This window comes from Kribbella sp. NPDC051952, from assembly GCF_040680855.1.
GTDB lineage: Bacteria > Actinomycetota > Actinomycetes > Propionibacteriales > Kribbellaceae > Kribbella.
On record NZ_JBFAXQ010000006.1, the window covers coordinates 113,079 to 223,490 of the forward strand.

The 110,412-nt window shown below is 68.1% G+C and carries 115 protein-coding genes and 1 pseudogene (2 of these 116 running past the window's edge); 73 read left to right on the forward strand and 43 right to left on the reverse strand.

Annotated features, from left to right (window positions below):
- From AB0L70_RS13830 to AB0L70_RS13850, 5 genes are all read right to left on the reverse strand, one after another.
- Window positions 1–202: the 5' portion of a DUF2867 domain-containing protein gene (locus AB0L70_RS13830; protein ID WP_363683614.1), read on the reverse strand. Its footprint begins 296 nt before the window's first position; only the first 202 of its 498 coding nucleotides appear in the window; its start codon is at window positions 200–202; the stop codon falls past the left edge of the window.
- A 10-nt stretch (window positions 203–212) separates the two neighbouring features.
- Entirely contained in the window at window positions 213–749 is a 537-nt protein-coding gene (locus tag AB0L70_RS13835; protein ID WP_363683616.1) for a TetR/AcrR family transcriptional regulator, read from the reverse strand.
- 94 nt (window positions 750–843) lie between these two features.
- Window positions 844–3,255, reverse strand: a complete 2,412-nt coding sequence (locus AB0L70_RS13840) for a GH116 family glycosyl-hydrolase (protein WP_363683618.1) — start codon at window positions 3,253–3,255, stop codon at window positions 844–846.
- A gap of 75 nt (window positions 3,256–3,330) precedes the next feature.
- Window positions 3,331–4,545 (reverse strand): MFS transporter, encoded by a 1,215-nt coding sequence (locus AB0L70_RS13845; RefSeq protein WP_363683620.1) that lies wholly within the window; start codon window positions 4,543–4,545, stop codon window positions 3,331–3,333.
- The gene (locus AB0L70_RS13850; RefSeq protein WP_363683622.1) at window positions 4,542–4,988 is read right to left on the reverse strand and encodes a MarR family transcriptional regulator; all 447 of its coding nucleotides are present in this window, start codon (window positions 4,986–4,988) and stop codon (window positions 4,542–4,544) included. Before AB0L70_RS13850 ends, AB0L70_RS13845 begins: the two co-directional genes overlap by 4 nt.
- Before the next feature lie 192 nt (window positions 4,989–5,180).
- Between AB0L70_RS13850 and AB0L70_RS13855 the strand changes: the two genes are divergently transcribed.
- The 6 genes from AB0L70_RS13855 (at window position 5,181) to AB0L70_RS13880 (ending at window position 9,376) form a co-directional block, all read left to right on the forward strand.
- The gene (locus tag AB0L70_RS13855; RefSeq protein ID WP_363683624.1) at window positions 5,181–5,309 is read left to right on the forward strand and encodes a lasso RiPP family leader peptide-containing protein; all 129 of its coding nucleotides are present in this window, start codon (window positions 5,181–5,183) and stop codon (window positions 5,307–5,309) included.
- Window positions 5,310–5,349: 40 nt separating this feature from the next.
- Window positions 5,350–7,098, forward strand: a complete 1,749-nt coding sequence (locus AB0L70_RS13860; RefSeq protein ID WP_363683626.1) for an asparagine synthase-related protein — start codon at window positions 5,350–5,352, stop codon at window positions 7,096–7,098.
- Complete coding sequence (locus tag AB0L70_RS13865) at window positions 7,095–7,346, forward strand: lasso peptide biosynthesis PqqD family chaperone (RefSeq protein ID WP_363683628.1); 252 nt, start codon at window positions 7,095–7,097, stop codon at window positions 7,344–7,346. Before AB0L70_RS13860 ends, AB0L70_RS13865 begins: the two co-directional genes overlap by 4 nt.
- Window positions 7,343–7,777, forward strand: a complete 435-nt coding sequence (locus tag AB0L70_RS13870) for a lasso peptide biosynthesis B2 protein (protein WP_363683630.1) — start codon at window positions 7,343–7,345, stop codon at window positions 7,775–7,777. Before AB0L70_RS13865 ends, AB0L70_RS13870 begins: the two co-directional genes overlap by 4 nt.
- Before the next feature lie 110 nt (window positions 7,778–7,887).
- Window positions 7,888–8,400 carry a hypothetical protein gene (locus tag AB0L70_RS13875; RefSeq protein WP_363683632.1) on the forward strand — a complete coding sequence of 171 codons (513 nt, stop codon included), beginning with the start codon at window positions 7,888–7,890 and terminating at the stop codon, window positions 8,398–8,400.
- Between the two features lie 4 nt (window positions 8,401–8,404).
- Window positions 8,405–9,376, forward strand: a complete 972-nt coding sequence (locus tag AB0L70_RS13880; RefSeq protein ID WP_363683634.1) for a winged helix-turn-helix domain-containing protein — start codon at window positions 8,405–8,407, stop codon at window positions 9,374–9,376.
- Window positions 9,377–9,398: 22 nt separating this feature from the next.
- On the opposite strand, the gene AB0L70_RS13885 is transcribed toward AB0L70_RS13880, so the two are convergent.
- Entirely contained in the window at window positions 9,399–10,634 is a 1,236-nt protein-coding gene (locus AB0L70_RS13885; protein WP_363683637.1) for a nucleotide disphospho-sugar-binding domain-containing protein, read from the reverse strand.
- A gap of 38 nt (window positions 10,635–10,672) precedes the next feature.
- On the opposite strand from AB0L70_RS13885, the gene AB0L70_RS13890 reads away from it, so the two are divergent.
- From AB0L70_RS13890 to AB0L70_RS13900, 3 genes are read left to right on the forward strand one after another with little or no spacing between them, the layout of a single operon-like run.
- Window positions 10,673–11,152 (forward strand): MarR family transcriptional regulator, encoded by a 480-nt coding sequence (locus AB0L70_RS13890; RefSeq protein WP_363683639.1) that lies wholly within the window; start codon window positions 10,673–10,675, stop codon window positions 11,150–11,152.
- Entirely contained in the window at window positions 11,145–11,321 is a 177-nt protein-coding gene (locus tag AB0L70_RS13895; protein ID WP_363683641.1) for a hypothetical protein, read from the forward strand. Before AB0L70_RS13890 ends, AB0L70_RS13895 begins: the two co-directional genes overlap by 8 nt.
- Complete coding sequence (locus tag AB0L70_RS13900) at window positions 11,305–11,634, forward strand: isoprenylcysteine carboxylmethyltransferase family protein (protein WP_363683643.1); 330 nt, start codon at window positions 11,305–11,307, stop codon at window positions 11,632–11,634. The genes AB0L70_RS13895 and AB0L70_RS13900 overlap by 17 nt, the downstream gene beginning before the upstream one ends.
- Here AB0L70_RS13900 and AB0L70_RS13905 read toward each other — a convergent pair.
- On the reverse strand, window positions 11,562–12,110 hold the full coding sequence (locus AB0L70_RS13905; protein WP_363683645.1) for a hypothetical protein: 549 nt from the start codon (window positions 12,108–12,110) through the stop codon (window positions 11,562–11,564). The two genes, AB0L70_RS13900 and AB0L70_RS13905, sit on opposite strands and share 73 nt — an antisense overlap.
- An 87-nt stretch (window positions 12,111–12,197) precedes the next feature.
- Here AB0L70_RS13905 and AB0L70_RS13910 point away from each other — a divergent pair, with 87 nt between their 5' ends.
- The 4 genes from AB0L70_RS13910 to AB0L70_RS13925 all read left to right on the forward strand — a co-directional run bounded on the left by AB0L70_RS13910 (window position 12,198) and on the right by AB0L70_RS13925 (window position 15,840).
- The gene (locus AB0L70_RS13910) at window positions 12,198–13,199 is read left to right on the forward strand and encodes an aldo/keto reductase (RefSeq protein ID WP_363683647.1); all 1,002 of its coding nucleotides are present in this window, start codon (window positions 12,198–12,200) and stop codon (window positions 13,197–13,199) included.
- Window positions 13,200–13,283: 84 nt separating this feature from the next.
- The gene (locus AB0L70_RS13915) at window positions 13,284–13,892 is read left to right on the forward strand and encodes a TetR family transcriptional regulator (RefSeq protein ID WP_363683649.1); all 609 of its coding nucleotides are present in this window, start codon (window positions 13,284–13,286) and stop codon (window positions 13,890–13,892) included.
- Between the two features lie 41 nt (window positions 13,893–13,933).
- Complete coding sequence (locus tag AB0L70_RS13920) at window positions 13,934–15,517, forward strand: MDR family MFS transporter (RefSeq protein WP_363683650.1); 1,584 nt, start codon at window positions 13,934–13,936, stop codon at window positions 15,515–15,517.
- Between the two features lie 23 nt (window positions 15,518–15,540).
- Complete coding sequence (locus AB0L70_RS13925) at window positions 15,541–15,840, forward strand: thiamine-binding protein (protein ID WP_363683652.1); 300 nt, start codon at window positions 15,541–15,543, stop codon at window positions 15,838–15,840.
- Here AB0L70_RS13925 and AB0L70_RS13930 read toward each other — a convergent pair.
- Window positions 15,829–16,572 (reverse strand): SDR family oxidoreductase, encoded by a 744-nt coding sequence (locus AB0L70_RS13930; RefSeq protein ID WP_363683654.1) that lies wholly within the window; start codon window positions 16,570–16,572, stop codon window positions 15,829–15,831. The two genes, AB0L70_RS13925 and AB0L70_RS13930, sit on opposite strands and share 12 nt — an antisense overlap.
- A 100-nt stretch (window positions 16,573–16,672) precedes the next feature.
- Here AB0L70_RS13930 and AB0L70_RS13935 point away from each other — a divergent pair, with 100 nt between their 5' ends.
- The 5 genes from AB0L70_RS13935 (at window position 16,673) to AB0L70_RS13955 (ending at window position 22,510) form a co-directional block, all read left to right on the forward strand.
- Window positions 16,673–17,539 carry a helix-turn-helix transcriptional regulator gene (locus AB0L70_RS13935; RefSeq protein WP_363683656.1) on the forward strand — a complete coding sequence of 289 codons (867 nt, stop codon included), beginning with the start codon at window positions 16,673–16,675 and terminating at the stop codon, window positions 17,537–17,539.
- 44 nt (window positions 17,540–17,583) lie between these two features.
- Window positions 17,584–18,858 carry a ThuA domain-containing protein gene (locus AB0L70_RS13940; protein ID WP_363683658.1) on the forward strand — a complete coding sequence of 425 codons (1,275 nt, stop codon included), beginning with the start codon at window positions 17,584–17,586 and terminating at the stop codon, window positions 18,856–18,858.
- Between the two features lie 33 nt (window positions 18,859–18,891).
- Window positions 18,892–19,962 (forward strand): oxidoreductase, encoded by a 1,071-nt coding sequence (locus tag AB0L70_RS13945; protein ID WP_363683660.1) that lies wholly within the window; start codon window positions 18,892–18,894, stop codon window positions 19,960–19,962.
- 63 nt (window positions 19,963–20,025) lie between these two features.
- A complete protein-coding gene (locus AB0L70_RS13950) occupies window positions 20,026–20,838 on the forward strand; it encodes an endonuclease/exonuclease/phosphatase family protein (protein ID WP_363683662.1) in 813 nt (270 codons plus the stop codon).
- A 253-nt stretch (window positions 20,839–21,091) separates the two neighbouring features.
- The gene (locus tag AB0L70_RS13955) at window positions 21,092–22,510 is read left to right on the forward strand and encodes a C40 family peptidase (protein WP_363683664.1); all 1,419 of its coding nucleotides are present in this window, start codon (window positions 21,092–21,094) and stop codon (window positions 22,508–22,510) included.
- A gap of 14 nt (window positions 22,511–22,524) precedes the next feature.
- On the opposite strand, the gene AB0L70_RS13960 is transcribed toward AB0L70_RS13955, so the two are convergent.
- The 3 genes from AB0L70_RS13960 to AB0L70_RS13970 are packed head-to-tail and all read right to left on the reverse strand — an operon-like array spanning window position 22,525 to window position 25,161.
- Complete coding sequence (locus tag AB0L70_RS13960; protein WP_363683667.1) at window positions 22,525–23,232, reverse strand: SDR family oxidoreductase; 708 nt, start codon at window positions 23,230–23,232, stop codon at window positions 22,525–22,527.
- A gap of 48 nt (window positions 23,233–23,280) precedes the next feature.
- A complete protein-coding gene (locus tag AB0L70_RS13965; protein WP_363683669.1) occupies window positions 23,281–24,171 on the reverse strand; it encodes a LysR substrate-binding domain-containing protein in 891 nt (296 codons plus the stop codon).
- Between the two features lie 24 nt (window positions 24,172–24,195).
- A complete protein-coding gene (locus AB0L70_RS13970) occupies window positions 24,196–25,161 on the reverse strand; it encodes an NADP-dependent oxidoreductase (protein ID WP_363683671.1) in 966 nt (321 codons plus the stop codon).
- 88 nt (window positions 25,162–25,249) lie between these two features.
- Here AB0L70_RS13970 and AB0L70_RS13975 point away from each other — a divergent pair, with 88 nt between their 5' ends.
- Window positions 25,250–25,681, forward strand: a complete 432-nt coding sequence (locus AB0L70_RS13975; protein ID WP_363683673.1) for a MarR family winged helix-turn-helix transcriptional regulator — start codon at window positions 25,250–25,252, stop codon at window positions 25,679–25,681.
- 10 nt (window positions 25,682–25,691) lie between these two features.
- On the opposite strand, the gene AB0L70_RS13980 is transcribed toward AB0L70_RS13975, so the two are convergent.
- Window positions 25,692–26,180, reverse strand: coding sequence for an inorganic diphosphatase (locus tag AB0L70_RS13980; protein WP_363683675.1), 489 nt, complete (start codon window positions 26,178–26,180; stop codon window positions 25,692–25,694).
- A 50-nt stretch (window positions 26,181–26,230) separates the two neighbouring features.
- Between AB0L70_RS13980 and dacB the strand changes: the two genes are divergently transcribed.
- The 15 genes from dacB to AB0L70_RS14055 all read left to right on the forward strand — a co-directional run bounded on the left by dacB (window position 26,231) and on the right by AB0L70_RS14055 (window position 39,347).
- Window positions 26,231–27,592, forward strand: coding sequence for a D-alanyl-D-alanine carboxypeptidase/D-alanyl-D-alanine-endopeptidase (gene dacB / locus AB0L70_RS13985; RefSeq protein WP_363683677.1), 1,362 nt, complete (start codon window positions 26,231–26,233; stop codon window positions 27,590–27,592).
- 39 nt (window positions 27,593–27,631) lie between these two features.
- On the forward strand, window positions 27,632–28,738 hold the full coding sequence (locus AB0L70_RS13990) for a zinc-dependent metalloprotease (protein ID WP_363683679.1): 1,107 nt from the start codon (window positions 27,632–27,634) through the stop codon (window positions 28,736–28,738).
- A complete protein-coding gene (gene tilS / locus AB0L70_RS13995; RefSeq protein ID WP_363683681.1) occupies window positions 28,710–29,774 on the forward strand; it encodes a tRNA lysidine(34) synthetase TilS in 1,065 nt (354 codons plus the stop codon). The genes AB0L70_RS13990 and tilS overlap by 29 nt, the downstream gene beginning before the upstream one ends.
- 4 nt (window positions 29,775–29,778) lie before the next feature.
- Complete coding sequence (gene hpt, locus AB0L70_RS14000) at window positions 29,779–30,330, forward strand: hypoxanthine phosphoribosyltransferase (protein WP_363683683.1); 552 nt, start codon at window positions 29,779–29,781, stop codon at window positions 30,328–30,330.
- Window positions 30,331–30,514: 184 nt separating this feature from the next.
- The gene (ftsH, locus tag AB0L70_RS14005; RefSeq protein WP_363683685.1) at window positions 30,515–32,551 is read left to right on the forward strand and encodes an ATP-dependent zinc metalloprotease FtsH; all 2,037 of its coding nucleotides are present in this window, start codon (window positions 30,515–30,517) and stop codon (window positions 32,549–32,551) included.
- 87 nt (window positions 32,552–32,638) lie between these two features.
- Window positions 32,639–33,211: a GTP cyclohydrolase I FolE gene (gene folE, locus AB0L70_RS14010; protein WP_363683687.1), complete on the forward strand. Its 573-nt coding sequence runs from the start codon at window positions 32,639–32,641 to the stop codon at window positions 33,209–33,211.
- A 151-nt stretch (window positions 33,212–33,362) separates the two neighbouring features.
- Window positions 33,363–34,520, forward strand: coding sequence for a S1 family peptidase (locus tag AB0L70_RS14015; protein WP_363683689.1), 1,158 nt, complete (start codon window positions 33,363–33,365; stop codon window positions 34,518–34,520).
- Between the two features lie 103 nt (window positions 34,521–34,623).
- Entirely contained in the window at window positions 34,624–35,421 is a 798-nt protein-coding gene (folP, locus tag AB0L70_RS14020; protein ID WP_363684103.1) for a dihydropteroate synthase, read from the forward strand.
- Window positions 35,418–35,912 (forward strand): nuclear transport factor 2 family protein, encoded by a 495-nt coding sequence (locus AB0L70_RS14025; RefSeq protein ID WP_363683691.1) that lies wholly within the window; start codon window positions 35,418–35,420, stop codon window positions 35,910–35,912. The genes folP and AB0L70_RS14025 overlap by 4 nt, the downstream gene beginning before the upstream one ends.
- Window positions 35,909–36,307, forward strand: a complete 399-nt coding sequence (folB, locus tag AB0L70_RS14030; protein WP_363683694.1) for a dihydroneopterin aldolase — start codon at window positions 35,909–35,911, stop codon at window positions 36,305–36,307. Before AB0L70_RS14025 ends, folB begins: the two co-directional genes overlap by 4 nt.
- A complete protein-coding gene (folK, locus tag AB0L70_RS14035) occupies window positions 36,304–36,861 on the forward strand; it encodes a 2-amino-4-hydroxy-6-hydroxymethyldihydropteridine diphosphokinase (RefSeq protein ID WP_363683696.1) in 558 nt (185 codons plus the stop codon). The genes folB and folK overlap by 4 nt, the downstream gene beginning before the upstream one ends.
- Window positions 36,861–37,376 (forward strand): DUF3180 domain-containing protein, encoded by a 516-nt coding sequence (locus AB0L70_RS14040; RefSeq protein WP_363683698.1) that lies wholly within the window; start codon window positions 36,861–36,863, stop codon window positions 37,374–37,376. Before folK ends, AB0L70_RS14040 begins: the two co-directional genes overlap by 1 nt.
- A gap of 11 nt (window positions 37,377–37,387) precedes the next feature.
- Window positions 37,388–37,828, forward strand: coding sequence for a hypothetical protein (locus tag AB0L70_RS14045; RefSeq protein WP_363683700.1), 441 nt, complete (start codon window positions 37,388–37,390; stop codon window positions 37,826–37,828).
- A gap of 12 nt (window positions 37,829–37,840) precedes the next feature.
- Entirely contained in the window at window positions 37,841–38,623 is a 783-nt protein-coding gene (locus tag AB0L70_RS14050; RefSeq protein WP_363683702.1) for an inositol monophosphatase, read from the forward strand.
- A gap of 7 nt (window positions 38,624–38,630) precedes the next feature.
- Complete coding sequence (locus tag AB0L70_RS14055) at window positions 38,631–39,347, forward strand: NAD(P)-binding domain-containing protein (protein WP_363683704.1); 717 nt, start codon at window positions 38,631–38,633, stop codon at window positions 39,345–39,347.
- Between the two features lie 4 nt (window positions 39,348–39,351).
- Here AB0L70_RS14055 and AB0L70_RS14060 read toward each other — a convergent pair whose 3' ends face one another.
- Window positions 39,352–40,557 carry an NADH-quinone oxidoreductase subunit D gene (locus tag AB0L70_RS14060; protein ID WP_363683706.1) on the reverse strand — a complete coding sequence of 402 codons (1,206 nt, stop codon included), beginning with the start codon at window positions 40,555–40,557 and terminating at the stop codon, window positions 39,352–39,354.
- A 26-nt stretch (window positions 40,558–40,583) separates the two neighbouring features.
- Between AB0L70_RS14060 and AB0L70_RS14065 the strand changes: the two genes are divergently transcribed.
- Both AB0L70_RS14065 and AB0L70_RS14070 read left to right on the forward strand, forming a co-directional pair.
- The gene (locus AB0L70_RS14065) at window positions 40,584–41,072 is read left to right on the forward strand and encodes a PH domain-containing protein (protein ID WP_363683708.1); all 489 of its coding nucleotides are present in this window, start codon (window positions 40,584–40,586) and stop codon (window positions 41,070–41,072) included.
- The gene (locus tag AB0L70_RS14070; RefSeq protein ID WP_363683710.1) at window positions 41,069–42,478 is read left to right on the forward strand and encodes a PH domain-containing protein; all 1,410 of its coding nucleotides are present in this window, start codon (window positions 41,069–41,071) and stop codon (window positions 42,476–42,478) included. Before AB0L70_RS14065 ends, AB0L70_RS14070 begins: the two co-directional genes overlap by 4 nt.
- A 107-nt stretch (window positions 42,479–42,585) precedes the next feature.
- Here AB0L70_RS14070 and AB0L70_RS14075 read toward each other — a convergent pair.
- Window positions 42,586–43,230 (reverse strand): annotated as a pseudogene (locus AB0L70_RS14075) (SAM-dependent methyltransferase); the annotation flags it as partial.
- A 72-nt stretch (window positions 43,231–43,302) separates the two neighbouring features.
- On the opposite strand from AB0L70_RS14075, the gene AB0L70_RS14080 reads away from it, so the two are divergent.
- The 8 genes from AB0L70_RS14080 to AB0L70_RS14115 all read left to right on the forward strand — a co-directional run bounded on the left by AB0L70_RS14080 (window position 43,303) and on the right by AB0L70_RS14115 (window position 53,182).
- Window positions 43,303–46,098, forward strand: coding sequence for an AAA family ATPase (locus AB0L70_RS14080; RefSeq protein WP_363683712.1), 2,796 nt, complete (start codon window positions 43,303–43,305; stop codon window positions 46,096–46,098).
- Window positions 46,099–46,177: 79 nt separating this feature from the next.
- Window positions 46,178–47,056, forward strand: coding sequence for a Rossmann-like and DUF2520 domain-containing protein (locus AB0L70_RS14085; protein WP_363683714.1), 879 nt, complete (start codon window positions 46,178–46,180; stop codon window positions 47,054–47,056).
- Complete coding sequence (gene panC, locus AB0L70_RS14090; RefSeq protein ID WP_363683716.1) at window positions 47,053–47,880, forward strand: pantoate--beta-alanine ligase; 828 nt, start codon at window positions 47,053–47,055, stop codon at window positions 47,878–47,880. The genes AB0L70_RS14085 and panC overlap by 4 nt, the downstream gene beginning before the upstream one ends.
- 22 nt (window positions 47,881–47,902) lie before the next feature.
- A complete protein-coding gene (locus AB0L70_RS14095; RefSeq protein ID WP_363683718.1) occupies window positions 47,903–49,579 on the forward strand; it encodes an L-aspartate oxidase in 1,677 nt (558 codons plus the stop codon).
- A complete protein-coding gene (gene nadC, locus AB0L70_RS14100) occupies window positions 49,572–50,426 on the forward strand; it encodes a carboxylating nicotinate-nucleotide diphosphorylase (protein WP_363683720.1) in 855 nt (284 codons plus the stop codon). The genes AB0L70_RS14095 and nadC overlap by 8 nt, the downstream gene beginning before the upstream one ends.
- Window positions 50,426–51,190, forward strand: a complete 765-nt coding sequence (locus AB0L70_RS14105; RefSeq protein WP_363683722.1) for a type III pantothenate kinase — start codon at window positions 50,426–50,428, stop codon at window positions 51,188–51,190. Before nadC ends, AB0L70_RS14105 begins: the two co-directional genes overlap by 1 nt.
- An 85-nt stretch (window positions 51,191–51,275) precedes the next feature.
- Complete coding sequence (locus AB0L70_RS14110) at window positions 51,276–51,719, forward strand: hypothetical protein (RefSeq protein WP_363683724.1); 444 nt, start codon at window positions 51,276–51,278, stop codon at window positions 51,717–51,719.
- A 32-nt stretch (window positions 51,720–51,751) separates the two neighbouring features.
- Complete coding sequence (locus AB0L70_RS14115) at window positions 51,752–53,182, forward strand: multicopper oxidase family protein (RefSeq protein WP_363684105.1); 1,431 nt, start codon at window positions 51,752–51,754, stop codon at window positions 53,180–53,182.
- Here AB0L70_RS14115 and AB0L70_RS14120 read toward each other — a convergent pair.
- The gene (locus AB0L70_RS14120; protein ID WP_363683726.1) at window positions 53,170–53,730 is read right to left on the reverse strand and encodes a carboxymuconolactone decarboxylase family protein; all 561 of its coding nucleotides are present in this window, start codon (window positions 53,728–53,730) and stop codon (window positions 53,170–53,172) included. The genes AB0L70_RS14115 and AB0L70_RS14120 overlap by 13 nt on opposite strands.
- Window positions 53,731–53,866: 136 nt before the next feature.
- On the opposite strand from AB0L70_RS14120, the gene AB0L70_RS14125 reads away from it, so the two are divergent.
- Window positions 53,867–55,165, forward strand: a complete 1,299-nt coding sequence (locus AB0L70_RS14125; RefSeq protein ID WP_363683728.1) for a hypothetical protein — start codon at window positions 53,867–53,869, stop codon at window positions 55,163–55,165.
- Here AB0L70_RS14125 and AB0L70_RS14130 read toward each other — a convergent pair.
- Genes AB0L70_RS14130 through AB0L70_RS14145 form a run of 4 tightly spaced genes read right to left on the reverse strand, consistent with a single transcriptional unit; the run spans window position 55,151 to window position 57,819 of the window.
- The gene (locus AB0L70_RS14130; RefSeq protein WP_363683730.1) at window positions 55,151–55,801 is read right to left on the reverse strand and encodes a DedA family protein; all 651 of its coding nucleotides are present in this window, start codon (window positions 55,799–55,801) and stop codon (window positions 55,151–55,153) included. The genes AB0L70_RS14125 and AB0L70_RS14130 overlap by 15 nt on opposite strands.
- 46 nt (window positions 55,802–55,847) lie before the next feature.
- Window positions 55,848–56,750, reverse strand: a complete 903-nt coding sequence (locus AB0L70_RS14135) for an SPFH domain-containing protein (RefSeq protein ID WP_363683732.1) — start codon at window positions 56,748–56,750, stop codon at window positions 55,848–55,850.
- On the reverse strand, window positions 56,738–57,187 hold the full coding sequence (locus tag AB0L70_RS14140) for an NfeD family protein (RefSeq protein ID WP_363683734.1): 450 nt from the start codon (window positions 57,185–57,187) through the stop codon (window positions 56,738–56,740). The genes AB0L70_RS14135 and AB0L70_RS14140 overlap by 13 nt, the downstream gene beginning before the upstream one ends.
- Window positions 57,188–57,240: 53 nt before the next feature.
- Window positions 57,241–57,819 (reverse strand): winged helix-turn-helix domain-containing protein, encoded by a 579-nt coding sequence (locus tag AB0L70_RS14145; RefSeq protein ID WP_363683736.1) that lies wholly within the window; start codon window positions 57,817–57,819, stop codon window positions 57,241–57,243.
- Between the two features lie 58 nt (window positions 57,820–57,877).
- On the opposite strand from AB0L70_RS14145, the gene AB0L70_RS14150 reads away from it, so the two are divergent.
- The 6 genes from AB0L70_RS14150 to AB0L70_RS14175 all read left to right on the forward strand — a co-directional run bounded on the left by AB0L70_RS14150 (window position 57,878) and on the right by AB0L70_RS14175 (window position 67,490).
- A complete protein-coding gene (locus AB0L70_RS14150) occupies window positions 57,878–59,107 on the forward strand; it encodes an MFS transporter (protein WP_363683738.1) in 1,230 nt (409 codons plus the stop codon).
- A 9-nt stretch (window positions 59,108–59,116) separates the two neighbouring features.
- Window positions 59,117–60,637 carry a lysine--tRNA ligase gene (lysS, locus tag AB0L70_RS14155; RefSeq protein WP_363683740.1) on the forward strand — a complete coding sequence of 507 codons (1,521 nt, stop codon included), beginning with the start codon at window positions 59,117–59,119 and terminating at the stop codon, window positions 60,635–60,637.
- A gap of 285 nt (window positions 60,638–60,922) precedes the next feature.
- Window positions 60,923–61,252 (forward strand): Lsr2 family protein, encoded by a 330-nt coding sequence (locus AB0L70_RS14160; protein ID WP_363683742.1) that lies wholly within the window; start codon window positions 60,923–60,925, stop codon window positions 61,250–61,252.
- Window positions 61,253–61,602: 350 nt separating this feature from the next.
- Window positions 61,603–64,140 (forward strand): ATP-dependent Clp protease ATP-binding subunit, encoded by a 2,538-nt coding sequence (locus AB0L70_RS14165; RefSeq protein ID WP_363683744.1) that lies wholly within the window; start codon window positions 61,603–61,605, stop codon window positions 64,138–64,140.
- Between the two features lie 344 nt (window positions 64,141–64,484).
- Window positions 64,485–66,467, forward strand: coding sequence for a kinetoplast-associated-like protein (locus AB0L70_RS14170; protein ID WP_363683746.1), 1,983 nt, complete (start codon window positions 64,485–64,487; stop codon window positions 66,465–66,467).
- Window positions 66,468–66,539: 72 nt separating this feature from the next.
- Window positions 66,540–67,490, forward strand: coding sequence for a hypothetical protein (locus AB0L70_RS14175; protein WP_363683748.1), 951 nt, complete (start codon window positions 66,540–66,542; stop codon window positions 67,488–67,490).
- Between the two features lie 36 nt (window positions 67,491–67,526).
- On the opposite strand, the gene AB0L70_RS14180 is transcribed toward AB0L70_RS14175, so the two are convergent.
- Window positions 67,527–68,432, reverse strand: a complete 906-nt coding sequence (locus AB0L70_RS14180; RefSeq protein WP_363683750.1) for an A/G-specific adenine glycosylase — start codon at window positions 68,430–68,432, stop codon at window positions 67,527–67,529.
- A gap of 23 nt (window positions 68,433–68,455) precedes the next feature.
- Here AB0L70_RS14180 and AB0L70_RS14185 point away from each other — a divergent pair, with 23 nt between their 5' ends.
- The gene (locus AB0L70_RS14185; RefSeq protein WP_363683752.1) at window positions 68,456–69,112 is read left to right on the forward strand and encodes a hypothetical protein; all 657 of its coding nucleotides are present in this window, start codon (window positions 68,456–68,458) and stop codon (window positions 69,110–69,112) included.
- Here AB0L70_RS14185 and AB0L70_RS14190 read toward each other — a convergent pair.
- From AB0L70_RS14190 to AB0L70_RS14240, 11 genes are all read right to left on the reverse strand, one after another.
- Window positions 69,083–70,594, reverse strand: a complete 1,512-nt coding sequence (locus AB0L70_RS14190; protein WP_363683754.1) for a DHA2 family efflux MFS transporter permease subunit — start codon at window positions 70,592–70,594, stop codon at window positions 69,083–69,085. The genes AB0L70_RS14185 and AB0L70_RS14190 overlap by 30 nt on opposite strands.
- Window positions 70,570–71,145, reverse strand: a complete 576-nt coding sequence (locus AB0L70_RS14195) for a PadR family transcriptional regulator (RefSeq protein WP_363683756.1) — start codon at window positions 71,143–71,145, stop codon at window positions 70,570–70,572. Before AB0L70_RS14195 ends, AB0L70_RS14190 begins: the two co-directional genes overlap by 25 nt.
- A 120-nt stretch (window positions 71,146–71,265) precedes the next feature.
- Window positions 71,266–72,360 carry a DNA integrity scanning diadenylate cyclase DisA gene (gene disA, locus AB0L70_RS14200; RefSeq protein WP_363683758.1) on the reverse strand — a complete coding sequence of 365 codons (1,095 nt, stop codon included), beginning with the start codon at window positions 72,358–72,360 and terminating at the stop codon, window positions 71,266–71,268.
- 179 nt (window positions 72,361–72,539) lie between these two features.
- Window positions 72,540–73,478 carry a beta-ketoacyl-ACP synthase III gene (locus AB0L70_RS14205; protein ID WP_363683760.1) on the reverse strand — a complete coding sequence of 313 codons (939 nt, stop codon included), beginning with the start codon at window positions 73,476–73,478 and terminating at the stop codon, window positions 72,540–72,542.
- A gap of 190 nt (window positions 73,479–73,668) precedes the next feature.
- Window positions 73,669–75,069 (reverse strand): DNA repair protein RadA, encoded by a 1,401-nt coding sequence (radA, locus tag AB0L70_RS14210; protein ID WP_363683762.1) that lies wholly within the window; start codon window positions 75,067–75,069, stop codon window positions 73,669–73,671.
- 431 nt (window positions 75,070–75,500) lie between these two features.
- Window positions 75,501–76,799 carry a hypothetical protein gene (locus AB0L70_RS14215; protein ID WP_363683764.1) on the reverse strand — a complete coding sequence of 433 codons (1,299 nt, stop codon included), beginning with the start codon at window positions 76,797–76,799 and terminating at the stop codon, window positions 75,501–75,503.
- A complete protein-coding gene (locus tag AB0L70_RS14220) occupies window positions 76,796–78,568 on the reverse strand; it encodes an ABC transporter permease subunit (RefSeq protein ID WP_363683766.1) in 1,773 nt (590 codons plus the stop codon). Before AB0L70_RS14220 ends, AB0L70_RS14215 begins: the two co-directional genes overlap by 4 nt.
- On the reverse strand, window positions 78,568–79,815 hold the full coding sequence (locus tag AB0L70_RS14225) for an ABC transporter substrate-binding protein (protein ID WP_363683768.1): 1,248 nt from the start codon (window positions 79,813–79,815) through the stop codon (window positions 78,568–78,570). Before AB0L70_RS14225 ends, AB0L70_RS14220 begins: the two co-directional genes overlap by 1 nt.
- Window positions 79,805–80,356, reverse strand: coding sequence for a hypothetical protein (locus AB0L70_RS14230; RefSeq protein ID WP_363683770.1), 552 nt, complete (start codon window positions 80,354–80,356; stop codon window positions 79,805–79,807). The genes AB0L70_RS14225 and AB0L70_RS14230 overlap by 11 nt, the downstream gene beginning before the upstream one ends.
- Before the next feature lie 85 nt (window positions 80,357–80,441).
- Complete coding sequence (locus tag AB0L70_RS14235; protein WP_363683772.1) at window positions 80,442–81,137, reverse strand: class I SAM-dependent methyltransferase; 696 nt, start codon at window positions 81,135–81,137, stop codon at window positions 80,442–80,444.
- A gap of 4 nt (window positions 81,138–81,141) precedes the next feature.
- The gene (locus AB0L70_RS14240) at window positions 81,142–82,350 is read right to left on the reverse strand and encodes an MFS transporter (RefSeq protein ID WP_363683774.1); all 1,209 of its coding nucleotides are present in this window, start codon (window positions 82,348–82,350) and stop codon (window positions 81,142–81,144) included.
- 69 nt (window positions 82,351–82,419) lie between these two features.
- Here AB0L70_RS14240 and AB0L70_RS14245 point away from each other — a divergent pair, with 69 nt between their 5' ends.
- Both AB0L70_RS14245 and AB0L70_RS14250 read left to right on the forward strand, forming a co-directional pair.
- Window positions 82,420–83,847 (forward strand): beta-N-acetylhexosaminidase, encoded by a 1,428-nt coding sequence (locus AB0L70_RS14245; RefSeq protein WP_363683776.1) that lies wholly within the window; start codon window positions 82,420–82,422, stop codon window positions 83,845–83,847.
- A 130-nt stretch (window positions 83,848–83,977) separates the two neighbouring features.
- Entirely contained in the window at window positions 83,978–85,447 is a 1,470-nt protein-coding gene (locus AB0L70_RS14250; RefSeq protein ID WP_363683778.1) for a wax ester/triacylglycerol synthase family O-acyltransferase, read from the forward strand.
- On the opposite strand, the gene AB0L70_RS14255 is transcribed toward AB0L70_RS14250, so the two are convergent.
- Both AB0L70_RS14255 and AB0L70_RS14260 read right to left on the reverse strand, forming a co-directional pair.
- On the reverse strand, window positions 85,441–85,926 hold the full coding sequence (locus tag AB0L70_RS14255) for an SRPBCC domain-containing protein (protein WP_363683780.1): 486 nt from the start codon (window positions 85,924–85,926) through the stop codon (window positions 85,441–85,443). The two genes, AB0L70_RS14250 and AB0L70_RS14255, sit on opposite strands and share 7 nt — an antisense overlap.
- Complete coding sequence (locus tag AB0L70_RS14260; protein WP_363683782.1) at window positions 85,907–86,257, reverse strand: metalloregulator ArsR/SmtB family transcription factor; 351 nt, start codon at window positions 86,255–86,257, stop codon at window positions 85,907–85,909. Before AB0L70_RS14260 ends, AB0L70_RS14255 begins: the two co-directional genes overlap by 20 nt.
- A 105-nt stretch (window positions 86,258–86,362) precedes the next feature.
- Between AB0L70_RS14260 and AB0L70_RS14265 the strand changes: the two genes are divergently transcribed.
- From AB0L70_RS14265 to AB0L70_RS14285, 5 genes are read left to right on the forward strand one after another with little or no spacing between them, the layout of a single operon-like run.
- The gene (locus AB0L70_RS14265) at window positions 86,363–87,670 is read left to right on the forward strand and encodes a cutinase family protein (protein ID WP_363683784.1); all 1,308 of its coding nucleotides are present in this window, start codon (window positions 86,363–86,365) and stop codon (window positions 87,668–87,670) included.
- Entirely contained in the window at window positions 87,667–88,176 is a 510-nt protein-coding gene (locus tag AB0L70_RS14270) for a twin-arginine translocation signal domain-containing protein (protein WP_363683786.1), read from the forward strand. The genes AB0L70_RS14265 and AB0L70_RS14270 overlap by 4 nt, the downstream gene beginning before the upstream one ends.
- Window positions 88,173–89,744: a hypothetical protein gene (locus AB0L70_RS14275; protein WP_363683788.1), complete on the forward strand. Its 1,572-nt coding sequence runs from the start codon at window positions 88,173–88,175 to the stop codon at window positions 89,742–89,744. The genes AB0L70_RS14270 and AB0L70_RS14275 overlap by 4 nt, the downstream gene beginning before the upstream one ends.
- A gap of 53 nt (window positions 89,745–89,797) precedes the next feature.
- Window positions 89,798–90,685, forward strand: a complete 888-nt coding sequence (locus AB0L70_RS14280; RefSeq protein ID WP_363683790.1) for a polyprenyl synthetase family protein — start codon at window positions 89,798–89,800, stop codon at window positions 90,683–90,685.
- Window positions 90,682–92,646: an FAD-dependent monooxygenase gene (locus AB0L70_RS14285; RefSeq protein ID WP_363683793.1), complete on the forward strand. Its 1,965-nt coding sequence runs from the start codon at window positions 90,682–90,684 to the stop codon at window positions 92,644–92,646. The genes AB0L70_RS14280 and AB0L70_RS14285 overlap by 4 nt, the downstream gene beginning before the upstream one ends.
- Before the next feature lie 17 nt (window positions 92,647–92,663).
- Here the strand turns inward: AB0L70_RS14285 and AB0L70_RS14290 are convergent, their stop codons facing one another.
- Window positions 92,664–93,296 (reverse strand): VOC family protein, encoded by a 633-nt coding sequence (locus AB0L70_RS14290; RefSeq protein WP_363683795.1) that lies wholly within the window; start codon window positions 93,294–93,296, stop codon window positions 92,664–92,666.
- Window positions 93,297–93,482: 186 nt separating this feature from the next.
- On the opposite strand from AB0L70_RS14290, the gene AB0L70_RS14295 reads away from it, so the two are divergent.
- The 3 genes from AB0L70_RS14295 (at window position 93,483) to AB0L70_RS14305 (ending at window position 95,332) form a co-directional block, all read left to right on the forward strand.
- On the forward strand, window positions 93,483–93,872 hold the full coding sequence (locus tag AB0L70_RS14295) for a hypothetical protein (RefSeq protein ID WP_363683797.1): 390 nt from the start codon (window positions 93,483–93,485) through the stop codon (window positions 93,870–93,872).
- A gap of 10 nt (window positions 93,873–93,882) precedes the next feature.
- Window positions 93,883–94,290, forward strand: coding sequence for a hypothetical protein (locus AB0L70_RS14300; protein ID WP_363683799.1), 408 nt, complete (start codon window positions 93,883–93,885; stop codon window positions 94,288–94,290).
- Window positions 94,291–94,381: 91 nt separating this feature from the next.
- A complete protein-coding gene (locus AB0L70_RS14305; RefSeq protein WP_363683801.1) occupies window positions 94,382–95,332 on the forward strand; it encodes an NAD-dependent epimerase/dehydratase family protein in 951 nt (316 codons plus the stop codon).
- Here the strand turns inward: AB0L70_RS14305 and AB0L70_RS14310 are convergent.
- A complete protein-coding gene (locus AB0L70_RS14310) occupies window positions 95,325–96,065 on the reverse strand; it encodes a hypothetical protein (RefSeq protein WP_363683803.1) in 741 nt (246 codons plus the stop codon). The genes AB0L70_RS14305 and AB0L70_RS14310 overlap by 8 nt on opposite strands.
- 87 nt (window positions 96,066–96,152) lie before the next feature.
- Between AB0L70_RS14310 and AB0L70_RS14315 the strand changes: the two genes are divergently transcribed.
- Genes AB0L70_RS14315 through AB0L70_RS14340 form a run of 6 tightly spaced genes read left to right on the forward strand, consistent with a single transcriptional unit; the run spans window position 96,153 to window position 100,632 of the window.
- Window positions 96,153–97,085 (forward strand): Ppx/GppA phosphatase family protein, encoded by a 933-nt coding sequence (locus tag AB0L70_RS14315; protein ID WP_363683805.1) that lies wholly within the window; start codon window positions 96,153–96,155, stop codon window positions 97,083–97,085.
- A 7-nt stretch (window positions 97,086–97,092) separates the two neighbouring features.
- Window positions 97,093–97,944 carry a sugar phosphate isomerase/epimerase family protein gene (locus AB0L70_RS14320; protein WP_363683807.1) on the forward strand — a complete coding sequence of 284 codons (852 nt, stop codon included), beginning with the start codon at window positions 97,093–97,095 and terminating at the stop codon, window positions 97,942–97,944.
- Window positions 97,941–98,537, forward strand: coding sequence for a TetR family transcriptional regulator (locus AB0L70_RS14325; RefSeq protein ID WP_363683809.1), 597 nt, complete (start codon window positions 97,941–97,943; stop codon window positions 98,535–98,537). The genes AB0L70_RS14320 and AB0L70_RS14325 overlap by 4 nt, the downstream gene beginning before the upstream one ends.
- A complete protein-coding gene (locus tag AB0L70_RS14330) occupies window positions 98,537–99,127 on the forward strand; it encodes an HDIG domain-containing metalloprotein (RefSeq protein ID WP_363683811.1) in 591 nt (196 codons plus the stop codon). Before AB0L70_RS14325 ends, AB0L70_RS14330 begins: the two co-directional genes overlap by 1 nt.
- A gap of 48 nt (window positions 99,128–99,175) precedes the next feature.
- The gene (locus AB0L70_RS14335; RefSeq protein WP_363683813.1) at window positions 99,176–99,898 is read left to right on the forward strand and encodes an ABC transporter ATP-binding protein; all 723 of its coding nucleotides are present in this window, start codon (window positions 99,176–99,178) and stop codon (window positions 99,896–99,898) included.
- Window positions 99,895–100,632 (forward strand): ABC transporter permease, encoded by a 738-nt coding sequence (locus AB0L70_RS14340; protein WP_363683815.1) that lies wholly within the window; start codon window positions 99,895–99,897, stop codon window positions 100,630–100,632. The genes AB0L70_RS14335 and AB0L70_RS14340 overlap by 4 nt, the downstream gene beginning before the upstream one ends.
- Window position 100,633: 1 nt before the next feature.
- On the opposite strand, the gene AB0L70_RS14345 is transcribed toward AB0L70_RS14340, so the two are convergent.
- From AB0L70_RS14345 to AB0L70_RS14360, 4 genes are all read right to left on the reverse strand, one after another.
- Window positions 100,634–101,206: a dihydrofolate reductase family protein gene (locus AB0L70_RS14345; protein WP_363683817.1), complete on the reverse strand. Its 573-nt coding sequence runs from the start codon at window positions 101,204–101,206 to the stop codon at window positions 100,634–100,636.
- A 158-nt stretch (window positions 101,207–101,364) separates the two neighbouring features.
- Complete coding sequence (locus tag AB0L70_RS14350; protein WP_363683819.1) at window positions 101,365–102,417, reverse strand: hypothetical protein; 1,053 nt, start codon at window positions 102,415–102,417, stop codon at window positions 101,365–101,367.
- Between the two features lie 11 nt (window positions 102,418–102,428).
- A complete protein-coding gene (locus tag AB0L70_RS14355) occupies window positions 102,429–102,938 on the reverse strand; it encodes a SigE family RNA polymerase sigma factor (RefSeq protein ID WP_363683821.1) in 510 nt (169 codons plus the stop codon).
- Window positions 102,939–103,002: 64 nt separating this feature from the next.
- Window positions 103,003–104,037 (reverse strand): DUF695 domain-containing protein, encoded by a 1,035-nt coding sequence (locus AB0L70_RS14360; RefSeq protein ID WP_363683823.1) that lies wholly within the window; start codon window positions 104,035–104,037, stop codon window positions 103,003–103,005.
- A 167-nt stretch (window positions 104,038–104,204) separates the two neighbouring features.
- Here AB0L70_RS14360 and AB0L70_RS14365 point away from each other — a divergent pair, with 167 nt between their 5' ends.
- From AB0L70_RS14365 to AB0L70_RS14375, 3 genes are all read left to right on the forward strand, one after another.
- Window positions 104,205–105,134 carry a proline dehydrogenase family protein gene (locus tag AB0L70_RS14365; RefSeq protein ID WP_363683825.1) on the forward strand — a complete coding sequence of 310 codons (930 nt, stop codon included), beginning with the start codon at window positions 104,205–104,207 and terminating at the stop codon, window positions 105,132–105,134.
- 29 nt (window positions 105,135–105,163) lie between these two features.
- Window positions 105,164–105,967, forward strand: coding sequence for a pyrroline-5-carboxylate reductase (gene proC / locus AB0L70_RS14370; RefSeq protein ID WP_363683827.1), 804 nt, complete (start codon window positions 105,164–105,166; stop codon window positions 105,965–105,967).
- A 70-nt stretch (window positions 105,968–106,037) separates the two neighbouring features.
- Window positions 106,038–106,607 (forward strand): hypothetical protein, encoded by a 570-nt coding sequence (locus AB0L70_RS14375; RefSeq protein WP_363683829.1) that lies wholly within the window; start codon window positions 106,038–106,040, stop codon window positions 106,605–106,607.
- 58 nt (window positions 106,608–106,665) lie between these two features.
- Here the strand turns inward: AB0L70_RS14375 and AB0L70_RS14380 are convergent, their stop codons facing one another.
- Window positions 106,666–107,097, reverse strand: coding sequence for a TIGR03618 family F420-dependent PPOX class oxidoreductase (locus AB0L70_RS14380; protein WP_363683831.1), 432 nt, complete (start codon window positions 107,095–107,097; stop codon window positions 106,666–106,668).
- 51 nt (window positions 107,098–107,148) lie between these two features.
- Here AB0L70_RS14380 and AB0L70_RS14385 point away from each other — a divergent pair, with 51 nt between their 5' ends.
- Entirely contained in the window at window positions 107,149–107,505 is a 357-nt protein-coding gene (locus tag AB0L70_RS14385; RefSeq protein WP_363683833.1) for a helix-turn-helix domain-containing protein, read from the forward strand.
- A gap of 4 nt (window positions 107,506–107,509) precedes the next feature.
- The gene (locus AB0L70_RS14390) at window positions 107,510–108,412 is read left to right on the forward strand and encodes a TIGR03560 family F420-dependent LLM class oxidoreductase (RefSeq protein ID WP_363683835.1); all 903 of its coding nucleotides are present in this window, start codon (window positions 107,510–107,512) and stop codon (window positions 108,410–108,412) included.
- An 8-nt stretch (window positions 108,413–108,420) separates the two neighbouring features.
- On the opposite strand, the gene AB0L70_RS14395 is transcribed toward AB0L70_RS14390, so the two are convergent.
- The 3 genes from AB0L70_RS14395 to AB0L70_RS14405 form a co-directional block, all read right to left on the reverse strand.
- On the reverse strand, window positions 108,421–109,182 hold the full coding sequence (locus tag AB0L70_RS14395) for an endonuclease/exonuclease/phosphatase family protein (protein WP_363683837.1): 762 nt from the start codon (window positions 109,180–109,182) through the stop codon (window positions 108,421–108,423).
- Window positions 109,179–110,147, reverse strand: coding sequence for a tryptophan--tRNA ligase (gene trpS / locus AB0L70_RS14400; protein ID WP_363683839.1), 969 nt, complete (start codon window positions 110,145–110,147; stop codon window positions 109,179–109,181). The genes AB0L70_RS14395 and trpS overlap by 4 nt, the downstream gene beginning before the upstream one ends.
- A 179-nt stretch (window positions 110,148–110,326) precedes the next feature.
- A protein-coding gene (locus AB0L70_RS14405; protein ID WP_363683841.1) for a hypothetical protein crosses the window boundary here: on the reverse strand, window positions 110,327–110,412 show its 3' end. 685 nt of this gene lie beyond the right edge of the window; the window shows 86 of its 771 coding nt (coding positions 686–771); the start codon falls outside the window, past its right edge; it ends in the stop codon at window positions 110,327–110,329.

The following is a 110,412-nucleotide window of genomic DNA, read 5'->3' on the forward strand; positions in this document are numbered from 1 at the left end:
GTATGCCACTCGTCTCCAACCGAAGCAGGGCTGCGATCGGGATCCGGGCTGCGAACAACACCTTCACCCACAGTGGCGCATGACCAAGCGCGCTCGCGGTGAACTCCCGCAGCGTCACGTCCCCACGAGCAGTCTTCACATCAACAATGTCGACGATCGGCAGCAGATCGTCCAATTCCGGCAGGTCTGTGCGGGTAGGCATAGCGACTCCTCTAGTCGATGGCCAGGCGCAGGGTGAGGTCGTAGATTTCGCGAAGGTCGGCTCTGGTGATGGGCGGGACGACCTGCTCGGCGCCGATCAGGATCAGGTAGAGCAGTTGGGCGAACCGGTCCGGATCCACGTCCGTCTTCAGCCCACGGCACAGCTCCTGCAGGTACGCCGTACGCGCCTTGTCCACCCGCTCCTGCGCAGCCCGAACCTCAGCATCCTGCAACGCCCAAGCCCGCACAGCGATCTCGAGCGCGGTGTGGTCCGGATCGGTCAGCACCAACCGCAGGAGATGCGTCAGCTTCGCGGCTGGTGCCACCCCGGGCTCACGCTCGATCTCCTCGATCAGCCGGGCGGTGAATTGCGCCTCGAAGTACTCCAGGAGCGCCGTCTTGTAACCGGCGGCGCCCTTGAAGTGGTGATAGTACGAGCCTTTGGTCACGCCAAGCTCGCCGGTGAGCCGCTCGATCGTCACCGCCGGCGCACCTTCGGTTGCCAGCAGATCGAGCCCCGCATCCAGCCACTCCATCCGCGTCACCATGCAAAAACCATACCATACCGTTTGGTATGGTCAGCGAGCTCGGATTGTCCAGGGCATGGGTGATGCTGGGTGGTGGGTTAGCGGGTGGGGTGAGTTAGAGAACCTCGATCGAGGTGATGTTTGGGTGGCCTTCGCGGGTGTGGAGGGTTTGGGTGGTTAGGTCGTAGGTGCCGTAGGCGTTGCCGGTGGACCAGAAGAGGGTTTGCATGCCGGGGAGTTTTGGGGCGAAGCGCATGACGCCGGTTCGGCCGTCGTAGTCGAAGCCGGTGAGGGCGATGACCGCGCCCCAGCTCGCCATTGCGCGGGCGTAGTGGTGACCGCACTCGGCTTCGTCGAACGGGTTGCGGCGTTCGCCGTCGTACCGGGCCCGGATGTCCGTGATCACCTTCAGGCCCTCGTCGACCAGGCCCTCCGTGATCAGGCCGACCGCAAGGATGTGCTCGAACCCGGTCATCACCTCGGTGAAGTACGGGAACGGCCGCTCGGGGCGGTTGCCGCGCGGATAGCTGCACATCAGTACGGCGGACTCGTCCCCCAGCACGTAGCTGCGCATGTTGTTGAAGTGCCCGTCGAACCCGGAGCGCCCGTTGTGCTCGAGGATGCTGCGCAACGTCGTGACGACGCGCTCCGGATCGTGCAGCGTGCCGAGTTGAGTCAGACGAGCGAGATGCTGACCGACCAATTGGTCGATGAGGCAACCATCACCCAACTGCAGCTCCGGCTTGGTCGGATCAGCGGCACCCATCGTTTCGCGGAGACCGTCCGCGACATCCGCCGCGGACACCGGCGGCCGGACCTCGTGCCGGTAGTACTCGCCGTTGAACAGTTCGGCGTCCATCCACGCACTGCCATTGTCGAAGAGCTTCCGGCACTCGTCCGCCAACGCACCATCACCGACGTACCGGGCCATCTCCTCGGAGGCACGCAGCGCGGCCAGATACCAGGACTGCATCTGCGGATTCGGACCGTAGTACTCGACGTCCATCGTGTTGTGCTGGCAGCCCTCCATCACGCCATCGCGGTCGGCATCCCAACCACCAGGGATCCAGCAGAACTCGAGCGCGCGCCGAGCCGCCGGCCAGAGTGACCGCAGGAGTTCGTCATCGCCGCTGAGTCGCCAGTCGCGGTAGAGCTTGACCAGACATCCGAGCTGACCATCGGCCGCGGCGACCTTCCAGTCCTGCGCACTCGAATCCAGCGGCAGCCCGACGCGGAAGCTCATCAGCCCACGCTCGTCGGTCGCGTGCGCAAACTCGACCTCACGCAAAGACCGGGCGATCTCGCCGAACAAGAAGGGGGTTGCCTGCTCGTAGTTCCAGACGTGCGTACAGCTGCCGAAGCAACTGCCGACGTGATCGGAACAGCCCTCCCACCCGAAGAACCGCCCGTCCGGTGTGCGGAAGACGGTCTGGGTGCGCAGCGTGCTGAGGTTGAAGAGCGCGGCCTCCTTGACCTCATCGGGCAGGTCGCTACCGAGGAAGTCGGTGACGAAGGCAACGGTACGGCGCTCGAGCTCGTCGAGTTGCGGCGCGAAGCTGCAGAGTGCGGTCCACGCGTCGTCGACCAGCGTCGTGTAGTAGTTGCCGACGATGTCGGGCTTCTCCCACGCGCGCCGGTTCGGGAAGTGCCAGGCGAGCAGGAACGTGAAGCGCTCGGTCGCGCCGGCTGCGACCGTACGGCGGTCTGCCACCGAGGCGATCGGGGTTGTCGCCTCATCGGTCGGCTCGTCCAGCCGGCCGTCAAAAGTGAAGTCGTCCCAGAATTCGAGTAGACCACCGTTCCAGGTCCGGTCCGCCCAGGTCGTACGGCGGCTCACGTCCTGTGCGTCGAGCACGGCCAGCGCAACCGAGCCGAACTGCTCGGCGCCGGGATCGACGCCGCTGCGCAGCAGCACGCCGTCCGCGCCGACCTCCGAGCCGTCCAGCCTGCCGACTTCACCGGTCGCCGCGGTGTTGTAGTTGCCGGAAGCAACATCCGAGGCTCCGTCCCGGCCGATGAAGTTCTGCAGGGACCCGGCCAGCGACACGGTCAGCGGCTCGGTGGCCCGGTTCGTGACGACGAAACGCAGGACCGCGACCGGCCACGAGCTGGCCTCGACATCCGCCGGGACGAGCGGGTTGAACGCCTCCAGCTCGACCTCGACCGGTACGTCGTCATCGCGGAGCGCGAGTCGTCCGAACGGGTAGGCCGTACTGAACGACGCGTCGCGGAATCGGGGGAGACCGTGGTTCTGCGTGCCGCTGCCGTGGGCGCCTTCGTATTCACTGAGGTCCAGCGGACCCTCAACGGCGCGGGCGGTCACGCTGCCGTCGGGGGATTCGGTGCGGATCGCGAAGAACGCCGTACCCGGGTGGAAGCCCTTGGCCGGGCGGTTCACGATCTCCCAGTCGCGGAGGTTGCCGCGGCCGCCGAGGCTGACGGTCCCGGTGCCGATGCCGCCGAGCGGCAGGGCGATCCGGCGGAGCTGACGGTCGGTGTACGTGCGGAGCGTTGGCCAGGTCGTCATGTCAATCGACCCTAAGCGCCACAACCCGCCGGGGAAATCGTTCTCCGGCGGGTCGAGTGGACCAATCAGCGAAGGTCAGGCGTCGGCCACGGTCAGCGCCTCGGCTTCGACCTTGGAGTGGTTGGCCGGGACGCGCAGGTGCGACAACGGCTTCCAGCCACTGGCCAGGACGCCGACTCCGAGCAGCACTGCGAACGCACCGACATAGAACGGGAGCTGGATGTTGACCTCTTCGCCGAGCTTGCCGGCCAGCCACGGAGCGACCGCGCCGCCGGAGAACCGGACGAAGGAGTACGCCGCGGACGCGGTCGCACGCTCGACCGGAGCGGCTCCCATCACGGCCTCGGTGATCAGGGTGTTGTTGATACCGAGGAACAGTCCGGCCACGACCACGCCGATCGCCAGGACCGCCTTGTGGTGCGCGAACAGACCCATCAACGCGAGGTCCGCGCTGAACAGCAGCAGCGAGGCCATCACCACCGGCAGCGTCCCGAACCAGCGCTGCAGTCGCGGCGCGGCGAACACCGAGGTGATCGCCAGGCAGAGACCCCAGCCGAAGAAGATCAGGCCGATCTGCCGGGCCGACATCGCCAGCGGGAACGGGGTGAACGCGAGCAGCGTGAAGAAGCCGAAGTTGTACAGCAGTGCCGTCACACCGACGGTCGCCAGGGACCGGTGCCGCAGTGCCTTCAGCGGTTCGAGGATCGACGTACGACGTGCTTCGCGCGGTGATGCGGGGAGCAAGAAAGCGGTCGCGGCCAGGGCGATCGTCATCAGGACCGCGACGCCGAAGAACGGGCCGCGCCACGAGATCGTGCCGAGCTCACCGCCGACCAGCGGACCGGCCGCGATACCGACACCGAGAGCGGCCTCGTAGAGGATGATCGCTTCCGCGACCGAACCGCTTGCGGAGTTGACGATCGTGGCCAGCGCGGTCGCAATGAACAGCGCGTTGCCGAGACCCCAACCGGCCCGGAAGGCGACGATCGCGCCTATGGAGTTGGACAGGCCGGCCAGGGCGCTGAACACGACGATGATGGCCAGGCCGATCAGCAGGGTGCGCTTCGCGCCGATCCGGCTGGAGACCGCGCCGGTGATCAGCATCGCGACACCGATGACCGCCATGTAGCTGGTGAACAGCAGCGACACCTGGGACGGGCTCGCGTGCAGTTGCTCGGCGATCGGCTTCAGGATCGGGTCCACCAGGCCGATGCCCATGAACGCGATCACACAGGCGAAGGCGACCGCCCAGACGGACTTGGGTTGCTTGAGAAACGATGAGTTGCTCACCGGGGCGTGTCCTCCAATGGTTCGAGGGTGAGGAGTTTGTGGATGACGGCGACCGCGTCCCGCAGGGTGGTGAGGTCGGTCGCGGGGAGCTGACTCAGTCGGGCGGCCAGGTCGGCGCCGGCTTGCCGCCGGGCGCTGGTCAGTTCGGCGAGTCCGGCATCGGTGAGGCTGATCAGGCTGGCGCGCGAGTCGGCCGGATCGGGCGCGCGATGCACCAGGCCCTGCTTCTCCAGTCGTTGCACCAGGGTGGACATGGTCGGCTGGGAGCACCGGTCGGCCTTGGCCAGCTCGCTGATTCCGGCCTGCCCGAGCTCGTCCAGCCGCCCGAGCACCCGCATCGCGGCATGCGGCAGCGTGCTCAGGTCCCGGGTGGCCATCCGGTTCAGTCGCGATGACGCGACGACGACGTCCTCGCCGAGTCGGGTCAGGTCGGTAGCAGTCACACTCCTCAATATACATAGCAAACCTATGCATATCTATTCGCCGCAGGATGACGCCGATCACGCCGCAAGGAACCCGGACGACGAGCTGGTCGGGATCGCCGCGGGAGTTTCGACTGAGATCGAAGGGCGGGAGATGCGCTGCCGGGCCGGGTAGAACAGAGGCGTCATGTCATCGGAGATTCGGAGTTGCGAATGCGCGAAGAGACGGACAAGCAGGAGTACGAGCGTCCGACCCTGACCCGGCACGGTGAGTTCGGGCAGGTGACGGCCGGGCGGACCGGGAAGCGGGAAGACGGATCCGGCGGACGACTCGGACTGTGACCCCCTGACCACCGGGGAAACTCGCGCGCAGCCCGTCCGGGTGACCGGACGGGCTGCGTCTGCGGGGTCCTGGTTCGTCGCGCTGCCGGATACCGAGGCGGCGATCGCGGTGGCCGACCTGCTCCGGCCGGAGGCGGACAACGAGATCCGGCATCCGTCCGGGCGGCCGTTCGTGCTCGGCCGCTGGGGTAGGGCGGCAGCGGCCCGAGGCCGCGACATCCACGTGGTCGCGATCGGAGAGGTCGAGCCTGACCTCAGGTACGTCGACCGGGTGGCGGCGGGCGGCACGGCAGGTACGGCGGCCGGCAGTCACCACCTGCTGGTCTCGACGGGCGGCACCGTGCGGGTCCGTGGCACGGCATCAGGTCTTCGCAAGATCTTCCACGCCGACCTCGGCGGCGTCACGGTCGCCTCGGACCGAACCGATGTCCTTGCCCGGTTGACCGGCGCCGAGCCTGACCCGACCAGGTTGGCGCTGCGGCTGCTGTCACCGGGAGCGCCCTGGCCGCTGGTCTGGCAGTCGGTCCGATCGGGTGTCGTCGCGGTGCCACCGGGGCATTGGCTGGTTCTCGACTCGGCTCGGCACGAGCGCTGGTGGACGCCGCCGGAGCCGGAGCTGTCGCTCGCGGATGCGGGTGTGGCGCTGCGAGACGCGCTCGACACCGCGGTCGCGATTCGCCTTCAGGGCAAGGCGAAAGTGGCCTGTGACCTCAGCGGACTCGATTCCAGTTCGCTCTTCGGGCTTGCCGTGCGAGGTGCTCCGGTGGTCGCTCTCACCTACCAGGCTGACGATCCGGGTGACGAGGACGTCGCCGCTGCGCAGTACCTGGTCGAGACCTGTGGGACCGAGCACGACGTGCTGCCGGCGTCCGCGGCTCCGCTGCCGTTCCAGGATCTGGGGCACGACTTCGGCCTGTTCGACGAGCCGACCTGGGTGTCGGCGTACCGCGCCAGGATCGGTACGGCGAGCGCTCGTGCCGCTGCCCACCACGCCGAGCTGCGGTTCGCGGGCCACGGTGGCGACGAGCTGCTGATGCCGCCGCCCGCCTGGCTCGCCGACATCGCGCGCCGCCATCCGGTGCGTGCCGCCCGGCTGGCTCGACGCATCCAGGCGAAGTACCGGCTTCCGGCGTCAGCGCTCGCGGCTGCGGTCGCCGACCGTACGTCGTACTCCGACTGGCTCGCCACCAGCCTCGACCAGGAACAGACCAAGGAATGGCAGGTCATGAGCTGGGGAGTCCCGCCCAGCACGCCCAGTTGGTTGACGTCCGATGCCGTCGGTCTGGTCCGGGACGCGATCGGACAGGTGAACAGCGAGCCGCTGGCCGATGCGCGAGGCATGCACGCGACGCTTGAACTGGCCCATACCGGCGCCGCCGCCGCGCGCCACGTCGCACAGCTCGGCGAAGCTGACGGGATGCCGGTAGCCGTTCCGTTCTTCGACGACAAAGTGCTCGAAGCCTGCCTGGCAGTCCGTCCCGACGAGGCCATCGACCCGCGACGCTACAAGCCGCAACTCGTGGCGGCGATGACCGGAGTCCTTCCGCCGCGAACCCTGCACCGGACCAGCAAATCCGAGATCTCGATGACCGTCGACCGGGGCTGGAGCAGTCATCGCGGCCAGATCCTGAGTCTGCTCGACGGCTCCGAGCTCGGCCGGCTCGGCCTCGTCGACGTGGCCGCGCTGCGGCAGATCTGCCGGGGTCCGTATCACGCGGACACCTGTGGGCCGGTCCGGCAAGCGCTCGAAGTAGAAGCCTGGTTGCGTTCGGCGAAAGGGGAGCGATGAAACTCGATCCGGCAGTCACCATGGTGGAGACGGACTACGGCTGGGTGCTCCTGGACGAGTCGGCCGGTGCGTACTACAGCCTCAATCCGACCGGAGTGGTCGCGTTGCGGGCCCTGCTCGACGGCGCGGACCTGGAGACGGCGATCACGCGGATCACGACGCAGTACGACGTGGATGCCGAGACCGCCCGCTCGGACGTAGAGGACCTGCTGTGGCAGCTCGACCAGGCGAAGCTGGTGGCGCGATGAGCGTCACCGGTGTGATCACCTATGACCCGAGTGCGGTGTCGTGGCGGCAACGCGTCGCCGTCCGGCTCGTCGTACCGGTCGCCCGTCTGCTCGCGACCCGGTCGCCCGCTCAACTTCGCCGGGTCATGGGCGTGCTCGCCAAGGGAACGCGCCCGGCCGACGGGCAGGTCACCACCCGGGCGCGGGCCGCGGTCGTCGCCGTCAGCATGTCGTGCTCCGGCCCGCAAGGCTGTCTGCCGCGGTCCATCGCCACCGCGTTGCTCTGCCGCGCCCGAGGTCAGTGGCCGGTCTGGTGTGTCGGCGTACGACGTTATCCGCCGTTCGGAGCGCACGCGTGGGTCGAAGTCGGCGGCAAGGCCATCGGCGAACCGTATCCCACCGACTACCACGCCAAGCTGATCTCGGTCGGACCCTCCAGACCTCCCCGGTGATCCACCACGGCGGACGTTTCGGGCAGCGCCGAATCGTCGCGAGTGGCGCGGCGGTGGCTGAACCTGCTGCCACGTCCCTCCGCCAGTGAGGGCTCAGAGAAGGAGTCGTCGTGGACCGATTCATCACTCGCGCTGTCCGGACCGGGGTGGTGGCTGCCTCGGTGTTCGGCCTCGCCGCGCCTGCCGTCGCCGCCGCGTCGCCCGCAGGTGCCGGCACGGTGCGGGACCAGGCCAAGTCCTGTGCCCAGAAGTTCGAGAAGGCGCAGCGAACCGACATGGAGTCGTTCCGCGACTTCGACTGGGACACCTGGATCCACGGGCACGACAAGGGCGTGGTGAGCATCGTCGCCGACGGTCGCGTCCGGACCGGCCTGGACGCGGTCGCCGCGGCGAGCAGGCCGCGGTTCGACAGCAAGGACTCGGTATGGTCGTGGACGGAGCTGACACGCAAGGTCGACGGCTGCAGTACGGGCTTCGTCGTCTACACCACCAAGTACGCCATTCCGCGCCTGGACTACTGGTTCACGGCCGTCACGACCGTGACGTACGAGTTCAAGCACGGGCGGTGGCTGGTGATCCTGGACCAGGGAACGTTGCTCGAGGAGCACGTCGGATCGGCCTGAACCCATGATCGAGCTGGAACTGACGGTGCCGGACCTCACCAAGGTCCGGTTCACCAGTGATGCCGTGTGGGAGACGGTGGCGAGCCTGACCCTGATCAACCACCGGCAGCATTTCCAGCTGCACCGGCACCTGCGACCCCGGGTGCCGCAGGACCCGGCGTTCGACCTGGACCTGCTGCTCGAGCTCACCCGCGGAGATCATTTCGTGCCTGATCTCCTGGGGCCCTCGCCATCGGCCGTTCCAGGTCATCCGCTCGACCAGTTCGCCCGGATCGCGAGCGCCGACGAGCAGGTGCTCGAGTCCGACCTCCGCACGCTGCGGGAGCTGGATCCAGCCTCCCGCAGCGCGCGGATGGGCACCCGCGAGCTCGCCGAGCGGACCGCCGAAGCCATGGCGGCGTACTGGCTTGCGGTACTCGAGCCACTCTGGGGACGCATCGAGGCGATCACCGGCGCGGACATCGCGCACCGCTCCGTCGGGCTTGCGTCCGACGGTCTCGAACGAGCGCTCGACGAGCTCGACCCCGAGGTCACCTGGACCGGAGGTGGCCTGGCTCTCGCGATCGGCCCTGGCCGGGTCCGGCAGCCCTCCGCGGGGCGGGGGTTGTGGCTGCTTCCGCTGGTCTTCCGGGGGCGGGGTGTCATGCTCGCCGACAACGCGTCGCCACCGGTCATCGCCTACTCCGCCCGCGGCGCGGGACAGCTCTGGGAGCGGCCGGTCGAGTCGATCGTCGGCGGGCTGGACGCGCTGATCGGCCGCTCCCGCGCGGCGATCCTGGCCCGGCTGAGCATCCCGCTGACCACGACGGCCCTCGCCGATGCGCTGTTGCTCAGCCCGGGAACCGTCAGCCAGCACCTGTCGGTTCTTGTCTCTGCCGGCCTGTGCAGCTCACGGCGGGACGGGAAGCGGGTCCTCTACGCCCGGACGCCGCGAGCCGAGTTGCTGATCGACATCGACGCCGCGCAGGCACGCTGACAGCCGTCTCGGTACGGCGTCCTCAGAGCTGTTCGGCGATGACCTTGGCGGACTCGGTCGGGCCGTCGACAGCGGCGTACAGCTGCTGGATCTTTTCGGCGGCGTCGCGATAGCTCGGGGTGGCGAGCATGTGGGCGGCGGTCTCGGCGAGCGGGCCGGTGCGGGCGGCGCCCAGGCGTTCGACCAGGGCGACGTTGAGGTCCTGCTCGATGTGGAGCGGGATGCCGAGGAGTGGTGTCCCGCTGGCCATCGCGGTTTGGACGCTGCCCTGGCCGCCGGTGGTGATCGCCAGGTCGACCTGGGGCATGACGAGGTGGCTGGGCAGAACGCCCTGGATCATGACCTGGTTGCTGGCGAGATCGCCGAGTTTGTGAATGGTGCCGGCGACCAGGATGCGTACGTCGAGACCGGCCAGTTCGGCGATCGCCTGGCGGACCTGTGCCGGTGGCGTCGACGTCATCGCGAGGTAGATCGTCGGTCCGGGGTGGTCCAGGAACTGCTGGACCCCCTCCGGCATCAGCAGGTCGAGCTGCGCGAAGAGCGGGCCGACCGCCCGGAGTTGTGAGCCAGGGCGGTACCCCTTGCCGGGGCGCCAGGCAGCGAGCTCGGTGGCCGAGATTCCCAGTACTTCAGGGACTTCCGGGACCAGTGACAGGTCGCCGAGCAACAGGGCGGCGAGGCTGGGAATGCCTTCCACACCCAGCTCCGCGGCGACCCGGTTGAAGCCGCCGATGTATCCCGTGAAGCGATTCGGGGTCCGGTTGATGAGGAACCGGGCCAGCCAGGCCGGTGCTCGCTTCAACCGCGGATCGACCGGATGGGATGGCGCCGGCAGTAGCCGGTGCTCGAAGACCGGCGGCACGAAGCTCCCGGCATGCTCAGTGATCACGCGTACGCCGGTCAATCGCGACGACAGCAATGTGGTGAGCGTGAACCCCGTGACGGCGACTGTGATCCCGTGCGCACGGAAGTACTCCGCCTCGGCCGCGACGTACGTCCGGATCTCGGCATCGTCGTACATGCTCTGCCGGGGATCGCCGAGCCCGACCGCCGAACCGACGAACCTGGCCGCCCGCGCCGCGGACAGTCCCGGGCCGAGGACGTCGTACTCGATGCCGGCCTCGGCGAGGAGGCGTTCGTGCGGGCCGCCATGGGTGGCGACGCGGACCTCGAGGCCGAGCTGGGTGAGGGCACGGTGCAGCTCGAGCATCCGGGAGGTCTCGGACAAGTAGGCGCAGTGCGGCAGTAGGCAGATCATGGTTGCCCCCTTCGAGAGTGATAGGTAATGTATTGCCTATGTCGTCGATGGACAAGGCCGAGAAGGTGTTCGGGCTCGGAGCGGAGTCGGAGCTGACGCCGCCGATCAGGGCGTTCCGGACCGCCCTGATGCTCGGGCAGAAGCTGCGCAACGAGATGGATGAGCGACTTCGTTCGGATGGGCTCACCACCCAGCAGGCCGCCCTGATCACCGCCGTCAAGGCGATAGGCAAGCCGTCGCTGGCCGAGGCGGCGGCGGCCCTCGGGAGCACACATCAGAACGTTGCTCAGATCGTCGCAGCCCTGCAGCGTAAGGAACTATTGCAGGTCGAGCCCGATCCCACCGACAAGCGTCGCAAGTTGCTGTCAGCAACGAATCACAGCGCGAGCTACTGGCGCGAGCGCGATGCGGGCGACTTCGCCGCCGTCGCCGACTGGTTCGCCGACCTGAGCCCCGCCGAGCTCGAGACCTTCTGCGAGCTCTCCGAACGCGTGCTCGCCAGGCTCGACCATGCTTAAGGAAGCCCTCGGCAGTACGGCGTTCTTCTTCGCCGCACCCTGCGTGGTCGGCGGACTGTTGCCGTGGGCGATCAGTGGCTGGGCAGCGCCGCGCTTCTGGCCGGGCCTCGTATTGGTCGCCGCCGGGCGCGTTCGTCGTACTCCGTGCCTTCGTGCGATTCGTCCGTGAGGGCCACGGGACGCCGGCCCCGGTCGCACCGACGGACACGTTGGTTGTCGGCGGTGACTACCGCTTCGTGCGCAACCCCATGTACGTCGGTGTCGTGACCGCGATCCTCGGCCAGGCCCTCACCTTCCTGGATCCCTGGGTGCTCGGGTACGGCGTACTGGCCTGGGCGGTAATGGCCTCCTTCGTCCGGTTCTACGAGGAGCCGGTACTGCGGGAGCAGTACGGCCGGCAGTACGACGACTACTGCCGAGCCGTCCCCGCCTGGTTGCCTTCCTGGTCGCGGAAGCGGGCCAGTGGGATGGGGCCGCGGTGAAGGATGTGCGGGATGTCAGCCCAGGGGTAGAGCGGCTCGGTGGCGTTGAGCGTGCGGAGTCGGTGCAGGGCGCGCTCTGACGGGGTGGAGAGCTCAGCGACGGTGCGTGGGTCGTAGGGGATGAAGTCTTCGGCGGGTTGGGGTCGGAGTTGCGGGTCGTGGCGTTTGAGCAGGATGCAGGTACGGGCGGGATCCAGCAGGTCGGCGTCGAGGGTCCAGTAGTCGATGGTGACCGGGCCGATCCGGCCGGACTCCTGCAGGGCGGCGAAGATCGGCGCGGGGTGCACGGGCGACAGGAAGACGACATCGCTCCAGCAGCAGTCCAGCGGATAGACCGGGTTGTTCAGCGTTTCCAGTCGGGCGGCGTACTTCTCGAGTTCGCGGGCGTAGAGGTCGGGGTAGCGGTCACGGAGGCCGTTGAGCGGAAGGATGTCTGTGCCGCGGATCGGGCCGGCGGCTTTGTAGAGATAGGTCACATACAAAAGCCTCCGCACACCGGAAGGGGGTGCTGGAGGCTGTAAACACATTCTAGTGGCAGTAGGGGTCTGTGTAGGTTATTCCGCATGGACAAGCGTTTTCTTGGTCGGACCGGACTGGAAGTCAGTGAGCTCTGCCTCGGCACGATGACGTTCGGCGGTGCGACCGACGAGTCGACCGGTCACCGGATCCTGGACGACTTCGTCGCCGCCGGCGGCACGATGATCGACACCGCCGACACGTACTCCGGCGGCGTCTCCGAGGAGATCGTCGGAAGCTGGCTGAAGACCAAGAACCGCGACGACCTGGTGATCGCCACCAAGGTGTACGGCGAGGCCGGGCCGGGACTACCGGTCCGTGGCGCCGGGCGCAAACACATCATGGCCGGTGTCGAAGACAGCCTGCGCAGGCTGCAGACCGACTTCATCGACCTGTACCAGATTCACGTCTGGGACGACGCGACGCCGCTGGAAGAGACGCTGACCACGCTCGACACCTTGGTGACCAGCGGGAAGGTTCGCTTCATCGGCGCGAGCAACCTGACCGGTTGGCAACTGCAGAAAGCGATCGACCTCTCCAACCACCGCGGCCTCGAGCCGTACGTGTGTCTGCAGCCGCTCTACAACCTGCTCGACCGCGACGCCGAGCTCGACCTGATCCCGGTCAGTCAGAACGAGGGCGTGGGCGTGATCGCGTGGAGCCCGCTGGCTGGTGGATGGCTGTCCGGTAAGTACAGCAAGGACCAGGGCGGGCCGCCGGCCGGCTCGCGCTCCAACCAGGCGGACTGGGACGCGCACGACAACGACCGGACCTGGCGAGTGCTCAACGCCCTCCGCTGGGTGGCGGACGAGGTCGGGAAGACGCCCGCTCAGGTCGCCCTGCGTTGGGTGATGCAGCGACCGGGCCTGACCGCGCCGATCATTGGTGCGCGGACTCCGGAACAGCTCGCCGACAACGTGGGTGCCGTCGGCTGGAGCCTCGACGACGACCAGATGCGTCGGTTGACCGAGGCCGGCGACGGGCCGCTGCCGTACCCCCACAACATCCTCCGGCTGCCGCAGTTCGTCCGTCGTCCTGACGCTCGGTAGTTGCCCAGGTAGAAATCTGCAGTACTGCAAGATTTCAGGGTTAATAGTTTGCAGTGACTGCAAAATTCCACCTAGCCTGGTCCGGTGAGGCAGGCAGAGGGTGGGCTGCGGGAGCGGAAGAAGCGGGAGACGCGGGCCGCGCTGGCGGAGGCGGCGTTGCGCCTGGCCCTGGAGAAGGGGCCGGACCACGTCACGGTCGAGGAGATCGCCGAGGCGGCCGACGTGTCGGTGCGGACGTTCTTCAACTACTTCCCGCACAAGGAGCACGCGATTCTCGGGCGCAATCCCGAGCACCTCGAGCGCGCGCTGGAGCGGATGCGGACGGCGCCCGCCGAGGAGTCGCCGCTGACCACGATGTGGTTCGTCGTCAGCGGCGTACTGCGCGATCTCGAGAACGAAGGTGAGTTGTCCCGGCGCGGTGAGCTGATCATGGGCTCGCCGGCTCTGCTCTACCAGCTGATGATGTCCAGCTTCGACGACGAGCGGCAGCTCACCGCCGCGCTGGCCGCCCGGATGGGCGAGCCGGCGTCCTCGGTCCGGCCGGCCCTGATCGTCGGCGCGGCCGGGACCGCCTGCCGGGTGGCGATGGAGCTGCACAAGAACTCCCCGGAGCGACCGGTCAGCGAACTGGTCGCCGAGGGTTTCCATGTACTTGCCCAAGGCATCGATCCCGCCTTCGGCCGCCGGCGATGAGCTCGGCAAAGACGGAACCGAACGAATACGAAAGGTCACTCATGACTACGACCTCTTCGCCCACGCCGGAACCGGCGACGACGGGTGAGGTCACCACTACCCCGACGGCAGCACTGACGCCGAGGCAGACCATCCAGGCCATGTCCGGCCTGATGATGGGGCTGTTCGTGGCAATCCTGGCCGGCACCGTGGTGTCGACCGCCTTGCCGCGGATCATTCACGACCTGGGGGCGAGCCAGTCGTCGTACACCTGGGTCGTCACCCTCGAGCTGCTCACGATGACGGCCACCGTGCCGTTGTGGGGCAAGCTCGCCGACCTCTACAACAACAAACTGCTGATCCAGCTGTCGCTGAGCTTCTTCGTGGTCGGCTCGCTGGTCGCCGGCCTGGCGCCGAACATCGAGGTGCTGCTCGGGAGCCGGGTGCTCCAGGGTCTCGGCGGCGGCGGTCTGACCGCGCTCGTGCAGATCGTGATGGCGGCGATCATCCCGCCGCGCGAGCTCGGCCGGTACTCCGGCATCTTCGGCGCGATCTTCGCGTCGGCGACTGTCGGTGGACCGCTGCTCGGTGGATTTCTGGTCGACTCGCCGCTGGGCTGGCGGGCCTGCTTCCTGGTCGGGGTCCCGTTCGTACTCGCGGCCATCGTGCTGCTGCAGCGCACGCTGAAGCTGCCGACCGTCCGCCGCGAGGTGAAGATCGACTGGTGGGGCGCGGTCCTGATCCTGGGTGGCGTCAGTACCTTGCTGGTCTGGTCCTCGTTCGCGGGCAACAAGTTCGAGTGGGCTTCGGCCTGGAGCTTCGGTCTGGTCGGGGTTGCGCTGGTCGCACTGGTGATCGCGGTGCTGGTCGAGCGCAAGCACCCGGAGCCGATCATCCCGATGGACCTGTTCCGCAACCGCACCGTGACGCTGTCGATCGTGGCCAGCGCGCTGGTCGGTGTCGCGATGTTCGGTGGCTCGGTGTTCCTCGCGCAGTACTTCCAGATCGCGCAGGGCTACTCGCCGACCAAGGCCGGGCTGATGAGCCTGCCGCTGATCCTCGGCATGATGGTCGCCTCCACGATCGCGGGTGGGCTGATCACGAAGTACGGGAAGTGGAAGATCTACCTGGTGATCGGCAGCGTGCTGTTGCCGATCGGGCTGGGGCTGTTCGGCACGATCGACGCGCACACGTCGAAGTACATGCTGTGGGCCTTCATGGTCGTGCTCGGCGTCGGGATCGGCCTGGTCATGCAGAACCTGGTGCTCGCGGCGCAGAACGACGTACCGGCCAAGGAGCTGGGCGCGGCCACTTCGTCGGTGAGCTTCTTCCGCAGCATGGGCGGCACGATCGGGGTCAGCGTGCTCGGCGCGATCCTGGCCAACAAGGTCACCGAGACGCTGAACCCGGGCGGCGCGTCGGCCGGCGGCAGCAACGCGGTGCCGAACATCGCGGAGCTCCCGGACGAGGTCCGGACCGTCGTCGAGAACGCGTACGGCGCGGCCACCGCGGACCTGTTCACGATGTCGGTGCCGTTCGCGGTGCTGGCCCTGGTCGCGGTGCTGTTCATCAAGGAGAAGGCCCTGCTGACCACCTCGGGTGCGGAGCGCCGCGCCAACGAGGAGGCCGTGCAGGACGAGGTCTGAGGAGAGGCTGGCAAGCTGGGTGCATGATCGTCGCATTCAGCATCAGCCCGTCCGGTGGTGACGAGACCGGAGGCGTGAGCGAAGCGGTGGCCGAGGCCGTCCGCGTGGTTCGCGCCTCCGGTCTTCCCAATGAGACCAACGCCATGTTCACCAACCTCGAAGGCGAGTGGGACGAGGTGATGGCGGTCGTCAAGCAGGCAGTGGATGCCGTCGCCGCGGTCTCGCCGCGGGTCAGCCTAGTTCTGAAGGCGGACATCCGCCCTGGTTTCACCGGCCAGCTCACCGCCAAGGTCGAGCGGATCGAGCAAGCGCTAGCGGACTGAGTTGAGTACGCCGATCACCTGGTCGTAGCGGTTCTCGCGTTCGGCGTCGCGGAGGAAGCGGACACGGTCGACGAGGATCTCGTCGGCGTCGGGCTGCTGCTCGAGGAGACTGACGGACTCGTCGATGAACTCGTCCAGTGGCATCCACTCCGGATCCGGGGTGTCGCCGAGCAGACCGGTCTGGACGGCCGGCGGGACCAGCTCGATCACTTGCAGGCTGGTGTCCGCGAGCTGGATCCGCAGACTCTGCGTGTAGCTGTGGATCGCGGCCTTGGTCGCGTTGTACGTCGGCGTCAGTACGAGCGGGACGAATGCCAGCCCGGACGACACCGTCATGATCACCCCGTCCGGCTTGGTCAGCAGGTACGGCGTGAACGCGGCGATGGTCCGGATCGTGCCGAGCAGGTTGATCCCGATCGTCTCCTCGCTGGTCGCCAGGTGAGCGGGGTCGTGCAGGTCCTCGACCTGCATGATGCCGGCCATCGTGATGACCACGTTGAGGTCCGGGTGCTGGGTGGTGACCGTGTCGAAGGCGGCTGCGATCGAGTCCGGGTCGGCGACGTCGAGCGCGATGCCTTCGATGCCGTCCGACGCGGCGATCTGGTCGAGCAGGTCCTTGCGGCGGCCGCTGATGATCACGGTGTTGCCGAGGTCGCGGAACCTACGGGCGAGCTCGAGGCCGATACCCGACGTACCGCCGGTCAGGAAGATGGTGTTTCCGGTGGTCTTCATGGTTCCAGCCTGGGATCGGATGCCCGACGGCAACCAGGCTCGGCTCAGCCTCTGCTCGGTAAGCAGTGGATAACTGGTGTGGGTTGGCGACACTGGAGGCATGGAGTACGTCGAGCTGTCCGACTTCCTGCGTAAGCGGCGAGAGGCCCTGCAACCCGAGGACGTCGGGATGCCGCGCGGCCGACGGCGGCGTACGCCCGGACTTCGGCGCGAGGAGGTCGCGGCGCTGGCGTCGATGTCGGCCGACTACTACAGCCGGCTCGAAGGCGGCCGGGGCCCGCAGCCGTCGGTTGACATGCTGGGTGCGATCGCCCGAGCGTTGCGGCTGACGACGGAAGAGCGCGACCACCTGTTCGTGCTCGCCGGGCACGGTACGCCGCCACGCATGACTCGGGCCTGTCACGTCGACCCCGGGATGCTGCGGATCCTGGACCGGCTGCACGATACGCCCGCCCTGCTCGTCAACCGGTGTGGCGAGACGCTCGCGCAGACGCCGGCGCACGTCGCGTTCGCAGGGGAGCAGACGAACTTCGAGGGGATGGAGCGCAGCGAGATCTACCGCTGGTTCGTCCATCCCGAGGGTCGGACTCTCTACCGTGAGCCCGATCTGTCCACGCACAGCCGGATGCTGGTCTCGATGCTGCGGACGGTCGTCACGGCCGACGGGCAGAAGTCGTACGCCGCCTCGCTGGTCCGGGCGCTGGAGAAGGTCAGCCCCGAGTTCGTGAAGGTGTGGGACGCGCACGAGATCGGCATCATGCACAGCCGGACCAAACACTTCGACCATCCGGTGGTCGGCGAGCTGGACCTGTACTGCGAGGTCATCGACAACCGCGACCAGCAGCAGACCCTGGTGGTCTTCACCGCGGAGCCGGGCAGCGAGAGTGCGGACAAACTGCGGTTGCTGGGAGTTCTGGGCAGCCAGTCGATGAGCTCTGGACAGGACTTTGATCCAGAGTTAATTTAAGTCCTGAAATTTCATAAGTCACCGCACCGGAAAGGGCCGCCCCCATGCTTTCCGATCGCTTCCGCCTGCCCGCGTTCCTGCTCACGCTGGTGCTGCTGATCAGCAGCCTCGCGATTCCGTCCGCCACCGCTCAAGTGCAAGCGAACTTCAACGTGCTCGCGTTCTACAGCGGCACCTGGGACGCCGCGCACATCGACTTCGAGAAGGAAGCGAACCAGCGCTTCCCGCAGTTCGGCGCGCAGACCGGCTTCAACTACACGGCCACCAACAACTGGGATCAACTCAACAACCTGAGTGCTTCGCAGTACCAGGTGGTGATGTTCCTGGATGATTCGCCGCACACCGACGCGCAGAAGACCGGGTTCCAGCGGTACATGAACAATGGTGGCGCGTTCTTCGGCTTCCATGTGTCGGCGTACAACGATGCGAGCGGTGGCTGGCCCTGGTTCAACAACACGCTCCTCGGGACCGGCCGGTTCCAGTCGAACACCTGGGGACCGAGCGCGGTCACGCTGAAGGCGGAGAACCGTTCGCACCCGGCGCTGGTGAACACGGGCGCGACGTTCCGGTCGTCGGTGAGTGAGTGGTACAGCTGGCAGAACGATCTGCGGAACAACCCCGACATCCAGGTCCTCGCCTCGATCGACCCGTCCAGCTTCCCGGTCGGCAACCAGCAGGGCAACATCTGGACTTCCGGTTACTACCCGATCATCTGGACCAACAAGAACTACAAGATGATCTACGCGAACTTCGGCCACAACGCGATGAACTACGACACCAACACCCGGCTGTCGTCGACGTTCGACAGCCCGGCGCAGAACCAGTTCATGATGGACGCGCTCAAGTGGCTCGGCGGTGCCGGTACGACGCCGCCGGTGGACCAGCCGTCTCCGACCGCCTGGTACACGCTCGCGAACAAGGCCAACGGCAAGTGCGTCGACGCCCGCGCGGCCGGAGTCGCGAACGGCACCGTGATCCAGCAGTACAGCTGCAACTCGTCCCAGGCGCAGCAGTTCCAGTTCCAGGCGACGTCCGGCGGCTTCACCCGGGTGAACAACCGCAACGACGCGACCAAGGTGATCGACGTGACCGGCGTATCGGCCGCTGACAACGCCGGCCTGCAGTTGTGGACGTACAGCAACGGCACCAACCAGCAGTGGCAGGCCGTTTCCGAAGGCAGCGGCTACTTCCACTTCGTCAGCCGCTTCAGCTCCAAGTGCCTGACCGTCCCCGGCGCCTCCACCGCCGACAGCACCCAACTAGTCCAACTCACCTGCAACGGAGGCACAGCCCAGTCCTTCAAGCTGACGACTGCCTGACCAACAGCCTCACCATGGGCTAGGTTCACGCGCATGAGAATCCTGCGTGTGGCCGCTGTGGCGGCAGGAGGTCTGCTGTTGATGTCTCAGCTCGTCCCCGCCCAGGCGAGCGGAACCCCGTCGTACCACTGGAAGGCAACCCCGACCGGGAGTACGTCGCAGTTCCGTGGGCTGGCCGCGGTCAGCAAGGACGTTGCCTGGATCGGAGGGTCCGCAGGTCAGGTGCTGCGGACCCTCGACGGCGGGAAGCACTGGCAGAACGTCAGTCCGCCGGGCGCCGGTGAGCTCGAGTTCCGCGATGTCGAGGCGTTCGACGCGAAGCGTGCGGTGGTGCTGTCGATCGGGAACGGCGAGGACTCGCGCATCTACCGGACGGTGGACGGCGGTAAGTCGTGGACCGAGACGTTCCGGAACACCGACGCCGCGGCGTTCTACGACTGCTTCGCCTTCAACGACAACAGGCACGGGCTGGCGTTGAGTGACCCGGTGGACGGGAAGTTCCGGATCGCGGCGACGTCGGACGGCGGCAAGTCGTGGAAGGTTCAGCCGAGTGCCGGGATGCCGGCCGCGCTGACCGGTGAGTTCGCTTTCGCGGCGAGCGGGACCTGCCTGGTCGCGGGTCCGGGCCGGACGGCCTGGTTCGCATCCGGTGGTGGCGACCGGCCGCGGGTGTTCCGGACCGTCGACGGTGGCCGGCACTGGAAGGTGACCGATTCGCCGATGGCCAGTGGTGCGGCCGCGGGCATCTTCAGCCTCGCCTTCCGCGGTGGCCTGTTCGGGGTGGCGGTCGGCGGTGACTTCGAGAAGCCGACCGAGGCGACCAAGGCGGCCTCGGTCACGTACGACGGCGGTCGCAGCTGGAAGCTGGTCCCGGCGGACAAGGCGCCGAAGGGATATCGCAGCGGATCGCACTTCGTGCCGTGGTCGCTGTCGACCGTCATTGCGGTCGGTCCGTCGGGGAGTGACGTGAGCTTCGACGGCGGTCGCAGCTGGAAGCAGTTCTATGACGGCAGCTTCGACAGCGTGGAATGCGCCGGCCACGGCTCCCAGGCCGGTTGCTGGGCCTCCGGCGCAAAGGGCGCCGTCGCCCGGCTCGTGCACTGACATTCAAACCGGCGACACTCGCTCGTCATGCGAGTGTCGCCGGTTTTCCGGAAGGATGGGGTTATGCGTAAATTGCTAACCGTCTTCGTGGGGTTGATGATGCTGGTGCCGAGCGTTGCCGCGGCCCAGCCCGACGGTGGCCGCCCGCCGCGGCCGCTCACCGTCATGACCTACAACATCCACCACGGCGCCGGCATCGACGGCGTACTCGACCTCGAGCGGATCGCCGTACTGATCGAGAAGTCCGGTGCGGACGTGATCGGGCTGCAGGAGGTCGACCGGCACTGGGACGTCCGGAGCAACTGGGAGGACCAGCCGGCCTGGTTCGCCAAGCGCCTCCACATGCACTACGCGTACGCCGCCAACCTCGACCTCCCGCCGGTGAACCCGGGGGAGCCGCGCCGTCAGTACGGGACCGCGATCCTGTCGAAGTACCCGATCAAGAAGTTCACCAACACCCTGCTGCCGCTCTATCCGACCGGTGAGCAGCGCGGGCTGGCGGTGGCGTCGATCAAGGTGCGCGGTGCCGACCTGCGGTTCGCGAACACCCACCTGACCAGCAACAACAACGCCGAGCGGCTGGAGCAGGCCCAGAAGGTGGTCGAGCTGCTCGGTACGTCGAAGGTGCCGACGCTGCTCGTCGGCGACCTGAACGCGACGCCGGAGGCGCCGGAGATCAAGACGCTGACCGCCGTACTCGACGACACCTGGACCGAGGTCGGTGTCGGACCGGGCTACACGATCGAGGCGGACAACCCGACCAAGCGGATCGACTTCCAGCTCCACAGCGACGGTCTGCGCCCGATCAGGGCCTCGGTCCCGGTCACGCCGGCCTCCGACCATCTCCCGGTGGTGGCATCTTTTAACCTGCGCTGACAGCTAGTTCTGCGCCTGGTTCTGCCCTCATTCAGCGGCGCTCGTCCGGTCTCCGGACGGGCGCCGTTGCATTTGCCGTGAATTACAAGCTTGTAGTTTGTCAAGCCGACACGCAGGTGCAACAAAGTTACTTGTGTGAATAGTGTTCCCAATGGGGCTGTGGGCAACTAGTGTCACGTATGTGGTCCACGAGGACCAAAAGGGCACGAACCCTGGGGAAGGGGTTCGTGACACGGTGGAAGGAACGATTCCGATGCGGACGCCCTCGCGGGACACGTCCGGCAGGCGGATCGGGAGCACTGGGAAGACCGGCAGAGTGCTGCTCTCCGGGGTGCTCGCGATCTGCTTGGCCGGCTCCATGGCGGTACAACCGATCCAGGCCGACGCTGCGAAGCCGAAGCCGCCGGTCATTCCCTCCAAGGCTGCGGTCGAGCGGGCCAAGCAAGCCGCCGCCTCGAAGGCCGGTCAGGTAGCCGTGATCGAGCAGCAGCTGGCTGCGGCGAACACCCGGCTCGAGCAGCTCGGCATCCAGTCCGGCATCGCGGACGAGGCCTACAACGGCGCGCTCTACAAACTGCAGCAGGCCAAGGCCGAGGCCGCCGACGCGGCGGCCCGGGCAGCGAAGGCGCAGCAGACGCTGACCACCCAGCGGCAGCAGATCGGCCGGTACGCGGCGGCGTCGTACCAGGGTGGTGGTGAGCTGGCGCGGGTCGCGCCGCTGCTCACTTCGGACGGTCCGCAGGAGCTGCTCGACTCAGCCGGTACGGCGCACACCGTGTCGACCGCGATGCAGGCGTCGTACCTGCGATTCACGGCGACCCAGGTCGTCACGAACCTGTTCAAGGTCCAGGCCGAGCAGGCCCTGGCCAAGGTGAAGAAGGCGACCGACGAGGCTGCCAAGGCGAAGAAGGCGGCCGAGGACGCCGAGGCGGCACAGGCCGCCGCGGTGACCGCGATGGATGTGCTGCGGACCAAGTCGATCGCGCAGCTCGCCGTACTGCAGAACACGTCGATCAAGGTGGCTGCCCAGCGGCAGCGAGGGCTCGAGGAGCTTGCGCGACAACGAGCCGCCGCACTCGCCGCGAGGAAGGCCGCCGAACTGGCCCGGCGGATCGCCGCCCGCGAGGCCGCCGAGAAGGCCCGGGAGAAGGCCGAGCAGGCCCGGGAGAAGGCCGAGCAGGCGCGCGAGGAGAAGGAAGCCCGCGAGCAGGCGAAGAAGAACCACGGCAAGAAGCCGCCGAAGCACCACAAGCCGGACAAGCCCCGTCGCGACGACGACAACGACAACGGCGGTGGCAGTTCCGGCCGCGGTGCGGGGTCGGCGATCGACTTCGCGCTGTCCCAGCTCGGCGACATGTACCTGTGGGGCGGCACCGGGCCGTCGCGCTGGGACTGCTCGGGGCTGATGATGGGCGCCTGGAAGCGGGCCGGCGTCCAGCTGCCGCACTACAGCGTTGCGCAGTACGAGGCGATCCGGCACATCAACGAGGACGACCTCCGCCCCGGCGACCTGATCTTCTGGGCGGTGAACCCGAACGACCCGGGGACCATCCACCACGTCGCCATGTACCTCGGCAACGGGCGGATGATCCACGCGCCCCGGACCGGCAAGCCGGTGCAGATCGACAGCGTCTACTACTGGGTGCCGCCGAACTTCTTCGGCCGCCCGTAACCCACCTCAGCTACCTAGACCAGCCGGTGTCCGCCGTCGGCATGCAGGACGGTGCCAGTGATGAATCCATTGCGCAGCAGGGCGATGATCGCGTCCGCGATGTCCTGGGTCCGGCCGATCCGGCCGGCCGGGAGACGAGCCGCCATCGCGGCCAAGGTCTCGGCGGTCGCGTCTCCGGCCACGTGCTGCCAGATCGGGGTGTCGACCCAGCCGGGCGACACCACGTTGACCCGGAGCGGCGCCAGCTCGACCGCGAGCGCCGCGGCGAGTGATGCGAGTGCGCCGTTGAGTGCCGCGAGCAACGATGCCCGCGGCCCCGGCCGGTACGCCGCGATGCCCGAAGTGAACACGATCGAGCCATCGGGCTCGAGTACGGACATGCCGTGTTTGGCGAGTAACAGCGGGCCGAAGAGCTTGGAGTCGACCGCGGACCGGGCCGCGTCCACGTCGTACTCCTTGATCGGCTGGTAGGCGCCGCCGACGTCGGCGGCGGTCGTGACGAGATGGTTGATCGTGCCGGTGGTCGCGAAGAGCCGTTCGATGTCGCGTTCGACTCCGATGTCCATGGCAACGGTCCGTACGCCGAGCTCGCGCCGGACGTCGTCGAGTTTGTGCTGCGACCGTCCGGCCACGGTGACCTCGCTGCCTTGGGCAACCAGTTCGGCGGCGAGAGCGCGGCCCATGCCGGAGCTGCCGCCGACGATCACTACATGTTCTTGCACGTGAGACTTCCTTCGGTGGTTGGTGTTTCGAGCCAACCACCGCGTGCGTCAGTCCGCCACGACTTGTTGCCTAATGACCGTTAGGCCGGGGCTAACGGTCATTGCCTGGAGCACTGGGTTGTGCGAGTCGGTTCGCCAGATGGCGGCGTACCGGGCCATCAGCGGTCGGCCCTTCAACGGGCGCCAGACGATGTCGGGGGTGGCGGCGCGACGTGAGCCGAGGCTGATCGCGGACCGGCGTACCAGCAGGGCCGAGTGGACCTGGGAGTGGCTCATGCTGATGTCGCTGACCCGGATCCCGCCACCCAGACGGCTGAGTGAGTCGTCGTAGAACTCGGGGGCGGTGGCGCGGGGGATCCAGATCAGCTCGAGGCCGGTGAGGTCGTCGAGGGTGAGCTCGGTGTTCGCGGCCAGCGGGTGTGTGGCGGTCAGCAGTACGCCGAGCTCTTCGTCGGCCAGGTGCTCCGAGGTCATTGCCGGTGGCAACGTGAGCGGAGTGCGAACCAGGCCGAGGTCGATCTCGCCGGCGGTGAGCATGCGGAGCTGGTCGGTGGTGGTGCCGGCCTCCAGCGTGACGGTGCTGGTCGGGAAGCGTTCGGTGGCGAGTTGTTCGAGGGCGGCGGGCAGCCGGCCGGGGACGCCGTTGAGCAGGCCGAGCCGGAGCACGGGTTCGTCCAGGCCGGCCGCCCGGCGCGTGTCCTTCAGCACCAGGCCGGCCGCCTGGATCGTCTCCCGGGCCCGGGCCAGGAAGACCTGCCCGGCCGGGGTGAGCTCGACCCCGCGGCTGTGCCGGATCAAGAGCGCCGTACCGACCTCACGTTCGAGCTGCTTGATCTGCTGGCTGAGGGTCGGGGTGGAGATGTACAGCCGCTCGGCGGCGCGGCCGAAATGCAGCTCTTCCGCGACGCCGACGAAATACCGCAGCTGCCGGAGCTCCACGGGGTGATTTTATCCGGACGGGCTTCAGGTGGTTGCGATCAGGCGGCCGAGGTTCGTGCGGGCGTCGAGGGTTTCGTGGATGCGGATCACGTCGGTCAAGGGGTGGGTGGAGTCGACGACCGGGTGCAGGTCGCCGGACTGCCAGCGGCGGGTGACCTCGGCGATGTCGGCGCGGGCGCCGTCGGGGCGGACCTGGCGCCAGCCGAGCATCGAGACGCCGGTGACGGACTGGAGCCCGAACAGGCTGTGCGCCGGGATCACCGGCAGCTCGGTGGTGATGGCGCCGTACGTGACCATCGTGCCGAGTGGCTTGACCAGGCCGAGGCCCTGGTCGAAGACGGTGCCGCCGACCGAGTCGAGGACGGCGTCGGCGCCTTCGGGGGCGAGTTCGCGGACCCTGGCCGGCCAGTCCGGGTCGGTCAGGTCGACGGGTTCGGCGCCGAGTTCGCGGATGAAGTCGAGCCGGTGCGGGGAGGACGCCGTACCGATGATCGTCTTCGGGTCGAAGAACCGGGCCAGCTGGACGGCGAGGTGGCCGACGGTGCCGGCGGCGGACTGGATCAGGATCGTGCCGCCGGCCGGGAGGCGGCTCGACTCGAGGAGGCGGAGGGCGAGCGGCGCCGTCATCGACATCATCGTCGCCTCACCCGCGTCGGCGTCGTCGGGGATGGTGGCGAGGAAGTTGGCGTCGGCGGTGGCGAAGTCCGCGAACGCGTCCTCGGTCAGGCCGGCGACTCGTTGGCCGATCGCGACGCCGGGTGGGGTGTCCGGGCCGAGCTTGGTGATCCGGCCGACGACGTCACCGGTGAGGGTGCCGGGAAGCGGGCGGTCCCAGGCGGAGCCGCCGCGGCGGAGGACGGCGTCGATGGCGTTGGCGCCGATCGCCTCGACCTCGATCAGGACCTGGCCGGCGGTGGGTTCGGGTACGTCGACCTCGTCGAGTCGCAGGACCTCGGGGCCGCCGTGCTGGTGGAAGCGCACTGCGCGCATGGGCCTCTCTCCATATCGTGGGAGTCGTAAATAATGGGCGACTCCCACGATAACGCCGGCCGAGGTCGCTGCCAATAGAGTTGATCGGGTGAAGAAGTCGTCGAGACATCGTCTGTCCGACCGGGTGCTGTGGGCGCTCGGCCGGTCGAGCCAGCAGGCGCATCGACTGGTCCGGCAGCACATGACGGAGGCCGGCGTACGGACGCTGCACTACCACGTCCTCGCCAGTCTCGCCGACGACGGAGAGGGCGCACAGGCGACCCTCGCGGACCGGATCGGGCTTGACCGCAGCGATCTGGTCACGCTGCTCGACGAACTGGAGGAGCTCAAGTACGTCGAACGCCGGGTCGACGCCGCCGACCGACGGCGCAAGATCGTCGCGATCACCCCGGTCGGCGAGAAGCAGCTACTCGCGATGGACCAACTGATCGCGGCGGCGGAGACAGAGCTACTGGAGCCCCTCACGCCCGCCGAGCAGGAAACCCTCCTCGGACTGCTCCGCCGCCTCGCTAAGGACTAGGGCGTGTCTCCTAGTGGCCTTCGGTCTTCAGGCGTTGGAAGGAGGCGGTGACCTCGGCCTCGGCGTCGGCGCGGCCGACCCAGCTGGCGCCTTCGACGGACTTGCCCGGCTCGAGGTCCTTGTAGACCTCGAAGAAGTGCTGGATCTCCAGCCGGTCGAACTCCGGCACGTGGTGGATGTCGCGCAGGTGCTCCTGGCGCGGGTCACCGGCGGGGACGCAGAGGACCTTGTCGTCCGGCCCCTTCTCGTCGGTCATCCGGAACATGCCGATCGCCCGGGCCTTGATCAGGCAGCCGGGGAAGGTCGGCTCGCTCAGCAGGACGAGGGCGTCCAGGGGGTCGCCGTCCTGGCCCAGGGTGTCCTCGATGAACCCGTAGTCGGACGGGTACTGAGTGGCCGTGAAGAGGGTCCGGTCCAGCCGGAGCCGACCCGTCTTGTGGTCCAGCTCGTACTTGTTGCGGGTGCCCTTGGGGATCTCGATGAAGACGTCGAACTCCATACGGCAGATACTGTCACGGTTCCGACCGACCGAATGACAGGAGCAGCCCGGTGGCCCGTCCGCCTCGTGCGGTGTTCGTCACCCTGCTCGCCACAGCTCTGACCACGAGCCTGGTGAGCGGTGCACGCGCCGTACCCGGATCAGTACAGACCGCCCAGCAGGCACCCGTGGTGCTGGCACCCGCCACGGCGGAGGGCGTCGCACCGACGGCAGCCGGCGTACAGAAGGCCCTGGCCGCCGTTCTCGCGGACCCGTCGCTCGGCAAACACCGGGGCATCTACGTGTACGACGCCTCCCGGAACAAGCCGGTGTTCTCGGTCGGTGCGTCCTCGACGTACATCCCTGCCTCCACGCTCAAGCTCCTGACCACCGTGTCGGCCCTGGACACACTCGGCCCGGATCACACCTTCGCCACGAGGACTGTGAGTGCGGCCAAGGGCTCACTCATCCTGGTCGGCGGCGGTGACCCCCTACTCGTCGCGAAGCGCCCCACCGACCCGACCGACTTCCCGGCCCGGGCGTCGCTCCAGGACCTGGCAGTGAGTACGGCGAAGGCTCTCAAGGCGCAGGGCGTCAGCAGCATCACCCTCGGGTACGACGCCTCCCTCTTCACCGGACCTGCGATCAACAAGAACTGGGAAGCGAACTACGTCCCCGAGGGCATCGCCGCTCCCACCTCCGCGCTCTGGGTGAACGAAGGTCGCATCACCCCAGGCATGGCGAAGCGAGCAACCTCCCCGCCCCAGGCGGCCGCCACTGCCTTCGCCGCCCAACTGCGGGCCGCCGGCATCACGGTCGCCCCCACCCTGAAGCCGACCGTCGCTCCGGCCACGGCCAAGCCGGTAGCCCAGGTCAAGTCGCCGACAGTCGGCCAGATCGTCGAGTACGTGAACCTGCACAGCGACAACGACGGCGCTGAGGTCCTGCAGCGCCAGGTCGGCCTGGCCACCAAGAACGGTGGCTCCTACGCCGGTGGTGTCGCCGGAGTACGCGCGACTCTCACCAAGCTGGGCCTGGACGTCAGCAAGGCCAAGATCTTCGACGGCAGCGGACTGACCCGGGCCAACCACGTTCCGCTCGACCTGCTCGCCGGTGCGATCCGGGTGGCCGCCTCACCCCAGCACCCGGAGCTGCGTCACCTGCTGACCGGCCTGCCGGTGGCGGGGTTCAGCGGCAGCCTCGAGGACCGCTTCGCCGCGCCTGGCACCAGCACGGGCACCGGACTGGTCCATGCGAAGACCGGGACGCTCACCGGCGTACACAGTCTGGCCGGACTGGCCCGGGACCGGACAGGCACGCTTCTGGTGTTCGCAGTGGCCACGGACAGTGTCGCCGTACCGCAGACGCTCAACGCGCGGGCAGCGCTCGACCGGGCCACCGCGATCCTCGCGAACTGCGGTTGCCAGGCCTGAGGCCAAGCGCAGGTTGGGACATACGACTAGGGTCGGAATATGAGTACGGCGGAAGGCGGGACCGAAGGCAAGGTCGGAGCCGAGATGGTCGACTGGCAGCTGGCGATCGGGGTGGCGCGGAAGTTGCTGCGCCCCGGACCTGCGGTCAGCCGCACGGAGGCGGACCAGGTGGTGGCCGAGCTGCGCCAGTTCGCGGCCGACTCCGAGCATCATGTGCGCGAGTTCACCGGACTGCAGGCGACGTCCGCGACGGCGCCCGTCGTGATCGTGGACCGGCCCGGCTGGGTCCAGGCGAACGCGGACGGCTTCCGGACCGTGCTGCAGCCGCTGGCCGACAAGCTGCGCGAGAAGGCCGAGCGGACCGGCGGACTGTCGTCCGCGGTCGGTTCACGCGTCACTGCGATCGAGGCCGGCGCACTGCTTGCCTTCCTCTCTTCTCGGGTGCTGGGTCAGTTCGACCCGTTCTACCCGGCCGAGCCGGACCCGGACCGTCCTGATCTGACCGGTCGCCTCCTGCTGGTGGCGCCCAACGTGATGCAGGTCGAGACCGAGCTGGGCGTCGTACCGCGGGACTTCAGGTTGTGGGTGTGCCTGCACGAGGAGACGCACCGGGTGCAGTTCACCGCCGTCCCCTGGCTGCGGGACCACCTGCGGTCGGAGATCGCGCTGTTCCTGGACCAGGCCGAGCTGGACGCTTCGGCGTACGCGGCGATGTTCCGGGAGGCCGTGCAGCGGCTGGGACGGTCGGTGCGGGGTGAGGCCGAGCTGAGTCTGGTCGATCTGATGCAGTCCCCGGAGCAGCGGGCCGTGCTGGACCGGCTGACCGCGGTGATGTCACTGCTGGAAGGCCACGCGGACTTCGTCATGGACGGGGTCGGGCCGTCGGTGATTCCGACCGTGGAGCAGATCCGGTCCAAGTTCACGTCGCGCCGGCAGAGTGGCAACCCGGTCGATCAGCTGCTGAAGCGGCTGCTCGGGCTGGACGCCAAGCTGCGGCAGTACAAGGACGGCGCCGCGTTCGTACGCCGAGTCGTCGATCAGGTCGGCATGGACGGGTTCAACCGGGTCTGGACCGGCCCCAACACGCTGCCGACCAAGAACGAGATCGCCAACCCGGATGCCTGGGTCGCCCGGCTCCACGGCTGAGCCGCCGGGCCAGGCGGCCGCCGAGGAGCTCGTGGAGAACCGCAGAGGAAAGCTGCACCCTGCCGTCGCACGGACGCGGGAGGCGGTCCGCAACCTGCTGGGCGAACTGCCGCACGGCACGACGGTCCTGGTCGCCTGCTCGGGGGGCACCGACTCGCTCGCCCTGGCCGCTGCGACCGCCTTCGAGGCACCCAAGCTCAACCTGCGCGCGGGGGCCGTCATCGTCGACCACGGTCTTCAGGCTGACTCCGCCCACGTCGCAGAGACGGCCGCCGGGCAGTGCCGGGCGCTCGGACTCGATCCTGTCGACGTACGCGCCGTAGAGGTCGGCTCCGAGGGCGGTCCGGAGGGCGCTGCGCGCTCGGCCCGGTACGACGCGCTGCGGGACGCGGCCGACGAGTTCGGGGCAGACGTCGTACTGCTGGCTCACACCCGGGATGACCAGGCCGAGACTGTGTTGCTGGGGTTGGCCAGGGGATCGGGTGGCCGGTCGCTGGCCGGTATGGCTCCGGTGGCCGGACTGCTCCGGCGACCGTTTCTCGAGCTGCCCCGCGCGACGACGGCGGCCGCGTGCATCGCGTCGGGGCTCCGGCCCTGGCATGACCCGCACAACGACGACCCGCAGTTCACCCGGGTCAGAGTCCGCCACGAGGTGCTACCGGTCCTGGAAGAGGCCCTCGGGCCTGGCGTCATCGAGGCCCTCGCCCGTACGGCGGGACTCCTCCGCGCCGACGCGGACGCGCTGGACGTACTCGCGGCAGACCTGGCCGAGACGGCGCTGCGGCGGGATGACAAAGAGGTGCACTGTGAGATCGGGGCGCTGGCGGACGAGCCTGCGGCGCTCCGGACCAGAGTGCTCCGGCAGGCCGCGTTGGAGGCAGGCTGCCGCGCCACCGACCTCACCGCCGGCCACATCGCGGCCGTCGACGCGCTGATCACAGACTGGCGCGGCCAACGCTGGATCGACCTACCCCAAGGGATCCGGGCGATCCGCCGGGGCGGATTCATCGTCCTGGCCGAAGGTGTGACAGGCTGACCGTGTGGATGCTTCGGACATCGAGAAGGACTTGACCAAGGTCCATTACACCGAGGATCAGATCCTGGCGAAGCTGCAGGAGCTGGCCGGTCGGATCGAGCAGGACTACGAGGGCAAGGACCTGCTGCTGGTCGGCGTCCTGCGGGGCGCGGTGATGGTGATGGCCGATCTGGCCCGCTCGTTCACCCGGCACGTGGAGATGGACTGGATGGCCATCTCGTCGTACGGCTCGGGGACCAAGTCGTCCGGGGTGGTCCGGATCCAGAAGGACCTGGACACCGACATCACCAACCGGCACGTGCTGATCGTCGAGGACATCATCGACACCGGCCTGACGCTGAGCTGGCTGGTCAGCAACTTGGAGTCACGGAAGCCGGCCTCGCTGGAGCTCTGCACCGCCTTCGTGAAGCCGGGCGCGGCCAAGATGCGGGTCCCGGTCAAGTACGTCGGTCTCGAGCTGCCGGACGAGTTCGTGGTCGGATACGGCCTGGATTACGCGGAGAAGTACCGGAACCTGCGTTGCGTGGCCACGCTGGCGCCGCACGTCTACTCCTGAGCTACTCCTGAACCACCCTTGAGGGCAGACTTGGTGACGGCCTGTACAACAGGTCGTACCGTCCTTTGGTGACCCTCGTGCTGTGTTGTCTTGTGCGACACGAGACACTTGGACTGGTGTTACCGTCTCAAGCCCGCAATCCCGGGCCTGCCGAGCTAGGAGGGACGGGGCGTAGGCCTCGATCATGGACGTGAAGCGCATCTTCCGCGGACCCCTGTTCTGGATTGTCGTCGCCTTCCTGGGCGTACTGGTGATCGGACAGCTCCTGACCGGCTCGACCGGGTACAAGACCGAGCCCACCGGCCAGGTCGTCCAGCTGATCCAGCAGGCGAAGTCGTCGAGCGACAAGACGATCAAGTCCGTGACGCTGATCGATCCCGACCAGGAGATCCGGGTCGAGAAGACCGACGGGACCAAGGTCCGGGCGCACTGGGTCGACGGCCAGGGCACGAACCTCGGCGGCGACCTGCAGACCCTGTTCCAGGACGGCAAGATCGAGCGGTACGACGTCGAGAACCCGAAGCCGAGCTTCATCGGCCAGGTCTTCTCCACGCTGATCCCGTTCCTGCTGATCGCGGTGGTCTTCATCTTCTTGATGAACTCGATGCAGGGCGGTGGCTCGCGGGTGATGAGCTTCGCCAAGTCGAAGGCCAAGCTGATCACCAAGGACACCCCGAAGACCACGTTCGCCGACGTCGCCGGCTGTGACGAGGCGATCGAGGAGCTCGGCGAGATCAAGGAGTTCCTGCAGGAGCCGGGCAAGTTCCAGGCGGTCGGGGCGAAGATTCCGAAGGGCGTCCTGCTCTACGGCCAGCCCGGTACCGGTAAGACCCTGCTGGCCCGCGCGGTCGCCGGCGAGGCCGGTGTGCCGTTCTACTCGATCTCCGGTTCGGACTTCGTCGAGATGTTCGTCGGTGTCGGTGCCTCCCGGGTCCGGGACCTGTTCGAGCAGGCCAAGACGAACGCCCCGGCGATCGTGTTCATCGACGAGATCGACGCCGTCGGCCGGCACCGTGGTGCGGGCCTCGGCGGTGGTCACGACGAGCGCGAGCAGACGCTGAACCAGCTGCTGGTCGAGATGGACGGCTTCGACGTCCGCGGCGGTGTGATCCTGATCGCGGCCACCAACCGGCCCGACGTGCTCGACCCGGCGCTGCTGCGGCCCGGCCGGTTCGACCGGCAGATCGCCGTCGACGCGCCGGACCTGCCCGGACGTGAGCAGATCCTCAAGGTGCACGCCCGCGGCAAGCCGATGTCCCAGGACGTCGACCTGCGGGCCGTTGCTCGTCGTACGCCGGGCTTCACCGGTGCCGACCTGGCCAACGTGCTGAACGAGGCGGCCCTGCTGACCGCCCGGTCGAACCTGCAGGTGATCGACAACAACATGCTCGACGAGGCGATCGACCGGGTCATCGCCGGTCCGCAGCGCCGGAGCCGGCTGATGTCGGACAAGGAGAAGGTGCTGACGGCGTACCACGAGGGCGGACACGCCCTGGTCGCTGCCGCGCTGCCGCACTCCGACCCGGTGCAGAAGGTGACGATCCTGCCGCGTGGCCGGGCGCTCGGCTACACGATGGTGATGCCGGACGAGGACAAGTACTCGACCACCCGGTCCGAGATGCTGGACAAGCTGGCCTACATGCTCGGTGGCCGCGCCGCCGAGGAGATGGTCTTCCACGACCCGACCACCGGTGCGAGCAACGACATCGAGAAGGCGTCGGCACTGGCCCGGGCGATGGTCACGCAATACGGCATGACCGAGCGGCTGGGCGCGATCAAGTTCGGCTCGGACGGCAGTGAGCCGTTCCTGGGCCGCGACTTCGGCAGCCAGCGGAACTACTCCGAGGAGATCGCGGCCGCGGTCGACGAGGAGGTCGGCAAGCTGATCCTGAACGCGCACCAGGAGGCCTTCGACATCCTGGTCGAGAACCGTGCGGTGCTGGACCACCTGGTCGAGGAGCTCCTGGAGAAGGAGACCCTGGACAAGAACGAGATCGCCCGGATCTTCGAGCCCGTGGTCAAGCGGGACCGGCGGCCGGCCTGGACCGGTTCGTCCACCCGGGTGCCGTCGGACCAGCCGCCGGTGATGCCGGTGCCGACCCGCGCCGAGCAGAACGGCTCGCTCTCCGACGTCCTCCCCGGCGGAGCGGTCGGCCCCGACGAGAACGTCAGGCCGCCGAACTACGGCAGCGGCCCGACCCCGCCGTCACCGAACGACTGACCGAAACAAACCGAAGCACCGTCACCCTTCCGGGCGGCGGTGCTTCTGTTTGCGGGCAAAGTTCAGGTCGCTGTTTAGCATGGCCGGATGACGTCGCCTAAGTTCGATCACGCGCGGGCTGAGCGGGCTGTCCGCGAACTGCTGATCGCGATCGGGGAGGACCCGGACCGCGAGGGCCTGCAGGACACCCCGGCCCGCGTGGCACGCTCGTACGCCGAGATCACGGCCGGTCTGGGACAGACGGCCGAGGAGGTCATGCGGACGACGTTCGACATCGGGCACGACGAGATGATCCTGGTAAAGGACATCGAGGTCTGGAGCATCTGCGAACATCACCTGGTCCCGTTCACCGGGGTCGCCCACGTCGGGTACATCCCCAGCCGGGACGGCCGGATCACCGGCCTGTCCAAGCTCGCCCGGCTGGTCGACGTGTACGCGAAACGACCGCAGGTCCAGGAACGGCTGACCACCCAGGTCGCCGATTCGCTGGTCGAGTTGCTCGAGCCCCGCGGCGTGATCGTCGTGATCGAGTGCGAACACCTCTGCATGACCATGCGCGGCGTCCGCAAGGCCGGCGCCAAGACCATCACCTCCGCGGTCCGCGGCCAGCTCCGCAATCCGGTCACCCGCGCCGAGGCGATGAGCCTGATCGTCGGCTAGGGCGGGTCTCCCGACTCCCGGCCGTAGCCTCCGGCGTGGTCGGGTCGTTGACGTTTGAGACACAAGACCTGTGGACATTCTGTCGCTAAGCGTTTACTTTCCGTAGTGGTGATCGGTCGACGGGGACCGGTCGCCTGCGTGAGGAGGACAGATGTCGGGGCGTTACCGGGTCGGCGCCGCACTTGCCGGGGTCGTCGTACTGACGGCCGGTGGGCTGGTGGCGGCGAACTGGGCCACCGCGGACACGCGGACCAAGTCGACCGGGCAGAAGACGGGCGAGCCGGCCGCGGTCGGCAAGGTGACCGAGCGGTCGCCGCTCGTCGCCGAAGCACTGGAATCACAGCTCGGGTCCGACTCGGGCGTCGTGGGCAGCTACTTCGACGACACCGGCGCCCTCGTGGTCGCGGTGTCCGATCTGACCACGGCACAGCTGGTCCGCGACGCCGGCGCGATCCCGCGGCTCGTCCGCTTCACGATCGGCCAGCTCAACGCCGTACAGAACGAGCTGAACAAGCTTGCGACCAGCTCCAGCGCCGGCAAGGTCCGGTCCTGGTACGTCGATCCGCTGTCCGGGACTGTGGTCGTCACAGTGCCGCGGGGCGCGCGTGACTCGGTCACGAAGCGGTTCCTGTCCCGCGCCCAGGCGAACGGCGACAAGGTGACGGTCCGCACGGCGCCCGGCAAGGTGACGACGACCGCGGACGACTTCAGCCTTCGGGGTGGTTTCCAGGTCGACAAGAACACCGGATACGTGTGCTCGCTCGGCTTCAACGCCCGGACCACCAAGGGCAACCCGATCTTCCTCACCGCCGGGCACTGCACGGCGGGCAAGCCGTCGTTCTCCCGCAACGGGTACATCCTCGGCAACACCTACACCTCGAGCTTCCCGGGCAACGACTTCGGCTCGGTCGGCGTGATCGAGGGCTGGGACCAGCAGGGGTACGTCGAGGGTTGGGGCGCCGGCAACATCCCGGTCCGGGGGATCGCCAACCAGACAGTCGGATCCACGCTGTGCAAGTCGGGCAAGAGCACCGGCTGGACCTGCGGGCGGATCGTCGCGCGGAACGTGACGGTGAACTACGGGAGCAACCGCGTGGTGCGCGGACTGTTCCAGCACACCGCGTGCGTCGAGGCCGGTGACTCCGGCGGCGCGAACATGACCGGCGACTATGCCCAGGGCATCACCAGCGGCGGTGCCCTCATCAACGGCCAGTGCCTGGAGAAGTCCGGCCAGACCAACGAGTCGTACGCGCAGCCCATCGCCGAAGCCCTGAAGGCGACGCAATCACGGTTGATCCTCAGTAACTGAGCCCTGGCTGCGGGGTGGGGGTGGCGGCCACTACGGTGGTCGGGTGAGTGATGGGTCGTGGGGTCACGTAGACGGGCTGCCGGTGCTGGACCGGTGTCTCGTGATGGGTGTTGTCAACGTGACGCCGGATTCGTTCTCCGACGGTGGTGAGTGGTTCGAGCCGTCCGCCGCGATCAAGCACGGCCGCGAACTCCTGGCCGAAGGCGCCGACCTGCTCGACGTCGGCGGCGAGTCGACCCGGCCAGGTGCCGCCCGTCCCGCCCCCGAAGAGGAGATCCGCCGGGTCCTCCCGGTGATCGAGACCCTCGCCGCCGAAGGTGCACTGATCTCTGTCGACACCATGCGGTCCGGTGTCGCGGCGCTCGCCCTCGACGCCGGTGCGGTGATGATCAACGACGTCTCGGGCGGCCAGGCCGACCCGGACATGCTTTCGCTGGTAGCAGAACGCCGTACGCCGTATGTCTGCATGCACTGGCGCGGACACTCGATCGACATGCAGAACAAGGCCGAGTACGTCGATGTCGTCGCCGAGGTGATCGACGAACTGGCCGAGCGGATCGACGCGATGCGCCAGGCTGGTGTTGATCTCAACCGGGTTGCCCTGGACCCTGGACTCGGTTTCGCGAAGAACGCGGAGCACAACTGGGAGGTTCTGCGCAGATTGCGGGAATTCGCCGTACTGGAACGACCGTTACTCATCGGTGCGTCCCGGAAGGCGTTCCTCGGTAGGCTGCTCGCCGACGAGCAGACCGGTGAACCCAGACCGGCCGTACGACGAGATGACGCGAGCGCGGCCGTATCCGCCCTGGCCGCCGCCGCGGGAGCCTGGTGTGTCCGGGCCCACGCGGTGGCACCAAATGCGGACGCGGTCCGGGTGGCGAAGAGATGGGGAACGGTATGACGGACGGACCCGGCGGTCCGCGGCAGGACGCCAGTGGTGAGCGTCCGCCCAAGGGTCGCAGCGCCTCGGTGGAGGACGTCGTACTGACTGCCAACACCGCGTTCTACAACGCGTTCGAGGCCGGCGACCTGGATCTGATGGCGGCGGTGTGGCTGCCCGAGCCGGATCCGGTCTGCATCCATCCCGGCAACGCGGCGATCTCCGGGTACGCCGAGATGATGCGGGCCTGGGCGATGATCTTCGCGAACACGCCGTACATCCAGTTCTTCCTGACCGATGTGCAGGTTCGCGTCGATGAAGACGTGGCATACGTCACGTGTACGGAGAATGTCCTGTCGTCGGGTGAGGGTGCGCCCGAAGAGGGATTCGCGGGCGGCAAGGCCCTGGCCACGAATGTCTTCCGCAGAACTTCCACCGGCTGGCGGTTGTGGATACACCATGCCTCCCCGGTACTGTCGTCGTCTGGGGGCCGACAGGAGGAGGCGGAATGAGCGGTCCCGCACGTTCTGCGTTGTCTCCTGACGTGATCGAGATCCGTGGCATCCGCGGTTTCGGGCGCCACGGGGTGTTCGACCACGAGCGGGCCGACGGGCAGGAGTTCGTCGTGGACGTCCGGCTGGAGCTGGACACCCGGCCCGCCGCGGCCACCGATGACCTGGCCGACACCGTGAACTACGGGGTGGTGGCCGAGCAGGTGCACCAGGCGATCGAGACCGACCCGGTGAACCTGATCGAGACCCTCGCCCAGCGCATCGCGGAGCTGTGCCTCGCCGACCGGCGGGTGACGGCGACCGCGGTGACGATCCACAAACCCTCGGCACCGATCACGGTGCCGTTCGACGACGTTGTCCTGACCGTGCAGCGCAGAGCCGGAGAATCCTCGTGACTGAGACCCCAAGTCCCCACGTCATCGACGCGGACACCCTGAGCGGTGGCCTGAAGCCGATCCGCCAGGTCATCCTGTCGCTCGGCAGCAATCTCGGCGATCGTGAGGCGAACCTGCAGGGCGCGGTCGACGCACTGCGGGACACCCCGGACGTCGTGGTCGTCGACGTCTCGCCGCTGTACGAGACCCAGCCGATCGGTGGTCCCGACGAGTCCGGCCCGTACCTGAACGTCGTACTGCTGGCCGACTCGACCTTGTCGGTCGACCTGCTGCTGGACCGCGCGCACGCGATCGAGCAGGCGTTCGGCCGCGAGCGCAGCGTGCCGGGTGCGCCGCGGACCCTCGACGTCGACCTGATCACGTACGGCCAGAAGACGATCGAGACCGAGGAGCTGACCGTTCCGCACCCGCGGGCGCACGAGCGTGCGTTCGTGCTGGCGCCCTGGCTCGACATCGAGCCGGACGCGGTACTGCCGGGCCGCGGTCCGGTCACGGAGCTGCTCGCCAAGGTCGGCACCGACGGCGTGACCAAGCTCGACATCGAGCTCCAGTAGTGGTCTCCGGCGGTCCGGACCCGGGCCGGGCGCCCGGCAAGGAGCCGCCGCGTCCTGGCTCGGTCCGGCCGACCTCACGCCGGCTGCTGATCGCGATCGCCGTCCTCGGGGCGGCGATCGGTCTGACCATGGTGAAGGCGATCGAGTCCGGCGGCGGGGTCGCGCCCTCGGTCTCCTGGCTGACGCTGATCGCCTGGGGGTTCCTGGCCGCGCTGCTGTTCGTTGCGGCCCGCAACACCCACCAGCGGATCCAGGTCCGGCGGGAGCGGATGGAAGCGTCCCGCGCGGTGTTCCTGTTGCTGATCGGGAAGGCCAGCGCGTTCGTCGGCGCGTTGTGCACCGGGGTTTACGCGGGGTTCGCGTTATCCTTCCTGCAAGCAATGGGGGCCTCAGGTCCTCGTAACCGTGTGATCATGGCCGGTGCCGCGGCGGTGATCTCTGTGCTGGTCGTCACGGCCGGATTGTTGCTCGAACGCGCGTGTCGTATTCCCGAGGACCCTGACGAGACCCCCTAACATGTCGGTCCATGGGGTCAAGGGGTAGCCGCCGTCGAACCAGGACCACAGTTCTCACCGTTGCCAACGGTCTGCTGATCGTTGTCTGTCTCGGTGTGAGTATCGCGCTGTTCTCACAGAATGCCTGGATTCTCCGGGCTGCCGCCGTCGGTGCCGTGCTGGTCGCGATCGCCGGCGCCGTGCTGTTCCGCCACCAGTTGCTGGTCGAGCGGCTGGCCCATTCCGACGAGCGGGCCCAGGTCGCGCAGGAGTACTCGCGGATCACCAGCGCCCGCGTGGTCGAGAACGCCGAGTTCGTCGACCTGATGCAGCGCCGCCTCGACAAGATCGATGCCCGGCTGGACAAGATCGACGAGGAGGTCGCCACGGTCGTTGCCGCGGGCGACAAACACTCCCAGGCGGACGCACCGACCGTGGTCGACCTCAAACTCCGGGGCCTCGCCGCGTCCTAGTAGGTTCGTGGTGTGGATCTCGCCGAACTGCTGAAGGTTGCCGGAGCCGCTGTCGATCGTGGGCGGGTGGTGACCGATTCCCGCGAGCCTGGTGAGCTCACGTCCAAGGGCGACCGCGACATGGCGTCCGAGGTCGACTTCGCCGTGGAGCGGGAGGTACGGGCGTTCCTCGAGCGCGCGACGCCGGAGATCGGCGTACTGGGCGAGGAGGAGGGCGGCGCGACCGACGGGACGCGCTGGGTGCTCGATCCGATCGACGGGACCGTGAACTTCATCCACGGGGTGCCGTTGTGGGGGATCTCGCTCGGCCTGATCCACGAGGGTCGCGCGGTGGCCGGTGTGATCGACCACCCGGCGCTCGGGACCCGGTACGCCGCGGCCGAGGGGCTCGGCGCCACCTGCAACGGGAAGCCGATCCGCGGCAGCGAGAGCACCAGCCTGACCGACGCATTGGTTGCCGTGGGCGACTATGCGGTCGGGCCGGAAGGGGCGGTCAAGAACGCCGAGCGGACCGCGCTGACCGAATTGCTGTACCCACGCGTTCAGCGAATCCGGATGATCGGCACGGCGGCCACCGCCCTGACCTGGACCGCCAACGGCTTCTTCGACGCCACCATCATGTTCTCCAACAAGCCCTGGGACACCATGGCCGGCGTCAGCATCTGCCGTGAGGCGGGCCTGCGCGTCCTCGACCTGGACGGCTCGGAACACGCTCCCGAATCCCGCGGTACGTTCGCGGTCTCGGCCGGCCTCGCCGACGCTCTGCTGGAATTGATCGCACAAGCGATGGGGTGAGGAATCCATGGCGACACTCGGAGTGATCGGGAGCGGGAACATCGGCTCCACGGTGTCCTGGCTCGCGGGCGAAGCAGGCCTCGACGTGGTGATGGCGAACTCGCGAGGGCCGGAAAGCCTGGCGGACAAGGTCCGTGACCTCCGCGTCCGCGCGGCGACCGTGGAGGAGGCCGTGCGGGCGGCGGACTGGGTGCTCGTGGCCATTCCGCTCGGTCGCTATCTCGAGTTGCCGGTCGAGCCGTTCGGGGGCAAGACCGTGCTCGACACGATGAACTACTACCCGAGCCGGGACGGCCGGATCGAGCGGCTCGACCGCGAGCAGGTGGTGACGGCGCAGCTGCTGCAGGAGCGGTTGCCTGCCGCGCACACCGTGAAGGCGTTCAACAACATCAGCGCCCGCAATATCGTCAGCTTGGCCAGGCCCGCCGACGCGCCCGATCGCAGCGCGTTGCCGATCGCCGGTGACGACGCCGACGCGAAGGTTTCGGCCACGGAGCTCATCCAGCTGCTGGGATTCGACGTGGTCGATGTCGGCCCGCTACGGGAGAGCTGGCGGTTCGAGCCGGAGACACCGGCGTACGTCACGCCGTACCTGTCGAAGGCGAGTACGGCGAAGCAGCGGGCCGCCGGCCAGGCCGATCCCGGCAAACCACTGCCGGTAGCCGGCCTCGTGCAGCTGATCGCGGCCGCACACCGTCCGCCCGTCGCCCAGCGGGAGTTCTGAACCGCTACTTGTCGATGTCGCCGACGACGAAGAACATGCTGCCGAGGATCGCGATCATGTCGGGGATCATCGTGCCGGGCAGGAGAGCGGGCAGGGCGGAGATGTTGTTGAAGCTCGCCGAGCGGAGCTTGAGTCGCCACGGGGTCTTGTCGCCGCGGGAGACCAGGTAGTAGCCGTTGATGCCCAGGGGGCTCTCGGTCCACGCGTAGGTCTGGCCCTCGGGGACCTTGAGGATCTTCGGCAGCCGGACGTTGATCGGGCCGGCGGGCAGAGCGGACAGCTTGTCCAGGCAGGCGTCGACCAGGTCGAGCGACACCTTCACCTGCTCGAGCAGTACGGCGAAGCGCGCGAAGCAGTCGCCGTCGGTCCGGGTGACGACCCGGAGTACGCCGTCGCGCTGCAGTTCGTCGTACCCGAGATAGGGCTCGTCGCGGCGGAGGTCGGCGTCGACGCCGGAGGCGCGGGCGATCGGGCCGGAGACGCCGTACTGCGCGATCAGCTCGGGGGAGAGCTTGCCGATGCCGACCGTGCGGGCGCGGAAGATCTCGTTGCCGAGGACAATGTTCTCGATATCGGGGAGCCGTTTGCGGACCGCGGCCGACGCCTCGGACGCGCGGCCGAGCCAGCCGTAGGGCAGGTCCTCCTTGAGGCCGCCGACGCGGTTGAACATGTAGTGCATCCGGCCGCCGGACAGCTCTTCCATCACCGCCTGGATCGTCTCCCGCTCGCGGAACGCGTAGAAGACCGGCGTGATCGCGCCGAGCTCGAGCGGGTACGAGCCGAGGAACATCAGGTGGTTCAGGATCCGGTTGAGCTCGGCCAGCAGCGTGCGCATCCAGACCGCGCGGACCGGGACCTCGAGGCCCATCATCCGCTCGACCGCGATCACGACGCCGAGCTCGTTGGCGAACGCGGACAGCCAGTCGTGCCGGTTCGCCAGCACGATGATCTGCCGGTAGTCGCGGACCTCGAACAGCTTCTCCGCGCCGCGGTGCATGTAGCCGATGATCGGCTCGCAGCCGACGATCCGCTCGCCGTCCAGGGTCAGCCGCAGCCGGAGTACGCCGTGCGTCGCCGGGTGCTGTGGACCGATGTTGAGCACCATGTCGGTGGTCGCGATCTCCGAGCCACTCCCGGTCCCGCCCCGCTCGTACGCAGGGTCGAACCCGGCCGCCCCCGCGCCGACTCCAACGACTTTTTCCGTACTCATGACCACTATCGTGACAGGCTTTACCCGTGGATGACCTCTTCGCACCCTCGGATGTCAGCTGGACGCCGGTCTCGCCGAAGCTGGCGTCGGTCCGTCGCGTGAGTGCCGCGGTGATGTTCGGCCTCGTCGCGATCGTCGCTCTGGTCGCGCTCGGCCTGACCATCGGCTGGGTGTACGGCGTACTCGCGGTGGTCGTACTCGGGGCCGGGTTCGCCTGGTCCTGGGTCCTGATCGGCCGCAACCAGCGGTCCTGGAAGTACGCCGAACGCGAGGACGAGCTGCTGGTCAGCCACGGGATCATGTTCCGCGAGCTCGTGGTCGTGCCGTACGGACGGATGCAGTTCGTCGACGTCGCCGCGGGACCACTGGAACGCGCGTACGGGATCGCCACTGTGGAGCTGCACACCGCGACCCCGGCGACGGACGCCAAGATCCCCGGGCTGCACCCGGACGAGGCGAGCCGGCTGCGCGACCGCCTCTCCGCCCTCGGCCAGGCGCAGGCGTGGGGCCTGTGACCGAGCCAAACCCGGGGACCGCAGTCGTCGAGCCGACCGGCGCGCGGCTGCATCCGCTCACCCCGTTCGTGAAGGGCTGGGGGTACTTCGTCGTCGCGGCCGTCGCCCTGGTCAACAACGAGGGTCTGCGGAGCAATCTGGAGATCGCCGGCATCGGACTGGCCGCCGTACTCGTCGGCGGCATCCTGCTCGGCGCACTGTCCTGGTGGTTCACCAAATGGCAGCTGACGGCCGATGCGATCCGCGTGGACAGCGGCTTCCTGTTCCGCCGGACCCGGATCATCCGGTTCGACCGGATCCAGGCGATCGACGTGGCCCAGCCGTTCGTCGCGCGCATCTTCGGGATGGCCGAGCTGCGGATGGACGTGGCCGGCGGTGGCAAGAGCGATGGCAAGCTGAGCTACTTCCGGTACGACGAAGCCGTCAAGCTCCGCGGCCTCCTGCTGGTCCGGGCCAAGGGTGAGCACGGCGCCGAACAGCAGGAGGAGCAGGTCGACTCGGCACCGCTGCTGGTGGTCCCGACCAGCCGCCTGCTCGGTGCGACCCTGCTGTCCTCCACAGTCATCGGTAGTGCCGGCGCGCTGATCTGGCTGATCGTCGCGACCATGGTCCTGAACTTCCACATCGGTCTGTTCGCCGGCCTGCCGCTGCTGCTGGGTGTGGTCCAGCCGATCTGGAAGCAGGTCGTCGGCAACCACGGCTTCACGTTGTCGGAGTCCAACCACGGTCTACGCACCAAACGCGGCCTGTTCGACGTACAGCGGCAGACCGTGCCGCCCGGCCGGGTCCAGGGCCTGTTGATCACCGAGCCGCTGATCTGGCGTCTGCTCGGCTGGTCCCGGGTCGAGCTGGACATCGCCGGTGTGGCAGGCAAGAAGGAGGACGGCGACGACGAGCACGAAGGCGCGCAGCTCCTCCCGGTCGGCGAACGCGCTGAGGTGGCGAGCGTGCTGGCGCGCGTCCTGCCCGGGTTCGACCTGGCCGGCATCCCGATGCACGTCGCACCGGAGCGTGCGAAGTGGTTGCGCCCGATCGGCTGGCGTTTCCTCTCGTACGGCAACGACGACCAGGTGCTCGTCACCACCCGAGGCTGGGTGAGCCGCCGTACGTCGATCGTGCTGCACCACAAGACCCAGTCCGTTCGGGTGGAGCAGGGCCCGCTCCAGCGGCGGCTGGGGCTCGCCAACGTGCACGTGGACACGCCACTCGGCCCGACCGACGCTGTCGCGCTACACCGCGACCAACGCGAGGCTGCGGCACTGGTGCAGGCTCAGGCGGACAGGGCGCGGGAGGCCCGCCGTACGGCGTCTGCGCCGACCGCTGTCCACACCCAGCCGAACGCACCGAGGCCGGAGGGGTCGAGCAATTCGGCGGCTTCGCCGGCCGACGACAACTCGGCCAGGTAGCGGAGGGGTTCGGCCTGGGCCAGGTCCAGGCTCGGTCGGGTCGCACTGACTCCTAGAGCGCGCAGGGCGTCCCGTTGGCGGACGAGCGAGCCGCCGAGCGAGTCCAGGGCCACGTGGGCGGTCACATCGCAGCTGCCATCCAGCACCGGGTCACACTCACGGCCCGCGCGGAAACCGGTCAGTGTCGGGTAGAGCGGTCGGTCGGCGCGGACATGGCCGTAGTCGATCGCCACAGCGACCGCACCGACAGACAACCGGCCGAGGACATCGGTCCAGGCGTCGTCGCGGGTCAGACCGATCTCGGCCCGGTCGCCCGGCTCCAGCAGTGGCCACCACGTCGTCAGCCATCGCAGATCGTTGCCCTCGACAACATCACCGAGGGACAGGTCGGCCTGCAGGTAGCGCGGCACGCCGTCGTCGTCCAGTTCGACCAGCTCGCACGGGATGTTGTCGAGCCACTCGTTCGCGATCACCAGGCCGGTGAGCGTCGCCGGCAGCTCGTCGTCGAGCTCGATCTCCAGCACCGACAGGCCCTCACCGCGCAACACCTTCCCGAGCTCACCCGACCCGGCCCCGATATCCACAACCTCCTCAGCCCCCACCGCACGCGCCAACCGGGCAATCGCCTGCCCGAACAACGCCGACGCGTGCACCGACGTACGAAAGTGCGCCGCCGGCCGCTCCCGACGGTAGAACCCGGCAGACCCGTACAGAGCGTCGTACCAGGCGGTGCGGAAGGTGTCGGGCATCATCAGCCGTTCGAAAGAGGTGTGGACCGGAACGATCCTAGAATCCAACCGCGCGGACCGACCACGAGGGAGATCATGCCGAATCTGCCGGACGAGCTGAACGTCCTGTTCACCGACGAGCCCGTTCTGCACATTCTCGGCGGCCGGAAGCCCTGGCGGTACCCGGACGGCTGGCTGGAGAAGACGCGGGCGAAGGCGCACGCGTTGATCACGGACCCGGCGTTCGCCGACGTCACGGTCACCCGGAAAGGGTCGACCTTCAAGCCGTCCGTGCCGGTGCTCGCCGTTGCTCTCTGGGACCTGGTCTGGATGCTCTACCCGCCGCTGGCCGCCGTGGTCGGTGGCGGCCGCAATCTGTACGGTCAGCTCGTCGGCCCGTACCTGAAAACACCCCCGGTACTGAAGAACGACGGCTGGAGCTCGAATTCGGTCGGGCGGTTCGCCCCGCCGCCCGCTTTCGAGTCGACCGCCGGCCAGCCCGAGCTGCGCGAGAAGCTGGTCGCGTTCCACTCCGACGCGCTGGCGCTGCTCGAAGAGGTCGAGCCGCTCGAGCCACGACGTACGGTGCTGGCCGGTCTCTGGGACCGGGTGGCGTCCGACGAGGAGCTGCTGGCGGCGCATCGCACCTCGTCCCGGAGCGAGCTGATCACGCTTTGGCAGGACACGTTCTTCACCGACGACGCGGCCTTCGATGCGTTCCCCGAACAGACCAGGAACCCGCTGGACCTGCTGCTGGTAGGAGTCGCCCGCCTGCAGGCCGCGCATGAAGCAATCGCCGGACACACGCCGGAGACCGACCGTACGTTCAACGAGACGATGGCAGCCCTGGTCCACCAGGTCGAGCGCGTCGACGTGCCGGCCGGACTCTCGTACACGGTCCTGGGAGCCGACGGCGCCGCTGAGGTGCAGCGCCTGTTCGAGCGCCAGGCCGACGAGGTGGACCGGGTCAAGTGGCGGCGGCGCCAGGAAGCCTGGCTGGCCAGGGCGGTCGAGGCGGGGGCCGCGCGCCTGGCCGAGGAGTGGCTCGCGGCGCTGTACCTGACCGGCGGATGCCTGGCCGGTCTGCCGGACCGGGCGGAGGAGTCCGGCCAGCTCAACCTGCCCTGGAAGTTCCTCGGCTCGCTCCGGGCCGTGTACGAGCTCCGGCCGCGCCCGGCCAAGCCGGCCCCGACCACGCCGGAGATCCAGCCGGTCCCGACCGCGCCGGAGCAGAGCAATGACCCCGAGGCCGAGCTCGCAAACCTGATCGGACTGACCGAGGTGAAGGCGTGCGTCGCCGAGCTCGTCGCGGAGGCCAAGGTCGCTGGACTGCGCGCCGCAGCCGGCGTCCGGCCGCCGACGGCGACCCGGCACCTGATCTTCACCGGCAACGCGGGAACGGGGAAGACGACGGTCGCACGCCTGCTCGGCGGCATCTACCGCAAGTACGGCGCTCTGTCGTCCGGGCAGCTGGTCGAGGTCGGGCGAGCCGACCTGGTCGGTGAGTTCGTCGGCAAGACCGCGCCGATGGTCGAGCGGGTGATCGAGCGAGCACTCGGTGGGGTGCTGTTCATCGACGAGGCCTATGCGTTGGCCGAGGGTGGCAAGAACGACCTGGGTCCCGAGGTCTTGTCGACGTTGATCGCGGCGATGGAGAACCACCGCGACGATCTCGTCGTCGTGATGGCCGGCTATCCGGCCGAGATGGAGACCTTGCTCGACAGCAATCCCGGGCTGCGGTCCCGCGTCGCACGATCGATCCACTTCCCGGACTACACCGACGAGGAGATGCTGGCGATCTTCCGGCTGCTCGCGGCGGAGAGTGGATTCGAGGTGGCCGGGGAGACCGCCGAGAAGGTGACGACGACGTTGCACAGGTTGCCTCGGGCACCTGGTTTCGGCAACGGGAGGGCGGCTCGTTCGCTGCTGGAACGGCTGTCCGCCCGACAGGCCGTCCGGGTGGCAGGCCTGGTCGATCCGGCTCCGGAGGAGGTCAGGCAACTACTGGTGCAGGATCTGCCGCCGGTCTCCGGGTCGACGCTGGCTGCGGGCGGTGCGGTCGTCGCCGTCGGTCCCGAGGCGGAGCTGGAGCGCCTGGTCGGCCTGGACGAGGTGAAGAAGATCGCCCGGGAACTGGCCGCCGAGGCGAAGGCCGAGACGCTGCGGATCCGGGCCGGAATGCCGCCGACCGACCGAAGCCGGCACCTGGTCTTCCTCGGGAACCCGGGCACCGGCAAGACCACGGTCGCCCGGATCCTGGCCGGCATCTATCGCGACCTCGGCCTGCTCGGGTCCGGTCAGCTGATCGAGGTCACCCGGACCGATCTGATCGCCGAGTACCTCGGGCAGACCGCGCCGCGGGTACGCAAGGTCGTGCAGCGCGCGCTCGGCGGGGTCCTGTTCATCGACGAGGCCTATTCGCTCAACGACAGTCAGTCGTACGGCGCTGAGGCGATCGCCACCCTGGTCCAGGAGATCGAGGAGCATCGCGGTGAGCTCGTCGTGGTGATGGCCGGATACGAGCGCGAGATGAAGCTCCTGCTGGATGCCAACAGTGGACTGCGGTCCCGGTTCCCGACCGTCCTCACTTTCCCTGACTACAGCCGTGGCGAGCTGCAGACGATCTATGCCGACCTGGCGTCGACCGCGGGCTACACGCTCGAGCCGGGCCTGCTCACCGGGGTCAGCGCGCTGATCGAGCCGTTCCGGGGCATGCTCGGCTTCGGCAACGGACGGCTGGCACGCACGGCCTTCGAACAAACGATCCTGCGCCAGGCCACCCGCATCACCCAACTGGCCGATCCCGCGCCCGACCAGGTCCGTTCGCTGCTCAAGGCTGACCTGCCGGATCGCCTGGCCGGTGACATCGAGGACGCTTCCCCCTACCTCTGACCGCCACCGGCTCCCATCGCCTACCCTGGCGGGTAGATCGTCTGGTACCCCTGCGGGACTGGAACGAAGAGAGTGAGTGATGGAACGGATCGGCTTGATCGGAGCCGGCCGGGCCGGGACCGCCGTGGTAGCAGCCTTGGCGGCAGCCGGACAACCCGTGGTCGGCGTTACCGCACGGTCGAGCGCGTCTCGTGAACGCGCCGCCCGGCTTCTTCCGCACGTGCCCGTGCTGACCGCCGACGAGGTCTGTACGCGCGCCGACGTCATCGTGGTCGCCGTACCGGACGACCTGATCCATGACGTGGTCCGGATGTTGCCGCTCACGCAGCAGCAGTACGTCGTTCATCTGTCCGGAGCGCACGGGCTCACCGCGCTGTCCGGCGTACCGGCGGTTCCGGTCGCGCTGCACCCGTCGATGACGTTCCTCGGTGAAGTCATCAGCTTGGACGGCGTGATGTTCACCGCGACCGCACCGGACGACGCACGGGTGCTGGTCGAGCGGCTGGTCAAGTCCCTGGGTGCGCAGGTGCAGTGGGTGGCCGATGAGCAGCGAGCGCGGTACCACGCGGGTCTCGTGCACGGAGCGAACCACCTGACAACGTTGCTCACGCAGGCGATCGACGTACTGCGGGAGGCCGGGGTGGCGGATCCGGCCGCAACACTCGGGCCACTGGTGTCCGCAACCCTCGACAACACGCTGCGATCCGGTCATCATGCGCTCACCGGGCCGATCGCCCGGGGCGATGTCGACACGGTGGCAGCACATCTCGCCGTACTGCGGAATCGGACGGCGAGCACGTACGCCGAACTGGCGCGCGCGACGGTGGAGCTGGCAGCGGCGGACGGACGGCTGGACGCGGAGACGGCGGCCCGGTTCGGCGAGGTGCTGAACGAGCATCCGGCGCGAGCCGCCGGCGAGGTGCTGGAGCGCGATCGGACAGGGGAGGCACCGCGATGAGACTCACCCAGACCAAGGCCGAGCTACGGGCGGCCGCGGCGATCCGGCCACGGGCGGTCGTGATGACCATGGGCGCGCTGCACGAAGGGCATGCGGCCCTGCTGGCCGAGGCCCGCGAGCGGGTCGGGCCGGACGGCAGCGTCGTACTGACGATCTTCGTGAACCCGCTGCAGTTCGGGCCGGCCGAGGACTTCGACCGCTATCCACGCACGCTGGCCAGTGACCTGGCGATCGCCAAGAACGAGGGCGTCGACCTGGTCTTCAACCCGTCCCGCGACGAGCTCTACCCGAACGAGCCGTCCATCACCGTGCATCCGGGACCGCTGGCCGACGAGCTCGAGGGGATGGTCCGGCCGGGGCACTTCGCCGGGGTGCTGACGGTGGTGGCGAAGATGCTGCACCTGACCGCGCCCGATCTGGCCCTGTTCGGCGAGAAGGACTACCAGCAGCTCACGCTGATCCGCGAGATGGTGTGCGACCTGGATTGGGATGTCGACATCGTGCCGGTGCCGACCGTTCGCGAGCCGGACGGACTCGCGTTGTCATCCCGCAACCGGTACCTGGACGAGACCGAGCGTGACGAGGCGCTGGTGCTGTACCGCGCGCTGACCGCGGGGGCGAAGGCCGGGATGAACGGGCCGGACGCCGTACTGGCCGCTGCCCACGCCGAACTGGAGGCGGTTCCGTCGGTCGGGATCGACTATCTCGCCCTGCGCGCACCGGATCTCGGGCCGGTGATCGGCCCGGGGGAGGCCCGCATGCTGATCGCGGCCCGCGTCGGTGCGACCCGTCTCATTGACAACATTTCCATCACGCTGCGGTGAAATCGATTGATACGGTCGCTGGATGACCGTGCTGAATGCCGCACCTGCAGTCCCGCAGCGGCTGGCTGCGCCCGAGCCCGGCTGGACCGACACCGTCGACGTGGTGGTGATCGGTTCGGGGATCGCCGGGCTGACCGCCGCCCTCAAGGCTCGTGAGCTGGGCACCGTACTGGTGGTGACGAAGGATGTCGTCGCCTCCGGCTCGACCCAGTGGGCCCAGGGCGGTATCGCCGCGGCCCTCGATCCCGAGGACTCGCCCGAGGAACACCTCCAGGACACCCTGGTCGCGGGCGCCGGCCTCAGCGACCCGGCCGCCGTCCGCGTGCTGGTGACCGAGGGACCGGACGCCGTCCGCGACCTGATCGATCTCGGTGCGCGGTTCGACACCGTCGACGGTGACCTGTCGCTGGGGCGGGAAGGCGGCCACCACCGCAACCGCATCGCGCACGCGGGTGGGGACGCGACCGGCGCGGAGATCGAGCGAGCCCTGGTGGCCGCGGTCAAGCGCCTCCCGGACATCCGGCTGATCGAGCACGCCCTGGTGATCGACCTACTGACCGCCGAGGACGGCGGCGTCGCGGGCGTCACCCTGCACGTGATGGGCGAGGGACAGCTCGACGGCGTCGGCGCGGTCCGCAGCCGCGTGGTCATCCTCGCCTCCGGCGGCATCGGTCAGTTGTACGCCGCCACCACCAACCCGAGCGTGTCGACTGGTGACGGCATGGCGCTGGCGTTGCGGGCCGGGGCGAAGGTGCGGGACCTGGAGTTCGTCCAGTTCCACCCGACCGTGCTCTGGCTCGGCAAGAGCGCGAAAGGCCAGCAGCCGTTGGTGTCGGAGGCGGTCCGGGGTGAAGGCGCGTTCCTGGTCGACCACGAGGGCAAGCGGTTCATGCAGGGCCAGCACGAACTGGCCGATCTCGCTCCGCGCGACATCGTGGCGAAGGCGATCATGCGGCAGATGCTTGCCACCGGCAAGGATCACGTCTACCTGGACGCGCGCCACTTCGGGGACGAGAAGTGGCGGGTCCGGTTCCCGACCATCCTGGCGTCCTGCCGTTCGCACGGTATCGACCCGGTCCGGGACCTGATCCCGGTTGCGCCGGCCTGCCACTACTCGTCCGGCGGGGTGTGGACCGACCTGGACGGACGGACGTCCGTGCCCGGTCTGTACGCGTGCGGTGAGGTTGCGTGCACCGGCGTACACGGCGCCAACCGGCTCGCGTCGAACTCGTTGCTCGAGGGGCTCGTCTTCGCCCGGCGGATCACCCGGCACCTGGCCGAGGGGCTGCCCGAGCTGCGCAAGCCGGCTGAGGACGCCCGTGTCCCGGGTCTCGTCGACGCCGACGTCGTACCCGAGTTGCAGCGGGTGATGACGGTCGGTGCCGGTGTGATCCGGAGCGCGAGCGGACTGTCCGAGGCGGGCGCGGCGCTCGGCAAGCTGATCGAGCAGCCGGCCGGCGAGCCTGGTACGGGCGGCTGGGAGGCGACCAACCTGGTCACGGTGGCTTCCGCGCTGATCTCCTCCGCGACCGTGCGCGAAGAGAGCCGGGGCTCGCACTGGCGTGAGGACCACCCCGATCGTGACGACGCTCGGTGGTCGGGCAATCTGGACCTGACCCTCCCGTCCGAGGGCCACAGCGCGAGACCTACGACGACGTTCGTCCCGCATGAGAACGAGGAGAACCACCAGCATGGATGAGACTGTCGACCGGCAGTGGGTCGGTGACCTCGTGCGGGCCACGATCGAAGAGGATCTGGCGGGTGGCGTCGACGTCACCACGACCGCGACGGTCGATCCGGACCAGATCTCGGTGGCCGAACTGGTCGCCCGGGCCGACGGCGTGGTGGCCGGCCTGGAGATCGCCGAGATGGTGATCAGGCTCGTCGCCGCCCCGGCGGAGGTCGAGCTCGAGTACTCCGTGCGCGACGGTGCGTCCGTGCACAAGGGCGACGTCCTGATGACGATCCGCGGCAAGACCCGGCAGTTGCTGACCGCCGAGCGGACGACGCTCAACCTGCTGTGTCACCTGTCCGGCGTGGCCACGCTGACCCGGCGCTGGGTCGACGCGGTCGAGGGCACCGGCGCGGTGATTCGCGATACCCGCAAGACGATGCCGTTGCTCCGGTCGCTGGAGAAGTACGCCGTCCGCTGCGGTGGCGGCAAGAACCACCGGATGGGCCTGTCCGACGCGGCGCTGATCAAGGACAACCACGTGATCGCGGCCGGTGGGGTCGCCGAGGCGTTCCGGCTGGTCCGCAAGGCGTATCCGGATATCGCGATCGAGGTCGAGGTGGACTCGGTCGACGACGCGCTGATCGCGCTCGAGTCCGGGGCCGACCTGATCCTGCTGGACAACATGGACGTCCCGTTGCTGCGCGAGGCGGTCGAGAAGGTGGCCGGCCGGGCGCGGCTGGAGGCCTCCGGCGGGTTGACGCTCGACAAGGCGCGAGCGGTCGCGGAGACCGGAGTCGACTTCCTCGCGATCGGTGCGCTGACCCACTCGGCGCCCGTGCTGGACATCGCGCTGGACCTGCGGGAATCCTGATGCTGCTCGCCGTTGCCGTCGAAAACACCCGGACGCTCGTCGGCCTGGTGTTCGAGGGCACGGTCAAGCGGCATTGGTGGGTCGGCACGGACCCACGGCGTACGGCGGACGAGTGGGCCGTCCTGTTGCAGGGACTGCTGGCCGGTGAGTCGCCGGTGTCCGGGATCGCGGTCTGTTCCGCCGTACCGCATGTGCTGCACGAGTTGCGCGATGTGGTGTCGCGCTACTACCGGAACGTGCCGAGCGTGGTGGTCGAGCCGGGGGTGAAGACCGGGCTACCGGTGCTGGTGGACAACCCGCGCGAGGTCGGGACCGATCGGATCGCCAACGCGCTCGCGGCGGTCCATCGGTACGGCGCTCCGTGCCTCGTCGTCGATGTGGGTACGGCGATCACGATCGACGTGGTCAGCCAGGCCGGAGCCTTCATCGGTGGAGTGATTGCCCCAGGCATCGAAACCGCGACCGATGCGCTCGGCAACGCGGCGGCCCAGTTGCGCCGGGTCGAGTTGGTCCGGCCACGCTCGGTGGTGGCCAAGAACACCGTCGAAGCCCTGCAATCCGGAGCGATCCACGGATTCGCGGCCTTGGTCGACGGGTTGGTGGAGCGAATCAGGACCGAGCAGTCCCTCGATCCCGCGACGCCGGTCGTCGTCACCGGCGCCCTCGCCCCACTCCTGGTGGACGAGCTGGCAACGGAGATCCGTCACGAGCCGTTGCTCACCCTGCACGGTCTGCAGCAAGCGTTCGCTCGCAACCATCAATAGCTGCCTGAACGGGCAATACCTCTTGCGCGCTTGAGTGAGCTGGATCACCCTGACCTGAGGGGAACAACCGGGGTTGGGGGAAGTCATGAGGTCTACGTATCGGGTACTGGCCGGTCTCATCGCGATCGGAGTGGTGGTGCAGGCGATGGCTATCGCGCTTGCCTGGTTCACGGTCATCAAGGATGTCGACGGCGGATTGGTGTTCGACAAGAATTCCGACTACAACGTCGGGCATATGACGCATTCCATCGTCGGGAGCGGCGTCATCCCACTGCTCGCGATCGTGCTGCTGATCATCTCGTTCTTCGCGAAGGTCGACAGCGGCGTCAAGTGGGCCCTGTACGTGTTCGGTCTGGTCGTGCTGCAGTTCGGGCTGGCTGCCCTGTCGTTCGGGGTCGCCGCGATCGGCGCCCTGCACGGCCTGAACGCGTTCGCCCTGCTCGCCGTCGCGGCCATGGCGTCCCGCCGGGCGGCCGGTCCGGTACCGGCGGCCGCCACGTCCACGGAGACGACCGAGGCGACCACTTAGATGCCGTTGGCAACTGATAGGCGGCCGTGACGATGCGGCCGCCGCGCCGCGGCGTCTTGATCGCGATCGCCGCCACGCTCGTGGTGCTGGCTCCGCTCGCGTTCTTCTGGCAGCGGAGCCTGGTGCCGAACGACCTCTCGGCGATGTCGATGGGGTACGCCGATCACGGCGGTGGGCCGGCTGAACACGCGCATCACGGAATCGACGTCAGCACGCTCAAAGCGCCGTCGGGTCCGGCCGACGTGAGTGTCGATCTCACGGCCCGCAAGGAGAAGTTCGACATCCCAGCTCGCGGGCCGATGGACGGCTACACGTTGAACCACACGTCACCCGGGCCGCAGATCGTCGCAAAACAAGGCGATCTGGTGCAGGTGACGCTGCACAACGAGTCCGTGCCCGAAGGAATCACGCTGCACTGGCACGGCGTCGACGTACCGGCTGCCGAGGATGGTGTCGCCGGGGTCACCCAAGACGCGGTGGGGGTCGGGAAGTCGTTCGTCTATCGCTTCGTGGCGAAGGACGCCGGGACGTATTGGTACCACTCGCACCAGGTCTCGCACGAACAGGTGAAGAAGGGGCTGTACGGCGTACTGATCGTCCAGCCCACGCCCGCCGACGTGATCGCGGCCGTGCACACGTACGACAAGGTGCGGACGGTCAACGGCGGGTACGGCGAACGCCGGGTGGAGGCGCCGGGTTCGACTGTTCGGGTGCGGCTGATCAACACGGACAACGGACCGATGGCGGCGTGGGTCGACGGGGCGCCGTACAAGGTGGTCGCTGTTGACGGGACCGAGGTGAGTTCGCCGCCTGAGGTGCGTGACAAGAGTGTGCTGGTGACGGCGGGTGGGCGCATCGATGTGCAGGTGACGATGCCGCAGGGCTCGGCGGTGCGGATCGGACTGGGTGGTGGGCCGACCACGCTCGTGATCGGTGCAGGCAACGCGCCGACCGGGACTCAGCCGCGGGATCAGGTCGACCTGCTGACCTACGGTGTACCGAAGGCGCTCCCGTTCGATCCGGCGAAGGCGACGCGGGTGTTCCAGTACAACATCGGCCGGCGGATCGGGTTCTTCGACGGGAAGCCCGGGCTGTGGTGGACGATCAACGGGCATCAGTACCCGAACGTACCGATGTTCGTGGTGACCGAGGGCGATGTGGTCCGGATGACGATCAAGAACACGTCCGGGCAGGTCCACCCGATGCACCTGCACGGCCATCACGTCGTCGTACTGAGCCGGAACGGGGTCAAGGCGACGGGCAGCCCCTGGTGGACCGACTCACTCAACGTCGAGGACAACGAGACCTACGAGGTCGCCTTCGTCGCCGACAACCCAGGCATCTGGATGGACCACTGCCACAACCTCCCGCACGCCGCCCAAGGCCTGATAACCCACCTCATGTACACCGGCGTCACCACCAACTTCCACCTCGGCGGCGGTCCGGACAATCAGCCTGAGTGAATCGCCCGCCCAACGGTCAGCGCCGCCCGGAGGGTCTCCGGCAGGTTGTTGAAGGCGGAGTCAGGCTCGGACCCGGTCGCGTCGAGAGTCTTGGAGAAGAACGAGCGGGCAGCCGCGGCCAGTACGACGTCCAGGACGTCCTCGTCTGAGAGCCCATGACTCTTCAGTTCGTCCACGTCCGTCTGCGTAATCGCGTCGGCCGACAGCGCCACCTTCCGCGCGAACGCCATCACCGCCCGATCCACCGGATCGACCGGCGGCTCGGTCACCAGCGCGGCAACCTCCTCGGACGTGTAGAACTTGTCGGCCAGCACCTGGCCGTGCGCGAGGCTGCAGTAGCTGGACTTCAGCGCGGTCGCCGCCGCCAGGGTCGCAAGCTCGTACCGGCGCAGGTCCATGGATTCCTTGATCGCGCCGTTGAGCTGTTTCCACGCGTCGTACACGGCCGGTCGGGCCGCGAACGTGCGGACGAAGTTGGGTATGTGCCCCGCGGGAGCCCGGTTCTCCTCGAAGAACTCCGGCTCCTTGGGTGTGTCGATGAACGCCATGCTGGATCCCCCCTCGGTGGCACCTTCACGGTAGGAGCGGCGTACCGATTCGGCAACGGGGGATCGGGGCGGGTGGGTGGTACTGGGTATGGTTCACCCGGTTGGTTGTGAGGCAGCTGAGACGAGGTGGTTCCTAGTGCGGCGGATTCTCGCCGTGGCGCTGGTTGTGGTGGTGGGGGCGACCCTGCTCACTGCCTGTGCGTCGGACCCCGAGCCGCGGGATGTCGGAGTCGCCTGGGCGCCGAAGGGCCGCGCGGCGGTCCTGGTGACCTGGAAGGACGACAACACCCCGAACCGGATCACCATCGAGGGTGTGCTCAGCGAGAGTCCGTCGTACGTGAAGTACATCCCCGCGGGCGACCCGAACAGCTGGGAGATCCCGACCTCCGCGTTCCCGCCGGACGGGAACTACAAGGTGGCGGTCGCCGCCGGTACCTCGCAGGGTGGCGTGACCAGCAAGTTGGCCCGCTCGGAGGTCTTCGACACCGACGGCCCGGTCCAGCCGAGTGCCGCCGGAGCGAGCCCGATGGGCCGCGGCGTACTGATCAAGTGGTCGGTGCCCACCGCCCCGCAGGACTTCACCCCGAACGATCCGCTCGACGTGAAGGGCAGCCGCACCCAGAGGTACGTGCCGATGATCGGACGGCCCGGGCTGATGGCGAAGGTGATCGGCCCGGCCACGACGTCGACCCGGCAGGTGATCAAGAGCATCAAGCCGCCGTACGTGTTCCAGCTCCGGACCCAGAACGAGTGGAGCACCCGGCTTGGCGGGCAGGTGCTCGGTCTGACCAGCTCGATCAACGCCGCGGTGCCCGGACTCGCGCAGTTCAGCGTGCCGATCCGGATCCGCGGGCGGGTCGTCCTCCAGCAGGTGGTGTGCGAGCCGGAGGCCAAGTGCACGTCGCAGCGGGCGACTCCGGCCGGTGTGCCGGTGGAGGTGCTGACCCAGGTCACCCCGGGCGCGCGCTGGACCCCGGCGGCTCGCGGTTCGACGACCGCGGGTGGTCATTACGACATCGCCGTACCGACCGGTGGGAGCCGGCCGTACAAGATCTCGGTCCCGCAGTACAGCAGGCCCGGAGTGATCACGGGTACGTCGAGTAGCAAACCGGCGTACACGAAGTCCGTGATCCGGCTCGCCTCGGCCGGCTTCATCGGCGGCGAGACGGCCAAGAAGCGCGGTACGAGCGTCACCGTCTTCGCGACCGTGAAACCGGCCCTGAACTCGACCGCGATGCTGCAGGCCTGGAACCGGCAGACCCGGAAATGGGCCAACCTCAAGGCCACCCCGATCCGCAAGGGTCAGACCTCGCTGGCCTTCGTGGCCGCGCAGCCCGGCGACTTCGTCTACCGGTTCGTGATCCCCGCCGCGGTCATGTTCGGCCGGCCGATCGACGGGACCATCACCCCGCAGCTGGCACTACACATCCGCTGACTCGGGCTTCACCGCGACCGGCGCCGGATGCCGGCGACGCCGGACCTTGTGGATCACGTACGCCGAAACCGCGGCGACTGCGATCACGGCCAGGGCCCAGATCGACACCTTGCCGAAGATCTTGTCCGCGTTGTCGCCGATGTTGTACGCGACCAGGCCGATCGTGGTCGACCAGGCGATTCCGCCGGCCGCGTTGGCGGCCAGGAACCGCGGGTAGTGCATCCGCAGCATGCCGGCCATCGGACCGGCAAAGATCCGCAGCAGCGCGACGAACCGGCCGAAGAACACCGTCCAGACGCCGTACTTGTGGAAGTACTTCTCGGCCCGGACCAGCCGGTCCTCGGAGAAGTGGTGGAAGCGTCGGCCGAGCCGTTCGAACAGGCCGCGGCCGGCCTTCCGGCCGATGAAGTACCCGATCGAGTCGCCGACGATCGCCCCGGCCGCGGCCGCGGCGATCACGAACTCGATCCGCAGGTGTCCCTGCGAGGCGAGCAGCGCCGCCGCGATCAGCGTGGTCTCACCGGGTAACGGCACGCCCATGCTCTCGACGCCGATGACCAGTCCCACCACGAGATACGCCAGTACCGCCACCCCGGTCGGGATCGTGATCGCCAGCGCGAGCAAAGGTTCCCCCATGCACCCATAGTGACATTCCCCGGCAACTGTTTACGTGATCGGGCACCTATTTAGGGGGAATCTCAGGGACCTGACCGTTGGGGACTTCGGTGACCTGGTTCTTGGAGAGGTCGGCGAGAGGGCCGTTGAACGCTTTGGTGACGCTCTGCAACGCCGAGGTGACCTCGGACGGGATCACCCAGAAGGTGTTCCCGGGGCCTTTGGCCAGCTCGGGCAGCATCTGCAGGTACTGGTAGGCGAGCAGCTTCGGGTCCGGGTCGTTGCGGTGGATCGCCTCGAACACCGTGTCGATCGCCTTCGCCTGGCCCTCGGCCCGCAGGATCGCCGCCTGCCGGTCGCCCTCCGCGGTCAGGATCCGGGACTGCCGGACACCCTCGGCGGTGAGGATCGCGGCCCGCTTCTCCCGCTCGGCCCGCATCTGCTTCTCCATCGACTCCTTGATTGACGGCGGCGGCTCGATCGCCTTGAGCTCGACCCGGTTCACCCGGATGCCCCACTTGCCGGAGGCCTCGTCGAGGACCCCGCGCAGGATCGAGTTGATGTGCTCACGCGAGGTCAGCGTCTTCTCCAGGTCCAGCGCGCCGATGACGTTGCGCAACGTCGTCACCGTCAACTGCTCGATCGCCTGGATGTAGTTGAAGATCTCGTACGCCGCCGCCCGCGGATCGGTGACCTGGAAATACAGCACGGTGTCGATGTGGACGACCAGGTTGTCCTCGGTGATCACCGAGTTCGGCTCGAACGAGACCACCTGCTCACGCAGGTCGATCAGCTGCCGGGGCCGGTCGATGAACGGGATGACGATGTTCAGACCGGGCTCGAGCGTGCGCAGGTACCGGCCGAGTCGTTCGACGTTGCTCGCCCGCGCCTGCGGAACGATCCGCACCGTCCGCAGGACCAGGACGACGGCGAGTACGGCGAGGACGAGCCCGATGATCAGTGCGGCCATGGATCCTCCTGGGGATGGACGAGGGCGGTCGCGCCCTCGATGGCGAAGACGTCGACCGTTGTGCCCGCGGGGATGACCAGGTCCGGGTCGTAGGCCCGGGCGCTCCACTCCTCGCCGCCGATCTTGACCCGGCCGGGTTCACGACCGCAGGGCGTCAGTACGACGGCCTCCCGTCCGATCAGCGCGGCCACGCCGGTCCGCAGCTGCGGGTACGACGACTGCAGATGGCGGCGTGCGAGCGGCCGGATCAGCGTGATCATCGCGGCGGCCGTGACGGCGAACGCGAGCAGTTGCAGCCCGACTCCGAGCCCGAGGGCGCCGATTCCGCCCGCGGCCAGCGCCGCGACGGCGAGCAGGAGCAGGTCCAAGGTCGCTGTCATCAACTCGGCCGTGCCGAGGACGGCGGCGACGATCAACCACAGAACCCAGGACTGCATGGCGGCACCTCTCTTCGAAGGTACCTCCGGAACCGGGGATCTGAGCTAACGGTTCAGCTATCTTGTGGCGGCTTCCCCGTCGGTACGACGGCCACCAGCGTGGTGACCGCACGAGTACCGGCCGGGTGCGACGTCGCCGTACGGCCCTTGCGGAAGCGCTCGATCAGGTCGTAGAGCTCCTGGCCGAGCTCCTTCGTCTCGTCCCGGGTGAGCCACAGCCGGCTCCGGCTCAGCGCGCTGAACTCGTCCCACGGGTCGTCGGCCGGGAGGTCCTCGAACTGCTCCATCACCCGGTCGACGTTGGTGCGCATCATCGCCTGGCTGGCCACTCGGCCGGCGCCGGTCGACTGCGACGCGATCTGCAGGCCGGTGCCGAGTGCTCGCCACGGGCGCTCCCGGCCGTCGGACGACGCCTCGGCGCGTTCGACGATGCCCCAGCGCTCCAGCGCGCGCAGGTGGTAACTGGTCGCGGACGGCGTCAGACCGACGAGCTCGGCGCACTCGGTCGCGGTCAGCAGCCGGCCGCTGTAGAGCTCGTCGATGATCCGCTGCCGGGCCGGATGGGCCAACGCGCGGATCGCCCGTGGATCACTGATCACCACGCGCCTGTCCTTGGCTTTCCTGTTGGCCACGGCGTCAGCGTAGCGAACCCCTTGACGGAACGGAATATGAAGCATTAACTTCATAACTATGAAGCAACCACTTCAGATCTCGATCTGGTCCTTCCCGGACATCCGCCTCGTCCTGCCCGCCCGCGCGCTGTCCTTCGCGGGTGACTCGATCGCTCTGATCGCCCTGATGCTGCGTGTCTCCGACAACGGCGGCGGTCCGGGCGCACTCACGGCGCTGTTGCTGGCGTTCGCCGTACCGATCGTCGTGATGATCCCGTTCGCCGGGCGGATCGTGGACAGCTATGACTCGCGCACTGTGCTGGTCTGTTCGTCCTTGCTGCAGGCCGCTGCGGGAGTCGCACTTGCCTTTAGTCATGGGCTTGTCGCGACGGTTGCGCTGGTCTGTGTGTTGCAGCTGGGGCAGGCCGTGGCAGGACCCGCGTGGGGTGCGCTGATCCCGCGGATCGTCGGCGAGGACCTTGTCGGGCGGACCACCGGGACGAGCCAGGCGTTGATCGGTGCGGCGACGCTGGCCGGGTCGGCAGCGGGCGGGCTGCTGGTCGGGTGGTCCGGTGATCGAGGTGCGTTGCTGGTGGACGCAATGACGTTCGTCGCGCTTGCTGTGGTCGCGCGATTGGTTCAGACGCGGCGGCGGCCGGAGCGGGGGAGTGTGAAGGAAACCGGCGGCCTGATGGCGGGGCTGCGGAGCATCTTCGGGGACGAGTTGTTGCGGGTGCTGCTGCCGGCTCTCTGGGTCTTCGTGGTCGTCGGCGAGGCGGTCAACGTCGTCGAGGTCTTCCTGGTCACCGACGAGATCGGGTTGGGTCCGACAGCCTTCGGTCTGATCGGAGCCCTCACCGGCGCGGGTGCGATCTTCGGTGCGTGGGGGAGCGGCCGGGTGCGGGACGACCGGATGCGGTCGAGGGCGGTGCTGGTCGGCATGGCCACGATCGGTGGCTCCAGTGTGCTGATGGGTCTCGCGGTCGGACCGTTGACGCTGGGCCTCGGTGCGCTCACGATCGGCGTCGGTAGCGGCATGCTCAATGCCTCGGTCAGCTCGCTGGTGGTGACCCGGACGGCCGACGACCTGCGCGGCCGGGTGGGCGCCGCGATGAACGGGACGATCCGGTGCTTCAGCATCGTGGCGCTGCTGCTCGGCGGGATCGCCGGTGCGGTCTTCGGGCCGCGCGGGACCTTCGTGGGTGGAGGAGCGCTGGGGGTGCTGACCGCCCTCGTGGCCGTCGTACTGCTCACCGTGCGTGGGGCGCGGGCAATTAAGGATTCGGTTGTGGAGGCTGTCAGTCACTAGCCTTTAGGCATGACTGACGCACACGTGAACCCGGTGAGCCCCGACAGCGGGCAGGACGACCTGCCCGAGCAGATGCGGGTTCGCCGGGAGAAGCGTGACCGCCTACTGGCGGAGGGAGTGCAGCCCTACCCGATTTCGGTGCCGCGGACGCACCTGCTCAAGGACCTCCGGACCAGGTACGACGGACAGGACCTCGAGCCCGACACGCGGACCGGAGAGCAGGTCTCGGTGACCGGTCGGGTGATCTTCCTGCGCAACACCGGCAAGCTGTGCTTCGTCCGGCTCCGCGAAGGCGACGGGACCGAGCTGCAGGTGATGCTGTCGCTGGCCGACCTCGGCGAGGAGGAGCTGGCCCGGTTCAAGCAACTCGTCGACATCGGCGACCTCTTGTCCGTCCAGGGCGAGGTCGTGACGAGCCGCCGCGGCGAACTGTCCGTGCAGGCGACCGGCTGGCAGATGGCCGCCAAGACGCTGCGCCCGCTCCCGAACGAGCACACCCCGCTGAACGAAGAGGCCCGTGTCCGGCTCCGGTACGTCGATCTGATCGTCCGCGCCGAGGCCCGTGAAATGGTCCGGACGAAGGCCGCCGTACTTAAGTCACTGCGCGCGACCTTCGACGCCAACGGGTTCATCGAGGTGGAGACCCCGGTCCTGCAGCTCACCAACGGTGGTGCTGCGGCCCGGCCGTTCAGCACGCACCTGAACGCGTTCGACCAGGAGATGAAGCTGCGGATCGCGCTCGAGCTCGATCTCAAGCGAGCCATGATCGGCGGCGTCGACCGGGTGTTCGAGATCGGCCGGACCTTCCGCAACGAGGGTCTGGACTCGACGCATGCGGCGGAATTCTCGATGATCGAGTCCTATCAGGCTTACGGGGATTACGATTCCATCGCCACGGTGACCGAGGAGCTGATCCGGAACGCGGCCCGTGCGGTCGGCCGTACGGTGATCACCGCGCGCGACGGTTCGCAGGTCGACCTGGACCGGCCGTGGCGGCACGCGACGATTTTCGAGCTGGTCTCCGAAGCGGTCGGCGAGAGTGTCGACGCGACTACCGAGACGGCCCGGTTGACGAAGATCGCCGAGCAGCACGACGTGGAGTTGCAACCGGGCTGGAATGCCGGCGAGATCGCGCTGGAGATCTACGAGAAGTTGGTCGAGCACACACTGATCGAGCCGACCTATGTGCGTGACTATCCGGAGTCGGTTCGGCCGTTGGCCAAGCCGCACCGCGAAATTCCGGGCCTGGTCGAGGCCTGGGACCTGGTGATCAACGGGGTCGAGCTCGGCACCGGATACTCGGAGCTGAACGACCCGGTGATCCAGCGTGAACGCCTGGTGGCGCAGTCATTGCTGGCCGCCGCCGGTGATCCCGAGGCGATGGACCTGGACGAGGACTTCCTCCGGGCGATGGAGTTCGGGATGCCGCCGGCCGGCGGGATGGGGATGGGCCTGGACCGGTTGGTGATGCTGTTCACCGGTGCCGGTATCCGGGAGACGATTCTGTTCCCGTTGCTGCGGCCGGAGTGAATCCGCGAAAGGGTACTAGAGTAGTTGCATAGCACAACGGACGACCCCGGCAAATGCCGGGGTCGTTTATTCTGGTCCAGCCGCCTTCGGGTCCCGTGAATACGCAAGGTCACCATCGCTGCACAGTGTCGATCATCACCTCGGTGGACCCCGGGATTTGGTCACATCTTTCCGGCTCATTCCGGGAGGTGAATGACACGAACCCGGTTTGTGAGGTACAAATCAGGTGCAAACAATTCGGCAGGGGGATTGTGCCCGATGGCGGGCGCGGAAAGGTTGTCATCGATGGCGCAAAGGGTGCAGGTGGTTCTCGAGGACGATCTCGACGGCGGTAAGGCCGACGAGACCGTGACCTTCGGGCTGGACGGCACGACGTACGAGATCGACCTGTCCAAGAAGAATGCCGCCAAGTTGCGTGACGCACTGGCCGGTTACGTCGGATCGGGCCGCCGGGTCTCCGGCCGTCGCGGTGCCGCGGGCCGGGCTCGTGGCCGTGGCCGGTCGGCGTCCGACTCGGCCGACATCCGGGCCTGGGCCAAGGAGAACGGGTACGACGTGAGCGAGCGCGGCCGGATCTCCGCCGAGGTGCGCGCGGCGTACAACGAAGCCAAGTAATTCCCACGGACCGCCGGTCCCGGCCCCCGAGAAGGGTGCCGGGACCGTCCGCATTCCGGTTGTTTCACAGTGTGGGACAGACCGGAACCGATCGGTGGAACCCGATGACTGACCGGGCAAGTAGTCCGGCGGAATTCGCTGGTGGCGAACATGCTGTTCGAACACCCGCAGGCGGGAACACGCTGGAGATCCACGGGGTTGTTCCCTTGTGATGCATCCGGACCGGTCGTAGAAGCGGTGATCAGGTGTTCGCCCAGAGCGAGCCTGTCGGTACCGGGGACTAACATGCATGTACGGGGGTCGGCCACCACGGCACGTCCGACTCCTCTGAGGCAAGGAGCGCTTTGGCGATGTTTGAACGATTTACGGACCGCGCCCGTCGGGTAGTCGTCCTGGCTCAGGAAGAGGCCAGGATGCTCAGCCACAACTACATCGGGACCGAGCACATCCTGCTCGGCCTGATCCACGAGGGTGAAGGGGTCGCCGCCAAGGCTCTCGAGAGCCTGGGTATCTCGCTCGAGGCCGTTCGCTCCCAGGTCGAGGAGATCATCGGCCAGGGGCAGCAGGCACCGAGCGGGCACATCCCGTTCACCCCCCGCGCCAAGAAGGTGCTGGAGCTCTCCCTGCGCGAGGCCCTGCAACTGGGTCACAACTACATCGGCACCGAGCACATCCTGCTCGGCCTCATCCGTGAGGGTGAGGGTGTCGCAGCGCAGGTCCTGGTCAAGCTCGGTGCGGACCTGAACAAGGTCCGGCAGCAGGTCATCCAGCTGCTGAGCGGATACCAGGGCAAGGAGCCGTCGAGTGCCGGCGCGCCCGCCGAGGGTGCGCCCAGCAGCTCCCTGGTGCTCGATCAATTCGGCCGGAACTACACCCAGTCCGCACGTGAGGCCAAGCTCGACCCGGTGATCGGGCGCGAGATGGAGATCGAGCGGGTCATGCAGGTGCTGTCCCGGCGGACCAAGAACAACCCTGTCCTGATCGGTGAGCCGGGTGTCGGCAAGACCGCGATCGTGGAAGGTCTGGCCCAGCAGATCGTCCGCGGTGACGTCCCGGAGACGCTGAAGGACAAGCAGATCTACTCCCTCGACCTGGGTGCCCTGGTGGCCGGTTCGCGCTACCGCGGTGACTTCGAGGAACGCCTGAAGAAGGTGCTCAAGGAGATCCGCACCCGCGGCGACATCGTGCTGTTCATCGACGAGATCCACACCCTCGTCGGGGCCGGCGCGGCCGAGGGCGCGATCGACGCGGCGAGCATCCTGAAGCCGATGCTGGCCCGTGGTGAGCTGCAGACCATCGGAGCCACCACCCTCGACGAGTACCGCAAGTACGTCGAGAAGGACGCCGCGCTGGAGCGCCGGTTCCAGCCGATCCAGGTGGCCGAGCCCTCGATCGCGCACACGATCGAGATCCTCAAGGGCCTCCGCGACCGGTACGAGGCGCACCACCGGGTGACCATCACCGACGCCGCACTGGTGAACGCAGCGCAGATGGCCGACCGGTACATCTCGGACCGGTTCCTGCCGGACAAGGCGATCGACCTGATCGACGAGGCCGGGGCCCGGTTGCGGATCCGCCGGATGACGGCTCCGCCGGACCTGCGCGAGTTCGACGAGAAGATCGCGACGGTTCGCCGGGAGAAGGAGTCGGCCATCGACGCGCAGGACTTCGAGCGCGCCGCCGGTCTCCGCGACGACGAGAAGAAGCTGATCAACGCGAAGTCGGAGCGGGAGAAGCAGTGGAAGGCCGGCGACATGGATGTCGTCGCCGAGGTGGACGAGGAGCTGATTGCCGAGGTGCTGAGCACCGCGACCGGCATCCCTGTCTTCAAGCTGACCGAGGAGGAGTCCTCGCGGCTGCTCGACATGGAGAAGGAGCTGGCCAAGCGGTACGTCGGCCAGACCGACGCGGTCAAGGCGCTGTCCCGCTCGATCCGGCGTACTCGCGCCGGCCTGAAGGACCCGCGTCGCCCGAGCGGCTCGTTCATCTTCGCCGGCCCGTCCGGTGTCGGTAAGACCGAGCTGTCCAAGGCGCTGACCGAGTTCCTGTTCGGCGACGAGAACGCGCTGATCAGCCTCGACATGTCGGAGTACTCGGAGAAGCACACCGCGTCCCGGCTGTTCGGTTCACCGCCTGGGTACGTCGGCTACGAAGAGGGTGGCCAGCTGACCGAGAAGGTCCGCCGCAAGCCGTTCTCCGTGGTGCTGTTCGACGAGGTGGAGAAGGCCCACCCGGACATCTTCAACTCGTTGCTGCAGATCCTGGACGAGGGTCGTCTGACCGACGCCCAGGGCCGCGTGGTCGACTTCAAGAACACCGTGATCATCATGACCACGAACCTGGGTACCAAGGACATCGCGAAGGCGGTCAGCCTCGGATTCTCCCAGGCCAGCGACACCGGCGGCTCGTACGAGAAGATGAAGGCGAAGGTCACGGAGGAGCTCAAGCAGCACTTCCGCCCGGAGTTCCTGAACCGCGTCGACGAGATCGTCGTCTTCCACCAGCACGACAAGGCGGCGATCGTGAAGATCGTCGACCTGATGATCGCGCAGGTGGAGGAGCGGCTGAAGGACAAGGACATGGGCATCGAGCTCACCCCGGCGGCGAAGGCACTGGTCGCCGAGCGTGGCTTCGACCCGGTCCTGGGTGCCCGCCCGCTGCGCCGCGCACTGCAGCGCGACGTGGAGGACATCCTGGCCGAGAAGATCCTGTTCGGGGAACTGCGTCCCGGCCAGATCGTCCTGGTCGACGCCGCCCCCGAAGGCACGGTCAACGAGGACGGCCTGGCCGAGTACTTCACCTTCAAGGGCACGCCGAAGTCGACCACTCCTGACCTGGAGCTGACCGACCTCGCTGCCGGCGGTAGCTCGGGTCTGCAGGACTCGTAACCGCACCGACGCACGACAGCAGGCCCCGCGCGAGAGCGTGGGGCCTGCTTTTTTTGGTCTGGACCCACCATCGTCCGCGCCGGGGAAGTAGGCTTCGGGACAGTTGGGGGATGACTACCGGTCCAGTCCGTTTAACGGCGTACTGAGGAGTACTCGTACGGCGGCGTGCGTACAGGGAGACACGCTTGAGTTACACCCTGCCACCTGGATGGTCGTACAGTCCTGCGGAGCGCGCGGTTCAAAAACGAGTTACTTCCGACCCGAGTACCGCGTTGTAACCCTATGACCACGCTGTTGGACCTGGACTGTCGGAAAGGGGGCGAGGGATGGAATCATCTCGTCGCATGGACGCTCCGCGTCTGCCCCTGACCCAGGAACCGGTCGCCGACACCGGTTCCTTTGGCGTGCGGCAGGCGGGCGGCGTGCTCGAGCGCGCGCAGCGGATCGCGGACACCCTGCGCGAGCAGGCCGAGCACGAGAACGATGTTGCCCGCGAGGAAGCCGACCGGGTCAAGACCGAGACCGAGCGCCTGCGGACCGAGGCCGACGAGGCCGCGCGGAAGCTGCGCGCCGACGCGTCGGCTGCCGCGCAGCGCTTGCTGAACGACGCCGAACGAGCCGCCCAGCAACTACGGGCCGAGGCTGAGGCGGACACCGATCGCCTCCGCTCCGAGGCCGAGGACGCCGCCGAGCGCCTCCGCGCCGAGTCCACCGCCGAAGCCGAGCGAGTACGGCGTGATGCTGCCAACGCGGCGCAGAAGCTGCAGAGCGAGTCGACCGCCGAGGCCGAGCGGGTCCGCGCCGAGGCGATGTCGATCGCCGACCGGTTGAAGGCGGATTCCGAAGGCGCTGCCGAGCAGCTCCGGGCCGCGGTCGCCGAAGAGGTGGCCAAGCGCCGGTCCGATTCGGAGGCCGCCGCCGAGCAGTTGCGGACCGAGAGCCAGGCGGCCGCCGACCGGTTGCGCGCCGAGTCGCAGGTTGCCGCGGACCGCCGGATCGCCGCTGCCGAGGTCGAGGCCAACCGGCTCAAAGAAGACGCCGACGAACTCCTCGAAGACGCCCGGCTCGCGCGCGAATCGGCGCAGCAGATGGTCGACCGCGCCGGCCGGCAGGCCCAGCAGCTGGTCGCGGACGCCGGCGAGCAGGCCGCGTTGGTCTCGCAGGCCGCGGTGCGCAACGAGGCGGATCTGATCGCCCGGGCCGAGACCGAGGCGAGCGACCTCCGCGCGGCCGCCGAGCGCGAAGTCGAGGCGGCGCGAGAGAAGTCGCGGATCCAGATCGCCGAGGCGCATGCCGAGATCGAGCGGCTGCGTGGTGAGAACCGGTCCGAGCTCGAGCGCCGGACCGCCGAGCTCGAGGAGACCGAGCGGGCCAAGCTGGCCGCGATCTCGCTCGAGATCGACAAGCTCCGGGCAGCGGCCGTCGTCGACATCGCGGACCGCAAGGCGGAGACCGAGGCCGACAACGAGCGGCTGATGGCCGACGCGCGGGCCCAGGCCAAACTCGTCGTCGACTCCATCGAGGCAGATCGCCGGACGGCGTCCGGTGAGGCACAGCGGATCGTCGAGGACGCCAACAAGGCCGCCGAGTCCGCGCTGGCCGAGGCCGAGAAGCAGACCCGGTGGAGCAAGAAGACGGTCGACGACCTGATCGCCGCGGCCGAGTCCGAGGCGCAGGCGATCCGGGACAAGGCGGCCGCCGACGCGACCGAGCTGCTCCGGCAGAAGCGGGCGCACCTGCGTCGCGTGGTCGGTCGCTCGACCAGCCGGCTCAAGCAGACCCAGGACGCGATCGCCAAGGAGAACGCGGAGCTGACCGCGCTCGCCGAGACAACGTTGACGTCGGCAACCGAACAGGCGGAGGCCACCCTGGCCGCCGCCCAGCAGGAGGCCGAGAAGGTCACCGCCCAGGCGACTGTCCGAGCCGACCGGTTGAAGGGGTCGGCTGCGGGCGACGCCCGCGAGATCATCGAGCGGGCCAATCGGCGTGAGGCCGAAGCCGAGGCCAGCACCCAGGTGCTGCGCGAACGCGCGGCCAACGATCTCGCCGAGGCACAGCGCCAGTCGCACGACCTGATCCGCAAGTCCCGCGCCGAAGCTCAGCAGATCGAGGCGCAGGCCCGCGAGCACGCCGACGACCTGCGTGCCCAGGCCCGAAAACTTCTCGCCGACGCCGAGGCGAGGGTCGCGGCATTGAACCAGCGCCGTGATGAGATCACCAAGGAGCTCACCCAGCTTTCGGGTGTGATCGAGGCACTCGCTGTACCTGGCTTCCGCTCAGGTGGTGGAATGTCCTCCAGCGAGGGTTCCACGGGGGAAACAGGATGAGGACGTGACACTCAGATCCTCGTCAGTGACAATGTGTGATCCACCCACCCACCGAAGTGAGCATCAGAAGACATGAGCAGTGAAAGTCCAACCCCGTTCCGCACCGTTCTGCGTGGCTACGAGCCTGCCCAGGTGGACCAGCACATCCGTGAGCTGACCACCTCGCTGACCGCGCTGCAGCAGCAGTCCGAGCAGTTGCAGCGGCACGTTCAGGAGCTGCAGACCCGCACGGACGCCGCGGAGTCGGCCGTCATCTCCGCCCAGGAGGAGAGCAAGGACCGCGCGCCCACCTTCACCGAGTTCGGTGAGCGGGTAGCGAAGATCCTGTCGCTGGCCGACGACGAGGCCCGCGACCTGGTCACCCGGGCACGCACCGACGCCGAGGCGATCGTCGCCGACGCCGAGGCCCACGCGAAGAAGGTCCGCAAGGAGGCCGAGCAGTACTCCCTGGACTGGAAGAGCGAGGTCGACGCCGAGGCTGCCCGCATCCTCGAGGAGGCGCGCACCCAGGCTGACGACATGCGTGACGAGGCCGAGCGCGACGCGACCGCGCGCCGCAGCGAGGCCCAGGCGCTGTACGAGCAGGAGCGGGCCAAGTCCGCTCAGGCAGCGGCCGCCTTCGAGACCACCCTGGCCGAGCGCCGGGGCAAGGTCGAGCAGGAGTTCGCCGCCCGGACCGCGCTGGCCGAGCAGCAGCTGGCCGCCGTCACGGATCGCGCCGCCCAGGTGCAGCGCGAGGCCGACCGGTCGCGTTCGGAGGCCGAGCGCCTGGCCCAGCAGCAGCTGGCCGACGCGAACCGGCAGGCTCAGGAGATCGTTGCCGCCGCCAAGGACAAGGCGGAGCGGATCCGGGCCGAGTCCGAGCGTGAGCTCGCCGCCGCGACCCAGCGCCGGGACAGCATCAACGCGCAGCTGACCAACGTCCGCCAGATGCTGGCGACGCTGTCCGGCAGCCCGGCGATGCCGCTCGACCTGCTGGCCGACGACGACGAAGAAGCCACCACCGGCAGCAAGAAGAACTGAAAACCTGAGGCCGGCCCGGACTCCCGGGCCGGCTTTTCAGCCGGGTAGCCGATAGTGGCCGCGGGCAAGCGGCTCGACCAGTCCGTCGGCCACCAAGCCGTCCAGCGCACGTTCGCGCTGTACTGGGTCATGCCAGCTGGCGTCCAGCGCCCGCTTCGGCACGGCGCCTTCGGCCGCTCGCAGGACTGCGAGCAGTCGACCGCGCACTTGACGATCCGTGCCCTCGTACGTCTGCCCCTTCCGCGGCGGACCGTCGTACGGCGGACTGCCGGCCAGGACCCACGCACACCGGTCCCGGATCGGGCACTCGGCACAGTTCGGCGTACGGGCGGTGCACACCAGCGCACCCAGTTCCATCGAGGCAACCGCCCAGCGGGCTGCTGTTGGTTCGTCATCGGGCAGTGCGGTCACCGCTAGCCGCTGGTCGGCCGCAGTCGGGGAGATGCTCGGCTGTGCGACTCCGGTGAGGGCTCTTGCGAGCACCCGGCGCACATTGGTGTCCACGACCGCGTGGCGTTGGCCGAACGCGAACGACGCGATCGCAGCGGCCGTGTAGGTCCCGACACCCGGCAATGCGAGCAGTGCGGCATGGTTGTCCGGCACCTCGCCGCCATGGCGCTCCACGATCGCCTGAGCCGCCGCGTGAAGCCGTAGGGCGCGCCGTGGGTACCCGAGCCGGTCCCAAGCCCGCACAGCCGCACCAGGCGCTTCTACGGCCAGGTCCACCGGCTTGGGCCACCGCTCCAGCCACACCTGGTACGCCGGAAGCACCCGACTGACCGGTGTCTGCTGCAGCATGAACTCGCTGACCATGACTGCCCACGGGCTCGCGTCCGGTTCCCGCCACGGCAGGACTCGCGCGTTGGCGTCGTACCACCGCAGGACCGGCTGATGCAATGCCTCAGCTGCGGTAATGAGCGGCGAGCCTGACTGGTCGAGCACAGAGCCGATACTAGGGTGCGAGCATGAGCAGCCTGCTCCGTCCGGTCGGGCACCTGCCCGCCAGCGTGTACTGGTTCCGCCGGGGACTGGTGCTTGCGGTTGTAGTGCTGCTGTTCTTCCTCGTCTCGCGGCTGTTCTCCGGCGGCGGTGACGACGCCAGCAACACCGCCGCGTCCGACCCGCAGCCGAACCCGAGCGGTGCCGCACCGGTGACCACGCCGACCACGACCCCGACGGCCACTCCTTCGTCGTCTCCGACCAAGAAGGAAACGAAGAAGACCCCGCCGCCGGGCGACAAGAAGTGTGCGGGCTCCGACGTCAAGGTCGAGGTCCTACCGGCGAACCGGAAGATCGTCTCCGGTTCCATCCTGAACTTCGTGGTCCGCCTGGACGCGGTGTCGGACGAGTGCAAGGCAACGATCGACGCCAGTGCCCTCACCGTGACCGTGATGTCCGGCAACGACCTGATCTGGACGACAACCCATTGTGGCAAGGCGATCCCGGCCGCCACCCTAGTTGTTGCCAAGGGCAAGCAATCCGCCACCACGGTCGGCTGGAACGGGCACCGGTCCGGCCCCGGCTGCCTTCCCGGGCAGCCGGTGGCCAAACCTGGCACCTACATCGTCAAGGCCGACTTCGACGACAAAGCCTCAGCTGCTCAGGCTTTCCAGGTCGTCTGACGGCTTCGCCTGCATGTGGCTCGGCCGCGCAAACAGCAGCGCGGCGATCAGACCGATCACCAGTACGGCGGCCGGCAGCAGCAGCGACTGCGCCATCGAATCGCTGAAGCCCTGCCGCACCGCCTCCGGCAGCTTGCCCCCGGAGAAGCCTTCACCCACCGACGCACCACCCGGCATGGCCGGGAGATTGTGGACGAGCCGCGACTCCATCAGTACGGCGATACCCGCACTGCCGAGGACCGCGCCGACCTGACGGGTCGTGTTGTAGACGCCCGCACCGGCACCGGCCTGGTGCATGGGCAGGTTCCTGGTCGCGGTGCTACCGATCGGCGCCCACATGAAGCCGTTCGCGACACCCAGCAGGGCGATCGGGAGCAGCAGCTGCCAGATCGGCAGGTCCGGCTCGATCACCTGGCTCAGCCAGAACATCGACCCGGCGCAGCAGAGCAACCCGAAGCCGGCGATGAACCGTGGCGGCGTCCGGTCGGTCAGCCGGCCGACGAACGGCGCCAGCGCACCGGAGATCACGGCCATCGGCACCAGCAGCAGGGCCGCCTTGGTCGGAGTCAGGCCGCGAACCGCCTGTGCGTACAGCATCAGCGGGAACGCCATCGCGGTGATCGCGAACCCGACCGTGGTGATCGCGACGTTGGCCAGCGAGAAGTTGCGGTCCTTGAACAGCCCCAGCGGCAGCAACGGCTCACCGCGGTTGCGGGACTGCCAGACGACGAAGAGCGCCAGTACCACCAGGCCGGTGATGATCAGGGACCAGACCGAGATCGGACCGCTGATCTTGCCCCAGTCGTACTTCTGCCCCTCCTGGATCCCGAACACCAGGCAGAACAGGCCGATCGAGCTCAGTGCCACCCCGATCAGGTCGAACTTGTGGTCGTGCGTCGGCAGGTTCGGCACCAGCCGCATCGCCAGGACGAACCCGACCACGCCGACCGGCGCGTTCACGAAGAAGATCCACTGCCAGCCGAGTCCGTCGACCAGAACTCCGCCGAGGATCGGGCCGACGAGGGTGGCCACACCGGCGGTCGCACCCCACAGGCTCATCGCCCGGCCGCGCTGGTTCGGCGGGAAGATCCGGGTGATCACGGCCATCGTCTGCGGCGTCATCATCGAGGCGCCGAGGCCCTGGAACACCCGGGCCACGATCAGCATCTCGATGCTGGTGGTGAATCCGCACCAGATCGAGGCCAGCGTGAACAGGGCCAGGCCGGTCAGATACAGCTTCTTCGGTCCGATCCGGTCGCCGAGGCGTCCGGTGATCAGCAGCGGTACGGCGTACGCGAGCAGGTAGGCGCTCGTCACCCACACCACCGTGCCGACGTCGGAGCCGAAGTCCTCGAGGATCGCCGGGGTGGCGACCGAGACGATGGTCGAGTCGACCAGGATCATGAAGAAGCCGAGCACCAGCGCCCACAGCGCGGGCCACGGCCGCACCTCGGCCCCTACTGCGTCTTGCGAGGTTGCCATTCCAAGTCCTTGCTCTCGATACGTTCGATGGTGATGGTCAGCCAGTCGCGCTCGGACGCCAGCTGGGTGCGCAGGTAGGCGCCGCCCATCCAGTACACCTCCGGCACCTGTCGCGCACGCGCGCCGGCCAGTGCTTCGTCGATCTCGGTCAGCCAGCGCTCCAGGTCCGTGATCCGGCGGCGGAACCGGAGTACGGCGTCCTCGGCCTCGAGGTTGTGTGCCTCGCTCAGTACGACCGGGAAGAGCGGATATTCGTGCACGTACTCCTCGATCCCCGCCTCGACCCGCCGGGTCAGCGCCGCCGTGCCCTCCGGGGTGATCTCGTACGTCGTGCGTTCCGGCCGGTTCCCGGCCCGTTCGGTGCCGGTGGCGCGGACGTAGTTCTGCCGCTCCAGCCGCTCGACCGTGTGGTACAGCGAGCCGGGCCGGACCTTCACGAGCCAGTGGGTATGCCGGTTGACCAGCAGTTGGTACATCTCGTAGGCGTGCATCGGCTCCTCTTCGAGCAGTGCCAGCACCGAGATGGCCAACGGGGTCAGTTCGGCCGCCATGATCCTCCACCCGGATTGTTCCTTACGAAATGTTCCACGTGGAGTATTACTCTGCATCCGCACCAAATGCAAGTGCCCCCGAAGCTCGACCACGAGCCGGGGGCACCTGACTACAGGTGGTTAGACGTAGCGTTCGAGGATGCTCGATTCGGCCAGCCGGGACAGGCCTTCGCGGACCGTGCGGGCGCGGTTCTCGCCGACGCCCTCGACCGTCTGCAGGTCGTCGATGCTTGCCGCGAGCAACTTCTGCAGGTGGCCGAAGTGGTCGATCAGCCGATCGATCACGGCCCCCGGAAGGCGCGGCACCTTGGCCAGCAGCCGGTAGCCGCGCGGCGTGACCGCCGCGTCGAGCTGCTCCGCGCCACCGAGCTGCAGAGCCCGCGCGACCTGGCCGATGTCGAGCAGGTCGGTCGGGCTGACCGCGTCCAGCTCGATCAGTACGTCGTCCGCGGTCTTGGGCCGGCGACCCGCGGCCGGCGGCAGGTAGTCACGGACGACGAGCTCACGTTCGCCGGCGACACCGGCGACGAGTTCGTTGAGCTGCAGGGTGAGCAACCGCCCGTCGGTGCCGAGCTCGACGACGTACCCGTCGATCTCGGTCGCGATCCGGCGGACCATCTCGAGGCGCTGCGCGACCGCGGCCACGTCGCGAACGGTGACCAGGTCCTCGATCTCCAGCGCGGACAGCGTGCCGGACACCTCGTCGAGGCGCAGCTTGTACCGCTCGAGCGTCGCGAGCGCCTGGTTCGCCCGGGACAGGATCGCGCCGGAGTCCTCGAGCACGTAGCGCTGGTCGTCGACGTACAGCGCGATGATGTGCATCGACTGCGACACCGAGATGACCGGGAAGCCGGACTGCCGCGCGACCCGGTCGGCGGTGCGGTGCCGGGTGCCGGTCTCGTCGGTGTGGATCGACGGGTCGGGCATCAGGTGGACGGCGGCCCGGACCAGCCGGGTCGCGTCGCGATCGAGGATGATCGCGCCGTCCATCTTGCTCAGCTCGCGCAGTCCGGTCGCGGTGAACTCGACCTCGATCTCGAAGCCGCCGGTCGAGATCGAGTCGACGGTCTTGTCGTGGCCCAGGACCAGGAGGGCGCCGGTGCGCCCACGCAGGATCCGTTCCAGGCCTTCGCGCAGTTCGGTCCCGGGTGCCACCGCCGCTAGGGTCGCGCGCATCCGGGCGCCGGTGCTGTTCTTGTCGGAGTTCGGAGCCACGGAACCTGAGTCTATGCGGTTACGCGGAGGTGATGGGCCGCAAGCCCCGGCTCGGCACCCGCCGTCGGGTACGTTCCGGGCCGCACTTGCACGTTCGTGTGCAATCGCCCGTGCATCCGGACCGTGCAGTACCGCTTTCTCGCGTGAATCCGGCGCCGTCCAGTACGACGCCTGCCGTGTCAGGGGCAGCGAATGACCTGACCGGCGTACGAAAGACCGCCGCCGAATCCGAACAACAGCACCGGCGCGCCGGACGGGATCTCGCGCTTCTCGACCAGTTTCGACAGTGCGATCGGGATGCTCGCGGCCGACGTGTTGCCGGACTCGATCACGTCCTTGGCGACGACCGCGTTGACCGCGCCGAGCCGCTTCGCGAGTGGCTCGATGATGCGCAGGTTGGCCTGGTGCAGGACGACGCCGCCGAGCTCTTCGGGCTTCAGGCCGGCCTTCGCGCAGACCTGCTGGGCGATCTCCGGGAGTTGCGTGGTGGCCCAGCGGAAGACGCTCAGTCCTTCCTGGGCGAACGGGCCGTCGCGGCCTTCGATCCGGACCGCGTCGGACATCTCCGGCACCGAACCCCAGACGACCGGGCTGACCTCGGGCTCGTCGCTTGCGACCAGGACAGCCGCGCCGGCGCCGTCGCCGATCAGTACGCAGGTGGTGCGGTCGGTCCAGTCCGTCCAGTCACTCAGCTTCTCGACGCCGATCACGAGCGCCTTGGAGGCAGCGCCGGCGCGGATCGCCTGGTCGGCGGCCGCGAGTGCGTAGGCGAACCCGGAACACGCCGTGTTGATGTCGATCGCGGCCGGGTTGCCGAGGCCGAGACGCTGGGCGACGCGGGCGGCGATGTTCGGGGACCGGTCGATCGCCGTACAGGTCGCGACGACGATGTAGTCGATCTCGGACTTGTCCAGGCCCGCGTTCGCGACGGCCTTGTCGGCGGCCCGCCAGGCCATCTCGTCGACCTGCTCGTCGGGCCCGGCGATGCGGCGCTCGCGGATGCCGACCCGGCTCTGGATCCACTCGTCGCTGGTCTCGACCATGGTGGCGAGCTCGTCGTTCGTGAGCACCCGCTCCGGCTGGTAATGGCCGAGCGCGACAACTTTGGATCCGGTCATCTCGTGCTCCTGCGATCATCCGGCGGGGGTCCCGGATTCGGCGCTGCGCAGCGGTGAACCCGGTGGGGGCGTGACCAGACTACGTTCCCGCGTTCATCGCTGGGGATCCCTCGTCTCACCGCGAGCGGGACGGTGTGGCCGGGAACACACGGGACCCGGTCCACGGTTCGCCGCTCGTCACCCAGGTGAATCAGGTCAGGCCGGAGGCCAGCAATGCCGAGGGCAGGTCGGCTGCGGCGAAGACGCGGAGGCCGTACTTGGCCTGCATGTCCATCGGCTTCAGGTCCTTGCCACGGTTCGGCACGTCGGCGGGGACGATCGCCTTGGTGAACCCGAGGCGGGCGGCTTCCGCGAGGCGTTTCTCCAGGCCGCCGACGCGACGGACCTCGCCGGCCAGGCCGACTTCGCCGATCGCGATCAGGCCAGGGTGGATGGGCCGGTCCATCACCGAGGACGCGACCGCGATGGCGACGGCCAGGTCGGCAACGGGCTCGGTGATCTTCACGCCGCCGACGGTGGCGACGTACACCTCCTGGTCGGTCAGCTTGAGGCCGACGCGGTTGCCGAGGACGGCGAGGACCATCGAGACGCGGGAGGTCTCGAGGCCGGAGGTGGTCCGGCGTGGCTGGGGTGCTGCGGACGGGCCGACGAGTGCCTGGACCTCGGCGAGCAGGGGGCGGCGGCCTTCCATCATCACGGTGACGCAGGTGCCGGCGACCGGCTCGGCATGCTCGGAGACGAACAGGCCGGTCGGGTCGGTGACCTCGACGATCCCGGTGTCGACCATGTCGAAGCAGCCGACCTCGTCGGACGGGCCGAACCGGTTCTTGGTCGCGCGGACCATGCGGAATCCGGAGTGGCGATCGCCGTCGAACGCCAGTACGACGTCGACGAGGTGCTCGAGCATTCTTGGACCGGCGATCGCGCCGTCCTTGGTGACGTGACCGACGAGCACGACGGCGATGTGGCGTTCCTTGGCAAGGCGGACCAGGGCGCCGGTGACTTCGCGGACCTGCGTGACCCCACCGGGTGCGCCTTCGACCTCGGGGTGAGCCATGGTCTGGACCGAGTCGATCACGAGGAACGATGGGTCGACCGCGTCGACCTGGCCGACGACGGCGCCGAGGTCGGTCTCGGCTGCCAGGTAGAGCTCGTCGACGAGCGCGTCGGTCCGGCCGGCGCGTAGACGGACCTGGGCGGCGGATTCCTCGCCGGAGACGTAGAGCGTGCGTTGGCCGCGTCGTGCCGATTGGGCTGCGACCTCGAGGAGCAGGGTCGACTTGCCGACGCCGGGCTCACCGGCGAGCAGGATGACCGCGCCCGGTACGACGCCACCGCCGAGCACACGGTCCAGCTCACCGATGCCGGTCGGGCGGGACTCGGCCTCGATCGCGGACACCTTGGCGATCGGCATCGCGGGCGACGAGACCGGGCCGGCCGTGATCCGGGCAGCCTTAGGTGCACCGACCTCGGCGACCGTGCCCCAGGCCTGACACTCCCCACACCGCCCGATCCAGCGCGCCGTAGTCCATCCACACTCCGAACACGCGTAAGGCGCCTTCCCCTTAGCCTGAGCCACTGCCTTCGCCATGAACACCAACCTAGGCGACCCCACCGACAACCCTCGAACCCGGCCGGAAAAGCAACCGCGGTCCTGAACGACGAAGAGGCACCCGAGCTGTAATGAGAGGCGCTGAACCCACCGGCAGTGGAGCAGCGAGGACGTGTGGACGAACCGCCGGTGGGGCAGCGGGACGTGTGGACGAACCGGCGGTGGAGCACCGGGGACGTGCGGGCGAACCGGCGGTGGGGCAACGGGGACGTGCGGAGGAACCGGCAAGCTCAAGGGCGGTGACCAGCCGGCCGCGGTACTGCCCGCCGGTTCCTCGTACGACGAGGGGATATCCCCGCGTGTTGTCCCTTCTCCCCCTGTACACAAGGGGAGAAGGGACAACACCAGGGGATAACCCCTCGTGCGCCCGGGGGTGGGCCGGTGCTGGGCGGGGGTGGGGCGGGGTGAGGTCAGCGGGTGAAGTAGTTGCGGAGGCGGCGTAGCCAGGTGGTTGCGCGGTGGTGGGGTGGGTCGTCGGTGATGAGTGGGGGAGCTTTGGTTTGGCGGGCGGCTTCTAAGTAGGTGGTTAGGAGCGGGCTGGGGGAGGTGCGGAGCAGGGCGCTTTGTTCTAGGAGCACCTGGGCGTCTTGGAGGTTGCCGGCGGTTACCTCGGCGGAGCCTAGGTGTTGGAGGCAGCGGGCTCGACCTTCGCGTTCGTCGATCTCGGCGTACAGGTGCGCAGCGTGTTCCCACCAGCGTTTGGCCTCGTGCGGACTGCGCTTCATCCACGCGGCCACGCCGGTCAGCTCCGACGCATGCGCCTGCCCGCTGACATCGCCGGCCGCAGTAGCCCGCGCAACAGCCGGCCGAAGCTGATCCAGCGCACCTTCGGCGTCCTGCCGATACAGATGCACGATCGCCAGGTTGATGAAGATCGCGACCTCAGCCGCAAGGTCAGGCCCCGGTCGGCTCAACCGAGCGTCGTCCAGCCGATCACGCGCGTTCAGCACCGCCTCGATCCTGTCATTCCCAGCCGGCGCCTGCTCGGCCCGCGCCAAATGCAACAGCGCCCGCTCGACCTGCCGACGAGTCGTCAACGCCGCCGCCGTACGACTATGCGTCGCCACGTTGTCCGAGATCCCCAGCCGCGTACTGGCCGCCTCGAGGTCTCCCATCATCCGGTACGCCGTAGCCGCCCGAGCCGCTGCGAGTTCCGCAAGGTCCCGGCGCTCCGATGCATCCGCAACCGCGGTCAGGAACTCGCTCAACTCCAGCAGCGCCCCCGGCTCATCCCGCCGTACGTACCAAACCTCGAGCGCATCACAGATCCGGGCAAAGTCCTCGGCCGTATCGGCCCGCGGCTTCTCCGTCAGCAGGAGCTCCCGCAGCCGCACCTCGTTCAGCGAATACCACTCAGCCGCGGCAAGACCACCAGCATCGGTGCCCAGGGCAATCATCCACTGCTCCGACTCCTCGGCGGCGGCGTGCAGCTCGGTAGCAGCAGCCGGAAGCCGCAGCCGTCGACGACGATGCGCCTGCACCGCCGCAGGAGCGTTGTAAATAAGGGCGATCAGCAACAACACAGCGGTCAGGCTGATCCCGACCACCCGCACCCAGCCGCCACTGTCCAGGCTCTGCGACAGCTTCTCGGACGCAAGCCCGGACAGCAGACCCGACGCAAGTGCGCTGACCGCGAAGAAGATCCCCTGCTTCCGATTCGGCCAGGGATTCTCCTCCGGTTTGCGCTGCTCCTCCGAGGGCTCACTCATGGCCTGCTCCCGGCGGTCAGTCCACGCACGACAGTCGGCCAGAACGACAGCATCAGCACCGCAGGCACGACAGACGCGACCACACCCGCCGCAGCGACCGTCCCACTCGACGCCGAGAACTGCCGCGCCTCACCCCACAACACCAGCGACAACGGCGTCGTACCCGGCCCACTGATCAGAAAGCCCACGATGAAGTCGTTCCACACCAACGCGAACTCCAACACCGCAACAGCCACCAGTGCAGGCCGATACGTCCGCTGCACAGTAGCCAGTACGGCGCTCTGCCGCGCAGGCCCCTGTAACGCCTCAGAAACCAACGCAGGTGGCGCGGACGCGAACGCAGACCGCAGCAACAACACAGCGAACGGCAAACCCGCAGCCGCATGCACCAACGCCAATGCGACCCGTGAACCCGCCAAGCCCGCAGCCCCGATCGCATCCCGCAGCGGGGCGGCGTACATCTGCACCGGGGTCACCGCGAGTACGACGAACACCGCCATCACCCCGCGGCCCAACCACTGCGGCAATCCACCCCACGCGACCAGATAGGCCGTCGGTACGGCGATCACGAGCAACACGACCGTGGCTGCGCCGGCGATGAACACTGTGGACAGCAAGGCCCGGAACAGCCCCACATTCGCCGCAGCCGCGAACGACGAGAACCCGAGCCCCGAAGGCGACCACCACCCACGCAGACCGGCCTCACGCGGCGAGTGCAACGCGGTAGCCACCAGCACCAAGGCCGGGAAGATCCACACCAGGCTCACCACGAACCCGACAGTCCACCCGATCCGCTTCACCCGCTTGCTCGGCTTAGGCCGGCCCAACGACCGATCTGGCGGTACGACGGCCACCGGCATCGCCCACCGACGACGACGCAACCCACGCATGCCGGTCACCGCGACAGCAGCCACGATCGCGAACAGCACCACCCCGAGCGCCGCCGTACGCCCGGGGTTGTCGCCGGTCGTGGTCGCACGCCACCAGTTCAGCCCGAGCACATCCGCGGACTGCTGCATCGAACCCGGTACGACGATCAGCACCAGGTCGAAGACCCGCACGGCCGCGATCACCAGGGTCAACGTGATCACACCGGTGATCGGCCGCAGCAATGGGATCTCCAGGGCCTTCAACCGGCGCCACCCGGTCACACCCTCGGCCGCGACGGTCCGGGTCACGTCGTCGGGGATCGCGTCCAGTCCGGCGCGGAACAACGACACGACGTACCCGAGCCAGGTCCAGCCGAACGCCGACACCAAGACGAGCCAGAACAGACCAGCACCCAGCCAGACCGGGCTCGACCCGAACAATCGGCTCCAGACCGCCGTGACCGTCCCACGCTCCGGCGTCGGGTCGAAGATCAGCCGGAACGTCGCACCGGAGACCAACACCGACACCGCGAACGGAATCACCAGTGCAGGCTGCAAGAACGACGTCACTGCCGGAAGCCGGTAACTCAACAACGCAAGGAAGAACCCGACCACGACCAGTGCAAAGGCAACCAGCACCCAGAGCAGGCTGTTGCCGACAGCACGCAATGCGCCCGGATCGCCCATCACTGCGAAGTTTCCGAAGCCAAAACCACCCGGAGTCCGGAACGCCGTGACCACGGTGACACCGATCGGCACCAGCAGCAGGCAGCTGAGCAGCAAGGCAGGTAGTCCCAGCAGGTAAGGCCCAGCCGGTCGCCGTGGTCGGCCTGGTACCGGCCGGCCGCTGACCTCCCGGCCGACGACCTCGAGCGACAGGCCGTTCGTCTGCAGGCCCATCAGCCCTCCACCTTCCGCAGCGCGGTCATCGCGGCGTCGACAGCCTCGGGTACGACGGCAGTCCCGCGGCCACCGATCTGGATCAGGAAGTCCGTGAGTACGCGCCAGAGTCCGTTGATGTCGCCGAGTCGTCCGAGCCGGTCGGACAGGTCGAACCGCAGCAGCTCACCGGATCGGGTGAGCTGTTCGGCCAACCGAGTGAGCTCGGGGGAGTACCCCGACACCCGACCGTCGACCAGGAACCCGCCCTCCTTGATCCACGGGTCCGCAGCGGTCGATGCGCACAGCCGGCGGACGAGATCGCGCGCATCGTCGGTGGTGGGCCTCGGCAACACCATCACGTCACCACCGACGACCACGGGGGCAGGCGATCCAGCGGCCATCGGCGGGAAGGTGAAGACGCCGACGTCGGCAGGGTCCGCGGCGAACGACCGTACGACGGGCTCGGCGAAATCGGAGGCGAGCACCATGGCCGCCCTGCGGTGTCCGAACACCTCGACCAGGGCATCCGGGAACTGCTGCACGAGCGAACGCTTCACACCGCCCGCCAGCGCGGCCGGAGCCGACCACATCGACCCCAGCAATCGCAGTGCGGTCGCGAACTCGGGCTGCCGGGACGGCCGCGGGTCAGCAGCAGTTGCCAGCTCCTCGTAGACCGTCGGCGCCGTCCCCAGCAGCACGTTCTCCAAGAAGTCCGTGAGCACCCAGCCATCACCAGCAGCCAGCGACAACGGCGTCACACCGGCCTGCGTCAAGGCCTGGTTGAGCTCCAGCCACTCCGCCCACACCCGTGGAGGTTGTACGCCGACCTGCCGGAACACCGAGGGCCGATACCAGACCGCCGACTTGTGAGCTGTCTTGAAAGGCACGCCGTACGTCGTCTCGTCGTGAACCAGCAGCTCCTTCCACAGCCGGACCCGGCCGAGCTGGGCGAGGTCGTCGGGGATGGGCTCGAGGTCACGGAGGTGGCGGGGGACCAGACCGGGTTGGGGCAGCATGACGATGTCCGGGCGGCGGGTGGAGCGGGCACCGAAGGCGGTGGAGATGTCATCGCCGAGCGGCACGACCTCTACCGGGTAGTCCAGCGCGCCGAGGCCGTCGAGCACACTGTGGAAGGCCCGGAGCTCCTGACCACTCCAGCTCACCGCGACACGCACTGCGCGGCGTAGTCCGAGTACGTCGCTCGAACAGCCCGCGACCAGGAGTGTCGCGGCCGCACCCAGGAACGCTCGACGACTACTCCGCATCGAGGAATCCCGTCGTACGCGTGGCGTTGGTCGTGATCAGCAGGAGTGCGGCCGAGGACAGGTCGGGATTGTGTTCGATCCGGAGCAGGGATCCCCACGTGGGCAGGCCGTTCGCGTCCTCCAGGACGATCACTCGCGGGTACGCGCCAAGGGCTCGGGCCACACCGGCCAGCCGGCGACGACCTGGCGTGATCTCGTGCGGATAGCGGTTCAGTACGTCGGCGAGACCGCACCGGGTCGCCTTCACGAGACTCTGCTCTTCTGCGGCCCTCTTGGTGACCGGCTGGGCCACCCGGTGCCCGTGGATCACATTGCCCAGGACAGTGAGGTGTGGCAGCAGCCCGCCTTCGGCCGGGACCAGCCGGACCGTGCCGCCGGCCTTCACCACCGCACCGGCCGGTGGGTCCTCCGCACCGACGACGAGGTCGGCCAGCTGACGAGCAGCCGCGGTCGACGGCATCACCACGGCTCGCTGCTCACCTACGTCGATCCGAAGCCGCTTCGGCAACCCCGGTACGCCTTCGAGCAGCAGTCCGTCCATCCCTGCTGGTGCCTCCCCAAAAGCCCCGTCGACTGATCCGTCAACCCTATGGGCCCGAGAGGTCCGGCCGCAGACCGTCAGCGTGTCAGAAGGACTTGCTCCACAGGTTGATCGCGTAGTCCACCTCGACACCGGAGTGCGACGCGATGATCCGGTCCGCGTCGGCGGGCTTGAACTCGATCCGGACGACGGCCTCGAAGTCCTCCCGCCGTTCGAACCGCCAGGCCATGTCGAGCGGTGTCCGGGTCCAGCCGCGTCCAGTGAAGAACTTCTCCACGACGTCCGCCTTGATCATCGGGTACGACGTACTGAACCACTGGCCGAAGGTCGACCGGCCCGCGTCGTTGTCGATGATGAAGGCCGTCCCACCCCGCCGCATCACCCGGTCGAGCTCGGCCAGCCCGGGTTCACAGCCCGGCCCGAAGAAGTACGCCCAGCGCGCATGCATCACGTCGATCGAAGCATCCGGCACCGGCAACCGCTGCGCCGTACCTTGTCGTACGTCGACGTTGGAGAGCTCGCGCGTACGCCGTTGGGCCGCCTCCGCGAGTGCACCGTGCGGCTCCACCCCGATGACACGTGCCGCGGTCGTAGCGAACCTCGGCAGGTGGAATCCGGTCCCACAGCCGATGTCGAGCACCGTCAGCCCGGCCCAGTCCCGGATCGCCCGCATGGCCGGTTCGATCACGCCGTCCGGATCAACAGCCCGGTTCTCGATCTCGTACACCTTCGGGTGATGCCAGATGTTCGGACTGGGGATTCCGCCCTCAGCGATGCTCACGCCGCTAGACCCTAACCACAGTCTGTTTGGTGGCGGCGGCCAGTAGTGCGGCCGGGATCAGCAGCAGGCCGCAGAGTACAGCGAGCCAGTGGAAGCCGAGGTTGGCCAGGATCGGTCCAGCGGCGGTCCCGGAGATCGAGGCCAGCACGCCCATGGTCAGATCGGACAGGCCTTGCGCCGAGGTGCGGATGTCCTCCGGCACCGAGCGGGACAGCAGAGTGGAGCCTGCGACCAGACAAGCGGACCAGCCGAGGCCGAGCAGAGCCAGTGCGGTAGCGGTCAGCGCGTGCGCGTCATCCGGGGCCAGCGCGGCCACCGTCATGGCACTGGCCAGGATGGCGAGGCCGATGCCGATGGTGGGGATGCGGCCGAGGCGGTCCGCCAGCCAGCCGGTCAGCGGGGACAGTGCGTACATGCCGGCGACATGTCCGCTGATGACGAAGCCGACGATCGTCAGTGAGGCGCCGTGGTGCCGCAGGTGCACTGCGGTCATCGACATCACGCCGACCATCACCGCGTGGGCAGTGGCGATCGAGAGCAGTCCGAGCCGGGCCTGCGGGATGACGATGACCTGCCGGAACGTCGTCGCGAGCGGCTGCCGCTCGATCTTCGTCGTGGGTCGGTCCTGGCGCAGACTGCGCATTCCGAACCACACCGTGACCGTGCCGAGGGCGAAGGCGATCACAGAGAAGACGTAGGGACCAGCCAGCGCGAGGATGCCGAGTGAATCGCCGATGGAGCCGCCGACGCCGGTCAGATTCGGCCCGACGACCACTCCGATCGTGGTCGCCCACACAACCAGTGCCAGTGAACGCGCGATCCGGCTCGGCTCCGCTGAGTCGGTCGCGGCGTACCGGGACTGCAGATTGGACGCTGAGCCGCTGCCGAACATCAGTCCGGCCAGGAGGAGCAGCGTGAGCGAGCCCAGCTGGGCGGCAAGGATAGTGAGCAGCGCTCCGGCGCAGGCAACCAGGTAGCCGGTGGTCAGCGAGACGCGACGGCCGCGGGAGCGGGCCAGGCCAGCCAGGGGGACAGCGAGGATCGCAGCGCCCAGCGTGGTCGAGGTCGCGACCAGCCCGGCCAGTGAGGTCGAGCCGGAGACCTTCTCCGCGAGCAGCCCGGCCACAGCGAACCCGCTTGCCGTCGCCACCCCACCCAGCGCGTTGCTGGCAACCAGCACGCGCAATGTCGTCCGCTGCCGCTCGCTGGTCACGGTCCAACCTTCTCATCTGGCTGAGGGGTAAGGTTCTGACGTACTTCGATCCTCTTGGAAAGAGTCCGGATGCCTGACATCGCGATCGTCCCTGCCCCGCGTGAACTCACCGTCGACGAGGGTCAGTGGCTCTCCGCGGATCCGGCCGGAGAAGCCATCCGGGACGTGGTCGAGAACCTGGGTGCGACCGAGTACCGCATCGACGTGACCGCGGACGGTGCCCGGCTGACGGCCGGCTCCGAGGATGCGCTCCGGCACGCGGAGACGACGTACGCGCAGCTGATCGAGGCCGCCGAGCCGGCCGCGGACGGCAAGGTCGCGGTCCCGGCCGTGCGGATCGCGGACGCACCGGAGTTCGCCTGGCGCGGGATGATGCTGGACGTCGCCCGGCACTTCATGCCGAAGGAGTTCGTCCTCAAGGTCATCGACGTACTGGCGCTGCACCGGCTGAACACGCTGCACTTCCACCTGACCGACGACCAGGGCTGGCGGGTCGAGATCGAGGCGTACCCGCGGCTCACCGAGGTCGGCGCGTGGCGGGACGAGACGCTGGTCGGCAAGATGCGTGGCCGGGACGAGTCCGAGTGGACCTATGACGGCACCCGGCACGGCGGGTTCTACACCAAGGACGACCTGCGCGAGATCGTCGCGTACGCCGCCGAGCGTGGTATCGACGTGGTCCCGGAGATCGATCTGCCGGGGCACATGCAGGCCGCGATCACGGCGTACCCGGAGCTCGGCAACAACCCGGACACCCAGTTGAAGGTCCGCCAGATCTGGGGCATCAGCGACGACGTACTGAACGTGAACGACGCGACGGTCGAGTTCGTCAAGGCCGTGCTGCGCGAGGTGCTCGACATCTTCCCGAGCCAGTACATCCACCTCGGCGGCGACGAGTGCCCGTCGGTGCAGTGGAAGGAGTCGGAGGCTGCGCAGAAGCGGCAGGCCGAGCTCGGGCTGTCCGAGGCCGAGCAGTTGCAGGGGTGGTTCACCGCCCAGGTCCAGGAGGTGCTGGTCGAGGGCGGTCGCCGGCTGGTCGGCTGGGACGAGATGGTCGAGACCGACTGCCCGAAGGACGCGGTCATTATGGCGTGGCGCAGCGCCCAGCGTGGTGAGGTCGCCGTGAAGGCCGGTCACCAGACCGTGATGGCGCCGTGCGAGTCGGTGTACTTCGACTACTACCAGGGCGACCCGGCGACCGAGCCGCTCGCGATCGGCAACTTCATCCCGCTGCAGAAGGTCTACGACTTCGAGGTGATCCCGCCGTCACTCAGCGATGAGGAGAAGGCACTGATCGTCGGCACCCAGTGCCAGATCTGGACCGAGTACATGCCCGACGAGCAGCAGGTCGGCTACATGCTCCTCCCACGCCTCTCCGCCTTCGCCGAGCGTGCGTGGGGTTCACCGCGCACGTCGTACGACGAATTCCTCACCCGCCTCCGCCCCCACCTCGCCCGCATCGAACGAATCGGCATCAACTACCGCCCCCTCGACTGAGCGTTACCTGCCGCTTGAGTTGCTGAAGGGATAACAAAATCTCGGTCAGAGCTGTTAGCAGGGGTAGACGGGCCTGCCCGACCTGGCGAACGATGAAGCGTCAGAAGGCTTGGTCGGGAGCGGAGGACTCATGACCGCGGTGGGGCCGCTGGATGCGATGTTTCTGGGTGGGGAAACCCGGGAGCAGCCCATGCACGTCGGCGGGTTGATGTTGTTCGAGTTGCCGGAGGGGGCCGGCCGGGACAATGTGTTCCCGGAGAGCTCCCGGGACTACCTGTCCGGGCTCTACCACGAGATGGTCGAGGCACCGACGGTCAATCCGGTGTTCGCCCGGCGGGTGCGGAACCGGGTCCTGGACCTCGGCTACTGGTCCTGGGAGCAGGACGACGACATCGACCTCGAGTACCACGTCCGGCTGTCCGCGCTGGCGCGTCCGGGGCGGTTCCGGGAGCTGTTCGAACTCACGAGTCGTCTGCACGGCACCCTGCTGGATCGGCACCGGCCGCTGTGGGAGATGCATCTGATCGAGGGCGTCGAGGGCCGGCGCTTCGCCCTCTACAGCAAGGTCCACCACTCGCTCCTCGACGGCGTCTCCGCCCTCCGCTGGATGGCCGACACCCTCACCACCGATCCCACCCGATCGGGGATGCCGGCAACATATGCGCTCCCAGCTCAGCCGAGTGCGGAGCCGATCGTCGGCAATACTGCTGGTGGGTTGCCGACTGCTGCTGAGTTGTTCGCGGCGGTTGGTCGGATGCCCGTGCGGACGCTTGGGTCTGCCGCTCATGCGGTCGGTGGCGCTGGGCGGGTGCTGGCTGACCTGGCCGGCCTGACTCCGGTCGGGGTGAAGGAGATCCTGCGGAGTGTGCAGTCCGATCACTCGGCGGGCGCGTTCCAGGCGCCCCGGACAGTGTTCAACCAGGGGATCACCGGGGCTCGTCGGTTCGCGGCGCAGTCGTGGGAGCTCGAGCGGTTGGAGAAGGTACGGGCGATCACCGGCGCGACCCTGAACGACGTGATGCTCGCGATGTGTTCAGGGGCCCTGCGCAACTATCTGCTCGAGCTGAATGCCCTTCCGGACAAGGCGTTGACGGCCATGGTCCCGGTCTCGTTGCGTGGCGAGGACGGCGCACCCGGTGGTGGCAACTCGCTCAGTACGTTGATCGCCGACCTCGCCACCGACGAGGCGGACCCGGAGCAACGGATCCGCCGGATCATGACGTCGACGACGTACGCGAAAGGCATGCTGTCCGCGCTCAGCCCGTTGCAGCGGCTCCTGATCGGTGCCCTCGGCTTCAGTGTCGCCGGGCCGGCCGCGGTCCTCCCGGGAGTGGCCGGCCGTACGACGCCGCCGTACAACCTCGTCATCTCCAACGTCCCGGGACCGTCCGAGAGCCCGCTGTACTGGAACCGGTCCCGCCTGCTCGGGATGTATCCGGCGAGCATCGTGCTCAACGGTCAGGCGCTGAACATCAGCGTCACCAGCTACGACCACCATCTGCACTTCGGGCTGATCGGCTGCCGGCGGACGGTCCCGCACCTGCAGCGGTTGCTCGGTCACCTCGAGACCTCACTCGCCGAGCTCGAGAACATTCACTGAGCGAGTAGGGCATCCATCTGGCCGACGGCGAGGACGAGGCCCTCGTCCATGCCCATTGCGATCAGCTGATCCATCTGCTCGCGGGTGTCGTACGACGACCGCAGTTCCATCCGCGTCCCGGCGCCGGACGAACTGAGCTGCACCGAGGTCGTGTTCGTCGGCAGGTCGTCGACCGGCTTCCCCTCCGAGTCCGCGAACCCGTCGATGAACTCGAGCGCCTTCGGTGCATCGACGGAGGTGACCCGCCACCACCCGTGGTACTTCTCGCCTTCCGGCGACGTCATGTAGTACGTGATCTCGCCGCCCGGCGTCAGATCGTGATCGACCACCGTCGCCGGATGCGTCGGAGGTCCCCACCAACGCTCGAGCCGGCGCGGATCCGACCACAGCTCCCACACCTGCTCGACGCTCGCGTCGAAGTCGGCGATCAAGGTCAGCGTCAGTGCCTCGAGATCCTTGTCAACGCTGGTCACGCTCATCGTTCTCAGTCCCTTCCGTCAGTAGGGCCGACATCCGATCGACCCGCCCACGCCACGAAGCCTCGAGCTGATCGAGCGCTTCCCGAGCCCGCCGTACGGCGTCGACCTCGGTCCGCACCAGTTGCTCCCGGCCCCTGCGCTCCTTGGTCACCAGTCCAGCCCGTTCCAGTACGGCGACGTGCTTCTGCACCGCCGCGAAACTCATCGGATACCCCTCGGCCAACCGCGACACCGACGCCGCATCCCCCAGGCACCGACGCACGATGTCCCGCCGCGTCGAGTCGGCCAACGCGTGCAACAACCCATCAACCACATCGTCATCTACAACCATTTGGTTGTACGTTAGGCCGACGCCGGCCAAAGGTCAAGGGCTACCGGCGGATGCCGTTGGGGTTTCGAGGAGGGCGACTCTCGCACGGACTGCGCAGGGAGAATTGTGCGCAACCGGTTCGCATTATCAGCGCCTCAAGTAATTCTCCAGCCTTTCGAATATGTTCAAAGTGTGCTCGAAATTGATCGGCGTCGCCCCCGAATTACTCATAAGATTTCATTCATGCGTCGATTGTCTCGTGCACTGACCGCCTTTGCGGCCTTGCTGATCATGGTGGCGTCGAGTGGCGTCGCCCCTGCGGTGGCAGCGGATCCACCGCCCCCGCCCTGTTCCGACTACCTGGTCATCGGCGCCCGTGGTAGCGGCGAGGCGATGGACAACTGGAACGGCATGGGCGCCCGGGTCGGCGCTTATGCCGAAGCCGCCTCGAGATTGTTGCCGAGTACCACTCATTACTATTCGTTGCCCTATCCGGCGTCCGGAATCAACTCCACTCCGCCGGACTTCGGCTGGACCGACTTCGTGAACTCCGCGAGCCTCGGCGGTGACCAGCTCTATCACCTGATCCGGGACCGGATCCTGACCTGCCCGAACGAGCGGATCGGCCTGATCGGCTACTCGCAGGGGTCGATGGTGATCCAGCTCGCGCTGGGAGACCTGACGGCGGTCGAGCGCAACGCGATCACCTCCATCGTCCTGCTGGCCAACCCGTTCACCCCTGGCGGATCGTCGTACAGCATCTACATCGATCCCGACAACGGCCAGGTGGTGGCGCCCCATGGCGCCGGCGCTCTGCTCAGCTGGCCGATACCGGCTGACGTCCAAGGCAGGACAACCGAGGTCTGCCTGGACGGCGACAACATGTGCACCGCCCGCGGCCAGCTGCTGTCTCCGCCCTTCTCCAGCACGACCGGTCCGCCGATCGACATCGACCTCTTGCCCGGGATCTTCCTCAACCCGGTCCACAGCCGGTACGCCGAGAAGTTCGGTTCGCTCGACATGCCCGTCACCTTCGGAGAGGTGTTCGCGGCACAACTGCTCAGCCCGCAGTGCCCCAATGCCAGCGACGCAAGAATGACCATTCCCGATGCCTCGGTGGACGGACCGGGACCAACGGTGGGCAGCGACCTCAACGTCGCACACTGCGCTCGCCAGGGGTCGAGGCAGACCACCGTCGATCTCCATGTCAAGCACACCTTCATCGGTGATCTTCGCATCGTTCTGCGCGGCCCGGGCGGCTTCAGCAAAGAGCTGAAGGCGCCCGACCAGAGCGATGGCAGCACCAGTCTCGACAAGGTCTACCGCCTCGATGCCTCCTCGGTGCCGAACGCCACGGGGATCTGGCGCCTCGAGATCACCGACGTGACGAGACTCGATACCGGCTACCTGCAGAACTGGAGTTTGTGGCCATGAGCAACGATCAATCGACGCTGTCGCGGCGAGGTGTCCTCGCTGCCTCGGGCGCAGCCGGTGCCGGCCTCGTGCTGGGCGTCGGCGGGGAAGCCCAAGCGGCCGACATCCTGACTGCCGCTCAGGTTCGCTCCGTACTACGGATCGCCCGCTTCGGCGTGGCCGTCATGACACCGGTCGTCGCCGCAGGCAACAGCGAGCCGTCGCTTGATCGAGCGACCAGTAAGCACTTGCTGTCGGTCGCCGCCGGCCTTGGCCCCGAACGTCTTGCCCTGATTCGCAAGGCCGCCGACTCCTTGGCCGCACGCGGACTCTCGACCGCCACCGACCAAGCCCTCCGAGTGGCCCTGGCCGCGGCCGCCAAGGCTCCGACCGACGACGTTCTCGCCCTGGTGGCGCTGGCGGCCGCCACGGTGACGCCGATCGTTTCGCCGACCGCGGACGATCTCGCCGCGGTCTGGCTCACGTCCGTGGCTCGGATCGCAGCAGCAGAGAAAGGTGATCGATGACCGCCCAGGAGCAGTTCGACCGCGATCACCGCGCCCTGTTGCGGCAGGGCCGGGACGGCCTGCGGCACCGGTTCGCCGGTGATCCGAACGTCACCGGATTCGGCGTCGGCTACCGGATCCGCGGAGGTGAGCGGACGAACGAACCCGCCGTACTGGCGCTGGTGGCCAAGAAGCGCCCGGAGAACCATGTCGCGCGATCGCGACTATTGCCCAGCACTGTCCAGGTGTCCGGACGGACGTACGGCGTCGACGTGATCGAGGCCGGGCCGTTCAGCTTCGCACCGCCGGCCGGCGAGGACACGCTGCGAGTCCTGGGCGGTGACGGTTGGCACACTCCCGTTCCGATCACTGACAAGTACCGGCCTGCGACCGAGGGCTCGGGGATCGCCAACGTGGAGGGCTTCGGTACCGGCACGTTCGGCGCCGTCGTGCGGGACCGGACCGATCAGAAGATCTGCCTGCTCTCCTGCAATCACGTGGTCGCCAACCTCAACCTGGGCCGCGTAGGCCAGCACATCGCGCAACCCGGCGACAACCTGGACGATGCGAACACCGTCGCGCGCCTCAAGCGCTTCGTTCCCCTGAGCTTCGCCGCCGGCTCGCCAGGGACCGTCGACGCCGGAATCGCCGAGGTCATCGACGAGTCGCTCGTCGGCAAGGGCATCGTGCAGGGCCTGATGCCACCGATCTCGGCCAGCCACCCGGCCATCGGTGTGTTGTTCGCCGGTGACAACCACGGCAACATCTTCATCTGCGACATGCAGCGCACGCTGGACGCGTTGAATGTCGACCTTCTGCCCAGTAACGCGGTTGCCGCCGCCCGCCTGGACATGAACGTCGAGAAGGTCGGCCGGACCACCGGACACACAGCCAACATAGTCACCGGGCTGGACTTCAGCATCTCGGTCAGCACCGGCGGCCTACCCGGCGTACCTCCGGTCGTTTACATGACCGGCGTCCATCTGATCAACAGCTTCGGGTGGGCCGGCGACTCAGGCTCGGTGGTCTGTGCGGGCGGCGAGGCGAATCGCCCGGTCTACACGCTGGTCGACGGTTGCTTCCTGATTCCCATCGTGCCGGATATGTACGACCTGCCTGCCACCGCGACCACCGAGTTCGGCGACCGGCTGCGCGACGAGTTTCTCGCTCTCAGCCGGGTCGGGCGGCTTCTCGTCTCGGTGATCTATCTGAACGAGGACCTGGTCAGATCCAAGACGGAGGGCGTCGAGGCGAGCAGCGACGAGAAGTACCAGGCGAACCAGCTCTACACCAAGTACAGGGACTTCCTGGAGCGGGCGCTCGACAACCCCGACGATCCCGGCACGGTCCTGACCGACGACGACCTGACTTCGGCGGCCACCGCCATGTTGGGTGTGAAGCTGCGGACCACCCCGGCGCAGTACGCGGTCGCGGAGGCCCTCTACAAGGATGTGCTGGTACCGGCGAAGGGTAAGAACTTCCGCCAGATGATCGACTACCTGAACGATCCCGAGGTCTATCGCACGGTCTATTCGCGGCTCGCCACCGACCCCGAACTGATCTTGCAGGCACCGATCGAGAGCCACTGATCTTGCTCGTCCGGGACACGCCCGCAGACTTTCGCACGCAGGTCTCCCGGCGAATGGCCGTACTCGCTGCCGACCTGCCCTCCGCGTCGAGGCATGTCGTGCTCGGGCTCGTGTCGACCGCCGGCAAAGGCCTGCGCCGCACCCTCGTCGAGGTCTGCGCGGGCGAGGGCTCGTACGCCGCGGTGCGGGCGGCCTCCGTCGTCGAGCTGCTCCATCTCGCGTCGTTGCTGCACGACGACGTGATCGACCAGGCCGAGGTACGCCGGCACCTTCCAGCCGCCCACGTCACGCTCGGCACGGAGGTCGCGTTGCTGACCGGGCTCGCCGTTTTCGGGCTGGCCGCGCAGGAAGCCGCCGAACTCGGCGCGGGGGCGAACCGGACGTTCGCCACGACGGCGGCACACCTGGCGCGTGGGGAGATGCTCGACGTACAGCGTGCCTTCGATGTCGACTTCTCCTTGGCGGACTATGACGAGCTGGTTCGGCAGAAGACCGGGCGCTTGTTCTGGCTGGCGTGTGTGCTGGGCGGCCAGGCGGCGGGCCGGAGCGCGGCCGATCTCGCCGTACTCGGCCAGTTCGGGATGGATCTCGGCGCCGCCTTCCAGATCCTCGACGACACCTTGGACCTGGACCTCGACCGAACCGACAAGCCTGCCGGCACCGACCACCTGCTCGGGCTGTTCGGCGCTCCGACCCTGGCCGCGCTGCGCAGAGATCGGTCCGGGCGGTTGGCGGAACTCCTGCTGGACGTGTCGTTCTCCGCTGCTGACCTGCCGGCCGTTCGTTCGATGGTCGAGGAACTCGGGGGTCTGACCGAGGCACGAGGGTTGGCGGGTGCATGTTTCCGCCGTGCGCTCGGGCGGCTGGACGAGTTGAGTGACGAGTCGACTCGGCAACGAGTTCTCGCTGTCGCTCAGGCGGAATGGTCGAAGCTGGGATGAACGGACCGACGACCCCTGTCGTGGTGATCGGTGGCGGCCCGGCAGGGTCGGTCGCCGCTGCCCGATTGGCCGGCGCAGGGATTCAGGTCGTAATGGTCGACGCACCCCGCGCGGACGGACCGGCGTACGACGTGGTTGTCAGCGAGGCGACTCTCGCATCCCTTGACCTGCCGACCCGGCCGGTGGATGCACTGCGGCTGCGGTTCGGCCGGTGCGAGTCGCGGCTGATCGCGGTGCCCGAGCTCTATGCCTGCGATCAGGCGACCTTGCGCGAGCGACTGATCGAGAGCGCGCGAGCCGCCGGCGCGACCGTGATCAACGGCCGGGCAACCCTCGAGCCTGCCGACGATGGGCGCCATCGCGTCCTGGTCAAGGACACAGCCGGAACAGTCGGCAGCATGTGGGCGGCGCACATCGTCGTGGCCACGGGGGCTCCGGACGTCACAGAGGTGCGGCAATCGACCGGCGTCACGGTCTCGGGCGTACTTCGTGGCAGCGGCCCGGTCCCCGAGTCGATCTTGTACTTCGCAGCGCCACCGCCGCGCAACGTCAAGGGCGCGATGGCCTCCGCGTGGGTGATTCAGGGGCCCGGTGATACGTGTACTCTCACCGCGACCTCCTCGAACCGCGAGCGATCCGCCGCGCAACTGTTCGCCGACACACTCTCCGACCTGGCTCTCATCGATCCGTACTTCGCGAGTCTCGACGCGACCAGGGTCGCCGGGGCAACCACCAACCTTGGGTTCAGCCCGCAGACGTGTCTGGATCAAGGTCGCATCCTGATCGGCGACGCGGCCGGACTGACGAATCCGTTCACCGGCGAAGGCATCAGCTACGCCGTCCAGAGTGGCGCGATCGCCGCGGACTGCATCGCGGGCGCACTCGACGACCCGACCGAGGCAGGTAGGCGTTATCGGGAGCAGATGTCGCGCGCGTTCGTCGGGTACTTCGAGACCGCCCGCCACGCTACCCGCCGCTATCAGCTGGCCTGGCGGACCCTGGCGTCGACGCTGACCGACGACAGCCCGTTCTGCACCAAGGCCCGCCGCGCGATGATCCTCCCCGAGGGACTGCGCGACGTGGGCAGCCGTCAGGAAGTCGGACTCGATCCGGCGGATTCTCTGCTGGTCAAGGCCTTCACCGCCGGCTGCGACGCGCTCGAGGTTGCCGCCATCCGCACCGAGTGGCCGTTCCTGGTTCGCATGCTGGCCGCCGACGAAGGCCCATTGGCCCACCGGCTCCGGCCGGCCGTACCGTTCCTGGCCGCCGTCACCGCAAACGGCTGTCCCCCACCCCAGGCAGCTGCTCCGGTTGCCGCAGGCATCGAGTTGGCCACGCTCGCGGTGCTCGCTTTCGTCGGCTCACCGCCGGCCCCGGATCGGCACGGCCGCGGAATCGACTGGGCCCGCGCCACGACCGTGCTGGTGGGCGACTTTCTCCTCGGCGTCGCGGCCGAGCTCGTCGCCGGTGTCGGCGATCCGGCGCTCTCCTGGGCCTTCGCCGACTGGGTCCGTGAGCTCACGGCGCTGAGAACCGGGCGGCTGAGCCTCGGCGACGGGCCCCGGACCCCGGCGGCCGAACTCTTCGGTGCACTGTTCGAATTTCCCTGCCGAGCCGGCGCCGAACTGGCCGGACTTCCGGCGGACCAGGCTCGCCGGCTCCGCCGGCACGGCTATCACAGCGGACAGGCCTTCCTGTACGCCGAAGACCTGCGCGCGCTGAACGGACGACCCACCCGCCTCGACACCACCCACGAGAACCTGCTCCACAACCGCGTCTCGTCGATCCCCGACCTGATCCCCGACTGGACGCCGGGCGAGACGACGGGGAATCAACGCGACGCGGACCGGCTTCTTCGTGATGCTCTGGCGGACCAGGTCCCGCGATCGACCCTGACCGGTCTCGATCCGCGCTCCACCAGAATCCTCACCGCCTTCACCCAGGCCCTGGCCGAAACCTGAGCCTGCGCACAAGGTCCCTAGAGGCGGACGATGCCGTTCGGGGTGTCGAAGACGGCGGCTACCAGGCCGGGTTGGCCGTTGGGGCCTACCCAGGCGACGTCGAGGTCGTCCAGAAGGTGGTCGGCGGGGTGGCCGATCCAGTCGGTGACGCGGGCTGGGTCGCCGGCGATCTCCAGGGCGGTGAGCTTGACGCCCTTCCCGCCGATCGACGGGTGCTCGCTCAGGTCGTCCCAGTGGATGAAGAACGGGAGCTGCGGGTCGGCGATCAGACCCTTCACCCCGATCTGCCGCCAGGTCAGGTTCACCCCGTCCGGACGATGCCGGTTCCCAGGCACGGACTGCCGCCCGAGTCGCGTCTCCATCCGCTCCATGTCGCGGACCGCCACGACCCAGCCCAGCCAGCCGCCGCCGAGCTCCTTGCGAGCCCGGACCGCCTGGCCGAACGGCGCCTTGTCGGAGGCCGGGTGATCGAGTACGTCGACCACCTCGATGTACCGGTCGTTCTCCAGCGGAAGGACGTGGTTGACCGTGCCGAACCGCGGGTGCACCCCGCCGTCGACGAACTCCGCTCCGAGTAGCGCGGACAACCGCTCCAGCGTGGCCCGGCAACCATCAGGACCGCACGCGTACGACAGATGATCCAGACGCATGCCAGTCATTCTGGCCTGCCCCACCGACAGCCGCCGTACCCGGGGTGTGTCGCCGGACGAGCGTACTGGGATCTTCTCACCGTAGGACGTTATTAAGTCGCGAAGATACCAAGATGCTTGTTAACTTCTCACGGATATCACTCGCCCAGGGGCCTGACGGCCTCGCAACAGAGAAGGACCGAGCACATGCAACTCCGCTCGAGAAAGGCCGGCGCACTGGCGATCGCAGGGATGACCTGCGCCGCGATGTTCGCCGGTGCTCCCGAGGCGTCCGCGATGACGTGGGAGTACCAGATGCACACCGACGACGGAGATCCCGGTGGCGTCATCAAGTTCACCCGGGACGGCGACTACATCCAGCTGTGCGACATCGAGGCGGACGGCTGGGCCGTCAGCGGTCAGGTGAGCGACAACACCAACGGCTATTCGCTGCAGATCGGCGGCAACGGTCGTTGTACGACGGTCAACGCCAAGACCCATGACCTGAAGGAAGACGTGCACATCTCGGTCCGGGTCTGCCTGATCAGAAGCGGCCGCGAAAGCTACTGCGACACCAGTTCCTGGTTCAACGGCTAAGGGGAATTCGATGAATCATCTGTCCAAGAAACTCGGCATCCTGGCGGCCGTCGGCGTGACCTGCGGCTCGGTGCTGACTGCCGCTCCGCAGGCGTCCGCCGCCAGCTGGGACTACACCATGCACACCGACGACGGAGATCCTGGCGGCCTGGTCCGCTTCAAGGCGAACGGGGACTACGTCGAGGTCTGTGACATCGAGGAGGACGGCTGGGCCGCCTATGCCTTCGTCACCGACGACAAGCACCCGTACCACATCCGGGCCGGCGGGAACGGCAACTGTTCGGTGGTCAGCGCCGCCACGGCCGGGCACAACCTGAACGAGAACCAGCACATCCACTTCGAGGTCTGCCTGGTGAAGTCGTCAGGTGGCAACGACATCTACAGTTACTGCGACACCAGCTCCTGGTGGAACGGCTGACCAACGCCAGCGTCACCTGGAGGCAGAGTGAGGCAGGAACAGTCGCACCGCCTCCAGGTGTGTCGGGCGGTGGATCGCCTAGGGTCGGGGCATGCGCACAGTCGTCATTGGTGGGACCGGTCATATCGGCACGTACCTTGTTCCGGAGCTCGTCCGGCTCGGTCATGAGGTCGTCGTACTGAGTCGCGGTGAACGTAAGCCGTACCAGTCCAACGCCGCCTGGGACCGGGTCGAGCTACTCTCCGTCGACCGGGCCGCGGAGGACGCCGCGGGCACGTTCGGCAAGCGGGTCGCGGACCTGCGGCCGGACATCGTGGTCGACCTGATCTGCTTCACCGAGGACAGCGCCCGGCAGCTCGCCGACGCGGTCGAGGGAAAGATCCAGCACCTCCTGCACTGCGGCACGATCTGGGTGCACGGCCCGAGCGAGGTCGTCCCGACCCGTGAAGACGTACCACGCAAGCCCTTCGGCGAGTACGGCGTACAGAAGGCGGCGATCGAGGCATACCTGCTCGGCAAGGCCCGCCGCGACGGCCTACCGGTGACGATCATCCACCCCGGTCACATCTGCGGGCCCGGCTGGACCCCGGTGAACCCGGCCGGAAACTTCGACGTCGCCGTCTACGAGAAGCTTGCCCACGGCCATGATCTGGTCCTGCCGAACCTCGGCATGGAGACGCTCAACCCGGTTCATGCCGCCGACCTCGCGGGCATCTTCCTGGCCGCGATCTCGAGCCGCTCGACCGCGATCGGCGAGAGCTTCCACGCGGTGGCGAGCGACGCGGTGACGCTACGCGGCTACGCGCAGGCGGTCGCCGACTGGTTCGGCCAGGAGGCCAACCTCAGCTATCTCCCGTTCGACCAGTGGAGCGAGCAAGTCCCGGAGCAGGTCGCCAAAGCGACCCAGGACCACATCGGCCACAGCCCGAACTGCTCGATGGAGAAGGCCGCCCGCCTGCTCGGCTTCCGCCCGCGCTACTCCGCGGTGGAATCCGCCCTCGCCGGAATCAGCTGGCTGGTCGACAACGGCAAGATCACTTAGAGGCGGGGTGCGGCAGCAACGGCCGCGCCGCCTCCAGGTGCTGCTTGCAGAGCTCCGCGAGTACGTCGTACGCCTTGAGCCCCATCAGTGTCTGGAGCTCGACCTTGCTCGACTCGAAGACAGCCTCGACGCCGATGTGGGCCTCGGTATTGCCGGTGCAGTACCAGTCCAGGTCGTGACCGCCCGGACCCCAGCCGCGCCGGTCGTACTCACCGATGCCGACCTCGGTGTACGTCGTACCGTCCGGGCGCTCCACCTCGCGGAACGTGCGGCGGATCGGGAGCTGCCAGCAGACGTCCGGCTTGGTCTCGACGAAATGCACGCCGCGCTTGAGCGCGAGACCGTGCAGCGCGCAGCCGCCGCCACCGGGGAAGTCCGGGCGGTTCAGGAAGATGCAGGCACCCTCCCAGACCCGGGTCTTCCGGTCGCCCTCGTCGTCGGTCTCGACCCAGCCGTTCTTCCGGCCTTCCTTGCGGAACTGCCAGTCGTCCTTGCCCAGGTCCTTCACGTACGCCTTGACCCGCTTCTCGTCGTCGGAGTCCGAGAAGTGTGCGCCGAGGGTGCAACAGCCGTCGTTCGGCCGCCCTTTGTAGATGCCCTTGCAACCACCGCCGAAGATGCAGGTCCAGTTGGACGCCAGCCAGGTCAGGTCGCAACGGAAGACCTGGTCCGGGTCGTCGGGATCGGTGAACTCGACCCACGCACGGGGAAAATCGAGAGAAACCTCAGGCACCCCGAAAGCGTACGCGCCCAACCCGCACAACTGCGAACGACGACTCCGCAAGAGGCCACTAATCCGGTTGTCCAGTAGCGTGAGGGTATGCGGCTCGGCGTACTCGACGTAGGTTCCAACACCGTCCACCTGCTCGTGGTGGACGCACACCGCGGTGCCGCGCCGCTTCCGGCGTACTCGCACAAGACCGAGCTGCGGCTGGCCGAGCACCTGGACAAGAACGGCAAGATCGCCGACTCCGGCGCCGACGGACTGGTCTCGTTCATCAAGGAAGCGTCCGTCCTGGCCGAGGACAAGGGCTGTGAATCGGTGCTCGCGTTCGCCACCTCCGCGCTGCGGGAGGCGCCGAACGGCGAGAAGGTGCTGGACCGGGTCCGGCACGAGACCGAGGTCGATCTGCAGGTGCTGAGCGGCGAGGACGAGGCCCGGCTGACCTTCCTGGCGGTACGGCGCTGGTTCGGCTGGTCCTCGGGTCGCCTGGCGGTCTTCGACATCGGCGGCGGGTCGCTGGAGATCGCGGCCGGTTCCGACGAGGAGCCGACGGTCGCCGTCTCCGTCCCGCTGGGCGCCGGCCGGCTGACCCGCGAGGGGCTGACCAACGATCCGCCGGACAAGGACGAGGTCCGGGCGCTCCGGCGGCGGATCCGGATCGAGATGGCCGCGGTCGCCGGTCCGGTCCTGCGCGCCGGCAAGCCGCAGCGAGCCGTTGCCACGAGCAAGACGTTCCGTTCGCTGGCCCGGATCACCGGCGCGGCACCCTCCGACGACGGCCCGTACGTTCCGCGCTCGCTGAACCGGGCCGACCTGGCCGACTGGATGCCGAAGCTGACCAAGATGTCCGCGTCCGAGCGGGCCGAGCTGCCCGGGGTGTCCGTCGGCCGGTCGTCGCAGCTGGTCGCCGGCGCGATGGTCGCGGACGCGGTGCTGGACCTCTTCGACCTGTCCGCTCTCGAGGTCTGTCCGTGGGCCCTCCGTGAAGGCGTCATCTTGTCCCAGCTCGACCAGCTGCAACCCCGATAGGTTCGCGATGAACACCAGCAAGACCGCGCGGATCGGCCTGTCCACCGCGTCCGTGTACCCCGAGTCGACCGCGAGTGGATTCGAGCTCGCCGCCCGGCTCGGGTACGACGGTGTCGAGGTGATGATCGGGATCGATCCGCTGAGCACCCAGATCGACGCGATCAAGCGGCTGATCGACTACCACCAGCTGCCGGTGCTCGCGCTGCACGCGCCCACCCTGCTGATCATGCAGCGGGTCTGGGGAACCGATCCGTGGAGCAAGCTCGAGCGGAGTGCCGAGGCCGCGAAGGAGCTCGGTGCCGAGGTGGTCGTCGTCCATCCGCCGTTCCGCTGGCAGCGCGACTACGCGCGTGGGTTCGTCGAGGGGATCGCCCGGCTGGAGGAGGAGACCGGTGTCATCCTGGCGGTCGAGAACATGTACCCGTGGCGCGCGCCCGGCCGGGATCTGCAGGCGTACGCGCCCAGCTGGGACCCGCGAGAGCAGAACTACGCGCACATGACCCTCGATCTGTCGCACGCCTCGACTGCCGAGCAGGACTGCGTCGAGCTCGCCGCAACGATGGGCAAGAGCCTCACCCACGTTCACCTGACCGACGGGACCGGATCCGCGAAGGACGAGCACCTCGTGCCCGGCCGCGGCACCCAGCGGGCCGCGGGCCTGCTGGAGGATCTGGCGAACCAGGACTTCCGCGGCCACATCATCATTGAGATCAACACCCGCCGCGCCACCAGCCGGTCCGAGCGCGAGGTCGACCTGGTCGAGTCGCTCGATTTCACCCGCAAGCATTTCGCTCGCTCATCGCGTCGTACGTCGTTCGCGGTCACGCCGGAGGGTGAGATCTCGGAACTCACGCCATGACCGCCAGCACTGGCCGGCGGGGTGTTGGCCGACGGCCGGGTGGCCCGGACACTCGCGGTGAGATCCTGCGAGCGTCCCGGGAATCCTTTGCCCAGAAGGGGTTCAGCGCCACCTCGATGCGCGCGGTCGCCCGGGAAGCCGGGGTCGACGCGGCCCTGGTGCATCACTACTTCGCCAGCAAGGACGAGTTGTTCATCGAGGCGATGGCGATCCCGGTCGACCCGCGTCAGATCGCTGCCCGGATCGTGGACGGACCGCAGGACGAGATCGGCCGGCGGATCGCGACCATCTTCCTGGGCATCTGGGAGTCGCCCGAGGGCCGGCAGCGGATGACGGCGATCTTCCGGAGCGTCGTGACCAGCGACGAGGTCGCCCGGCTGATGCGCGAAGGCATCACCCAGATGATCATCGGGCCGGTCTCGAAGACGCTCGACGTACCCGACGCACAGCTTCGCGTCACGCTGGTCGCGACCCAGTTGATCGGTGCCGCGATGGCCCGCTACCTGGTCGGACTCGAGCCGGTTGCCTCTGTTGATCTGGCCACCTTGATCGATCGGTTGGCACCGGTCCTCCAACTCCACCTGACGGGCTGATGGACCTACCCACCGACGACGAGATTCTCGCGTTGCATCGTGATGCCGCACCGACCCGCGACGCCTTCGAGTCCGTGTATCCGCACTGCGTGCTCGTCTGTCGGATCGCCGAGCAGTACTTTGCCGGCCTTGATGTCGACACCGATCTGGTCCGGGCGGGCGCGCTCCTGCATGACGTCGGCGTCTATCGCCTCTACAGCCCGACCGGCGAACTCAACACGATCGAGTATGTGCGGCACGGCGTACTCGGTCATGAGTTGTTGAAGGACCTCGGCTTCCCCGAGGAGATCTGCCGCTTCGCCTCCCGGCACACGGGCGTCGGCATCACCCGCGACGAGGTCCTGCGGGGAGCGTTGCCGATTCCCGTCGACGACTACGTGCCCGGGTCCGGCGAGGAGGAACTTGTCATGTACGCCGACAAGTTCCACAGCAAGCGCACTCCGCCGGTGTTCGTGAGCGGCGCGTCGTACCAGGTGGCCGTCGGCCGGTGGGGTGAGGAGAAGGCCGCCACGTTTGCGGCCCTCCGGGCGCGCTACGGGGATCCCGAGCTCGCCGCGCTGGGCGAGTCGACCGGGTACGCCGTCATCTGACGGCTACGAGTGGTTGCCAAGTGTCGTCGTGCCCGCTAAATTCATCACATGATGAAAAATGCGGTGAGTTGCCGGGGCGTCGTGGTGGTGCGCGGCGACCGGGAGGTCCTGCACGGGGTCGACTTCGACCTCCGGGCCGGGACGGTGACCGGGCTGCTCGGGCCCTCCGGCTGTGGCAAGACGACCCTGATCCGGGCGATCGTCGGTCTGCAGGCACGCGTGAGCGGCGATGTCACCGTCCTCGGGCTGCCCGCCGGAGCTCCCAAGCTGCGCGGCCGGATCGGGTACGTGACCCAGGAGCCCAGCGTGTACGGCGATCTGACCGTCACGGAGAACCTGCGCTTCTTCGCCGCCGTGCTCGGGGTTCCTGCGGAAGATGTGGACCGGGTGATCGACGCGGTGGACCTGCGTTCGCACGCGGATGCCCGGGTGGACCGTCTGTCCGGCGGGCAGCGGTCGCGGGCCTCGCTCGCCGCGGCCTTGCTCGGCAACCCTGAACTGCTCGTCCTCGACGAGCCGACCGTCGGACTGGACCCCGTCCTCCGGCGTGATCTCTGGGAGCTCTTCCATTCGTTGGCCGACGCCGGTGCGACGTTGCTCGTCTCCAGTCACGTGATGGACGAGGCTTCGCGCTGTGACCGGCTCCTGCTGATGCGCGACGGCGACCTGCTCGCCGACGACACCCCGCAAGCCCTGCTCGACTCGGTCGGTACGGACGACATCGAGCAGGCGTTCCTCACCCTGATCGACCGGAAAGCAGGTGCACGATGACGCTCCGAGTCACCTTCGCCGTCGCGGCCCGAGTCCTCGCGCAGCTCCGGCGTGACCACCGTACGGTCGCGATGCTCGTCGTACTGCCGGCCTTGTTCGTCACCCTGATGTGGTGGATGTTCCACGATTCACCCGGCGCCTTCGACCGCTTCGGCGGTCCGCTGCTCGCGGTGTTCCCGGCGATCATCATGTTCGTCGTCACGTCGGTCGCGACCCTGCGGGAACGCTCGAGCGGGACGCTGGCGCGACTCTTCACGATGCCGATGGCGAAGCTCGACTTCCTGCTCGGCTATGCGCTGGCGTTCGCGGTGATCGCCGTCGTCCAGGCGGTCGTGGTGGTCTCGATCGCCTTGTATGCCTTGGATCTCGACATCCGGGGCGCGGCCTGGCAACTCGGTGTGGTTGCCGTTCTCGATGGTGTTCTGGGTACGGCGCTGGGCTTGTTCGCGAGTGCTTTCGCGGCGACCGAGTTCCAGGCCGTGCAGATGATGCCGGCGGTGATGATCCCGCAGATCCTGCTGTGCGGACTGCTGGTTCCGCGGGATCAACTACCGACGGTTCTGCATGCGGTGAGCGACGTACTGCCGTTGTCCTATGCGGTCGACGCGGTCATCGGAGTTGCCCAAGGCAATGGGTTCACCACCGGGACCGGGGGAGACGCCGTGGTGGTGCTCGCGTTCATCCTGGCGGCACTCGGATTGGGCGCGGCGACGTTGAAGCGGCGTACCGCTTGAGTCAGCGGATGACGTCGTACACGAGCTTCTGGATGCCGTTGGCGTAGGACTCGCTCTCGACGACCTGGAGGCGCTGCTTGTCCTTGTCGGTCTCGCTGAACAGGCGCTTGCCGGCGCCGAGCAGGACCGGGAAGACCAGCAGGTGGTAGCGGTCGATCAGGCCGGCGTCGGACAGGTTGCGGTCGAGGGTGGCGCTGCCGTGGATGATGATCGGCCCGCCCTCGGTCTGCTTGAGCGCGGCGACGTCGTCGAGCGAGCGCAGGATGGTGGTCTCGCCCCAGTTGGAGACCAGGTCCTCGTCCTGCAGGGTGGTCGAGACGACGTACTTCGGCATCACCTTGTAGCCGGGGAAGTCGGGCAGGTCGGGCCAGACCGGCGCGAAGGACTCGTAGCTGGCCCGGCCCATCATCATGGCCGCTGCCTCGTCCTGCTCGCGGCCCTTGAGCTCGAACGACGCCTCGTCGAACGGGATGTCCTTGAACGTCCAGCCGGCGTTGCGGTAGCCGGCCTCTCCACCCGGCGCCTCGACGACGCCATCGAGCGAAACGAACGCGGTCGCGATCAGGGTACGCATCATGTGCTCCTTGTGAGTTCCACCGTGCTGTCATCACTGCGTCGTCCGAGCCCGGCTGGACTGGACACATGATCCCTGTGACCCGGGTCACGGTGGTTTGCGAGAGATGGGCGCCCACGTAAGGGCGCCCATCTGTTGATCCCTTGATCGCATCGAGCTCAGCGGGGTTGCCGGGGTTCCAGGACCTTGACGACGTTTCCGTTCTTGTCGTAGGCGGTGGCTTTGAAATCGGTCATCTTGGCCGTTGTCGGTGCGCTCAGCCAGATGTAGGCGAACCAGCCGTCGGTGACCGGAACGTCGCTCCCCGCCGCCGAGCCCATCTGCAGGTGGATCCGGGTTGCCGTGCTCGCCACCCGGCCCCAGGCGCGGGCCTCCCAGCAGTGCTTTCCGGACGAGCATTGCTGGCCGCTCAAGTCCTTACCGGTGTAGAGCTCCGCGCGTTGCGAACCCTTGGCCTCGGTGAGAATCGGGTCCTGCGCGTGCCGCAAAGAGTTCAGGTTCATGAAGGTGGTCCCACGCATCACCATGCCGCCGTTCAGCGAGTTCTTCTCGATCTCGCAGGCGATCGCGGTTCGCCCGTTGGGTGCCACCGCGGTCAGCAGGATGCTCGGCCAGGTCTTCGACCGCGCCGAAGCGACGATGTGCCACTTGGTGACATCAACCCAGGTCTGCGCGGAACAGTTCAGCAACTGGGTGGCCGGATCGGTCGGAACCGGATCCTTCCGGACCTTGGCCAGCAGTGCGGCCGTCGGCTTGTCCCCGCCGGGGATCGTGCACAGATACATCTTGTCGCCGATCTTGGGCTTGCCGCCGGTCATCGCCCGGTCCCCGATCCGGTATCCGCCGACGGTGTTCGCCAACGGACCCTTCATGTCCGGAAGCCGCAGCCGGCAACGGCGCAGCGCCTCCGCGTTGCTGATAGGCGCGCCGACGACATCGTCGCCGCGCGGTATGCCCTGCACCTGCTCGAACAGTGACGTCTGCTCGGGGGCGACGACAGTCTTGTTGCCGGGGGCACCAAGATTGGGGAGCTGGCTCGCGGCCAGGGCGACGATTGCCACCCCCGCCACGGCTCCGCCGGCGGTCAGGAACTTGCGCCGCCGCCGGCCGCGCCGACCGCGGGCCAGGAGCGCGTCCGGGTCGAAAGGGTCCAGTTGTTCTGCGTCGGCGATGCGGTTCAGCTCCGCCTCGACCTCGCGTACGTCTTCCATCTCGTTCTCCTTCACAGCGCCCGGCTCCGCCGTCGCGTCAGATCGATGGCTTGCCGGAGAGTGCTGAGGCCACGCGCCGCCTGGCTCTTCACCGTGCCCTCGGAACAACCGAGGATCTCGGCGGTCTGTTCGACGGACAGGTCCTCGTAGTAGCGCAGGACGACGCAAGCGCGTTGTCGCGGCCCGAGTCCGCGGAGTGCCTCCAGTACTTCGTCCCGATCGGCGTGCCCGGCGACGAAGTCGTCCCGATGCACCCCGTCCGGTACGTCCGCAGTGGAAACCTCCCGCCGCCACGGTCGCCGGTGCCCGTCGTGGGCCGCGTTGACCACCATCCGGCGGGCGTACGCGAACGGATTCCCCACCCGCTGGATCTTCGGCCAGGACAGGTACAGCTTGTACAGCGTGTCCTGGACGATGTCGTCCGCCCGATGCCGATCTCCACACACCAGGAACGCCGTCCGCCGCAACGAGCCGCTGGCCGAGGCAACGAACTCCACATAGTCCCGGTCCCGCTCCGTCATCCCGCCTCCACTCTCCATGTCCCCCTCAAGACGGAAGCCGACTGCGGCGGGGTTGCACGGGGAATTACCCGGCGAGATGTGACACGTTGTGCCAGGCCGGGTCGGCCTCGACGGTGACCTTCACCTGGCCGTGGGGCCAGCCTTTGGTGGCGGCTTGGAGCTGGGCGCCGGCGGGCGTGGTGCCGTCGGTGTAGTAGTGCAGGATCCGGGTCCCGTCGGAGGTCTCGTGGGCCAGCAGATGTCCGGACCCGCCGAGACGATCCGTCAGGTGGTCCTCGAACTGCCGGAGCTCGTCCAGCATCTCGGACTCGGGCAGCCCGTCCTCCCGTACGGCGGGATACCCGATCTCCACCGCCACGTGCGTATCGAGGTGGGGCCGCCGAATAGACCGCAACGGGTACTCCGCGGTCGCGATCAGCCGATGCCCGTCGCGCGTACCCTCCAGCATCTTCCAGGCCGGACTCCCATCCTCCAGCGTGTGCTCGGCCGCGAACCCAGCCACCGCCGGCAGCAGGGACCCGATCCCGACCGCGTCCACCGGCGGAACCTCGAGCGTCTCGATCGCCCCGACCCACGTCTCCACCATCTCCTCGCCCAGCACCAGGTCGAGGATCAGAAACGTCACCCGCCGCTGCACATCCACCGGCAGCGAAGGAAAGGTCGGATGATGTACGCCGACGTGAATCGAAGCGGCATCCGGTTCCACCGAGACCACCGCCTCCTCCACCGGGATCGGCGGCAGCCCGTCGAAGCGGATCGTGAACGCAGGACCCGGCCGGCGCAGGTCGGCGTACTCCCAGATCTCGTCGGACGGCGGCGCCGCGCGGAGCCAGCGACGGGCGACGGCGCGGTGTTCCGGGTTCCCGGCGGCGGTGACGATCAGCACGTGCTGGGCGTACAGGCCGGGCCCGAGCTCCCACTCGAGGTCGGGGTGGATCAGCCCGATCCGCTCGGTCAGCGCCGGGCTGGCCCCGGTTGGTTCCTGCCGGGCGACGGCGTCGGCTACCTCGCTCGCCCCGGAAGCGGTCCACCACGACCAGAACGCGCCGATCGGATCGGCCTCCACGACGGTCCGCTTGCGACGCTTGAAGATGGGCATACCGCAATCCTCTCCGACCAGGGGTGCGAGCCCCAGCGGAGAGAACACCAGTGGCGCCGCTGGTGTGGTCCCGGCCACATGATTAGGGACCGTCCGGTTCACGCGCGTAACCTGCTGACACCACTGGCAAATACGGGGCCGGGTGGGTTCATGAGGAGGAGAATTCAGTGCTTCGGCGAGTCCTGCTGGGCATGTCCCGCAGCCCCCAGATCAAGAAGGCCGTGTCGTCACTCCCGGTGTCCAGTGGCATCGTGTCGCGATTCGTGGCCGGCGAGACCACCCCGGAGGCTGTGCTGGCCACCGAGAAGCTGGTCAGCAACGGCCTGAACGTCACGCTCGACCACCTCGGTGAGGACGTCACCGACCTGGCCGCGGCGACCGCGACCGCGGAGGCGTACCTCGAGCTGCTCAAGCAGCTCGCCGCCGCCGGCCTGACCAAGCACGCCGAGGTCTCGGTGAAGCTCTCCGCGGTCGGCCAGGCGCTCCCGGGTGACGGCGAGAAGATCGCGCTGGAGAACGCGCGGACCATCTGCCACGCGGCCCGCAACGCCGGTACGACGGTCACCCTCGACATGGAGGACCACACCACCACGGACTCCACCCTGGGGATCCTGCGCGAGCTGCGCCAGGACTTCCCGGAGACCGGGGCGGTCCTGCAGGCGTACCTGCGCCGTACCGAGAGCGACTGCCGCGACCTGGCCTACGCCGGGTCCCGGGTCCGGCTCTGCAAGGGTGCGTACAAGGAGCCGGAGTCGGTCGCGTTCCAGGAGAAGCGGCAGGTCGACAAGGCGTACGTCCGGGCCATGAAGGTGCTGATGAACGGCACCGGCTACCCGATGATCGCCTCGCACGACCCGCGGCTGATCGCGATCGCCGGTTCGCTGGCCGAGCGCGCCAAGCGGCAGCCGGGCAGCTTCGAGTTCCAGATGCTGTTCGGAATCCGCCCCGAGGAGCAGCTCCGCCTGGCCGGCCTCGGTCACACCGTGCGGATCTACATCCCGTACGGCGAGGACTGGTACGGCTACCTGGTCCGCCGCCTCGCCGAGCGCCCCGCCAACCTCCAGTTCTTCGCCCGCTCCCTGATCAGCAAGAAGTAGTCCGGCGCCCACGTCGTAGTCTGTGGGCCATGACTAGTCGGGTGGCCATTCTCGGGGCCGGTGTGATGGGGGAGACGTTGCTGTCCGGGCTGATTCGGGCCGGACGGCGACCGGACGAGCTCCTGATCACCGAACGCCGGGAGGAGCGCGCCGCCGAACTGCGGGAGCGGTACGGCGTCGACGTCGTGTCCAACGTGGACGCGGCGGCGAAGGCCGACACCCTGGTCCTGGTGGTCAAGCCCCAGGACATGGGTGACCTGCTCGCGGAGATCGCCCCGGCGGTCCGTCCGACCCAGACGGTGGTCTCGCTGGCCGCCGGCATCACCACTGTCTTCGTGGAGTCCCGGCTGCCTGAGGGGGTGGCCGTCGTACGCGTCATGCCGAACACCCCGGCGCTGGTCGACGAAGGGATGGCCGCGATCTCCCGCGGTGCGCACTGCGACGAGAGCCATCTCGTCCTCGCGGAAGGCCTGCTGGCCGCGACCGGGAAGGTCATCCGGGTCCCGGAGAAGCAGCAGGATGCGGTGACCGCGATCTCCGGGTCGGGTCCGGCGTACCTGTTCTTCGTGGTGGAGGCGATGATCGAGGCCGGCGTCCACATGGGCCTGCCGCGGAGCACCTCCACGGAACTCGTCGTACAGACCGTGGTCGGCTCGGCGAAGCTGCTGCGGGAGACCGGTGAACACCCGACGGTCCTGCGCGAGCGGGTCACTTCACCGGGCGGGACGACGGCCGCCGCGGTCCGCGAATTGGAGGACCACAAGGTCCGCGCCGCCTTCCTGTCGGCGATCGAAGCGGCCCGCAACCGGTCGCGGGCGCTGGCCGCCGAATAACACCACAGCCCTAGCTGGCGTTATTGTTGGCGCCGCACTCTCCTGCCGTGTTCAAGGGATGGTCCCGCCCATGGGTAATGGTTCGGTCGATCCGGCCACTGCGCCTGCACCGCAACAGGAGGACACACCGCAGCTGCCCTGGCGGGTGCCGTTGGATCCGGCGCCCTGGTGGGCCTGGGCGTTGTTCGTCCTCCCGTTCATCGTCGTACCCGCGCTGAATTCCTGGCTGTGGATGGGTGCTCGCGACATGCTCGCGGTCGCCTTGCTCACGATCATCGGCGCCTCGGTCGTCCGCGTCGCCGGCGGCGTTGTGCTGTACCGGGTCGTGCTCCACCCGACCGCGCTGAAGGCCCGGACGAGCATGCTGATCCGCAGCCTCGCCTGGCAGGACGTGGACAAGATCGAGGTCGGTGACGACAACGTCGTCCTGTTCCGCGGCCAGGACGAGAGCGAGATCAACGGCATCCCGAAGGACCGCACCGCCGAGGTGGCCGCGGTGATGGAGGCTGTCCGCCACCAGTCCGCCGACACCCCGGTCCGCCGTCACCGCCCCCGCCCGGGAATCGGCGCCCTGCTGGTCCTCCTCTACCTCATCCTCTCCATCGGAGCCTTCCTCCTCCGCTGGCACATCGTCGTCTGACCGGGGGGATTGGGGAGGATCCTGTGCCGTTCTGGGGGCATAACCCTCCCCACATCCGCTAGTTCGCCCACGGGCCCTCGCCCGAGATGCGGTCGATGGTGATTCGGGCGATCACGCCGGTGTCCCAGATGCCTTCGCCGAAGGGGAATTCGGGGAGGTTCAGGTAGCGCTGGGACTGGCGGTCCATCAGGGCCTTGTAGTCCGCGGGGATGCCCGGGCCTTCGAGTTTCGCCGTACCGCGGATGACCAGGTACTGCGTGATGCCGCGGTGGCTCACTTGGTCGTCCTGGATCAGGAGCGTGACTCGTGGGTCGCGCAGGAGGTTGCGGGTCTTGCGGTGCGGGTGCTGGATGCCGAGGAGGATCTCGTCGCCGTCGCGTTCGGCCCAGACCAGCGACGCCTGCGGCGAGCCGTCGGGGTCGATCGTCACGATGGTGACGTCCCGCGGGGCGTCGAGGAGGCGGTGCGTGCTGGCTGGAAGGATGCTCATATCAACGGACGGTAGACACCGCCGTGGGAACCGCTGGGTACCCTGACGGCCGTGGATGGATTGGATCCTGGCAACGTCTTCCTCGCCGACTGCCCGGCCCGGCTCGCGGTCGAGGTGATCGCGGACAAGTGGGCCGTCGTCGTCCTCTGGGGACTGCACGACGGACCGCAGCGGCACTCCGAATTGATCACGTTGATCGGCGGCATCTCGAAGAAGGTGCTCACGCAAACGCTGCGGCGTCTCCAGGCGAACGGCCTGGTCGACCGGCAGGACTTCGGCGGCGTCCCACCCCGGGTCGAGTACGAGCTGACCGACCTCGGCCGCACCCTGATGGTGCCGATCCGGATGCTCACCATGTGGGCAGAGGAGAACGGCGAAGCGGTGCTCGAAGCCCAAGAGAGAGGATGACGCCATGGACTTCTCTTTGTGGCCCGCTGCGTCCCGTCCGTGGTCGGAAGTACTCGAAGGCGCTGAGTACGCCGAACGCACCGGCTGGCACGGCGTGTGGATAGCAGATCACTTCATGCAGAACGGCGACGACCTCTCCGTGCCGGTCAACGAGGCGATGGCCCTGGTCGCCGGCCTCGTCGCCCGGACCGAACGGGTCCGGGTCGGCACGATGGTGCTCGGCAACACCTACCGGCACCCCGCGGTCGTCGCGAACGCGGCCGCGACGATCGACCAGATGAGCAACGGCCGGTTCGTCCTCGGGATCGGCGCGGGGTGGCAGGTGAACGAGCACGAGGTCTACGGCATCGAGCTCCCGCCGGTCCGGGCCCGGCTGGCCCGGTTCGAGGAGGCCTGCCAGGTGATCAAGGGCCTGCTCGGTCACGACCGGACCACCTTCGACGGCACCTACTACCAGCTCGAAGGCGCCCCGCTCGAGCCGAAGCCCGCCCACCTGCCGCTCCTGATCGGCGCCGCCGGGGAGAAGGTTGCCCTCGGCATCGTTGCCCAGTACGCCGACGAGTGGAACCACTGGGGCCGCCCGGACCTGGCCGCCCACAAGGGCAAGATCTTCGCCGAACACTGCGAACGCGTCGGCCGCGACCCCAAGACCGTACGCCGTTCCGCCCAGACCATGCTGGAGATCGTCGTACCCGGTGACACCGAGGCGATCGAGCGCAAGGAACGTCTGGAGAGCCGAGGCGGCCACGTCATCATGGGCTCAGCCCAAGAGGTCCTCGACCTGGTTGCCCAGTACCCCGAAGCCGGCATCGACGAGCTCCTCGTCCCGGACGCCTTCCTGGGCACGGGAGACCGCCGCTTCGAAGCCCTCGAACGCCTCCGCGAAGAAGTCTTCGCCAAGATCTAGCGCCGCAACTACTTCGCGAGCTCCAGGGCGGCGACCACGGGCCAGTGGTCGCTGGGGAGGCGGTTGTCGGGGCGGTGGTGGGAGACGGTCGCGTCGGTCACTGACCAGGAGTTCGAGACCAGGATGTGGTCAATGCGATTGTCGTCCACCGCGCCGGTGAAGTTGTGCCAGCTGCCGCCGGCCTCGAGCGGTACGGCGAGGCGCAGGCCGGACTCGATCAGCGTCTTGAGGGGTGGCGAGTCCGGCGTCGCGTTCAGGTCGCCCATCACGATCCAGGGCAGGTCACCGGTGGTCCAGCGCGCGATCAGGCGGGACGACTGCAACTGCGCGACCTCGCCGGCGTGGTCGTAGTGCGTGTTGACGACGCCGATCGTCGTACCGTTGCGGTGCCGTAGCCAGACCAGCGTCGCGATCCGGGTCAGGTCCGCGTCCCAGCCGACCGATCCCGGCGTACCCGGGTCGTCGGACAGCCAGCGGGTCTCGTGCTTCTCGACCCGCCAGTCGCCGGGCCGGACCAGGACGACGGAATGCTCACCGGCGTTCATTCCGTCGTCCCGGCCGACGCCGACGATCTCGTACTTCGGGAACCGCCAGCGCAGGTACTCGAGCTGGTCGGGCAGCACTTCCTGCAGCCCGACCACGTCCGCGTCCAGGTACTCGATCGCCGCCACCGCCGCGTTCCGCCGTACCGGCCAGGCGTTGTCGCCGTCGGGTGCGGAGGAGTTGCGGAGATTGAAGGTGGCCACGCGAATACCTGGGCGAATCTTCATGGTGCAGATCCTGCCAAACCCATCGCCCGCTCGGCCGCCCGGAGTCGGGGCAGGCTGGCTTCGAGCGCCCGGTCCCGGCCGTGGGCGAGCAGTTCGTTGACCGCGCCCGGGTCGTTCGCCAGCCGCGCGTACTCCTTCTGCAGCGGCTCGATCACGGCCAGGACCGCGTCCGCGACATCCCGCTTCAGCTCGCCGTACGACGAGTACGCCGTGGCCAGCTGGACCGGGTCACCATCCGTGCAGGCCGCCAGGATGTCGAGCAGGTTCGTGACGCCGGGCTTGGTGGCCTCGTCGTGGCGGACCTCGTTGTCGGAGTCCGTCACCGCCCGCATCACCTGACGCCGGATCACGTCCGGCGGGTCGAGCAGCCGGATCGTCCCGACCGCGTCGTCGGCCTCGGACTTGCTCATCTTCTTGGTCGGGTCGGCCAGATCCTTGACCCGCGTCGCGTACGCCGCCTTCGCCAGCTGCGGTACGACGAAGGTCTCGCCGTACTCGCGGTTGAACCGGATCGCCACGTCACGCGCCAGCTCCACGTGCTGGGACTGGTCACCGCCGACCGGGACCCGGTCCGCGCCGTACAGCAGGATGTCCGCGGCCATCAGGCACGGATAGGTGAACAGCGAGGCCCGTGTCATCGGCCGGCCCCGGCCCTTCTCCTTGTACTGGATCATCCGGGACAGCTCACCGACGTACGACGTGCACTCGAGCAGGTAGGCGAGTTGCGCATGCGTGGGTACGTCGGACTGGACGAACACCGTGCCGGGCGCTGTCCCGGCCGCGAGCATGAGCGTCGCGAACTCCCGGGTCAGGGCCGCGAGTCTGCGTGGATCGTGTTTAGTCGTCATCGCGTGCAGGTTCGCGACGAAGTAGAAGCCCTCGGGATCCGTGAACCGGCGCAAGGCGCCGAGGTGGTTGCCCAGCGTCAGACGGCCGGACGGGGTGATGCCGGAAAGCGTGGTCATGTCAGTGCCCTTCGGTGTGTGATGCCCCACCGAGGGCATGAAAAAGGCCGCCTCGGCGAGGCGGCCTTTTGGATGCGTGTGAACGCTGGGGACCGCCCTAGACGGCCCACCACAGCTGCAAGTTTGTGTTCACACGAGGATGATAACCCATGACCGGGGCGGTGGGGTGGGGAAGGAATTTAGCGCGGGCTGACCAAGGCTTGGACGATGAGTTCGTTGCGGGCGTCCTGTCCGAGCGGGACCGTCGGGTGGACGCCGTCGCGCA

What these genes read in the sequence shown, in the direction of transcription:
- AB0L70_RS14285 (WP_363683793.1), top strand. Translation starts at nt 90,682, where the DNA reads ATGAACGGACCGACGACCCCTGTCGTGGTGATCGGTGGCGGCCCGGCA.
- AB0L70_RS14280 (WP_363683790.1), top strand. Translation starts at nt 89,798, where the DNA reads ATGGCCGTACTCGCTGCCGACCTGCCCTCCGCGTCGAGGCATGTCGTG.
- AB0L70_RS14330 (WP_363683811.1), top strand. Translation starts at nt 98,537, where the DNA reads ATGGACCTACCCACCGACGACGAGATTCTCGCGTTGCATCGTGATGCC.
- AB0L70_RS14025 (WP_363683691.1), top strand. Translation starts at nt 35,418, where the DNA reads ATGACGGACGGACCCGGCGGTCCGCGGCAGGACGCCAGTGGTGAGCGT.
- AB0L70_RS14185 (WP_363683752.1), top strand. Translation starts at nt 68,456, where the DNA reads ATGAGCAGCCTGCTCCGTCCGGTCGGGCACCTGCCCGCCAGCGTGTAC.
- AB0L70_RS14045 (WP_363683700.1), top strand. Translation starts at nt 37,388, where the DNA reads ATGGGGTCAAGGGGTAGCCGCCGTCGAACCAGGACCACAGTTCTCACC.
- AB0L70_RS14290 (WP_363683795.1), bottom strand. Translation starts at nt 93,296, where the DNA reads ATGCGTCTGGATCATCTGTCGTACGCGTGCGGTCCTGATGGTTGCCGG.
- AB0L70_RS14095 (WP_363683718.1), top strand. Translation starts at nt 47,903, where the DNA reads ATGACCGTGCTGAATGCCGCACCTGCAGTCCCGCAGCGGCTGGCTGCG.
- AB0L70_RS13920 (WP_363683650.1), top strand. Translation starts at nt 13,934, where the DNA reads ATGACTACGACCTCTTCGCCCACGCCGGAACCGGCGACGACGGGTGAG.
- trpS (WP_363683839.1), bottom strand. Translation starts at nt 110,147, where the DNA reads ATGACCACGCTTTCCGGCATCACCCCGTCCGGCCGTCTGACGCTGGGC.
- AB0L70_RS14325 (WP_363683809.1), top strand. Translation starts at nt 97,941, where the DNA reads ATGACCGCCAGCACTGGCCGGCGGGGTGTTGGCCGACGGCCGGGTGGC.
- AB0L70_RS14340 (WP_363683815.1), top strand. Translation starts at nt 99,895, where the DNA reads ATGACGCTCCGAGTCACCTTCGCCGTCGCGGCCCGAGTCCTCGCGCAG.
- AB0L70_RS14255 (WP_363683780.1), bottom strand. Translation starts at nt 85,926, where the DNA reads ATGAGCGTGACCAGCGTTGACAAGGATCTCGAGGCACTGACGCTGACC.
- AB0L70_RS14115 (WP_363684105.1), top strand. Translation starts at nt 51,752, where the DNA reads ATGCGGCCGCCGCGCCGCGGCGTCTTGATCGCGATCGCCGCCACGCTC.
- AB0L70_RS13990 (WP_363683679.1), top strand. Translation starts at nt 27,632, where the DNA reads ATGAGTACGGCGGAAGGCGGGACCGAAGGCAAGGTCGGAGCCGAGATG.
- AB0L70_RS13885 (WP_363683637.1), bottom strand. Translation starts at nt 10,634, where the DNA reads ATGATCTGCCTACTGCCGCACTGCGCCTACTTGTCCGAGACCTCCCGG.
- AB0L70_RS14360 (WP_363683823.1), bottom strand. Translation starts at nt 104,037, where the DNA reads ATGCCCATCTTCAAGCGTCGCAAGCGGACCGTCGTGGAGGCCGATCCG.
- AB0L70_RS13870 (WP_363683630.1), top strand. Translation starts at nt 7,343, where the DNA reads ATGAGCGTCACCGGTGTGATCACCTATGACCCGAGTGCGGTGTCGTGG.
- folP (WP_363684103.1), top strand. Translation starts at nt 34,624, where the DNA reads ATGGGTGTTGTCAACGTGACGCCGGATTCGTTCTCCGACGGTGGTGAG.
- AB0L70_RS13935 (WP_363683656.1), top strand. Translation starts at nt 16,673, where the DNA reads ATGGAGTACGTCGAGCTGTCCGACTTCCTGCGTAAGCGGCGAGAGGCC.
- tilS (WP_363683681.1), top strand. Translation starts at nt 28,710, where the DNA reads ATGCCTGGGTCGCCCGGCTCCACGGCTGAGCCGCCGGGCCAGGCGGCC.
- folB (WP_363683694.1), top strand. Translation starts at nt 35,909, where the DNA reads ATGAGCGGTCCCGCACGTTCTGCGTTGTCTCCTGACGTGATCGAGATC.
- AB0L70_RS13945 (WP_363683660.1), top strand. Translation starts at nt 18,892, where the DNA reads ATGAGAATCCTGCGTGTGGCCGCTGTGGCGGCAGGAGGTCTGCTGTTG.
- AB0L70_RS14295 (WP_363683797.1), top strand. Translation starts at nt 93,483, where the DNA reads ATGCAACTCCGCTCGAGAAAGGCCGGCGCACTGGCGATCGCAGGGATG.
- AB0L70_RS14195 (WP_363683756.1), bottom strand. Translation starts at nt 71,145, where the DNA reads ATGGCGGCCGAACTGACCCCGTTGGCCATCTCGGTGCTGGCACTGCTC.
- AB0L70_RS14060 (WP_363683706.1), bottom strand. Translation starts at nt 40,557, where the DNA reads ATGAGTACGGAAAAAGTCGTTGGAGTCGGCGCGGGGGCGGCCGGGTTC.
- AB0L70_RS14165 (WP_363683744.1), top strand. Translation starts at nt 61,603, where the DNA reads ATGTTTGAACGATTTACGGACCGCGCCCGTCGGGTAGTCGTCCTGGCT.
- AB0L70_RS14150 (WP_363683738.1), top strand. Translation starts at nt 57,878, where the DNA reads ATGAAGCAACCACTTCAGATCTCGATCTGGTCCTTCCCGGACATCCGC.
- AB0L70_RS13910 (WP_363683647.1), top strand. Translation starts at nt 12,198, where the DNA reads ATGGACAAGCGTTTTCTTGGTCGGACCGGACTGGAAGTCAGTGAGCTC.
- lysS (WP_363683740.1), top strand. Translation starts at nt 59,117, where the DNA reads ATGACTGACGCACACGTGAACCCGGTGAGCCCCGACAGCGGGCAGGAC.
- AB0L70_RS13880 (WP_363683634.1), top strand. Translation starts at nt 8,405, where the DNA reads ATGATCGAGCTGGAACTGACGGTGCCGGACCTCACCAAGGTCCGGTTC.
- nadC (WP_363683720.1), top strand. Translation starts at nt 49,572, where the DNA reads ATGGATGAGACTGTCGACCGGCAGTGGGTCGGTGACCTCGTGCGGGCC.
- AB0L70_RS13840 (WP_363683618.1), bottom strand. Translation starts at nt 3,255, where the DNA reads ATGACGACCTGGCCAACGCTCCGCACGTACACCGACCGTCAGCTCCGC.
- AB0L70_RS13835 (WP_363683616.1), bottom strand. Translation starts at nt 749, where the DNA reads ATGGTGACGCGGATGGAGTGGCTGGATGCGGGGCTCGATCTGCTGGCA.
- AB0L70_RS14215 (WP_363683764.1), bottom strand. Translation starts at nt 76,799, where the DNA reads ATGAGTGAGCCCTCGGAGGAGCAGCGCAAACCGGAGGAGAATCCCTGG.
- AB0L70_RS14160 (WP_363683742.1), top strand. Translation starts at nt 60,923, where the DNA reads ATGGCGCAAAGGGTGCAGGTGGTTCTCGAGGACGATCTCGACGGCGGT.
- AB0L70_RS13950 (WP_363683662.1), top strand. Translation starts at nt 20,026, where the DNA reads ATGCGTAAATTGCTAACCGTCTTCGTGGGGTTGATGATGCTGGTGCCG.
- AB0L70_RS14320 (WP_363683807.1), top strand. Translation starts at nt 97,093, where the DNA reads ATGAACACCAGCAAGACCGCGCGGATCGGCCTGTCCACCGCGTCCGTG.
- AB0L70_RS14260 (WP_363683782.1), bottom strand. Translation starts at nt 86,257, where the DNA reads ATGGTTGTAGATGACGATGTGGTTGATGGGTTGTTGCACGCGTTGGCC.
- proC (WP_363683827.1), top strand. Translation starts at nt 105,164, where the DNA reads ATGACTAGTCGGGTGGCCATTCTCGGGGCCGGTGTGATGGGGGAGACG.
- ftsH (WP_363683685.1), top strand. Translation starts at nt 30,515, where the DNA reads ATGGACGTGAAGCGCATCTTCCGCGGACCCCTGTTCTGGATTGTCGTC.
- AB0L70_RS14140 (WP_363683734.1), bottom strand. Translation starts at nt 57,187, where the DNA reads ATGCAGTCCTGGGTTCTGTGGTTGATCGTCGCCGCCGTCCTCGGCACG.
- AB0L70_RS14305 (WP_363683801.1), top strand. Translation starts at nt 94,382, where the DNA reads ATGCGCACAGTCGTCATTGGTGGGACCGGTCATATCGGCACGTACCTT.
- AB0L70_RS14375 (WP_363683829.1), top strand. Translation starts at nt 106,038, where the DNA reads ATGGGTAATGGTTCGGTCGATCCGGCCACTGCGCCTGCACCGCAACAG.
- AB0L70_RS14205 (WP_363683760.1), bottom strand. Translation starts at nt 73,478, where the DNA reads ATGACCGGATCCAAAGTTGTCGCGCTCGGCCATTACCAGCCGGAGCGG.
- AB0L70_RS14250 (WP_363683778.1), top strand. Translation starts at nt 83,978, where the DNA reads ATGACCGCGGTGGGGCCGCTGGATGCGATGTTTCTGGGTGGGGAAACC.
- AB0L70_RS14350 (WP_363683819.1), bottom strand. Translation starts at nt 102,417, where the DNA reads ATGGAAGACGTACGCGAGGTCGAGGCGGAGCTGAACCGCATCGCCGAC.
- AB0L70_RS14135 (WP_363683732.1), bottom strand. Translation starts at nt 56,750, where the DNA reads ATGGCCGCACTGATCATCGGGCTCGTCCTCGCCGTACTCGCCGTCGTC.
- AB0L70_RS14335 (WP_363683813.1), top strand. Translation starts at nt 99,176, where the DNA reads ATGATGAAAAATGCGGTGAGTTGCCGGGGCGTCGTGGTGGTGCGCGGC.
- AB0L70_RS14170 (WP_363683746.1), top strand. Translation starts at nt 64,485, where the DNA reads ATGGACGCTCCGCGTCTGCCCCTGACCCAGGAACCGGTCGCCGACACC.
- AB0L70_RS13970 (WP_363683671.1), bottom strand. Translation starts at nt 25,161, where the DNA reads ATGCGCGCAGTGCGCTTCCACCAGCACGGCGGCCCCGAGGTCCTGCGA.
- AB0L70_RS14245 (WP_363683776.1), top strand. Translation starts at nt 82,420, where the DNA reads ATGCCTGACATCGCGATCGTCCCTGCCCCGCGTGAACTCACCGTCGAC.
- AB0L70_RS14315 (WP_363683805.1), top strand. Translation starts at nt 96,153, where the DNA reads ATGCGGCTCGGCGTACTCGACGTAGGTTCCAACACCGTCCACCTGCTC.
- AB0L70_RS14085 (WP_363683714.1), top strand. Translation starts at nt 46,178, where the DNA reads ATGGAACGGATCGGCTTGATCGGAGCCGGCCGGGCCGGGACCGCCGTG.
- AB0L70_RS14355 (WP_363683821.1), bottom strand. Translation starts at nt 102,938, where the DNA reads ATGACGGAGCGGGACCGGGACTATGTGGAGTTCGTTGCCTCGGCCAGC.
- AB0L70_RS13855 (WP_363683624.1), top strand. Translation starts at nt 5,181, where the DNA reads ATGCGCGAAGAGACGGACAAGCAGGAGTACGAGCGTCCGACCCTGACC.
- folE (WP_363683687.1), top strand. Translation starts at nt 32,639, where the DNA reads ATGACGTCGCCTAAGTTCGATCACGCGCGGGCTGAGCGGGCTGTCCGC.
- AB0L70_RS14105 (WP_363683722.1), top strand. Translation starts at nt 50,426, where the DNA reads ATGCTGCTCGCCGTTGCCGTCGAAAACACCCGGACGCTCGTCGGCCTG.
- AB0L70_RS14390 (WP_363683835.1), top strand. Translation starts at nt 107,510, where the DNA reads ATGGACTTCTCTTTGTGGCCCGCTGCGTCCCGTCCGTGGTCGGAAGTA.
- radA (WP_363683762.1), bottom strand. Translation starts at nt 75,069, where the DNA reads ATGGCGAAGGCAGTGGCTCAGGCTAAGGGGAAGGCGCCTTACGCGTGT.
- panC (WP_363683716.1), top strand. Translation starts at nt 47,053, where the DNA reads ATGAGACTCACCCAGACCAAGGCCGAGCTACGGGCGGCCGCGGCGATC.
- AB0L70_RS14225 (WP_363683768.1), bottom strand. Translation starts at nt 79,815, where the DNA reads ATGCGGAGTAGTCGTCGAGCGTTCCTGGGTGCGGCCGCGACACTCCTG.
- AB0L70_RS14395 (WP_363683837.1), bottom strand. Translation starts at nt 109,182, where the DNA reads ATGAAGATTCGCCCAGGTATTCGCGTGGCCACCTTCAATCTCCGCAAC.
- AB0L70_RS13980 (WP_363683675.1), bottom strand. Translation starts at nt 26,180, where the DNA reads ATGGAGTTCGACGTCTTCATCGAGATCCCCAAGGGCACCCGCAACAAG.
- AB0L70_RS14275 (WP_363683788.1), top strand. Translation starts at nt 88,173, where the DNA reads ATGACCGCCCAGGAGCAGTTCGACCGCGATCACCGCGCCCTGTTGCGG.
- AB0L70_RS14120 (WP_363683726.1), bottom strand. Translation starts at nt 53,730, where the DNA reads ATGGCGTTCATCGACACACCCAAGGAGCCGGAGTTCTTCGAGGAGAAC.
- AB0L70_RS13865 (WP_363683628.1), top strand. Translation starts at nt 7,095, where the DNA reads ATGAAACTCGATCCGGCAGTCACCATGGTGGAGACGGACTACGGCTGG.
- AB0L70_RS14345 (WP_363683817.1), bottom strand. Translation starts at nt 101,206, where the DNA reads ATGCGTACCCTGATCGCGACCGCGTTCGTTTCGCTCGATGGCGTCGTC.
- AB0L70_RS14270 (WP_363683786.1), top strand. Translation starts at nt 87,667, where the DNA reads ATGAGCAACGATCAATCGACGCTGTCGCGGCGAGGTGTCCTCGCTGCC.
- AB0L70_RS13925 (WP_363683652.1), top strand. Translation starts at nt 15,541, where the DNA reads ATGATCGTCGCATTCAGCATCAGCCCGTCCGGTGGTGACGAGACCGGA.
- AB0L70_RS14175 (WP_363683748.1), top strand. Translation starts at nt 66,540, where the DNA reads ATGAGCAGTGAAAGTCCAACCCCGTTCCGCACCGTTCTGCGTGGCTAC.
- AB0L70_RS13890 (WP_363683639.1), top strand. Translation starts at nt 10,673, where the DNA reads ATGTCGTCGATGGACAAGGCCGAGAAGGTGTTCGGGCTCGGAGCGGAG.
- AB0L70_RS14220 (WP_363683766.1), bottom strand. Translation starts at nt 78,568, where the DNA reads ATGGGCCTGCAGACGAACGGCCTGTCGCTCGAGGTCGTCGGCCGGGAG.
- AB0L70_RS13940 (WP_363683658.1), top strand. Translation starts at nt 17,584, where the DNA reads ATGCTTTCCGATCGCTTCCGCCTGCCCGCGTTCCTGCTCACGCTGGTG.
- AB0L70_RS14130 (WP_363683730.1), bottom strand. Translation starts at nt 55,801, where the DNA reads ATGGGGGAACCTTTGCTCGCGCTGGCGATCACGATCCCGACCGGGGTG.
- AB0L70_RS13895 (WP_363683641.1), top strand. Translation starts at nt 11,145, where the DNA reads ATGCTTAAGGAAGCCCTCGGCAGTACGGCGTTCTTCTTCGCCGCACCC.
- AB0L70_RS14080 (WP_363683712.1), top strand. Translation starts at nt 43,303, where the DNA reads ATGCCGAATCTGCCGGACGAGCTGAACGTCCTGTTCACCGACGAGCCC.
- AB0L70_RS13930 (WP_363683654.1), bottom strand. Translation starts at nt 16,572, where the DNA reads ATGAAGACCACCGGAAACACCATCTTCCTGACCGGCGGTACGTCGGGT.
- AB0L70_RS14300 (WP_363683799.1), top strand. Translation starts at nt 93,883, where the DNA reads ATGAATCATCTGTCCAAGAAACTCGGCATCCTGGCGGCCGTCGGCGTG.
- AB0L70_RS14190 (WP_363683754.1), bottom strand. Translation starts at nt 70,594, where the DNA reads ATGGCAACCTCGCAAGACGCAGTAGGGGCCGAGGTGCGGCCGTGGCCC.
- AB0L70_RS14015 (WP_363683689.1), top strand. Translation starts at nt 33,363, where the DNA reads ATGTCGGGGCGTTACCGGGTCGGCGCCGCACTTGCCGGGGTCGTCGTA.
- AB0L70_RS14380 (WP_363683831.1), bottom strand. Translation starts at nt 107,097, where the DNA reads ATGAGCATCCTTCCAGCCAGCACGCACCGCCTCCTCGACGCCCCGCGG.
- AB0L70_RS14110 (WP_363683724.1), top strand. Translation starts at nt 51,276, where the DNA reads ATGAGGTCTACGTATCGGGTACTGGCCGGTCTCATCGCGATCGGAGTG.
- AB0L70_RS13955 (WP_363683664.1), top strand. Translation starts at nt 21,092, where the DNA reads ATGCGGACGCCCTCGCGGGACACGTCCGGCAGGCGGATCGGGAGCACT.
- AB0L70_RS14055 (WP_363683704.1), top strand. Translation starts at nt 38,631, where the DNA reads ATGGCGACACTCGGAGTGATCGGGAGCGGGAACATCGGCTCCACGGTG.
- AB0L70_RS14230 (WP_363683770.1), bottom strand. Translation starts at nt 80,356, where the DNA reads ATGGACGGACTGCTGCTCGAAGGCGTACCGGGGTTGCCGAAGCGGCTT.